This is a genomic window from Escherichia sp. R1, assembly GCF_003000935.1.
In the GTDB taxonomy this organism is placed as follows: Bacteria; Pseudomonadota; Gammaproteobacteria; order Enterobacterales; family Enterobacteriaceae; genus Escherichia; species Escherichia coli.
Genome location: NZ_PSRU01000009.1, coordinates 56603 through 171945, shown reverse-complemented (window position 1 = coordinate 171945; position 115343 = coordinate 56603). Strand labels below are relative to the sequence as shown.

Sequence of the window (115343 nt, the reverse complement as noted above, 5' to 3'; positions counted from 1 at the left end):
CGCCGTTGACTTCAATGGTTTTGGCATCAACGAAGCGGGCAAAGCCTTTGATTACATCAACGTTATTTTTACCGAGCACGTTCTCATAGGAAGTATGAATACGGTCGATATAGGCGGTACGGCTGGCGATCAACGTTTCCCAGTTGAATTTATTGATAGTGGTATCAAAACCATAATCCGGGCCGTACATATGGATCGCTTCACGGATTTGCGCCGCGTGCCACATCACTTTTTTCGGCACACAGCCAACATTTACGCAGGTGCCGCCCAGCTCTTTGGCTTCAATCAGTGCGCATTTCTGGCCGTACATAGCCGCGCGGTTGATGGAGGCGATACCGCCGCTGCCGCCGCCGATGGCGATGTAATCATAGTGTTTAGTCATGACATATTGTCCTTATCGTTGATTACCGCGATTGTAGCGCGAGACGTAATAGGTGCCAGCAATGGCTGCAATTACTCTGGCACGATCCAGCTTACGGTGGCGTGCCCGGTGCCTGCCGGAACCAGTTTGCTGTGCAGCCACGGCAGCACGTTATTCATCTGCTGTTCCAGCTTCCACGGCGGGTTAATCACAATCATGCCAGAAGCGGTCATGCCACGGCGATCGCTGTCTGGCAGCACCGCCAGTTCAATTTGCAGAATTTTGCGAATGCCGGTCGCTTCCAGGTCGTGGATCATGCGCTTAATTTGCTGGCGCAGCACCACTGGATACCACAATGCGTAAGTGCCAGTGGCGAAACGTTTGTAACCTTCTGCTATCCCGCTGACCACCGCCTGATAGTCGGTTTTCATTTCATACGGCGGGTCGATAAGGATTAAACCACGGCGGGAAACCGGCGGCAGCTTGGCCTTAAGCTGCTGGAAACCGTCGGCTTTTTCGACGCGCGCACGGCTGTCTTTCTGAAATTCAGAACGCAGCAACGGGTAATCGCTCGGGTGCAGTTCGGTCAGTTGCAGGCTGTCCTGTTCACGCAGTAGCTGGCGCGCAATCAACGGCGAACCGGGGTAATAACGCAACTGCCCGCTACGGTTGAAGTGTTTTACCACATTGATGTACGCCTCCAGCTCCGCAGGCAAATCGTCCTGCTGCCAGATACGGGCGATGCCTTCGAGATATTCGCCGGTACGCTCGGCATGTTCGCTGCCTAACTGATAACGCCCGGCCCCTGCGTGGGTGTCGAGATAGAGAAACGGTTTATCTTTCTCTTTCAGCGACTCAATGATCAGGCTCTGAACGGTATGTTTAAGGACGTCGGCGTGGTTGCCAGCGTGAAAGCTGTGGCGATAACTGAGCATGGGTAAAGGTGTTCCGGTAAGTAAAAATCGGCCCGTATTCGGGGCGCACAAAAGCCTATCAGGACAGTATACCGAAAAGAGGCCGCCGCCGCGAAAGCGTAACGTTTCTCATTGAAATTCACTACACTTAACCCCATGCTACAAACATTATGTAAAGCGCCTGTTGAGCGCTTCCTTAACCTCTTTAACCAGGACTGCGCTAATGACGAATCCGTTACTGACTCCCTTTGAATTGCCTCCGTTTTCTAAAATTCTCCCGGAACATGTCGTTCCAGCCGTGACTAAGGCGCTGAACGACTGCCGCGAAAATGTGGAGCGCGTAGTAGCGCAAGGGGCACCGTACACCTGGGAAAATCTCTGCCAGCCGTTGGCGGAAGTGGACGATGTGCTGGGGCGTATCTTCTCCCCGGTCAGCCATCTGAACTCGGTGAAAAATAGCCCGGAACTGCGTGAAGCGTACGAACAAACCCTGCCGCTGCTGTCAGAATACAGCACCTGGGTAGGGCAACATGAAGGGCTGTATAAAGCATATCGCGACCTGCGCGATGGCGATCATTACGCCACGCTGAACACGGCGCAGAAAAAAGCGGTTGATAACGCACTGCGCGATTTCGAACTCTCTGGCATCGGTCTGCCGAAAGAGAAACAGCAGCGTTACGGCGAAATTGCTACCCGTCTTTCTGAACTGGGCAATCAGTACAGCAACAACGTCCTCGATGCGACGATGGGCTGGACCAAACTCGTTACCGACGAAGCGGAGCTGGCGGGAATGCCTGAAAGCGCGCTGGCTGCGGCAAAAGCCCAGGCCGAAGCGAAAGAGCTGGAAGGTTATTTGCTGACGCTGGATATCCCAAGCTACCTGCCGGTAATGACCTACTGCGACAACCAGGCTCTGCGCGAAGAGATGTATCGCGCTTATAGCACTCGTGCTTCCGATCAAGGTCCGAACGCCGGTAAGTGGGATAACAGCAAGGTGATGGAAGAGATCCTCGCGCTGCGTCACGAACTGGCGCAACTGCTGGGCTTTGAAAACTACGCCTTCAAATCACTTGCCACTAAAATGGCAGAAAACCCGCAGCAGGTGCTGGATTTCTTAACCGATCTGGCAAAACGCGCGCGCCCGCAAGGCGAAAAAGAGCTGGCGCAACTGCGCGCCTTCGCCAAAGCCGAATTTGGCGTCGATGAGTTGCAACCGTGGGATATCGCTTACTACAGCGAAAAACAGAAACAGCACCTCTACAGCATCAGCGATGAACAACTGCGTCCGTACTTCCCGGAAAACAAAGCGGTTAACGGCCTGTTTGAAGTGGTGAAACGTATTTACGGCATCACCGCTAAAGAGCGTAAAGATGTTGATGTCTGGCATCCGGATGTACGTTTCTTCGAGCTGTATGACGAGAACGACGAACTGCGCGGCAGCTTCTACCTCGACCTGTATGCCCGTGAAAACAAACGCGGCGGGGCGTGGATGGATGACTGCGTAGGCCAGATGCGTAAAGCCGACGGTTCGCTGCAAAAACCGGTCGCGTATCTGACCTGCAACTTCAACCGCCCGGTAAATGGTAAACCGGCGCTGTTTACCCATGACGAAGTGATCACCCTGTTCCACGAGTTCGGTCACGGCCTGCACCATATGCTGACCCGCATTGAAACCGCTGGTGTTTCCGGGATCAGTGGGGTGCCGTGGGATGCGGTCGAACTGCCGAGCCAGTTTATGGAAAACTGGTGCTGGGAGCCGGAGGCGCTGGCGTTTATCTCCGGTCACTATGAAACCGGCGAGCCGCTGCCGAAGGAGCTGCTGGATAAAATGCTGGCAGCGAAAAATTACCAGGCGGCGCTGTTTATTCTGCGCCAGCTGGAGTTCGGCCTGTTCGATTTCCGCCTCCATGCAGAGTTCCGTCCGGATCAGGGGGCGAAAATCCTCGAAACTCTGGCAGAAATCAAGAAACTGGTTGCCGTGGTACCGTCTCCGTCATGGGGCCGTTTCCCGCATGCTTTCAGCCACATTTTTGCCGGTGGTTATGCGGCAGGTTACTACAGCTACCTGTGGGCCGATGTGCTGGCGGCAGATGCCTTCTCGCGTTTTGAGGAAGAGGGCATTTTCAACCGTGAAACTGGGCAATCGTTCCTCGACAACATTCTGAGCCGTGGCGGTTCAGAAGAGCCGATGGAGCTGTTCAAACGCTTCCGTGGTCGTGAACCACAGCTGGATGCGATGCTGGAGCATTACGGCATTAAGGGCTGAACATTCAGTGAAAATCTGCTTAATTGATGAAACAGGCGCCGGAGACGGCGCCTTATCTGTTCTGGCGGCCCGCTGGGGGCTGGAACACGATGAAGACAACCTGATGGCGCTGGTGTTAACGCCGGAGCATCTGGAACTGCGCAAGCGTGATGAGCCGAAACTTGGCGGCATCTTTGTTGATTTTGTTGGCGGAGCGATGGCGCACCGACGCAAATTCGGCGGCGGACGTGGTGAAGCGGTGGCAAAAGCAGTGGGCATTAAAGGCGATTATTTGCCGGATGTGGTGGACGCCACCGCAGGATTAGGGCGCGATGCCTTTGTGCTGGCTTCGGTCGGCTGCCGCGTGCGGATGCTGGAGCGCAATCCGGTGGTTGCCGCGTTGCTCGACGATGGTCTGGCGCGTGGTTATGCGGATGCGGAAATCGGCGGCTGGTTACAGGAACGTTTGCAGTTGATTCACGCCTCCAGTCTGACGGCGCTGAGCGATATCACCCCGCGTCCGCAGGTAGTTTATCTTGACCCAATGTTCCCGCATAAGCAGAAAAGCGCGCTGGTGAAAAAAGAGATGCGCGTGTTTCAGTCGCTGGTGGGGCCGGATCTTGATGCCGATGGATTGTTGGAGCCTGCGCGGTTGCTGGCAATCAAACGCGTGGTGGTGAAGCGTCCGGACTATGCGCCGCCGCTGGCGAATGTCGCCACGCCAAACGCGGTAGTCACTAAAGGGCATCGCTTTGATATTTATGCCGGAACGCCGGTGTAAAAGTAAAGCGGGGTAGCGATAACGCTACCCCGCTTTCTGCAAGAATAATTAATGGCTTTCCGGCGTCGCAATCATGCGTTTCAGCCACGGCACCATCAATAGCATCACTACTGCAACGCCCAGCGTAACCAGGCCAATCTTACCAAACACGTTGGTATAGACGGGCAACGTCTCAAGTGGATCGGTAATGTTGTCTGGTACTGCGGTAAATGTTGCCACATAGCCGCCCAGCAAGAACGCGGCAGCCTGCGTCAGGAACCACATCCCGAGAATAAAGCCCATCAAATGCTGCGGCACCAGGGCAGCAATCATCGCCAGGCCAAGGGCGCTAATAAACAGTTCACCTAAGCTCTGGAATAAGTACACCAGCACGATAAACCATGGCGATGTCAGCCCCTGGGCATCCGCAAACCACATTCCAGCCGCTGCAGCCGTCAAAAAGCCCAGTGAGCACATAAACATGCCGAGAGTAAACTTCATCGGCATCGAGAGATCTTTGCCTTTGTTACCCAGATGCGTGTAAATGCCTGCCAGTATTGGGCTGGCGAGTACCACCCAGAACGGGTTAAGCGCCTGGAAGCTGACCGGGTTGATGGAAAAGCCGAGAATTTCATGATGCACGTTGTTGATGGCAAAGAAGTTCAGCGACGTTGGCATCTGGGCGTAGAGAATGTAAAACACCACCGCTTCGAGCATCAGGACAAAGGCGACAAACATTTTATTGCGCCCGGTTTTATCCAGCTTGAATGCCTGACGAAAGAAGATGATGGTGACGACGATGGAGAGAACAATCAGAACCAGATTGGCGACTTCTACGTTGTGCATCAGCCAGGCGCAGACGAAGATCATCACCACGCTGCCAAGTAATACGTACAACAGTTTACTGAAGCTCATCGGCCGGAAGTCGGGTTCAGAACCAATGTCTTTCACCATTCCACGACAGGCGATGTAAACCAGTAATGCGATAATTAACCCTGCACCGCACAGGTTGTAGGTGACTGAATAGCCGAATTTATCAGCGATCACAGGGGCCAGCGATAACGCTATCAACGAGCCGATATTGATCGACATATAGAACAGGGTGAATGCGCCATCAAGCCGCGGATCTTTCGGCGGGTAGCACTTCGAAAGCAAGCTGGCTGGGTTAGCTTTAAACAGGCCGTTACCGACAGCGATAGTCCCCAGGGCGATGAAAATCAGGTCAGGCTTAAGTAGCGACATGCCGGTCATGAAGTAGCCAATCGCCAGCACAAGTGCTCCGAGAACAATGGTGCGTTTGGTTCCCAGCAGGTGGTCGCCAACATAGCCACCAATGGAAATGAGGCCATAGACCAGCGCAGCAAAAGCACCAAAAGTGACAAAAGCCTGCTCTTGCGAGAACCCAAGCTGTTTAACGAAGAAAACCGCCAGTACGCCCTGCACGCCGTAGTAGCCGAATCGCTCCCATAACTCGACAAAAAAGATCATGAAAAATGGGCGAGGTTGCTGCAGCATCCCCATGGGTGTTGTTGTATTCATATTTATTAACCTTCCAATACCATCCTGAAAAGTATTAACGCGTAAGGGATAACGCGCGAAAAAGTTTACATCTGTCAGAGATTCTTAATATTGATGCGGAGAATAGATTAATACACTATTACAACAGAAAATAACCAGCTGATCACACTAATGATAGAAAATATAATGGTGTTAAATGTTGTATTGGCAGGGGTTTTGATTGCGTACGCAGACCGCAGGCCAGATAAGGCGTTTACGCTGCATCAGGTAACAAGGCGCGCCAAAAAGCAAAACGCCCGCATATGCGGGCGTTCAGGAACACGTCGTGGAGGGAAGATTATTCTTCTTCGTCGCGCAGCGGAACAATCAGCATATCAACGTGAACGGTGTTGATCAGCTGACGTGCGGAAGACATCAGTTTGCTCCAGAAGTCCTGGTGGTGACCACAAACCACCAGATCCATATCGTATTTCTTGATTGCATCGACCAGTACCTGGCCCAGATCGCCGCTGCCGCTCAGGGTTTCAGTGATTGGGTAGCCTGCATTGGTTGAAAGCTCGGTCAGTGCATGATGTGTCTCTTCAGAGATGCGTTTCTGCATATCACCCAGATTCACATCGATAAGCCCGGTGTATAGGTCAGAGTAGTTTACATCTACGTGGATCAGAGAAACTTTCGCATTGTAGGGGCGAGCCATAGAGACTGCTTTCTCTACCAGAACTTTGCTTTCCGGGGAGAGGTCGACCGCGATGAGAATGTGTTTATAAGCCATAGTGTTACTCCTTCCATAAAGTTGTCGATGACTGGCCAGCTAGCGTTTCTTGTGCCGTTACGTCACCCGCGTCCTGCGAACTACGTGCGCGGGGCTAACCCAGCCGTAAAGATTCAGTGTTAAGACCATCCTTACCTTATAGCGACCCGGATGATCCGTCAATCCGCCTTGCTTACTCGTTAGATAAACAAATTTTCGACATGAATATATTGATAGTGGTTAACCTTCTGGAAAAAAAACAACCTGATCTCCTACACTATCTATAGAGCCGCTCGGATGTTGGTCACCACAAAAGCGGTTTCTCCAGGACCTGGTGTTAACTGATTGGCAGCGTATCGGGAGCGGTAGCCCCGGGGTGGAACTCCGCGGGCAGGTCGCCGGGGAGGAGGTATGATAAGCACCGTCGCATTATTTTGGGCTTTATGTGTCGTTTGCATTGTTAACATGGCGCGCTATTTCTCATCACTACGCGCGTTGTTAGTGGTACTGCGTAACTGCGATCCATTGCTCTATCAATATGTTGATGGAGGGGGCTTTTTTACCTCACATGGCCAACCCAACAAACAGGTGCGTCTCGTTTGGTATATCTATGCCCAACGTTATCGCGATCATCACGATGATGAGTTTATTCGCCGCTGTGAGCGGGTGCGTCGGCAGTTTATTCTGACCAGCGCATTGTGTGGTCTGGTGGTGGTCAGCCTGATTGCATTGATGATTTGGCATTAAGCACTTCAGCAATAATGACGCATAAAAAAAGCGGGCCAGTAAACTGACCCGCTCGTTTTGGTGCGTACGATTACAGGAACTGCAAGGAGAGCCAGTACAGCCCGCCGGAAAGCAGTACCGCAGCCGGAAGGGTAAATACCCAGGCCATCAGAATACTGGTTACGGTTTTACGCTGTAAGCCGCCGCCATCTACCACCATCGTCCCCGCGACAGAAGAGGAGAGTACGTGAGTAGTGGAAACCGGCATCCCGGTATAACTTGCCAGGCCGATAGACACTGCCGCCGTCATCTGGGCAGACATCCCCTGAGCGTAGGTCATGCCTTTCTTACCGATTTTCTCACCGATAGTCGTTGCCACACGACGCCAGCCAATCATCGTACCGATACCTAACGCCAGCGCGACCGCCATGATGATCCACACCGGCGCATACTCGATGGTGCTAAGCATGTCGGACTTCAGTTTCTTCAACAGGCGCTGATCGTCAGCACTCACGCCAGGCATCTTCACCACTTTATCGATAGTGTCAGAAACGCACAGCATAATGCGGCGCATCTGGCTACGTTGATCAAGCGACAGCTTGTCGTAGCTTTCCACATCGGTAGTCAACATGCCTTTCAGGCGGTTGAGCGCGTTAATGGTATTCGACGGATGGCAATGGAACTCCGCGGGTTGCGTTGCGCCAGCTTCCGGAGCCGGTACTAACTGATCAGCACCGGTCGCTTGTTTCAGCAGCGCAGGATGCTGCTCAAAGTAAGCTTCGACGTTGTTGATGGCATCACGGGTACGGGTGATTTCGTAGCCAGTGGCATTCATGTTCACCACGAAGCCTGCTGGTGCGACACCAATCAATACCAACATAACCAGACCAATGCCTTTCTGACCATCGTTCGCGCCGTGCGAAAACGCCACGCCGATAGCGGAAAGGATCAGCGCAATACGCGTCCAGAACGGCGGCTTTTTCTTGCCGTCTTTCTTTTCACGCTCCGCTGGGGTCAGGTGGATACGGGCGCGTTTCTTGGTGCCGCTCCAGTAGCGACGCAGCAAGAAAATCAGACCGCCAGCAAACACCAGGCCGACAATAGGGGAAACGATCAGAGAACCGAAAATACTTAATACTTTCGGGATATTGAGTGCATCCACCACTGACGTCCCGGTCATCAACGCATTGGTTAAACCAATCCCGATGATCGCGCCAATCAGCGTATGAGAGCTGGATGCAGGTAAACCAAAGTACCAGGTACCCAGGTTCCAGATAATCGCCGCCAGCAACATAGAGAACACCATGGCAAGGCCATGAGACGATCCCATATTAAGCAGCAGATCCGTCGGCAGCATATGCACAATGGCATAGGCAACACTCAGACCACCCAGCAAAACACCCAAAAAGTTGAACACCGCCGCCATAACCACGGCGAGCTGAGAACGCATCGCGCGGGTATAGATAACGGTTGCCACGGCGTTGGCTGTGTCATGGAAACCATTGATGGCTTCGTAGAACAGCACAAAAGCCAGTGCAAGCAATAATAACAGCCCGGTATGCAAATCCAGGCCAGCAAACAAATGTAGCATAGGACGTTACGCCATTTTGAGGACATGAACGCGGCGCATTATCAGTGACTTTCGCGGCGCGGGCAAAGTGAAATATAGACTTTTTTTGATTTGCCTCCTGTATGGATTCCACTCAAAAAATAATTATCTTATATAATTCAGGCAAATACTTCCTTTTAGTAATATTGATGCTGGTGCGACCACTGAGGAATCTTTACAATTCACGCCCGTTTTTTCTTAGAGGAGCGCAACGTGGAAAGGTTTGATGCCATTATTATAGGCGCTGGTGCGGCAGGTATGTTCTGTTCTGCGCTGGCAGGTCAGGCAGGACGCCGGGTTCTGCTGATCGATAATGGTAAAAAACCAGGGCGCAAAATCCTCATGTCTGGCGGTGGGCGCTGCAACTTTACCAACCTTTATGTCGAACCGGGCGCTTATCTGAGCCAGAATCCGCATTTTTGTAAGTCTGCACTCGCGCGTTTTACCCAGTGGGATTTCATTGATCTGGTCAATAAACACGGCATCGCCTGGCACGAGAAAACGTTAGGGCAGCTCTTCTGCGATGACTCCGCGCAGCAGATTGTCGACATGCTGGTGGATGAGTGCGAGAAGGGCAATGTGGCCTTCAGATTGCGTAGCGAAGTGCTGAGCGTGGCGAAGGATGATACAGGCTTCACGCTTGAACTGAACGGCATGACTGTCGGTTGCGAAAAGCTGGTCATTGCGACCGGTGGACTGTCAATGCCGGGGCTGGGCGCATCGCCGTTTGGTTATAAGATTGCCGAACAATTCGGCCTCAACGTGCTGCCGACCCGTGCGGGTCTGGTGCCATTCACTCTGCATAAACCGTTGCTTGAAGAGTTACAGGTGCTGGCGGGCGTGGCGGTGCCTTCCGTGATTACCGCTGAAAACGGTACCGTTTTCCGTGAGAACTTACTCTTCACCCACCGCGGCTTATCTGGACCGGCGGTGTTGCAGATTTCCAGCTACTGGCAACCGGGTGAATTTGTCAGCATCAATCTGCTACCGGATGTGGACCTCGAAACCTTCCTGAATGAGCAGCGTAATGCACATCCGAATCAAAGCCTGAAAAACACGCTGGCGGTTCATCTGCCGAAGCGGTTGGTTGAACGGTTACAACAACTCGGGCAAATCCCGGATCTCTCGCTAAAACAGCTCAACGTGCGTGACCAACAGACACTGATTAGCACATTGACTGACTGGCGCGTACAACCCAACGGCACTGAAGGCTATCGCACTGCCGAAGTGACGCTCGGCGGCGTGGACACCAACGAACTCTCTTCACGGACGATGGAAGCGCGCAAAGTGCCTGGGCTGTACTTCATCGGCGAAGTGATGGACGTCACCGGCTGGCTGGGGGGCTATAACTTCCAGTGGGCGTGGTCGAGTGCATGGGCTTGTGCGCAGGATTTGGTGGCAGAATAAGAAGCAAAATGTGCTCTCGATACCAGAGGGATTAACCTGAATAAAACCAGATAAGGCGTCCAACGCCTTATCTGAAGCCTTTTTTATTATTTTTTCGCTGAACCCGCTTCTAATATAGAAACGATGGAAAACAGTGTAAAACAAACTGCACCTAAGCCAACCAGAACTCGCGAAGGAATAAAGTAAGCCATATCGGTTTGCGCAATTTCAGCCAGGAACGCAGCAAGGAACAGACAAAACAGACAGGTAAATACCGGAATCATGGGTATTCTGTTGGCTAACGAACAGGTGCGTCGCCATACCAGCGCTAACAACCACACTTTGGAGAAAATACTGTAGCAGATCATCCCCAGGCAAATGAGAATAATGCCGGGGGCCAGGCGGGCGCTTGCATCTGAACTGATTAATACGTAGATACCAAAAATAATGGTAAGTGAGCCAAGCAAAATAACCCAATAGCACCACAGCCAATGTTCTTTCACTGAGAACGTATTCCGCGTTTGATGGACAATAGTGGCGACAAGGCCAATAAGACAAGCGCAAATTGCCGTTAACCCCATTAGTACGTGACCTGCAACATAATGTGGTGTGATATCTGCACTACGTAACAGTATGACTGACCAAATGAAACCAAAGAGAGTAAGCAGAACGGGAACGGCAATTAAGCAATTACCGATTGTTGAAGAATAGGCCTGCAATGGCGTACCGTCACTCTTACTGCCCGAGGCGTTTTTGGGGATCAACAGAAAATGTCCGGAAGATGCCGCTACGGTTGATACACAAGCGGCAATCATGCCAACGCCGAAAATAACATGACCGGCGACAAATTCATCTGCCATCACATTATTGCTTGCCAACAGTGACCATCCCCAAATCATAGTTGTAGCAGAACCGGCATAACCAATAACGGGAAATAACCTGTTGTAGAATTTATTCATGCCGTGAGTTAACTGAGATATAATAATAAATGCGGTAGTGAACAATGCCAGACATATCGCAGAAAGAGAAATCAGAACATGCCCTGCAACGAAATATTCACTTTGCCCTGAACCGGTTAATACAAACTCACCTAATGCGATGCATATTATACCCATCAGTAAAGGAATTAATTTAAACAACCATCCGATATATATATTCATTTTAAACCCCATATATATTTTCTGCTACACTTCGAAAAACATATGATTCGTCTTTTCAGTTAGTTAAATATGTCTATAAGATGCCATCAATTAAAAAAAGTAACTTCACTATAATCGGATTTAGCGTTATGGGGATCAACTTTTAGCGGTGAGTTAATGCTATTAAATAAATATTTATCCTAAGATAAACTCTGAATTAATATCTTTATCTTATTTTGTTGTTTTAAATGAGTCTTTTAGGGAATATTTTATTAAACCCACGAGCCTTTATCATCTATCATCTTTTCAGAATAAATTATTTTATATTCGGTATTTATTCGCACATCAGGCGATAATAACGCTATGTGATAGTCATCAGGTTTCCCTGTTACGGAAACCTGTGCAACAGAATCTGTGAACCTGTACAGAATATTTTTGGAAAAAACACCAGCGAACGGAAGAACATCGCGATGTATCACAAGTTGATGGCAATCAAATAGACAACATGAATATAACTGTTAGTATTTAATTGATTTCACTTATGAGTATGCGTGTTTCATTTACGGCCAGGAATGCTGATGATGACAACATTACTACCCGTTTTCACTAAGCCTTCCCCATTGGCGCTCAATGCTCTGTGCGCTGGTCGTATTTGCCATTTCCTTCTTATCCCGGATGGAAGAATCCGCTGAACATCGTTCGGTGGCAGTTGTAACACGCGTCGATTGCTTACAGGGATTATGGCGGATCGATTATGGATAAGAGTAAGCGCCATCTGGCGTGGTGGGGTGTCGGGGCACTGGCGGTGGCTGCCGTCGTGGCGTGGTTGCTGTTGCGCCCGGCGGGTGTGCCGGAAGGCTTTGCTGTCAGCAATGGGCGCATTGAAGCGACGGAAGTGGATATCGCCAGCAAAATTGCCGGGCGTATCGACACCATTCTGGTGAAAGAAGGCCAGTTTGTTCGAGAAGGTGAAGTGCTGGCGAAGATGGATACTCGCGTGTTGCAGGAACAGCGACTGGAAGCCATCGCGCAAATCAAAGAAGCACAAAGTGCCGTTGCCGCCGCGCAGGCTTTGCTGGAGCAACGCCAAAGCGAAACTCGTGCCGCACAGTCGCTGGTTAATCAACGCCAGGCAGAACTGGACTCCGTAGCAAAACGTCATACGCGTTCCCGCTCACTGGCACAACGGGGGGCAATTTCTGCGCAACAGTTGGATGACGACCGCGCCGCCGCTGAGAGCGCCCGAGCTGCGCTGGAATCGGCAAAAGCTCAGGTTTCTGCTTCTAAAGCCGCTATAGAGGCGGCACGCACCAATATCATTCAGGCGCAAACTCGCGTCGAAGCGGCACAAGCCACTGAACGGCGCATTGCCGCAGATATCGATGACAGCGAACTGAAAGCCCCGCGTGACGGACGCGTGCAGTATCGGGTTGCCGAGCCAGGCGAAGTGCTGGCGGCAGGCGGTCGGGTGCTGAATATGGTCGATCTCAGCGACGTCTATATGACCTTCTTTCTGCCAACCGAACAGGCGGGCACGCTGAAACTGGGCGGTGAAGCACGTTTGATTCTTGATGCTGCACCAGATCTGCGTATTCCCGCGACCATCAGTTTTGTCGCCAGCGTCGCCCAGTTCACGCCAAAAACTGTCGAAACCAGCGATGAGCGGCTGAAATTGATGTTCCGTGTCAAAGCGCGTATCCCACCGGAATTACTCCAGCAGCATCTGGAATATGTCAAAACCGGATTGCCGGGCGTAGCGTGGGTGCGGGTGAATGAAGAACTTCCGTGGCCTGACGACCTGGTGGTGAGGTTGCCGCAATGACGCATCTGGAACTGGTTCCCGTCCCGCCTGTCGCGCAACTGGCGGGCGTGAGCCAGCATTATGGAAAAACCGTTGCGCTGAACAATATCACACTCGATATTCCGGCCCGTTGCATGGTCGGGCTGATTGGACCGGATGGTGTCGGTAAATCGAGCTTGTTGTCGTTGATTTCCGGTGCCCGCGTCATTGAGCAGGGCGGCGTGATGGTGCTGGGCGGCGATATGCGCGACCCGAAGCATCGCCGCGACGTCTGCCCGCGCATTGCCTGGATGCCGCAGGGGCTGGGCAAAAATCTCTACCACACCTTGTCGGTGTATGAAAACGTCGATTTTTTCGCCCGCCTGTTCGGTCACGACAAAGCGGAGCGGGAAGTGCGTATTAATGAGCTGCTGACCAGCACCGGATTAGCACCGTTTCGCGATCGTCCGGCAGGGAAACTCTCCGGCGGGATGAAGCAAAAACTTGGGCTGTGCTGTGCGTTAATCCACGACCCGGAATTGTTGATTCTTGATGAACCAACAACGGGGGTTGACCCGCTTTCCCGCGCCCAGTTCTGGGATCTGATCGACAGCATTCGCCAGCGGCAGAGCAATATGAGCGTGCTGGTTGCTACCGCCTATATGGAAGAGGCGGAACGCTTCGACTGGCTGGTAGCGATGAATGCCGGAGAAGTGCTGGCAACCGGTAGCGCCGAAGAACTGCGGCAGCAAACGCAAAGCGCCACGCTGGAAGAAGCATTTATAAATCTGTTACCGCAAGCACAACGGCAGGCGCATCAGGCGGTAGTGATCCCACCGTATCAACCGGAAAACGCAGAGATTGCCATCGAAGCGCGCGATCTGACCATGCGTTTTGGTTCCTTTGTCGCCGTTGATCACGTCAATTTTCGCATTCCACGCGGGGAGATTTTTGGTTTCCTCGGTTCGAACGGCTGCGGTAAATCCACCACCATGAAAATGCTCACCGGACTGCTGCCCGCCAGCGAAGGTGAGGCGTGGCTGTTCGGGCAACCGGTTGATCCAAAAGATATCGATACTCGTCGCCGGGTGGGCTATATGTCGCAGGCGTTTTCGCTCTATAACGAACTCACCGTGCGGCAAAACCTGGAGTTACATGCTCGTCTGTTTCATATCCCGGAAGCGGAAATTCCCGCGCGAGTGGCTGAAATGAGCGAGCGTTTTAAGCTCAACGACGTCGAAGATGTATTGCCGGAGTCATTGCCGCTCGGCATTCGCCAGCGGCTATCGCTGGCGGTGGCGGTGATTCATCGCCCGGAGATGTTAATCCTTGATGAACCGACTTCTGGCGTCGATCCGGTGGCGAGGGATATGTTCTGGCAGTTGATGGTGGATCTCTCGCGCCAGGACAAAGTGACTATCTTCATCTCCACCCACTTTATGAACGAAGCGGAACGTTGTGACCGTATCTCACTGATGCACGCCGGAAAAGTGCTCGCCAGCGGTACACCGCCGGAACTGGTTGAGAAACGCGGAGCCGCCAGTCTGGAAGAGGCATTTATCGCTTATTTGCAGGAAGCGGCAGGGCAGAGCAACGAAGCTGAAGCGCCGCCGGTGGTACACGACACCACCCACGCGCCACGTCAGGGATTCAGCCTGCGCCGTCTGTTTAGCTACAGCCGCCGCGAAGCGCTGGAACTGCGACGCGATCCGGTACGTTCGACGCTGGCGCTGATGGGAACGGTGATCCTGATGCTGATAATGGGTTACGGCATCAGTATGGATGTGGAAAACCTGCGCTTTGCGGTGCTTGACCGCGATCAAACCGTCAGTAGCCAGGCGTGGACGCTCAATCTCTCCGGTTCCCGTTACTTTATCGAACAGCCACCGCTCACCAGTTATGACGAGCTTGATCGTCGGATGCGTGCGGGCGATATTACGGTGGCAATTGAGATCCCTCCCAATTTCGGGCGCGATATCGCGCGTGGTACGCCCGTGGAACTCGGTGTCTGGATCGACGGTGCGATGCCGAGCCGCGCCGAAACGGTAAAAGGCTACGTGCAGGCCATGCACCAGAGCTGGCTACAGGATGTGGCGAGCCGACAGTCCACACCCGCCAGCCAAAGCGGGCTGATGAATATTGAGACGCGCTATCGCTATAACCCGGACGTAAAAAGCCTGCCGGCGATTGTTCCGGCGGTGATCCCGCTTCTGCTGATGATGATCCCGTCAATGCTAAGCGCCCTTAGCGTGGTGCGGGAAAAAGAGCTAGGGTCGATTATCAACCTTTACGTGACTCCCACCACCCGTAGCGAATTTTTACTTGGCAAACAGCTGCCATACATTGCGCTGGGGATGCTGAACTTTTTCCTTCTCTGCGCCCTGTCGGTGTTTGTGTTTGGCGTACCGCATAAAGGCAGTTTCCTGACTCTCACCCTGGCGGCGCTGCTGTATATCATCATCGCCACCGGAATGGGGCTGCTGATCTCCACCTTTATGAAAAGCCAGATTGCCGCCATTTTCGGTACGGCGATTATCACGTTGATCCCGGCGACACAGTTTTCCGGGATGATCGATCCGGTAGCTTCGCTGGAAGGTCCAGGACGTTGGATCGGCGAGGTTTACCCGACCAGTCATTTTCTGACTATCGCCCGCGGGACGTTCTCGAAAGCGCTGGATCTGACTGATTTGTGGCAACTTTTTATCCCGTTGCTGATAGCCATACCGCTGGTGATGGGCTTAAGCATCCTGCTGCTGAAAAAACAGGAGGGATGATGCGCCATTTACGCAATATTTTTAATCTGGGTATCAAAGAGTTGCGCAGTCTGCTCGGTGATAAAGCGATGCTGACGCTGATTGTCTTCTCGTTTACGGTGTCGGTGTATTCGTCAGCGACCGTTACGCCAGGATCGTTGAACCTCGCGCCGATCGCCATTGCCGATATGGATCAATCGCAGTTATCGAACCGGATCGTTAACAGCTTCTATCGCCCGTGGTTTTTGCCACCGGAGATGATCACCGCCGATGAGATGGATGCCGGGCTGGACGCCGGACGTTATACCTTCGCGATAAATATTCCGCCTAATTTTCAGCGTGATGTCCTCGCCGGACGCCAGCCGGATATTCAGGTGAACGTTGATGCCACGCGCATGAGCCAGGCATTTACCGGCAATGGGTATATCCAGAATATTATCAACGGTGAAGTGAACAGCTTTGTCGCGCGCTACCGTGATAACAGCGAACCGTTGGTATCGCTGGAAACACGGATGCGCTTTAACCCGAACCTTGATCCCGCGTGGTTCGGTGGGGTGATGGCGATCATCAACAACATTACCATGCTGGCGATTGTATTGACCGGATCGGCGCTGATCCGCGAGCGTGAACACGGCACGGTGGAACACTTACTGGTGATGCCGATAACGCCGTTTGAGATCATGATGGCAAAGGTCTGGTCGATGGGGCTGGTGGTGCTGGTGGTGTCGGGATTATCGCTGGTGCTGATGGTGAAAGGCGTGCTGGGCGTACCGATAGAAGGCTCGATCCCGCTGTTTATGCTGGGCGTGGCGCTCAGTCTGTTTGCCACCACGTCAATCGGTATTTTTATGGGGACGATAGCGCGTTCAATGCCGCAACTGGGGCTGCTGGTGATTCTGGTGCTGCTGCCGCTGCAAATGCTTTCCGGTGGTTCCACGCCGCGCGAAAGTATGCCGCAGATGGTGCAGGACATTATGCTGACCATGCCGACGACACACTTTGTTAGCCTCGCGCAGGCCATCCTCTACCGTGGTGCCGGATTCGAAATCGTCTGGCCGCAGTTCCTGACACTGATGGCAATTGGCGGCGCGTTTTTCACCATCGCACTGCTGCGATTCAGGAAGACGATTGGGACAATGGCGTGATTACGGGGTTAATCTTCCTTCGGCAGGCACTGCAAATGCCCGTGCCGCACGCCGCGCTGGGCGATGACGTCATCGGCAAAATGCTGCACGTCGCCCATGTCACCTTTCAACACGGCGATTTCCAGACAGTCGTCGTGATTAATGTGCACATGCAGAGTAGCAACCGAGAGATCGTGGTGATGATGCTGGGTGGAGACAATACGGCTGGCTAAGTCGCGTTTTTCGTGTTCATACACATACGACAGCACCGCGAAACCTTGTGTGCCGTGTTGTTGAGTGGCTTCCTGCGCCAGGGCGCTACGCAGAATATCGCGGATCGCCTCGGAACGGTTGTTATAACCACGACGCTGGCTCAGGCTGTCCAGCGTCTCCAGTAAATCGTCATCAAGCGTGATGGTGACTCGTTGCATTTGCGTTAAACCTTTTCTGTGGTGCGACGGCGCACGGGGAATGCGGGTAATACCGCGTTTTGTAGCACACGTCCGGCGTCAGAGGAAAAGGTTAATTTATCTCCCACCACCTGGGTTTCGACGATTTGTCCGTTGTCCATCACCATCACCCGCTGACAGAAGCGTTCCACCAGGCGTAAGTCGTGGGTGATGAACAGGCAGGCGGTGCCAAACTGTTGTTGCAGCTTTTTCAGCAGGCGAATGACGCCCGCCTGTAACACGAGATCAAGGTTCGAAACCGCTTCATCCAGAATCAGCAGTTTCGGTTCGACCGCCAGCGCGCGAGCCAGGCAGACGCGCTGGAGCTGGCCGCCGCTTAACTGCGGTGGGCGTTTGTCGAGCACGCTGTCGTCGAGATCGACCGCCTTCAGCATTTCACTGGCGCGCGCCAGTTGTTCGGCTTTTTTCAGCGATAGCAGGTGGCGCATCGGTTCACGCAGGATCTCGCGCACGGTTTTGCGCGGATTCACGGCGCTGATGGAGTCCTGAAACACCATTTGAATATCACGGCGGAACGCTTTACGTTGCGCGCGATTGAGCTTCGCCAACGGTTCGCCGCGCCAGCTAATATTTCCCTGTGAGGGCGACTCTAACCCTACCAGCAGCCGCGCGAGGGTACTTTTTCCGCAGCCGCTGCGCCCCAGCAGGGCGACGGTTTCACCGCTTTTCAGGGCCAGGGAAACGTTATTCAGCACCGCCTGGTGTTGATGTTTGCCGCTAAATCCACCGTGCGCGTAGTGATGGGAAAGGTCGGAGACGTTAAGTAAAGTCATGATGCCAGCTCCATACCGTAGAGGGCGAGATGAGCGGAAACCAGGCTGCGCGTTACCGCATGTTTGGGGGCGTTAAACAGCGTTTCTACATCGCCCTGTTCAACAATCTTACCGTGAGACATTACCGCCACATCGTCTGCCAGACGCGCTACCACGCCCATATCATGGGTAACCAGCAGCATTCCCGGTGCTTGTTTTTGCATAATGCTTTCCAGCAGATCGAGGATGCGCGCCTGTGCTACCACGTCGAGATCGGTGGTCGGTTCATCGGCGATGATAAACGGTGATTCGCACAGCACCGCCATCGCAATCATCATGCGCTGCAACATGCCGCCGCTCATCTCGAACGGGTAGAGCTTCAGCACGCGCGCGGCGTTTTCCAGCCCCACCGCTTCTATGGCAGCGGTAAGCGTAGCGTCATCGGCGGGTTTCCCCAGCGCCAGGCAGGTTTCACGCGCGTGGGTGTGCATGGTGTGCAGCGGATTAAAGGCACTGCGCGGGTTCTGCATGATGGTGGCAATTTTGATTCCGCGCAGGGCGCAGGGAGAAACCGGTTTTCCATCGGCCAAAATTTCCCCCGCCGTCTGGCGAACGCCAGCAGGCAGAATGCCCAGCGTCGCGGCGCAGGTCAGCGACTTCCCGCTGCCACTACCGCCGACTAACGCCAGCACACGCCCACGTTGCAGGGTTAACGATACGCCGTGCACCAGCGGCTGCGCGGCCTGTAGCGCGATATTACGGAGTTCAATCTGTTGTGGCATTAGTGTGCGTGCTCCGTCACCAGATGAGGGTCCAGATGATCGCGCAGTGCGTCACCCACCAGGTTAAAGGCCATCACGCTGATAAACAGCGCCAGCCCCGGCCAGAACATTTGCACCGGCTGGGTCCAGATATACTGACGCGCGTCGTTAATCATCACGCCCCATTCGGCGGTCGGCGCGGTCACGCCGAGACCGAGGAAGGACATCCCCGCGACGTGTAGCATCATATGACCGATATCCAGCGTCGCCAGCACCAGCAGCGAGGGGATCACCGCACCTGCCAGATGATCAATAAACACCCGCACATGGCCCGCGCCAGAAAGCCGTGATGCCAGCACAAACTCGCGCTGGCGCAGTGAAATCACCAGGCTACGCACCATGCGTGCATACCACGCCCAGTGCGACAGGGCGATGGCTATAATCACATTGGTCAACCCGGTGCCGAGCACGCCGACCATAAAGAACGACAGAATCGAGGTTGGGAAGGTCATAAACATATCAGCGACGCGCATGGTGGCCTGATCAACGCGCCCGCCAATCAGCCCGGCGCTGCCGCCAATAATCAGCCCTAATGTCAGCACCAACAGCAGGCAGGCCATTACCGAGCCGAGCGACACGCGGGTCGCTGCCATCAGCCGCGAGAAAATATCGCGCCCTAAATGATCGGTGCCCAGCCAGTGCTGCGCATCCGGCGAGAGCAGGCGCGACGGCAAATCAATAGCCTGAGGGTCATACGGCAGCCACCACTGGCTGGTGAGCGCAATCAGCGCCAGCAGGGCGATAATGATCAGCGCCAGGCGAACCGACCAGCGGGAGGAGAGGAAAAAGTTCACGCGTGCGCTCCTTCATGACGACGAATACGCGGGTCCAGCGCGGCGTTGAGCAAATCGACAATCAAATTACAGACCACAAAAACCACCACCATCATCAGCGTAAAGCATTGGATCACCGGATAGTCACGGTTAAAAATCGCCGACACCGCATAGCGCCCGACGCCCGGCCAGGCAAAGATGTTTTCGATAATCATCGTCCCGCCAATCAGTTCGCCAATGTGCATCCCCACGGCAGTGATCATCGGCAGCGAGGCATTGCGCAGAATATGGCGGCGTTCGGTCTGTTTGTCGCTCAGACCACGCAGTCGTGCCCAGGTGACGTGACGCTGACCGGCGACGTCCAGCATACTGGCGCGCAGCAAACGCGCGTTAATCGCCAGCGACATAAAGGCGATGGATACCGCAGGCAAAATGATGTGCTGCCAGCCGCCGTAACCCATCGCGGGTAGCCATTGCAGATACACCGAAAACGCCATCACCAGTAAAAACGCCAGCCAGAAGTTAGGCATCGACACGCCGAGAAACGCGATGAAACGGACGGCGAAATCCGGCAGACGATCGCGATGGCGCGCCGCCCAGATACCGAGCGGTACGGAGGTGAGCAGAATTAATACCAGCGCCGCACCTGCAAGTTCCAGCGTGGCGGGCAGGAAATTCAGCATATCGTCCAGCACCGGGCGTTGGCTGGCGAATGAGATACCAAAGTCAAGATGCAGCGCCTTCCACAACCAGGTGCCATACTGGACGTACAGCGGCTGATCCAGCCCCAGCATAGTTCGAGTAGAGGCCAGCATCTCCGGCGTCGGCGGCAGGTTAGACAGACGGAGATAATCGAGCGCCGGGTCACCGGTGCCGAGGCGCAGCATCAAAAAAATGATCACCGAGGCGGCGAGCACCATCGGGATCAGCAGCAGAAAGCGGCGTAATACATAACGCAACATTAAGGTTTCACCGGTTTAATCTGTTCGAACGGGATTTCGGTGGCGATCGGCGCGTAGGGGATGTTACCCAGTTCCGGTTTTGAAACCACCATCATTGAGATGTAACTGATAGGCAGATAAACCGCCTCGTCATGCAGACGGGTCAGAATGTCGCGATACAGCGCCTGACGTTGCGTTTCGTCATGGGTCGCCAGCACTTCGCCGATCTCTTTATCAATCAGCGGCTTGTCGGCTAAACCTTGCTGTGCCTGGAAGTCAGCGTGCGACGGTACGCGCATTGAACTCAGGAAGGCGTGTGGATCGTATGGCGCGCCCCAGGTGCGGTGGAAAATCATGCCAAAACGACCGTCGCGCTGACGAGCATAGATACTGCTCTCTTCTTCGCCAATCAGCGAGACATCTGCGCCAATCTGGCGCATATCAGCCTGAATGATTTCCGCCATCGATTTGCTTAACGCATCGGTGCCGATGAACGACAGTTCAATGCGCAGCGGCTGACCATTTTTCTCGCGGATGTCTTTGCCTGCAGGCAGCGTCCAACCGGCTTTTTCCAGCAACGCTTTCGCTTTCTGCGGATCGTACTGGCGCGGTTTCAGGCCGAGGTTGGCGTAGGGCACAGAAGGGGCAAACAGGGTGTCGGCGACCTGCTGGGTACCATACAACGCGTTATCAATCAGCGATTTTTTGTTCACCGCGTAATTAAGAGCTTCACGTACTGCCAGCTCGTTGGTGGGGGCTTTGGCGGTATTGAGCGCCAGCATCACGGTTTCGATCGGCTGTGACAGTTGAGTGTGGTAAGCCGGGTTCTGGCTAAAGCGGGCGAAGGTATCGAGCGGTAATAACCCTTCGTTTCCGTACAGCAGGTCGATATCGCCAGTTTCAAACGCCACCGCGCGGGTAGTCGGGTCCGGGATCACGTTAAAGGTGATCTTTTTAATCGCCGGCTTTTCGCCCCAGTAGTTTTCGTTACGGACGAAGACATCGTACTGATTCAGTTTCGATTCCTGTAAAACCCACGGCCCGGTGCCAATCGGCGCTTTAATTCCGTTCATGGTTTCGTGGTTTTTAAACTGCGAGGGTGCGATAAAACGGAAAGGACGGGGCAGGGCCAGTTCTTGCAGGAAAGGATAGTAGGCGCTTTTCAGGGTGATTTGCAGCTCGTTTTTGCTGAGTGCTTTGACATCAACAATCTGGTTTGCCAGCTCCAGCCAGGCGTGACGTTGACGGTTATCGAGCACTGCACGGAAGTTTTCTGCCGCCGCCTCTGCATCAAACGGTTCGCCGTTGGAGAACTTCACGTCATCACGCAGGGTGAAGGTCCAGGTTTTACCATCTTCTGAATGAGTCCAGCTTTTTGCCAGCCACGGGATCACCGAACCGTCTGCCTGATATTTCACCAGCGGTTCATAAACCATGCTCTGGGCGAACATTTGGTTAGGCGTGTAAAGGTGCGGGTTTAGTGGCCCGACATTCACCGGCCAGGCGGTGGTGATTTCATCTGGTGCAGCGGCATGGACGATAAAAGACGCACAAGCCAGCAGCGCAAATAGAGTGCGGCGGAGTGTAGAGAACATGGTAACCCCAATGGATTAAAATAGATGGCGGAAATAAGTATGACGATTTTAAGTATTCGTCATACTGATTACCTGTTCTGGATCAATAGATGGGCAGTCGGGTGGGCGGATCAGTTAACTGAATCGATCCATTGCACACTGTCGGCGGTGAGCGTAAAGGGGGTAGGGGTGCAGATCGCCAGGCTTAAATTTTCTAGCTGACAATGGCTGACTGACAGCGAGGACTGATAGGTGCTGTCTACGCTGACGATTTGCCAGGCGCTTCCGCCACGCTGTTTAACGATGGCTTCTTTGCGCGTCCAGATGCGCCAGAACATTTCCAGTTGCTGATCAGGATGCACGGCGTCCATCTCGGCATGTTCCCCGAGGCTGAATACGGCGTTCGCCAGCCAGCGCCAGTTGGCGCGCGGGCGAATCACTTCGATATCGCAGCCGACTTCGCCTTCATCGCTCAACAGCAGGGCGATATCGTCACCGCTATGGCTTAAGTTGAACCATAGCGGCGTTTCCGGCGCGAATGCAGGTTTGCCTTGTTCGCCATAGATGATCTCCGGTAGCGGGGAAAGCGTGTGCGAAAGCAATGCACGTCCCGCCAGCCAGCGTTCGCGTCGTGGACCTTGCGGTGCTTGCTCGCGTAAACCCGGTGGCAGAGGAGCTGCGCTTAAGGTCGAAACTTTCCCCAGAACTATCCGATACATATCAGGGCCAACGTTTAATGGAAAATGAAAGTGCGTATCGTAACACTTGTCGCCTCATCCCGGTAACCGACTTTTCGGTCTGCCTGGCCCCAGTAAAATCGCCAGTTTGCTGCCGCCTTTGGTGGTTTCCATCCAGATTTTACACACGCTGGTTAATGGCACCGAAAGTAGCATCCCTACCGGGCCGAGCAGCCATCCCCAAATTAACAATGAAAGAAATACCACCATGGTGGACATCCCCAGGCGATGGCCCATCATCCGTGGTTCTAAAATATTGCCGATGACCATATGGACCACTAAAAACAATGCGCCGACCAGAATACATTCGTAAATACCATTAAACAGCAGCACCTGAATCATTGGCGGTACGGCGGAAATTACCGCACCGATATTGGGCACGTAGTTGAGCAAAAACGCCAGTACTGCCCACATCAGCGCAAACTGCACCCCCATCAGCTCCAGCCCCAGCCAGACGATTATGCCTGTCCATAAACTGAGTAGCGTCTTTAACGCCAGATAATGCGAAACGCCTTTAAGTGCGCGGTGTAGTCCGGCGATGTGAATCTGTGGATTATTCAACGCGAAACGCATTTTGTAAGGGACGTGGCGCACTTCAAACAGCATAAAAACTACGGTCATCACCAGCAAAAGCACGCTCGCCATTGCCCCGGAAAGCCCGGTCATTAGCGCCGTGGTGAAGGTAACCACTTTTTCCGAGTCCATCCGCTGTAGTATTCGCTCCGGCGACATATGCAAATTAAGAAAAGGCAACATCTCCTGCAATTTAAAAAGTTTGCGCGTCAGCTCCTTATTAAACTTCGGCAGCATAGAGATAAATTCGTTAAACGATGCCGCCAGTACGCCGACCAGCGCGGTGAGTGCGATCAGCATCACCACAACCACAATCGTAATGGCAACGGGGCGTTGTACTCCCCGACGAATAAACCAGGTGACGAGCGGGTTGAGAACGATGGCAAAAAACAGCGCCAGTAATAGCTGCACAATGATATCTGCCGCTGCGTGAATGCCCGCGAGGATCACTACCAGCGAGGCCAACTTGAGCAGAATGTGCATGCCCGTTTTATCGGGTTGAGGGGTTTCCATTGGGGCTTCCTTGTGACTTTTTGTATTAAGTGTAGCGGGAGTCACGCCAGCAATATTCTGATTCTTACTGCTGATTTTCACGTCAGCACATGGTAAAAATGAAACACTGTTGTAAAAATGTGGTGATCCTCATGCCCGAACCCGTAGCCGAACCCGCGCTAAACGGATTGCGCCTGAATTTGCGCATTGTCTCCATTGTCATGTTTAACTTCGCCAGCTACCTCACCATCGGGTTGCCGCTCGCTGTATTACCGGGCTATGTCCATGATGTGATGGGCTTTAGCGCTTTCTGGGCAGGATTGGTTATCAGCCTGCAATATTTCGCCACCTTGCTGAGCCGTCCTCATGCCGGACGTTACGCCGATTTACTGGGACCCAAAAAGATTGTCGTCTTCGGTTTATGCGGCTGCTTTTTGAGCGGTCTGGGATATCTGACGGCAGGATTAACCGCCAGTCTGCCCGTCATCAGCCTGTTATTACTGTGCCTGGGGCGCGTAATCCTTGGGATTGGACAAAGTTTTGCCGGAACGGGATCGACCCTGTGGGGTGTTGGCGTGGTTGGTTCGCTACATATCGGGCGGGTGATTTCGTGGAACGGTATTGTCACTTACGGGGCGATGGCGATGGGTGCGCCGTTAGGTGTCGTGTTTTATCACTGGGGCGGATTGCAGGCGTTAGCGTTAATCATTATGGGCGTGGCGCTGGTGGCCATTTTGTTGGCGATCCCGCGTCCGACGGTAAAAGCCAGTAAAGGCAAACCGCTGCCGTTTCGTGCGGTGCTTGGGCGCGTCTGGCTGTACGGTATGGCGCTGGCACTGGCTTCCGCCGGATTTGGCGTTATCGCCACCTTTATCACGCTGTTTTATGACGCTAAAGGTTGGGACGGTGCGGCTTTCGCGCTGACGCTGTTTAGCTGTGCGTTTGTCGGTACGCGTTTGTTATTCCCTAACGGCATTAACCGTATCGGCGGCTTAAACGTGGCGATGATTTGCTTTAGCGTTGAGATAATCGGCCTGCTACTGGTTGGCGTGGCAACTATGCCGTGGATGGCGAAAATCGGCGTCTTACTGGCGGGGGCGGGGTTTTCGCTGGTGTTCCCTGCATTGGGCGTAGTGGCGGTAAAAGCGGTTCCGCAGCAAAATCAGGGGGCGGCGCTGGCAACTTACACCGTATTTATGGATTTATCGCTTGGCGTGACCGGACCACTGGCTGGGCTGGTGATGAGTTGGGCGGGCGTTCCGGTGATTTATCTGGCGGCGGCGGGACTGGTCGCAATCGCGTTATTACTGACGTGGCGATTAAAAAAACGGCCTCCGGTGGAAATACCTGAGGCCGCCTCATCATCTTAAAACTTACTGAATAACCAGCGTATTAATGATGTTTTCTGCGGTGGTCTGTGCTTTTTGCTGATTGTCAGCTGGCAGCGTAATTTGCATGGTTAGCAGTTGATTACCCACGTTACCCAGAATAACGGAAGAGTACGCCGTCTGGCCTTTCGCGGAGATAATGCTGTCTAACTGCTGCATTTTGTGACCTTTCAGCTCAATGGCTTTATTGGTTACCACTTGCAGCTGCGGATCGCGGCTACGTTGCTGATCTTCCAGACGCTTCGCCAGCACCGCCAGATCTTCTTTCGGATCATCGCCCATGATGACGATGACTGCTTTCTGCCCGGTGGCGTCGGACCAGACATGCATGTTATTGGCCTGCGTTCCCAGCTTACCGCTCTGGTCGGTCATATCCGCTGGCAGCGAGAAACTTAACTTGCCATCAAGTAGGTTGACGGGATTCCCGGTCGCGTTACTTTCTGCGACCGAACCCTGCGCCGTAGCGTTAGTGTCTTTATCATCACAGGCCGCAAGCCCCATAACCAGCAGGCCAATTCCGACATATTTAACCAGATTGCGCATTGACTTCTTCCTTTCGATAAACGGCCATAACGGCTCATTCATCCATCTTATCACAACTCTGATAACGAACCTTTAACTCGCCTGCAAAGCGTTGATTTCGGATTTATCTGCCAGTCTTTTCAACAGCATATTGAGTAGAACGCCATACATTGGCAGGAAGAAAACGATACTGATTAACACTTTGAAACAGTAATCGACCAGCGCGATTTCCATCCAGTGTTCAGCCATAAAGGCATCCGGGCTACGCCAGAAGGCAATGAAGAAGAAGGCCAGCGTGTCGCTGACGTTACCGAACAGTGTGGACGCTGTCGGTGCCAGCCACCAGTGACGACTCTGACGCAGGCGGTTAAAAACGTGCACGTCGAGGATCTGCCCCAGCGCGTAGGCCATGAAACTGGCGGTGGCGATACGGGCGACAAACAGGTTGAAGTGGGCGAGCGCGCCGAATCCTTGCCATGACCCCATATAAAACAGCGATGAGATGACGTAGGAGATCAGCAATGCGGGGATCATTACCGCAAAGATGATGCGACGAGCCAGCGGCGCGCCAAAAATACGCACGGTCAGGTCAGTAGCGAGAAAGATAAACGGAAAGCTAAACGCGCCCCAGGTGGTATGAAAACCAAAAATGGAGACCGGAAGCTGAACCAGATAGTTACTGGAGGTGATCACCAGAAGATGAAATAACGATAACCAGAACAACGCCTTATAGCGTTGCGTTTGCGAGAAAACGTTCATATTGTACCTTTTTGATTAACCATTGGGGTGAGGGAACCCAATACGTACGACACGTCTGTTACCTTAACATAATAACGTGCTTACCCTTTTTTCGAGCCGCCGCATGATACTGCTTTACGTTGACAATGCAATGGTTAATTTTCACGCAATCGTTAACCTGGTTTGCTTACGGACTCACAGGGCGTAAACTAGCGCCGTTTTTTTAAGTGATGAGAAGAAAATGACCGATCTCTTTTCCAGCCCTGACCACACACTCGACGCGCTTGGCCTGCGCTGCCCGGAACCGGTGATGATGGTGCGCAAAACCGTGCGCAATATGCAGCCTGGCGAAACGTTGCTGATTATCGCCGACGATCCGGCCACTACCCGCGATATTCCTGGGTTTTGTACCTTTATGGAACACGAACTGGTTGCTAAAGAGACGGATGGACTGCCTTATCGTTATTTGATTCGTAAAGGCGGTTGATGGGGGAAGATGGGCTTCGATGCCGCCTTTTCCCCTCACCCTAACCCTCTCCCCAGAGGAGCGAGGGGACCGATCGCTCTCAATGTTGCTGCTTGAAACCGGTTTGTAGGCCGGATAAGGCGTTCAAGCTGCATCTGGCGATACGGTGCACAATGCCTGATGCGACGCTGTCGCGTCTTATCATGCCTACGAGTTCGATGCTCTGTGTAGGCCGGATAAGGTGTTCACGCCGCATCCGGCATTGTTGGACCGTAGACTGATAGCCTCTTTATTTCCTGCGCAATAACCGTAACGCATTCGCCGTTACCAGCACCGTCGCACCCGTATCTGCCAGCACCGCCAGCCACAGGCCGGTCATCCCTAACAGCGTGGTGACGAGGAAAACGCCTTTCAGCCCCAGCGCAATAGTGATGTTCTGGCGAATATTCGCGTGAGTGGCGCGCGCCAGTTCAATCATTTGCACCAGGCCGCGCAGGTGGTTATGCGTCAACGCCGCGTCGGCGGTTTCCAGTGCGACATCTGTGCCACTGCCCATTGCAATCCCAATAGCGGCGGCTTTCATCGCTGGCGCGTCGTTAATACCGTCGCCGACCATCGCCAGCGGCGCATGTTGATTCAGCTCGGTCACCGCTTTAACTTTATCTTCCGGCAAGAGGCCCGCTTTAAATTCCAGCCCCAGTTCCCCGGCGATTGCCGCTGCTGCGCGTGGATTATCGCCTGTAAGGATCACCCCTTTGACGCCCAGCGCGTTCAGTTCACTGATAGCAGTTGCAGCATCGGCGCGCAGGGTATCCTGCAACGCAATGACACCCAGCACGTCATCATTACGTACTACCAGCACTACCGTTTGCCCGGCGCTTTCCAGTTCATTAATCAAACCAGCAAATGCATCAGCAGGATGTTTTCCTGCAGCGCATATCAACACGCGCTCACCGTTAACCTGCGCTTCAATGCCAGACCCGACCAGCGCCCGCTGTGATTGGGCGGTGGGAATGGCGAGTTCAGCAACCTGTGCTTCGCGCACAATGGCCTGTGCCAGTGGATGCGTCGCGCCTTGCTCGACCGCCGCCGCCAGTGTCAGCAGTTCAGATTCACTAATACCCGTTGCCGGATGAATCGCGGTAACGCGCGGTTTACCGACGGTCAGCGTACCGGTTTTATCAAACGCCACCTGGGTAACACGACCCAGCTGCTCCAGCGCCGCGCCGCCTTTAATCAACGCCCCACGACGCGCTGCTGCCGCCAGCCCGGAGGTAATCGCCGCGGGCGTGGAGATAACTAAAGCACACGGGCAACCAATCAGCAGCAGCGTCAGCCCTTTATAAATCCACTCCTGCCAGCTGGCGGCAAACAGCAGCGGCGGCACCAGCGTTACCAGCAGGGCGACGGCCATAATCGCTGGCGTGTAAATACGGCTGAAACGGTCGATAAACCGCTCAATAGGTGCGCGGCGCTCTTCGGCTTCTTCAATCAGTTTCAGAATCCGGTCAATGGCGCTGGCACCCGGTTCAGACAGCACTTCCAGCGTTACCAGACGGTCTACGCTGGTGGCGCCTGCAGGAACTTTATCGCCCGTCGCGCGCTCCACAGGAATGGATTCTCCGGTCAGGGCACTTTCATCAAAACTGGCAAACGGTGAGAGCAGTTTACCGTCGGCAGGCAAACGCCCACCTGCCGCAACTTCAATCACATCGCCAGGCCGCAGGCTGTTTATTGCCACCTCTTCACGCTCACCGTTACGCAGACGCGTGGCGGTTTCTGGCTTCAGCGCCATTAACGCGCTAACGCCCTGACGCGCGCGGCTGGCGGCCCAGCCTTCCAGTCGTTCACCAATCAAAAACAGCAGCAACACCATCGCAGCTTCAGCCGTTGCGCCAATAAACAGCGCACCAATAGCGGCTACGCTCATTAAGGTTTCAATGGCGAAGTAGCTGCCAGATTTGATCAGCCGTAATGCCTGACGAGCAATTGGGTACAGCCCAACCAGCGTGGTCGCGATAAACGCCAGTTGACCAAACGGATGATTGAACTGCTCCAGCCCCCAACTGATTGCCATCATCACGATAAGCGTAATCAGCGGCAGATTCTCTTTCAGGCGTGATTCTTGTGGTTCGTCGGAGGCCTGTTCATCGCGCAGGGAATAGCCCGCTTTTTGCACCGCAGATTCAACTTGTGCCCGGATGTCATTGTCGGCATCCACCACCAGTTTTTCGGTGGCGAACAACACCTGTACCTGATTCACGCCTGCAAGCTGGCGCACGGCATTTTCCACTTTGCGCGCACAGGCGGCGCAGTCCATACCGCTGACTTTCCAGCTATAGCGGGTGCCGGAGACGTTTTCAGAGAGAGTTGGCGTGCTGGAACATGCGCCGTCGCAGCAACAGTCGTTGGTGTTCTGTACCGTAGTTAGCGGTTTGAACGCAGCAAATTGAGGGGCTTTCTTGCCGTGATTGTCAGGAGTCGACATGGCATCCTCCGGTTAAGTTTTTTCTCATTAACCGAAGGATACACTCTGGAGTCGACTCCAGAGTCAAGTTTTATCAGAGATACAGCGAGCGGACGATGAGGAAGTGACCAGCAAAGTAGCAGGCCGCGGCAATGGCGTTATCCGCACGGAAGCGTCGGCGATAGTGACTACCCAGCCAGACAAAGTTACTGATAAACAGCAACGAAGCGCCGACAAACGCAGAGAGCGCCGGAGCGGTCGGACGGAAGAACCACAGTTCACCTGCCAGCCACACCATCACCAGCGTCATGCCGATAAACGTGCAGATAGGCCAACGATACTCTTCCAGACGCGTCCAGATAATCGCCAGTAACAGCGCGCCCAGAACCAGCAGCACCAACGGCAGAGGCCAGAAGAAAGAGAGCGTCATCTGACTGGCGAAATAGATGGTGTACAGCAGGTGCGAGAGGAAAAACGCGCCGATGGCGTACATCAGACGTTGACGTGGCAACAGGGTTAGCGCATCGCCCAGCAGTGAGGCACACAGCCCCGCCAGCACCAGATAGCTAATGGCGTCGAACATCGGCGCTTGCCAGGCCAGCAACAGCAGGAGAAGAAGGGTTAACGGTTTAAACACCCAGCGTTGCCAGGTTGGCCCACGATACGATGCATCCACAGATAGCCATGCGGAAAGACAGACAGCGATAAACGACCAAAGCATCTTAGTTCCTTGAATTCGTTATTTTTTCGTAAGCGGAATGCCTACGGTCTTGTTTCCAGTTTAGTGGCGAGGGTGGACGGATGACAACACCATAACTGGCAGGGTATGCTTATTTCCGCATTTTCCGATGAGGGATAAAGATGAGTAAACCACCTCTTTTCTTTATTGTTATCATTGGCTTAATCATCGTCGCCGCATCGTTTCGTTTTATGCAACAACGACGGGAAAAAGCTGATAATGATATGGCACCGCTCCAGCAAAAGCTGGTGGTGGTGAGCAACAAGCGGGAAAAACCGATTAACGATCGCCGTTCGCGCCAGCAGGAAGTGACTCCGGCAGGCACCAGTATGCGCTATGAGGCAAGCTTCAAACCGCAAAGCGGAGGAATGGAGCAGACGTTTCGCCTCGACGCCCAGCAGTACCACGCCCTGACAGTGGGTGATAAAGGTACGCTGAGCTATAAAGGAACGCGCTTTGTCAGCTTTGTAGGCGAACAATAAGGTTATTTTTTAACTTTAAATTTCTTCTGCCAGACCAGCAGTTCAAACACGCCGAAAAGGAAAATCCGCACCTTTTCGGCGGTGGTCATCTGCGGGCCATCTTTCGGTAAAGTGGATTTCAATAGCGCCAGCTGCATACCATGCATCAGCACGGTAAAAATCAGCGCCACGTTAACGAAAATATTCAGCGGGCGTGGGAAGGGATGCACCAGGTTGAGGATTAAAAATCCCCAAACACAGAGCATTAACAAACGACCAATATTAATCAGCATCACTTTCTCCTTGTGCTTCGCGTTGATACAGTCGATAAGCCACCTGACCCGCCACTTTTTCCCGATGTAATGACCAGTTTGCCGGAACAGTGGGCAGACCGTTTTCGACTTCGCTTTCGACATAAATCAGGGCTTCGTCAGCCAGCCAGCCGTTATCTTCCAGTAAATTTATCGTCTCTTCTAACAAGCCACGGCGGAACGGTGGATCGACAAACACGATATTATGCGGTGTGCCTTTTTGCGCCAGGAATGACATCGCGTTGCTGTTCACCACGCGTGCATTGCCTGCTTTTAGTGTCGCCAGATTCTTAATTAACTGCTGAGAAACCGCACGATCCATCTCAATCAACGTGGCCCCCGCAGCGTAGCGCGATAACGCTTCCAGCCCCAGCGCGCCGCTCCCGGCGAAGCAATCCAGACATTGGGCGTCAACAATGACCGGAGCCAGCCAGTTAAACAACGTTTCGCGTACGCGGTCGGTGGTGGGGCGCAGACCTGGACTATCAGGAACCGGGAGTTTACGGCCTCGCCACTGCCCGCCAATAATGCGGATTTGGCCGCTGCCGGAATGATTCGGTTTTTTCATGATAAATTGCTCAATCCGCCAGATAACACATACTTGCAGGCGGTGATGTGAATTAAGTTAAGTGATAGACTATTTCATCATTTTTTTAGCTGCTATGTACATAGCGTTAACGCTGTGCCATGAAGCAACAGCGAGGAGTGTAGTCGCAAATGGCGAAAGAAAAAAAACGTGGCTTTTTTTCCTGGCTGGGCTTTGGTCAAAAAGAGCAGACCCCGGAAAAAGAGACAGAAGTTCAGAATGAACAACCAGTTGTAGAAGAAATCGTTCAGGCGCAAGAGCCTGTGAAGGCTTCTGAACACGCCGTTGAAGAGCAGCCGCAGGCGCATACTGAAGCCGAGGCGGAAACTTTTGCTGCCGACGTTGTGGAAGTTACTGAACAGGTTGCTGAAAGTGAAAAAGCGCAGCCTGAAGCGGAAGTCGTTGCACAGCCGGAACCGGTCGTAGAAGAAACGCCGGAGCCAGTGGCTATCGAACGTGAAGAACTGCCGTTGCCGGAAGACGTCAACGCCGAAGCGGTTTCGCCAGAAGAGTGGCAGGCCGAAGCGGAAACCGTAGAGATTGTCGAAGCGGCGGAAGAAGAAGCGGCTAAAGAAGAAATCACCGACGAAGAGCTGGAAGCACAGGCGCTGGCTTCCGAAGCGGCAGAAGAGGCGGTAATGGTGGTTTCTCCGGCAGAAGAAGAGCAGCCGGTGGAAGAAATCGCTCAGGAGCAGGAAAAACCGACCAAAGAAGGTTTCTTCGCGCGCCTGAAACGCAGCCTGTTAAAAACCAAAGAAAATCTCGGTTCCGGATTTATCAGCCTGTTCCGCGGTAAAAAAATCGACGATGATCTGTTTGAAGAGCTGGAAGAACAGCTGTTGATCGCCGATGTGGGCGTGGAAACCACACGTAAAATTATCACCAATCTGACAGAAGGCGCATCCCGCAAGCAGCTTCGTGATGCCGAGGCGCTCTATGGCCTGCTGAAAGAAGAGATGGGCGAGATTCTGGCGAAAGTCGATGAGCCGCTGAATGTTGAAGGTAAAACGCCGTTCGTGATCCTGATGGTGGGCGTCAACGGTGTGGGTAAAACCACGACGATTGGTAAGCTGGCACGTCAGTTTGAGCAGCAGGGTAAATCGGTGATGCTGGCGGCGGGCGATACTTTCCGTGCAGCAGCGGTTGAACAGCTTCAGGTCTGGGGTCAGCGCAACAATATTCCGGTGATTGCCCAGCATACCGGTGCGGATTCCGCTTCTGTTATCTTCGACGCCATTCAGGCCGCTAAAGCGCGTAATATCGACGTCCTGATTGCCGATACCGCCGGACGCCTGCAGAACAAATCGCACCTGATGGAAGAGTTGAAGAAAATCGTCCGCGTGATGAAGAAACTCGACGTTGAAGCGCCGCATGAAGTTATGCTGACTATTGATGCCAGCACCGGGCAGAATGCGGTAAGCCAGGCCAAACTGTTCCACGAAGCCGTTGGCTTAACCGGCATCACGCTAACGAAACTGGACGGCACGGCGAAAGGCGGGGTAATTTTCTCGGTGGCTGACCAGTTTGGTATCCCTATCCGCTACATTGGTGTCGGCGAACGTATTGAGGATTTGCGTCCGTTTAAGGCGGACGACTTTATAGAGGCACTTTTTGCCCGAGAGGATTAACAATGATTCGCTTTGAACATGTCAGCAAGGCTTATCTCGGTGGGAGACAGGCGCTGCAGGGCGTTACGTTCCATATGCAGCCGGGTGAGATGGCGTTTCTGATCGGTCATTCCGGCGCAGGGAAAAGTACCCTCCTGAAGCTGATCTGTGGGATTGAGCGGCCCAGCGCCGGGAAAATCTGGTTTAGCGGCCATGACATCACGCGTCTGAAAAACCGTGAAGTTCCGTTTCTGCGCCGCCAGATTGGCATGATTTTCCAGGATCACCATCTACTGATGGACCGTACTGTCTATGATAACGTGGCGATCCCGCTGATTATCGCCGGTGCCAGCGGTGATGACATTCGTCGCCGGGTGTCGGCGGCGCTGGATAAAGTCGGGCTACTGGACAAAGCGAAGAACTTCCCTATTCAGCTTTCCGGCGGTGAACAACAGCGTGTTGGCATTGCCCGCGCGGTGGTGAACAAGCCCGCGGTACTGCTGGCGGACGAACCGACTGGTAACCTGGACGACGCGCTGTCGGAAGGCATTTTACGTCTGTTTGAAGAGTTTAACCGCGTTGGAGTAACCGTATTGATGGCAACGCACGACATCAACCTGATTTCGCGACGTTCTTATCGCATGCTCACCCTGAGCGATGGTCACTTGCATGGAGGCGTGGGCCATGAATAAGCGCGATGCAATCAATCACATTCGGCAGTTTGGCGGGCGTCTGGATCGCTTCCGTAAATCGGTCGGCGGCTCTGGCGACGGCGGTCGTAACGCGCCGAAACGCGCGAAATCCTCGCCAAAACCGGTAAATCGCAAAACCAACGTTTTCAACGAACAGGTACGCTATGCCTTCCACGGCGCATTGCAGGATCTGAAAAGCAAACCGTTCGCCACGTTTTTAACGGTGATGGTTATCGCCATCTCCCTGACGCTGCCCAGCGTCTGTTATATGGTGTACAAAAACGTTAACCAGGCGGCGACGCAATATTATCCGTCACCGCAAATCACTGTTTATCTGCAAAAAACGCTGGATGATGACGCCGCTGCGGGCGTGGTGGCACAGTTGCAGGCCGAGCAAGGCGTGGAGAAAGTGAATTATCTTTCTCGTGAAGACGCACTGGGCGAGTTCCGTAACTGGTCTGGTTTTGGTGGTGCGCTGGATATGCTGGAAGAAAACCCGCTTCCGGCAGTAGCGGTGGTGATCCCGAAACTCGATTTTCAGGGGACGGAGTCACTGAATACGCTGCGTGATCGTATCACGCAGATTAACGGCATTGACGAAGTGCGGATGGATGACAGCTGGTTTGCCCGCCTGGCGGCGTTAACCGGGCTGGTCGGGCGCGTTTCGGCGATGATCGGCGTGTTGATGGTGGCAGCAGTGTTTCTCGTCATCGGCAACAGTGTGCGTCTGAGCATCTTTGCTCGCCGTGACTCTATTAACGTGCAGAAACTGATTGGTGCGACGGATGGTTTCATCCTGCGCCCGTTCCTGTACGGTGGCGCACTGCTGGGATTTTCTGGCGCATTGTTGTCATTAATTTTGTCAGAAATTCTGGTGCTGCGATTGTCATCGGCGGTTGCGGAAGTGGCACAGGTTTTCGGAACGAAGTTTGATATCAATGGTTTATCGTTCGATGAATGCCTGCTATTGCTGCTGGTATGCTCGATGATTGGCTGGGTGGCAGCGTGGCTTGCCACGGTACAACATTTACGCCACTTTACGCCTGAATAATAAAAGCGTGTTATACTCTTTCCCTGCAATGGGTTCCGTAGCAGGGAAAGAGACCCCGTTGTCTCTTCCCGGTATTTCATCTCTATGTCACATTTTGTGCGTAATTTATTCACAGCGTTGCATTGAACTTGTGGATAAAATCACGGTCTGATAAAACAGTGAATGATAACCTCGTTGCTCTTAAGCTCTGGCACAGTTGTTGCTACCACTGAAGCGCCAGAAGATATCGATTGAGAGGATTTGAATGACTGACAAAATGCAAAGTTTAGCTTTAGCCCCAGTTGGCAACCTGGATTCCTACATCCGGGCAGCTAACGCGTGGCCGATGTTGTCGGCTGACGAGGAGCGGGCGCTGGCTGAAAAGCTGCATTACCATGGCGATCTGGAAGCAGCTAAAACGCTGATCCTGTCTCACCTGCGGTTTGTTGTTCATATTGCTCGTAATTATGCGGGCTATGGCCTGCCACAGGCGGATTTGATTCAGGAAGGTAACATCGGCCTGATGAAAGCAGTGCGCCGTTTTAACCCGGAAGTGGGTGTGCGCCTGGTCTCCTTCGCCGTTCACTGGATCAAAGCAGAGATCCACGAATACGTTCTGCGTAACTGGCGTATCGTCAAAGTTGCGACCACCAAAGCGCAACGCAAACTGTTCTTCAACCTGCGTAAAACCAAGCAGCGTCTGGGCTGGTTTAACCAGGATGAAGTCGAGATGGTGGCCCGTGAACTGGGCGTAACCAGCAAAGACGTACGTGAGATGGAATCACGTATGGCGGCACAGGACATGACCTTTGACCTGTCTTCCGACGACGATTCCGACAGCCAGCCGATGGCTCCGGTGCTCTATCTGCAGGATAAATCATCTAACTTTGCCGACGGTATTGAAGATGATAACTGGGAAGAGCAGGCGGCAAACCGCCTGACCGATGCGATGCAAGGTCTGGACGAGCGTAGTCAGGATATCATCCGCGCGCGCTGGCTGGATGAAGACAACAAGTCCACGTTGCAGGAACTGGCTGACCGTTACGGTGTTTCTGCTGAGCGTGTGCGCCAGCTGGAAAAGAACGCGATGAAAAAATTGCGCGCTGCTATTGAAGCGTAATTTCCGCTATTAAGCAGAGAACCCTGGATGAGAGTCCGGGGTTTTTGTTTTTTGGGCCTCTACAATAATCAGTTTCCCCCTCCGGCAAAACGCCAATCCCCACGCAGATTGTTAATAAACTGTCAAAATAGCTATTCCAATATCATAAAAATGGGGTATGTTTTAGCAGAGTATGCTGCTAAAGCACGGGTAGCTACGTATAAAACGAAATAAAGTGCTGCACAACAACATCACAACACACGTAATAACCAGAAGAATGGGGATTCTCAGGATGAACATAAAGGGTAAAGCGTTACTGGCAGGATGTATCGCGCTGGCATTCAGCAATATGGCTCTGGCAGAAGATATTAAAGTCGCCGTCGTAGGCGCAATGTCCGGTCCGGTGGCGCAGTACGGTGACCAGGAGTTTACTGGCGCAGAGCAGGCGGTTGCGGATATCAATGCTAAAGGTGGTATCAAAGGCAACAAACTGCAAATCGTAAAATATGACGATGCCTGTGACCCGAAACAGGCGGTTGCGGTGGCGAACAAAGTCGTTAACGACGGCATTAAATACGTGATTGGTCACCTCTGCTCTTCATCAACGCAGCCAGCGTCTGACATCTACGAAGACGAAGGCATTTTAATGATCACCCCAGCGGCAACCGCACCAGAGCTGACCGCCCGTGGCTATCAGCTGATCCTGCGCACCACCGGCCTGGACTCCGACCAGGGGCCGACGGCGGCGAAATATATTCTTGAGAAAGTGAAACCGCAACGCATTGCTATCGTTCATGACAAACAGCAGTACGGCGAAGGTCTGGCGCGTGCAGTGCAGGACGGCCTGAAGAAAGGCAATGCTAACGTGGTGTTCTTTGATGGCATCACCGCCGGGGAAAAAGATTTCTCTACCCTGGTGGCGCGTCTGAAGAAAGAGAATATCGACTTCGTTTACTACGGTGGTTATCACCCGGAAATGGGGCAAATCCTGCGTCAGGCACGCGCGGCAGGGTTGAAAACTCAGTTTATGGGGCCGGAAGGTGTGGCTAACGTTTCGCTGTCTAACATTGCGGGCGAATCAGCGGAAGGGCTGCTGGTGACCAAGCCGAAGAACTACGATCAGGTTCCGGCGAACAAACCCATTGTTGATGCGATCAAAGCGAAAAAACAGGACCCAAGCGGCGCATTCGTCTGGACCACCTACGCCGCGCTGCAATCTTTGCAGGCGGGCCTGAATCAGTCTGACGATCCGGCAGAAATCGCCAAATACCTGAAAGCGAACTCCGTGGATACCGTGATGGGACCGCTGACCTGGGATGAGAAAGGCGATCTGAAAGGCTTTGAGTTCGGCGTATTTGACTGGCACGCTAACGGCACGGCGACCGATGCGAAGTAATCATTAATCGGCAACTTTGGGTTGCCGCCAAATTGCTAATATCGAGTACGTTGCTTCATGCCGGATGCGGCGTAAACGCCTTATCCGGCCTACAAGATTCAAAGAAATCAGTAAATTGCAGCACACATTGTAGGCCTGATAAGCGTAGCGCATCAGGCAATATCACTTGTGAAATCAAACTTGACGATTAACGCTTCTCCCAGCCGCCCTGTTGTGCCGTAAATCCCAGTGCCTGCATAAACGCTGTCATCACGCCGCGATCTTCCACGCCTGCATCCGCCATCCACCAGCATGAAACGCCAGGATTGTTACGCAAAACCTCTTCCAGCAGATATTGCCCCACACCGCGACGGCGGGTGACTTCCCTCACACGCAGGGAATCCAGTGCCCCCTCGGTGCCGCTTAAGGTTACCCGCACGGCCGCGAGAAGGCGCTCGTTAAAACGCGCGGCGTAGATACGGTGGTTATCGTCAACCTGTAAAGAGGAAGGGGAATACTCCGGCCAGATCTTTTGCAGGTCAATCCGGTCCTGGTCGCTAAAGTTTTCTAATCGAATGATGGTCAGCTTCATGGGGAACCCGTGTAAATCACAAAAGTGGAACCAGTGTAGCGAAATAATTTAATCGGAGGCTTTCTCTTTTTTAATTCTTTTGGCAGGTGATTAATTTTTTAACAGCAATAATTACAAAGTTAAAACATTAGAGAATGAAAAATACCCAGCATAATCCCCTGAATGGTAGTGAATTATTCCGCCCTTTGTACCGTTATTTTATGCTGACAACGGCGCTTTTTTCTGTTTATCTATCAATAAATTCAGAATATTATCTGTTCTTAATCGACTGAAAAATAGGGATTTTAATCGCTATCATCACAAAATACTGTGCTAAACCCTTAATCAGACAGGCAAAAACAGTGCAGTATAAAAAAAGAACAGTCTGATTTGTTAACACATAAGAACAAAGCAACACAACATCACGAATGGGGATTTTTGACTATGAAACGGAATGCGAAAACTATCATCGCAGGGATGATTGCACTGGCAATTTCACACACCGCTATGGCTGACGATATTAAAGTCGCCGTTGTCGGCGCGATGTCCGGCCCGATTGCCCAGTGGGGCGATATGGAATTTAACGGCGCGCGTCAGGCAATTAAAGACATTAATGCCAAAGGGGGAATTAAGGGCGATAAACTGGTTGGCGTGGAATATGACGACGCCTGCGACCCGAAACAAGCCGTTGCGGTCGCCAACAAAATCGTTAACGACGGCATTAAATATGTTATTGGTCATCTGTGTTCCTCCTCTACCCAACCTGCATCAGATATCTATGAAGACGAAGGTATTCTGATGATCTCGCCGGGAGCGACCAATCCGGAGCTGACCCAACGCGGTTATCAATACATCATGCGTACTGCCGGGCTGGACTCTTCCCAGGGGCCAACGGCGGCAAAATACATTCTTGAGACGGTGAAGCCCCAGCGCATCGCCATCATTCACGACAAACAACAGTATGGCGAAGGGCTGGCACGTTCGGTGCAGGACGGGCTGAAAGCGGCTAACGCCAACGTCGTCTTCTTCGACGGCATTACCGCTGGAGAGAAAGATTTCTCCGCGCTGATCGCCCGCCTGAAAAAAGAAAACATCGACTTCGTTTACTACGGCGGTTACTACCCGGAAATGGGGCAGATGCTGCGCCAGGCCCGTTCCGTTGGCCTGAAAACCCAGTTTATGGGGCCGGAAGGTGTCGGTAATGCGTCACTGTCGAACATTGCCGGTGATGCCGCTGAAGGCATGTTGGTCACCATGCCAAAACGCTATGACCAGGATCCGACAAACCAGGGCATCGTTGATGCGCTGAAAGCCGACAAGAAAGATCCGTCCGGGCCCTATGTCTGGATCACCTACGCGGCGGTGCAATCTCTGGCAACTGCCCTTGAACGTACCGGCAGCGATGAGCCGCTGGCGCTGGTGAAAGATTTAAAAGCTAACGGTGCAAACACCGTAATTGGGCCGCTGAACTGGGATGAAAAAGGCGATCTTAAGGGATTCGATTTTGGTGTCTTCCAGTGGCACGCCGACGGTTCATCCACGGCAGCCAAGTGATCATCCTACCGTCCGTGAAAAACGGGCGGGTTTAGAAAGGTTACCTTATGTCTGAGCAGTTTTTGTATTTCTTGCAGCAGATGTTTAACGGCGTCACGCTGGGCAGTACCTACGCGCTGATAGCCATCGGCTACACCATGGTTTACGGCATTATCGGCATGATTAACTTCGCCCACGGCGAGGTTTACATGATTAGTAGCTATGTCTCATTTATGATCATCGCCGCACTGATGATGATGGGTATTGATACCGGCTGGCTGCTGGTGGCGGCGGGATTCGTCGGCGCAATCGTCATTGCCAGCGCCTACGGCTGGAGTATCGAACGGGTAGCCTATCGCCCGGTGCGTAACTCTAAGCGCCTGATTGCGCTTATTTCCGCAATCGGCATGTCTATCTTCCTGCAAAACTACGTCAGCCTGACCGAAGGTTCGCGCGACGTGGCGCTGCCCAGCCTGTTTAACGGTCAGTGGGTAGTGGGTCATAGCGAAAACTTCTCTGCCTCTATTACTACCATGCAGGCGGTTATCTGGATTGTTACTTTCCTCGCCATGCTGGCACTGACGATTTTCATTCGCTATTCCCGTATGGGGCGAGCCTGCCGTGCCTGCGCGGAAGATCTGAAAATGGCGAGCCTGCTTGGCATCAACACCGACCGGGTGATTGCGCTGACCTTTGTGATTGGCGCGGCGATGGCGGCGGTTGCGGGCGTGCTGCTCGGTCAGTTCTACGGCGTAATTAACCCCTACATCGGCTTTATGGCCGGGATGAAAGCCTTTACCGCTGCGGTGCTCGGTGGGATTGGCAGCATTCCGGGGGCGATGATTGGCGGGCTGATCCTGGGGATTGCGGAGGCGCTCTCTTCTGCCTATCTGAGTACGGAATATAAAGATGTGGTCTCATTCGCCCTGCTGATCCTGGTGCTGCTGGTGATGCCGACCGGTATTCTGGGTCGCCCGGAGGTAGAGAAAGTATGAAACCGATGCATATTGCAATGGCGCTGCTCTCTGCCGCTATGTTCTTTGTGCTGGCGGGCGTCTTTATGGGCGTGCAACTGGAGCTGGATGGCACCAAACTGGTGGTCGACACGGCTTCAGACATCCGTTGGCAGTGGGTGTTTATCGGCACGGCGGTGGTCTTTTTCTTCCAGCTTGTGCGGCCTGCTTTCCAGAAAGGGCTAAAAAGCGTTTCCGGGCCGAAGTTTATTCTGCCCGCGATTGATGGCTCCACGGTGAAGCAGAAACTGTTCCTCGTGGCGCTGCTGGTGCTTGCAGTGGCGTGGCCGTTTATGGTGTCGCGTGGGACGGTGGATATCGCCACTCTGACCATGATCTACATTATTCTCGGTCTCGGGCTGAACGTGGTTGTTGGTCTTTCTGGTCTGCTGGTGCTGGGATACGGCGGCTTTTACGCCATCGGCGCTTACACTTTTGCGCTGCTCAATCACTATTACGGCCTGGGCTTCTGGACCTGTCTGCCGATTGCCGGGTTAATGGCGGCGGCGGCGGGCTTCCTGCTCGGTTTTCCGGTGCTGCGTCTGCGCGGTGACTATCTGGCGATCGTTACCCTCGGGTTCGGCGAAATTGTGCGCATATTGCTGCTCAATAACACCGAAATTACCGGCGGACCGAACGGTATCAGTCAGATTCCGAAACCGACGCTCTTCGGACTCGAGTTCAGCCGTACCGCCCGCGAAGGCGGCTGGGACACGTTCAGCAATTTCTTTGGCCTGAAATACGATCCCTCCGATCGCGTCATTTTCCTCTATCTGGTGGCGTTGCTGCTAGTGGTGTTAAGCCTGTTTGTCATTAACCGCCTGCTGCGGATGCCGCTGGGGCGTGCGTGGGAAGCGTTGCGTGAAGATGAAATCGCTTGTCGTTCGCTGGGCTTAAGCCCGCGTCGTATCAAGCTGACTGCCTTTACCATCAGCGCTGCGTTTGCCGGTTTTGCCGGAACGTTGTTTGCTGCGCGCCAGGGCTTTGTCAGCCCTGAATCCTTCACTTTTGCCGAATCGGCGTTTGTGCTGGCGATAGTGGTGCTCGGCGGTATGGGCTCGCAATTTGCAGTGATTCTGGCGGCTGTTTTGCTGGTGGTATCGCGCGAGTTGATGCGTGATTTCAACGAATACAGCATGTTAATGCTCGGTGGTTTGATGGTGCTGATGATGATCTGGCGTCCGCAGGGCTTGCTGCCCATGACGCGCCCGCAACTCAAGCTGAAAAACGGCGCAGCAAAAGGAGAGCAGGCATGAGTCAGCCATTATTATCTGTTAACGGCCTGATGATGCGCTTCGGCGGCCTGCTGGCGGTGAACAACGTCAATCTTGAACTGTACCCGCAGGAGATCGTCTCGTTAATCGGCCCTAACGGTGCCGGAAAAACCACGGTCTTCAACTGCCTGACCGGATTCTATAAACCCACCGGCGGCACCATTTTACTGCGCGATCAGCATCTGGAAGGTTTACCGGGGCAGCAAATTGCCCGCATGGGCGTGGTGCGCACCTTCCAGCATGTACGTCTGTTCCGTGAAATGACGGTGATTGAAAACCTGCTGGTGGCACAGCATCAGCAACTGAAAACTGGGCTGTTCTCCGGCCTGTTGAAAACCCCCTCTTTCCGTCGCGCCCAGAGCGAAGCGCTCGACCGCGCCGCTACCTGGCTTGAGCGCATTGGTTTGCTGGAACATGCCAACCGTCAGGCGAGTAACCTGGCCTATGGTGACCAGCGTCGTCTGGAGATTGCCCGCTGTATGGTAACGCAGCCGGAGATTTTAATGCTCGACGAACCGGCAGCAGGTCTTAACCCGAAAGAGACGAAAGAGCTGGATGAGCTGATTGCCGAACTGCGTAACCATCACAACACCACTATCTTGTTGATTGAACACGATATGAAGCTGGTGATGGGGATTTCAGACAGAATTTACGTGGTCAATCAGGGGACGCCGCTGGCAAACGGTACACCGGAGCAGATCCGTAATAACCCGGACGTGATCCGTGCCTATTTAGGTGAGGCATAAGATGGAAAAAGTCATGTTGTCCTTTGACAAAGTCAGCGCCCACTACGGCAAAATCCAGGCGCTGCATGAGGTGAGCCTGCATATCAATCAGGGCGAGATTGTCACCCTCATTGGCGCGAACGGGGCGGGGAAAACCACCTTGCTCGGCACGTTATGCGGCGATCCGCGCGCCACCAGCGGGCGAATTGTGTTTGATGATAAAGACATTACCGACTGGCAGACGGCGAAAATCATGCGCGAAGCGGTAGCGATTGTCCCGGAAGGGCGTCGTGTCTTCTCGCGGATGACGGTGGAAGAGAACCTGGCGATGGGCGGCTTTTTTGCCGAACGCGACCAGTTCCAGGAGCGCATAAAGTGGGTCTATGAACTGTTTCCACGTCTGCATGAGCGCCGTGTTCAGCGAGCGGGCACTATGTCTGGCGGTGAACAGCAGATGCTGGCGATTGGTCGCGCGCTGATGAGCAACCCGCGTTTGTTGTTGCTTGATGAGCCATCGCTCGGGCTGGCACCGATTATCATCCAGCAAATTTTCGACACCATCGAACAACTGCGCGAGCAGGGGATGACCATCTTCCTTGTCGAGCAGAACGCCAACCAGGCGCTAAAGCTGGCGGATCGCGGCTACGTGCTGGAAAACGGTCATGTAGTGCTCTCCGATACCGGCGACGCGCTGCTGGCGAATGAAGCAGTGAGAAGTGCATATTTAGGCGGGTAATAACACGTTGATTGATAAGGAGTCAAAAGACTCCTTTGAGACAGGTGACAAATGTAAAATTGCCTGATGCGCTGCGCTTATCAGGCCTACTGGGTGAGTTGCAATATATTGAATTTGCACGATCTTGTAGGCCGGATAAGGCGTTTACGCCGCATCCGGCATGAAACGATGAGTAATCTGTAGAGTTTGATTCAGACCTTCTATTTTTCCGCTTATCCGTGCCCCATCTCCCATTTTCCCTCGCCCGCGCCGTCACCGCCTTGTCATCTTTCTGACACCTTACTATCTTAAAAATGTAACAAAATAGTTATTTTTCTGTAATTCGAGCATGTCATGTTACTCCGCGAGCATAAAACGCGTGAATTCGCGCATTCGGTACAACAAGAGAGATAATCAATGAAACCGTTACGTTATACAGCTTCAGCACTGGCGCTCGGACTGGCTTTAATGGCAAATGCGCAGGCAGTGACGACCATTCCGTTCTGGCATTCTATGGAAGGGGAACTGGGTAAAGAGGTGGATTCTCTGGCCCAACGTTTTAACGCCGAAAACCCGGATTACAAAATTGTACCGACCTATAAAGGCAACTACGAACAGAATTTAAGCGCGGGGATTGCCGCATTTCGTACCGGCAACGCTCCGGCTATTTTGCAGGTTTATGAAGTTGGCACCGCCACCATGATGGCGTCGAAAGCCATTAAACCGGTGTATGACGTATTTAAAGAGGCGGGGATTCAATTCGATGAGTCGCAGTTTGTGCCGACGGTTTCAGGCTATTACTCCGACAGCAAAACCGGCCACTTACTCTCCCAGCCGTTCAACAGTTCGACCCCCGTTCTCTATTACAACAAAGACGCCTTCAAGAAAGCAGGATTAGACCCGGAACAACCGCCGAAAACCTGGCAGGATCTGGCGGACTATGCCGCAAAACTAAAAGCCTCCGGCATGAAGTGCGGCTACGCCAGCGGCTGGCAGGGATGGATCCAACTGGAAAACTTTAGCGCCTGGAACGGTCTGCCGTTTGCCAGCAAAAACAACGGCTTTGACGGCACAGACGCGGTGCTGGAGTTCAACAAGCCGGAGCAGGTGAAACACATCGCCATGCTCGAAGAGATGAACAAGAAGGGCGATTTCAGCTACGTTGGGCGTAAGGATGAATCCACCGAGAAGTTCTATAACGGTGATTGCGCGATGACGACCGCCTCTTCCGGTTCTCTTGCCAACATTCGCGAGTACGCCAAATTTAACTATGGCGTAGGCATGATGCCTTACGACGCCGATGCGAAAGACGCGCCGCAAAACGCCATTATCGGCGGAGCCAGTCTATGGGTAATGCAGGGTAAAGATAAAGAAACCTACACCGGCGTGGCGAAGTTCCTCGACTTCCTCGCAAAACCAGAAAACGCTGCCGAGTGGCATCAGAAAACCGGCTATCTGCCAATCACCAAAGCGGCGTATGACCTGACCCGTGAGCAGGGCTTTTACGAGAAAAACCCAGGAGCGGATATTGCCACGCGTCAGATGCTGAACAAGCCGCCGTTGCCGTTCACCAAAGGGCTGCGTCTGGGCAACATGCCGCAGATCCGCGTGATTGTGGATGAAGAGCTGGAGAGCGTGTGGACCGGTAAGAAGACACCACAGCAGGCGCTGGATACTGCCGTTGAGCGTGGGAACCAGTTACTGCGCCGCTTTGAGAAATCGACGAAGTCTTAATCAGTGTAATGTCGGATGCGTTTCGCTTATCTGACCTGGCATCGCGTGTAGGCCGGATAAGCGAAGCGCATCCGGCACAGTTCAGGAATTAACTGTAATGTCATCATCCCGTCCGGTGTTCCGCTCGCGCTGGCTGCCTTATTTGCTGGTCGCGCCGCAGCTCATCATCACCGTTATCTTTTTTATCTGGCCTGCGGGCGAAGCGTTGTGGTACTCGCTACAAAGCGTCGATCCGTTTGGTTTCTCCAGCCAGTTTGTCGGCCTGGATAACTTCGTCACGCTGTTTCACGACAGCTACTATCTCGACGCCTTCTGGACGACGATAAAATTCAGCACCTTTGTCACCGTCAGCGGTTTGCTGGTATCGCTGTTCTTCGCAGCGCTGGTGGAGTACATCGTGCGCGGCAGCCGTTTCTATCAAACCTTGATGTTGCTACCGTATGCCGTGGCTCCCGCCGTTGCCGCGGTATTGTGGATCTTCCTGTTTAACCCCGGTCGCGGGCTGATTACTCATTTTCTCGCTGAGTTCGGCTACGACTGGAACCACGCGCAAAACAGCGGTCAGGCGATGTTCCTGGTGGTGTTTGCCTCAGTGTGGAAGCAAATCAGCTACAACTTTCTGTTCTTCTATGCCGCGCTGCAATCCATCCCCCGTTCGTTGATCGAAGCCGCAGCCATTGATGGGGCTGGCCCGATTCGCCGCTTCTTTAAGATTGCGCTGCCGCTTATCGCTCCGGTGAGTTTCTTCCTGCTGGTGGTGAACCTGGTGTATGCCTTCTTCGACACCTTCCCGGTGATCGACGCCGCCACGTCCGGCGGGCCAGTACAGGCCACCACGACGCTGATTTATAAGATTTACCGTGAAGGCTTTACCGGACTGGATTTGGCTTCGTCTGCCGCGCAGTCGGTGGTGTTGATGTTCCTCGTCATCGTGCTGACGGTGGTGCAGTTCCGCTATGTTGAAAGCAAGGTACGTTACCAATGATTGAGAACCGTCCGTGGCTGACAATATTCAGCCATACCATGCTGATCCTCGGGATCGCGGTGATCCTCTTCCCGCTGTACGTGGCGTTTGTCGCGGCGACGCTGGATAAACAAGAAGTCTATGCCGCACCGATGACGCTAATCCCCGGCACACATCTGCTGGAAAACATCCACAACATCTGGGTAAACGGGGTAGGCACGAATAGCGCGCCGTTCTGGCGGATGTTGCTTAACAGCTTTGTGATGGCGTTCAGCATTACGCTCGGCAAAATTACCGTCTCGATGCTCTCGGCATTTGCCATTGTCTGGTTTCGTTTTCCGCTACGTAACCTCTTCTTCTGGATGATTTTTATCACCCTGATGCTGCCGGTTGAAGTGCGTATCTTCCCGACGGTGGAAGTCATCGCCAACCTGAAAATGCTCGACAGCTACGCAGGTTTAACGCTGCCGCTGATGGCCTCGGCGACCGCCACGTTTCTGTTTCGCCAGTTCTTTATGACCCTACCGGATGAACTGGTGGAAGCCGCGCGGATCGACGGCGCGTCGCCAATGCGTTTCTTTTGCGACATCGTTTTTCCGCTGTCCAAAACCAATCTGGCGGCGCTGTTTGTGATCACCTTTATTTACGGCTGGAACCAGTATTTGTGGCCGTTGTTGATTATTACCGACGTTGATCTCGGCACCACCGTGGCAGGGATTAAAGGGATGATCGCCACAGGCGAAGGCACAACGGAATGGAACTCGGTGATGGCGGCGATGTTGTTAACCCTGATCCCACCAGTAGTGATTGTTTTAGTGATGCAGCGTGCCTTCGTGCGCGGCCTGGTCGATAGTGAGAAATAAGATGGCAGGACTGAAATTACAGGCAGTAACCAAAAGCTGGGATGGCAAAACCCAGGTCATTAAACCGCTGACCCTTGATGTGGCGGATGGCGAATTTATCGTGATGGTCGGGCCGTCTGGCTGCGGGAAATCGACGTTATTGCGAATGGTTGCCGGACTGGAGCGGGTAACGACGGGCGATATCTGGATCGACCGCAAGCGTGTCACCGAAATGGAGCCGAAAGATCGCGGGATTGCGATGGTGTTCCAGAACTACGCGCTCTATCCGCATATGAGCGTAGAGGAGAACATGGCGTGGGGGCTGAAAATTCGCGGCATGGGCAAGCAACAAATTGCCGAACGTGTTAAAGAAGCGGCGCGCATTCTGGAGCTGGACGGCCTGCTTAAGCGCCGCCCGCGTGAGCTATCCGGCGGTCAGCGTCAGCGTGTGGCGATGGGGCGTGCGATTGTGCGTGAGCCGGCAGTGTTCCTGTTTGATGAGCCGCTCTCTAACCTCGATGCCAAGTTGCGTGTGCAGATGCGTCTTGAACTGCAACAGCTGCACCGTCGCCTGAAAACGACTTCACTCTACGTTACCCACGATCAGGTTGAGGCGATGACGCTCGCCCAGCGAGTAATGGTGATGAACGGCGGCGTCGCCGAACAGATTGGCACGCCAGTTGAAGTGTACGAAAAGCCCGCCAGCCTGTTTGTGGCGAGTTTTATCGGCAGCCCGGCGATGAACCTACTGGCTGGCCGCGTGAATAACGAAGGTACGCATTTCGAACTGGATGGTGGTATTACGCTGCCGCTAAACGGTGGCTACCGTCAGTATGCCGGGCGTAAAATGACCCTCGGCATTCGCCCGGAACATATAGCGCTAAGCTCGCAGGCAGAAGGTGGTGTGCCGCTGGTGATGGACACGCTGGAGATCCTCGGCGCAGATAACCTGGCGCACGGACGTTGGGGCGAACAGAAGCTGGTGGTGCGACTGGCACATCAGGAGCGCCCGACGGCAGGCAGCACGCTGTGGCTGCATCTGCCGGAAAATCAGCTGCATCTTTTTGATGGTGAAACAGGACAACGAGTATGAGTAACTGGCCTTATCCCCGCATCGTCGCCCATCGTGGTGGCGGTAAGCTGGCCCCGGAGAACACCCTGGCGGCAATCGACGTCGGGGCAAAATACGGTCATAAGATGATCGAATTTGACGCGAAGTTATCGAAAGATGGCGAGATCTTTCTGCTCCATGACGACAATCTCGAACGTACCAGCAACGGTTGGGGCGTTGCGGGCGAGCTGAACTGGCAGGATTTACTGCGCGTGGATGCAGGCAGTTGGTACAGCAAAGCGTTTAAAGGTGAGCCGCTGCCGTTGCTTTCGCAGGTGGCGGAACGCTGCCGCGAACACGGGATGATGGCGAATATCGAAATCAAACCCACCACTGGCACTGGACCATTAACGGGCAAAACGGTGGCGTTGGCGGCACGCGAACTGTGGACCGGTATGACGCCGCCGCTGCTGTCATCGTTTGAGATTGATGCTTTAGAAGCCGCGCAACAGGCAGCACCGGAACTGCCGCGTGGTTTATTGCTTGATGAATGGCGCGACGACTGGCGAGAATTGACCGCGCGACTGGGCTGCGTCTCTATTCATCTCAATCATAAGTTGCTCGATAAAGCGCGAGTGATGCAGTTGAAAGATGCCGGATTACGGATTCTGGTTTATACCGTCAATAAACCCCAGCGCGCGGCAGAGTTGCTGCGCTGGGGCGTGGATTGCATCTGTACCGATGCGATTGACGTGATTGGTCCGAACTTTACGGCCCAATAGTTTTCAACGGAATGTCAGGCTGCGGCGTGCTGGGCTGATTCAGCATGTCGCCGTTTCTCCTCTCCGGCAGCATATGCTGCTGATTCAACGAACTATCCGGATTACGGTTGCTGTTTAACATCCCGCCGTTGGTGTTGGGCAGCATTTGCTGCCGGGCGGGATTTCGCTCCCCCGGCTGTGACTGCAACACCCGCTGAGAATTATTGTTTATCTGGTTTTCTAAATGCTGCTGTTGCAGCTGCGTTTGCGTTTTCAGTTGCTGGTTCAGCATCCCTTTTTGCTGGATTTGCTGCGTCTGCATTTGAGTTTGCATCCGCTGCTGGCTGGGGATCTGATATCCCGGCTGGTTAGGGTTGTTCAGAGTATTAATGGGCTGTGCAAAGCCGACAAACGGCAGGAGTGCCGTCAAAAGCAGAAGTCGTTTCATCGCGTATCCTCCTCTGAAGATATTCTTTAAGTTTACTCGCTTCCCGGCAAAACGATGATTAATTCAGAGTTATATACCAGGCTTAGCTGGGGTTGCCCCTTAATCTCTGGAGAATAACGATGATAAAACCGACGTTTTTACGCCGGGTGGCCATTGCTGCTCTGCTCACAGGAAGTTGTTTTAGTACGGTAGCCGCGCCACCTGTTTCTTATGGTGTGGAGGAAGATGTCTTTCATCCGGTACGCGCTAAGCAGGGAATGGTGGCGTCTGTAGATGCTACTGCCACTCAGGTGGGGGTGGATATCCTCAAGGAGGGCGGGAATGCCGTTGATGCCGCCGTGGCGGTGGGCTACGCGCTGGCAGTAACGCATCCGCAGGCAGGGAATCTGGGCGGCGGTGGTTTTATGCTGATCCGCTCGAAAAATGGCAATACCACGGCTATCGATTTCCGCGAAATGGCACCCGCCAAAGCGACCCGCGATATGTTCCTCGATGATCAGGGCAACCCGGACAGCAAAAAATCACTCACTTCGCATCTGGCTTCCGGCACACCCGGTACGGTAGCGGGTTTCTCGTTGGCGCTGGATAAATACGGCACCATGCCGTTGAATAAAGTGGTGCAACCGGCGTTTAAACTGGCACGCGATGGTTTTATCGTTAACGACGCGCTGGCTGACGATCTCAAAACCTACGGCAGTGAAGTGCTGCCGAACCACGAAAACAGCAAAGCTATCTTCTGGAAAGAGGGCGAACCGCTGAAAAAGGGCGACAAGCTGGTGCAGGCGAACCTGGCAAAGAGCCTGGAGATGATTGCCGAAAACGGCCCGGATGAATTCTACAAAGGCACGATAGCGGAACAGATTGCCCAGGAGATGCAGAAAAACGGTGGCTTGATCAGCAAAGAAGATTTAGCGGCCTATAAAGCGGTCGAACGCACACCGATAAGCGGCGATTATCGCGGGTATCAGGTTTACTCCATGCCACCGCCATCTTCCGGCGGTATTCATATCGTACAAATCCTCAATATTCTGGAAAACTTCGATATGCAGAAGTACGGCTTTGGCAGCGCCGACGCGATGCAAATCATGGCAGAAGCTGAGAAATACGCCTATGCCGACCGCTCGGAATATCTTGGCGACCCGGATTTTGTCAAAGTACCGTGGCAGGCGCTGACCAATAAAGCCTATGCCAAATCTATTGCCGATCAAATTGATATCAATAAAGCGAAGCCATTCAGCGAAATTCGTCCTGGCAAGCTTGCGCCTTATGAGAGTAATCAAACTACCCATTACTCAGTAGTGGATAAAGACGGTAACGCCGTGGCGGTGACCTATACGCTGAACACCACCTTCGGTACGGGCATTGTCGCGGGCGAGAGCGGTATTTTGCTCAATAACCAGATGGATGATTTCTCCGCCAAACCAGGCGTACCGAACGTTTACGGGCTGGTGGGCGGCGATGCCAACGCCGTCGGGCCGAATAAACGCCCTCTGTCGTCGATGTCACCAACCATTGTGGTCAAGGATGGTAAAACCTGGCTGGTCACAGGAAGCCCAGGCGGTAGCCGGATTATCACCACTGTGCTGCAAATGGTGGTGAATAGCATCGATTATGGAATGAACGTCGCCGAAGCGACCAATGCGCCGCGTTTCCACCATCAGTGGTTGCCGGACGAGCTGCGTGTCGAAAAAGGGTTTAGCCCGGATACGATCAAGCTGCTGGAAGCAAAAGGTCAGAAAGTGGCGCTGAAAGAGGCGATGGGCAGTACACAAAGCATTATGGTTGGGCCGGACGGTGAGCTGTACGGTGCATCCGACCCGCGCTCGGTGGATGATTTAACGGCGGGGTATTAAGGTTAGCGGCCCTCTTAGTGGGAAGAGGGCCGTATTGTCAGGGCAAGCCGAAGGTAGCCTTTTTTATTTCATAATCCTGTAGATATTCTTCCAGTGGCTTTGTCGTTCCCAGAGAATGAATTTCACCACTGCCTTTATCAACAATAAAAGGTGCGTTACCAGCTAAGCGCGCGGCCTCATCTCCAGTTTCGAGAAATTCTCGTGCTTCGAAACAGAAATACCAGCCCTGGCTAAAGCGTCCATGTAGAGTAATGACGACCGGGAGATTTGCATCATCGAGGTAATTGTTCGCTTCCGCGAATGCGTCGTGATAAGTAATCATAATTATAATAAATATTATTGTTTAGCGTTATATTATTATTCCTGCGTTATACATTGAGCAAAGACGCGTTCATCTTCGTCAAAGATATTATTAAATGCTGGTTTTGAAAAGAGTTCATCGGATAAGGTATAGTCACAAAATAAGTATCTGCTAATATTTTGTGATTTATTTTCCAGAACGTCGAACCGGATTTGCTCATTTAAGATATCAGAATCTTATGATTCGGGTAAAAGTCTAACCAAATCAACATGTCACTAAGATCATCATCGCCATTAGCTATTTCAGTTTAAATAGCGACTACATGTCTTCGGTCCATCTCACTTAAGGAGTGTAGTTCCGTTGTAAGTTTTTCTATAGCTTGTATTGATAAATTTCGATCAAGAAATTTACTGCTGGTAAACTCTAAAAAGATGGCATGGTTTACAATGATTTTGGTTACCTTTTTATTATTATGAACAACTGTCCATGATTTCGTTTAAGAATGAAGAGAAATCACTAAACGAACTGAATATATTTTCTGTGCCAATATTATCTCTAATTTCAAAAAAGTTACTTTTAATGTCATAAGTAAATATTGAAATGCTATCATCCCCGATCACTAACCGTTCTTGTAAGTCAGGATTTATGAAATCATCATTATCTCTATAAAATTCATTTACGGCAAAAAGGTTTTTAACTGAAGGTTCTGGAATCGAGAGGCTAAATAATCGTAATCCATTAACTTCGAATCCATCCATTGCTCTTAAAAAAGTAAGATAATCAGGTTGATTATTAAAGAGAATACTAACTTCATTACATAACTTCTCCAGGCAATTAGTTGAGTTAGAATTAAATTTTATTTGGATTATACTTTCAATAAATGATTCCTTGAGCGGTGCTTCAAATGGATAGTCTAAATCATTCATCATTTTTTTTAATTTACTTATTTGGGTTTTAGTCATCATTTTGTGGGTTCCATAATATTTTTCATGGGAGGATAAATTGAGCCAGATGGAATGGCCCAGGGAGTGATTTTGCTTTCACCCACTAATATTCCCTTAGCTATTCGTGATTGCATGTTAGTAAAAACCTTATGATATGGTTCGTTTTCGATTAATACTAAATTTTCCAAATCATTAGTACCACCATCATCTAGAGATAGTTTATGGTGTACATTATAATTTAGAGGAACATTGCCCTTTCTCATTCTTAAAAGGTCTTCGGCGTTGAATCTTCCAGATGCTTCGGAGGTTTTTGCAAGTTTGATAAGAAAATTTTTTCTTACATTTTTATTAAACTCCTTTCGTAAGTTAGCTAAGTCTTTTGAAGGTCTCTTAATGTATATTATTTCTATTATGTCTATACTATCAAGAAGTTTTTGTTGGCATCTAAGTTTGCCTAAGTAACTATTTATTTCTGTATATGTATCAACATTAGAACGCTTTGTTAAAAGAATAGATGCTGTTGCTATCGCTATGCCCGCTGTTTTTTCATTTAGTATTTGATCATAGCCTTTGATTGCATCTCCACCCAGTTTTTCCGCAGTATCTCTGAATCCTTCAATGTTCCCATTGTATACGCCACCAGCAGCAAGTAGCCTGCCAACAGCTTCGCTGTTTAACGTTTTTAAACCATTATTTGTTTTGTTTTTTGAATTTGGTAAAAACAAGCGGTTATAATTTTCAGGGAGTGCCAAATAGCTGAACTCGGTGTTAGTGATAAGATGTTGGCAGAGGATAAATTCATAACTAACAGTTATTGTTTCTGTATCCAGTTGGTTTTCAAAGATCTGGTGATGAATAGCCGATAAAAAAGCGCCTCTTAGTTGTATATAATAATACTTTTCCCATCTACCAAATCTATTTATTCGATAGAAGTCAAATTCCATAAATAATTGTTCATTATTGTTAATGGAATTAATAAATAATGGAGTGCTTTTATCAATTAATTTACAAAATGTTATACCATGGAACTGTGAACCAAGCCCCGTATTAGTAATACTATTTAAGAGTGAGAATGTAAATATTTCATCCTCATGCCCGCTCTGCCAGCGATTACCTATAGATTCAGTAGTCCCACAACCTGCGGAGATGCTTCCTTGTTGTTCTCCCGTTACTGTCAGATAAACAATATTACTCATCCCTGAAAAGTCCTTTTATGGCATGCTATTTTATCAATGGCAATATTATGCTTGTTAATTGTTATTTATTTACTCCAGGAAATTGTAGGCGTATATATTAAAAAATAAAATATTACACTTTAGGAAGTAATTATGAGGTAAATCTCATATATTTATTGGGAAAATAAATACCTTAAAGGAAGGTATGCCGATTTTGAATGACACCCTTTTTCCATCTCAGAAAAAGGGCACTATCTTACTTCACCCGCGCCATATAATACGCATCGACATATTCACCATTACGCAGCGCGTACTTCTTGCCAGTCCCTTCAATCTCAAAGCCAAATTTTTTATAGACCTTAATTGCTGGCGCGTTATCGACGAACACCGTTAGCTCAATACGATCTACCCGCAACCAGTTGTCGCACATTTCAATCATCTCTCGCATCAGGGCGCTGGCGACGCCGCGGTTCTTCCAACGGGAGTCGACACAGATACCAAAATCGGCAACATGACTGCGGCGTGGGCGTTGTTGCACGTCAATGGTGAGATGGCCTACGACGATTCCATCAATACAGGCGACTAACTGCTTGATGCCAGGGCGAGCGGTGAGTCGTTCCAGCCACATTTGTTCTGAAGGATGAGGCACCTGTAGCGTGTTGTAATACACCTCCGGCTGGGCGTGAATCTGCCTGATGGCCTCGTGATCGCGTGTTTCTGCGTGGCGTATTACTATCTCACTCATTCCTTCCTTTGTCCTCTTTGGGGTAAATGTCCCTTTCAACATCATTGACTTTCAAATGCGAGTCAAATGCATTTTTTTGCAAAAAGTGTTGGACAAGTGCGAATGAGAATGATTATTATTGTCTCGCGATCAGGAAGACCCTCGCGGAGAACCTGAAAGCACGACATTGCTCACATTGCTTCCAGTATTACTTAGCCAGCCGGGTGCTGGCTTTTTTTTTGACCTTTCGTTCTCAATTTATCCTCGGGAAGTGCTTGTGTTCGTTATGCGCACTCCAGTAGGAACCACGTCCGCTTTGCGCTAAGGTGTAAATAACCACCTTAAAAAGGACGAAATCATGGTCATTAACTGCGCCTTTATTGGCTTCGGCAAAAGCACCACCCGTTACCATCTGCCGTATGTACTTAACCGCAAGGATAGCTGGCATGTCGCGCATATTTTTCGCCGCCATGCGAAGCCGGAAGAACAGGCCCCCATTTATTCCCATATCCATTTCACCAGCGATCTCGACGAAGTGCTAAACGATCCCGATGTTAAGCTGGTTGTCGTCTGCACCCACGCGGACAGCCACTTCGAGTACGCGAAGCGCGCGCTGGAAGCCGGGAAAAATGTGCTGGTCGAAAAACCGTTCACTCCGACAATTGCGCAGGCGAAAGAGCTGTTTGCACTGGCGAAAAGCAAAGGGCTGATCGTTACGCCGTATCAGAATCGTCGCTTTGATTCCTGCTTCCTGACAGCGAAAAAAGCGATTGAAAGCGGCAAGCTGGGAGAGATTGTCGAAGTGGAAAGCCATTTTGACTATTACCGCCCGGTGGCAGAAACCAAACCGGGGCTGCCGCAGGATGGCGCGTTCTATGGCCTTGGTGTGCATACGATGGACCAGATTATTTCTCTGTTCGGTCGCCCGGATCACGTCGCTTATGACATCCGCAGCCTGCGTAATAAAGCCAATCCGGACGACACCTTTGAAGCGCAGCTGTTTTATGGCGATCTAAAAGCCATCGTCAAAACCAGCCATCTGGTGAAAATCGATTATCCGAAATTTATCGTTCACGGTAAGAAAGGTTCGTTTATTAAATACGGTATCGACCAGCAGGAAACCAGCCTGAAGGCTAATATTATGCCGGGCGAACCAGGATTCGCAGCGGATGATTCGGTCGGTGTGCTGGAGTATGTCAATGACGAGGGCGTGACGGTAAGAGAAGAGATGAAGCCAGAGATGGGCGATTATGGGCGCGTTTATGATGCGTTGTATCAAACCATCACCAACGGTGCGCCAAATTACGTCAAGGAATCTGAAGTTCTTACGAATCTGGAAATCCTTGAACGCGGTTTTGAGCAAGCTTCTCCCTCCGCAGTGACTCTCGCGAGGTAAGTTTGATGGCCCCTCGAATAGTTCAATTTTTTTGAACAGAGGGGTCAATTTTCACCCTCTATCATCCCAGGCGGATCGGGTCCACACTAAGCCCATCGAAATCATTCAGGGGGCGAATACAAATGATCTACTTACGCAAAGCAAATGAACGCGGTCATGCAAATCATGGCTGGCTGGACTCCTGGCATACTTTCTCTTTTGCCAACTATTACGATCCGAATTTTATGGGCTTCTCTGCGCTGCGCGTGATTAACGACGACGTGATTGAAGCAGGGCAGGGCTTCGGCACTCACCCGCATAAAGATATGGAAATTTTGACCTACGTGCTGGAAGGTACTGTTGAGCATCAGGACAGCATGGGCAATAAAGAGCAGGTTCCGGCGGGCGAGTTCCAGATTATGAGTGCGGGTACGGGTATTCGTCACTCAGAGTACAACCCAAGCAGCACCGAGCGTCTGCATCTGTATCAGATCTGGATCATGCCTGAAGAAAACGGCATTACGCCGCGTTATGAACAGCGTCGCTTCGATGCCGTGCAGGGCAAACAACTGGTGCTTTCGCCGGATGCGCGTGATGGTTCATTGAAAGTGCATCAGGATATGGAACTGTATCGTTGGGCGCTGGTGAAAGATGAGCAGTCGGTGCATCAGATTGCCGCTGAACGCCGCGTCTGGATCCAGGTGGTGAAAGGCAATGTCACCATTAACGGCGTGAAAGCCTCGACCAGCGATGGTCTGGCAATCTGGGATGAGCAGGCGATTTCCATCCATGCTGATAGCGACAGTGAAATCCTGCTGTTCGATTTACCGCCAGTCTAAATTTATCTCACAAACCTTCCTGAGGAATCGGGAAGGTTCTGATGCGTCCGTGTTAAACTAAGAGAATCTATCTCTTTTGTACCTTCAGGACGATGAAAAAGAAAAGACCCGTACTTCAGGATGTGGCTGACCGTGTAGGCGTGACCAAAATGACGGTCAGCCGTTTTTTACGCAACCCGGAGCAGGTTTCCGTCGCTCTACGCGGCAAGATTGCCGCCGCTCTTGATGAACTGGGTTATATTCCCAATCGCGCACCCGATATCCTCTCTAACGCCACCAGCCGGGCGATTGGCGTCCTGTTACCTTCTCTCACCAACCAGGTTTTTGCGGAAGTATTACGCGGAATCGAAAGCGTCACCGACGCGCACGGTTATCAGACCATGCTGGCCCACTACGGTTATAAACCGGAAATGGAGCAAGAACGCCTCGAATCCATGCTCTCCTGGAATATCGACGGCCTGATCCTCACTGAACGTACGCACACGCCGCGCACCTTAAAGATGATTGAAGTGGCGGGGATTCCAGTGGTGGAACTGATGGACAGCAAGTCGCCGTGCCTCGATATTGCCGTCGGTTTTGATAACTTTGAAGCGGCACGCCAGATGACCACCGCCATTATTGCTCGCGGGCATCGCCACATTGCCTATCTCGGCGCACGTCTCGACGAACGTACTATCATCAAACAGAAGGGATACGAACAGGCGATGCTGGATGCAGGCCTGGTGCCATATAGCGTGATGGTTGAGCAATCTTCTTCTTACTCTTCCGGTATTGAACTGATTCGCCAGGCGAGGCGGGAATATCCGCAGCTGGATGGCGTGTTCTGTACTAATGATGACCTGGCGGTCGGCGCGGCGTTTGAATGTCAGCGTCTGGGGTTGAAAGTTCCTGACGATATGGCGATTGCCGGTTTCCATGGTCATGACATTGGTCAGGTGATGGAACCACGGTTGGCGAGCGTACTGACGCCGCGTGAGCGGATGGGCAGTATTGGCGCTGAACGCCTGCTGGCGCGTATTCGTGGCGAATCTGTGACACCGAAAATGTTAGATTTAGGTTTCACCTTGTCACCGGGCGGATCTATTTAAGCCCACAAATTTGAAGTAGCTCACACTTATACACTTAAGGCACGGATGGATATTGCTTCTGATATTGTCCGGCCGGACAATGTTACCGATAACAGTTACCCGTAACATTTTTAATTCTTGTATTGTGGGGGCACCACTTTGAGCACGACTAACCATGATCACCACATTTACGTCTTGATGGGCGTATCGGGCAGCGGCAAATCTGCGGTCGCCAGTGAAGTGGCGCATCAACTTCATGCCGCGTTTCTTGATGGCGATTTCCTCCATCCACGGCGCAATATCGAAAAAATGGCGTCTGGTGAACCGCTGAATGACGACGATCGCAAACCGTGGTTGCAGGCGCTGAACGACGCCGCGTTTGCTATGCAGCGCACCAATAAAGTGTCGCTGATCGTCTGTTCTGCACTGAAAAAACACTATCGCGACTTGCTACGCGCGGGTAATCCGAATCTCTCGTTCATCTACCTGAAAGGCGATTTTGATGTGATTGAAAGCCGCCTGAAAGCGCGCAAAGGCCATTTCTTTAAAACCCAAATGTTAGTGACGCAGTTTGAAACGCTGCAGGAGCCGGGTGCGGACGAAACCGATGTACTGGTGGTGGATATCGATCAACCGCTGGAAGGTGTTGTGGCAAGCACCATTGAGGTTATTAAAAAAGGCAAATAAGTAGTGACTACATTAACGCTTGTTTTAACAGCAGTAGGGTCTGTTTTACTGCTGCTGTTTTTAGTCATGAAGGCGCGTATGCACGCTTTCCTGGCTTTAATGGTGGTGTCTATGGGGGCTGGCCTTTTTTCCGGTATGCCGCTCGATAAAATCGCAGCGACGATGGAAAAAGGGATGGGAGGCACCCTCGGCTTCCTGGCGGTGGTTGTCGCCCTGGGAGCCATGTTTGGCAAGATCTTACATGAAACCGGCGCAGTCGATCAGATTGCCGTCAAAATGCTCAAATCCTTCGGTCACAGCCGCGCGCATTATGCCATCGGCCTTGCGGGGCTGGTCTGTGCACTGCCGTTGTTCTTTGAAGTGGCGATTGTTCTGCTGATTAGCGTTGCTTTCTCAATGGCGCGCCACACCGGTACGAACCTGGTGAAGCTGGTAATCCCATTATTTGCAGGGGTGGCGGCCGCGGCTGCGTTCCTGGTGCCTGGACCAGCGCCAATGCTGCTGGCATCGCAGATGAACGCCGACTTTGGCTGGATGATCCTGATTGGCCTGTGTGCGGCAATTCCGGGAATGATTATTGCCGGGCCGCTGTGGGGTAATTTCATCAGCCGCTACGTGGAGCTGCATATTCCTGACGACATCAGCGAACCGCATCTCGGCGAAGGCAAAATGCCGTCCTTCGGATTCAGCCTGTCGCTGATCCTGTTGCCACTGGTGCTGGTGGGGCTGAAAACCATTGCCGCGCGCTTTGTGCCGGAAGGCTCTACCGCTTACGAATGGTTCGAGTTTATTGGTCATCCGTTTACCGCGATTCTGGTTGCTTGCCTGGTGGCGATTTACGGTCTGGCAATGCGTCAGGGTATGCCAAAAGACAAAGTGATGGAGATTTGCGGTCACGCGCTGCAACCGGCGGGGATCATTCTGCTGGTGATTGGTGCGGGCGGCGTGTTCAAACAGGTGCTGGTTGACTCTGGTGTCGGTCCGGCACTGGGCGAAGCGTTAACCGGCATGGGCCTGCCGATTGCCATCACCTGCTTCGTGCTGGCAGCTGCAGTGCGCATCATTCAGGGTTCTGCCACTGTTGCCTGTTTAACGGCGGTGGGACTGGTAATGCCGGTCATTGAACAACTGAACTACTCCGGTGCGCAAATGGCGGCGCTGTCGATTTGTATCGCCGGTGGTTCGATTGTTGTCAGCCACGTTAACGACGCGGGTTTCTGGTTGTTCGGTAAATTTACCGGCGCGACCGAAGCCGAAACGCTTAAAACCTGGACCATGATGGAAACCATCCTCGGCACTGTTGGTGCCATCGTTGGGATGATTGCGTTCCAGCTGTTGAGTTAATTACTGCGACAAATTACTGCGAGCTTGCTCGCAGTAATTCATTTCTCTTATCTCCTCTCTTCATCTTTTTGATCTCTCTCGCAAATTTACCTGCTAATAATCCGTTCTAATCACTGCCTAAAGATCGCAGGAGATAAAGATGGAAAAGCACGGAGCTGAATTGCTTTTACAGCGGATGTTAGGAAATACCACCGCTACTTTCAGGGAAGGGCAATGGGAAGCCATAGACGCGGTGGTGAACCAACGACGAAAACTGCTGGTTGTCCAACGCACTGGCTGGGGGAAAAGTGCCGTGTACTTCATCGCCAGTAAAATCTTCCGCGATCGCGGTGCTGGCCCGACAATTATCATCTCTCCTTTGCTTGCCCTGATGCGTAACCAGGTTGCCGCCGCTGAACGGTTAGGTATTACGGCTGAAACGTTGAATTCTACAAACAGGGAAGAATGGCAGCGTATTAGCGATAAGTTGCTGCAAGGTGAGGTCGATTGCTTGCTGGTTTCCCCGGAACGTTTGGCAAACCAGGACTTTATCGAAACGGTTTTATATCCTATAGCCGATCGTATTGGCTTGCTTGTGGTCGACGAGGCGCACTGCATCTCTGATTGGGGCCACGATTTTCGCCCGGATTACCGACGTATATTAGATATTTTGCGCCAACTGCCTGCGAATACCCCAGTTCTGGGTACAACCGCGACAGCGAATAACCGTGTCGTTGAGGATATCCGTCAGCAATTGGGTGACATTGTGATTCAGCGTGGAACGCTGGCTCGCGAAAGTTTGGCGCTTGATGCCTTAGTCTTAGGTGAACAGTCATCCCGTCTGGCATGGTTAGCAACGGTTATCCCTCAGTTTTCCAAATCGGGAATTGTTTATACCCTGACTACTCGCGATGCTGAACTTGTCGCCGAGTGGTTAAGGAAAAATGGTATCAGTGCATTTGCTTACTACAGCGGCGTGACTTGTGAAGGCGCGGAAGATTCTAATACTGCCAGGGAATATCTGGAGCAGGCACTGCTGGCAAATAAAATCAAAGTGCTGGTCGCGACGACGGCATTAGGTATGGGGTTTGATAAACCTGATTTAGGTTTCGTCATTCATTATCAGATGCCGGGGTCTATTGTCGGTTACTACCAACAGGTGGGGCGTGCCGGGCGTGCTATAGATTCCGCAGTTGGCATATTGCTTTGTGGTGGTGAAGACCGCGCTATTCATCAATTCTTCCGTGAAAGCGCCTTTCCTGCGGAGGCGCAAATTCATGAAATACTCAACGTACTTAGCGAGAATGACGGTCTTACCCTACGAGGCATTGAACAACGGACGAATCTTCGTTATGGGCAAATAGAAAAAGCACTGAAATTATTGGTAGCGGAAAATCCATCGCCTGTGGTGTATACCGAGAAATTATGGCGCAGAACTATCGTCAGTTTTTCTCCTGATCATGAACGAATTAACCATTTGATGAATCAGAGAAAAAGTGAACTGGCAGACGTTGAAAGCTATATCACGACCAAGGAGTGCAAAATGCAATTTCTGCGCCGTGCACTCGATGAGCCAAGTGCCGAACGTTGTGGTAAATGTAGCAGTTGTCTTCAGCATCCGCTGTTGTCGCCCGACATTGATAGCGGCTTACTCCATGCGGCAAATTTATTTATTAAACACGCTGACCTGCCATTAAATCTCAATAAACAGGTGGCATCTGGGGCTTTTACGCAATACGGATTTAAAGGGAACTTGCCTGCGGGTTTACAAGGATCTACGGGGCGAATCCTTTCTCGTTGGGGAGATTCCGGGTGGGGAAAGCAGGTAGCCCAGGAGAAAAAAACGGGGCGCTTCAGTGATGAACTGGTGGAGGCATGTGCGGAAATGGTTCGCCAACGCTGGAATCCGCATCCTGAACCAACCTGGGTATGCTGCGTTCCTTCATTAAGGCACCTCGACCTGGTTCCTGATTTTGCCCGGCGACTGGCGGCGAAACTTGGCTTACCTTTTATTGATGCCATTGAAAAAGTCGTGGACAATCCACCGCAGAAAATGCAGCAAAACCGTTTTCACCAGTGTCAAAATCTCGACGGGGCGTTTGTGATTACCCCTCCTTTGATGCCAGGTCCGGCGTTGCTGGTTGATGATATCGTGGATTCTGCATGGACGCTGACAGTTCTGACAGCACTGTTACGCCAGGCAGGTTGCCCGACGGTTTATCCTCTTGCCCTTGCTTCTACCTCGGTAAAAAATTGATGAATCTTTCAGCCAATGCACAAGCAACTCTCCTGCTAACCAGCGATTTTTCTCGCGCGGCGGCGAGTGAGTATAAACCTCTTAGTAATAGTGAATGGGGGAAGTTTGCATTATGGCTGAAGCACCAACGTATCAGTCCCGCCGAGCTTCTGGTGCCGCAACCGCAAGAGAAACTTACAGGCTGGAGCGATCCGCGTATTTCTCAGGAGCGTATTCTTGGCTTGCTGGCGCGTGGTCATAGTCTGGCGTTGGCTGTAGATAAGTGGCAACGCGCCGGTTTATGGATCTTAACCCGCGGAGATGCCGATTATCCCGTTCGCTTGAAAAACCGATTGCGAACGGATGCACCTCCCGTTTTATTTGGCTGCGGGAATAAAGCATTACTGCAAGCGGAAGGTATGGCGATTGTTGGCTCGCGAGATGCTCCGACTGACGATTTGCGCTATACCCAACAACTGGCCGCGAAACTGGCCCAACAGGGGATTTGCGTTATCTCTGGTGGTGCGCGAGGTATTGATGAATGTGCAATGGCCTCGGCTCTGGAGGTCGGGGGAACTGCCGTTGGCGTATTAGCTGATAGCTTGTTAAAAACGAGTACGTTAGTGAAATGGCGTGAAGGGCTTATAGCAGGCAACCTGGTGTTGATTTCGCCGTTTTACCCAGAGGTACGTTTCACCGTCGGCAATGCGATGGCGCGGAATAAATATATTTATTGCCTTGCTGAAAGCGCAATGGTTGTACGTGCGGGAATGACCGGTGGAACGATAACCGGGGCGATGGAGGCATTAAAACATCAGTGGCTGCCTATGCAGGTTAAACCAAATCAGGATATGCAATCAGCCAATTCACGATTAGTAGAAAATGGGGCGTCATGGAGTGCTGAACAGGCTGAGAATGTGACGATCAGACTGCCAGACGTTCCTGGGCTGATGTATGACAGAGCACTCCGTAACGCTCAACCAGAACTGTTTTCGCTGCACGAAGATGACGCAAATTACGCAGTAATGCCCGCGCATACCCCTGTCGATTTTTATCAACTCTTTGTGGCGGAACTGGCGATCCTTGCAAAGGAATCGATAAGTATTGAAAGGCTGGCGTCTTGTACTGGTTTAACCATCGAACAAATTAGTGTGTGGCTGAACCGCGCAGAAGAAGAGGGAAGGGTTATCCGATTGGGCGAAGGTCATTATCAGTTCAGGTAATAAAACAGGTGCCGCGTCTGGTTGTGTGCAACACCTGTTTGAACCTTACCCCTTCATCCACATTCGAATGCCGTCGAGGAACATCTGAGTTGCCATCATCACCAGAATCAATCCCATCAGGCGTTCAAGTGCGTTCACCCCTTTCTCGCCCAGCAGACGTAAAAATAGCGAAGACTGTAGCAGGATGACAAAGGTGCCGCCCCAGGCCAGCAGCAGAGCAATCACCAGATGTCCCATCTGATTCGGGTACTGATGAGACAACAACATCAGCGTGGCGAGAATAGTCGGCCCGGCGACCAGCGGAATTGCCAACGGCACGATAAATGGCTCTTCACCTGCCGGAAGCCCGCTGCTATTTCCTGAAGCGCTGGGGAAAATCATCTTAATGGCGATCAGAAACAGAATGATGCCGCCAGAAATGGAGACGGTTTCTGCCCGCAGGCTAAGAAATGCCAGAATTTTCTCGCCCGCAAACAGGAACACCAGCATCACAAGGAGAGCAATAAGCAACTCTCGCACCATGATTGCCCGCCGTCTTTTCGGTTCAGTATGTTTCAGTACGGACATGAAAATAGGTAGGTTTCCGAGCGGATCCATAATCAGGATCAATAAAACTGTTGCAGAAATGATTTCATTCATAACTCAAATTCCCTGATAATTGCCGCGGACTTTCTGCGTGCTAACAAAGCAGGATAAGTCGCATTACTGATGGCTTCGCTATCATTGATTAATTTCACTTGCGACTTTGGCTGCTTTTTGTATGGTGAAAGATGTGCCAGGAGGAGACCGGCACATTTATACAGCACACATCTTTGCAGGAAAAAACGCTTATGAAAAATGTTGGTTTTATCGGCTGGCGCGGTATGGTCGGCTCCGTTCTCATGCAACGCATGGTTGAAGAGCGCGACTTCGACGCCATTCGCCCTGTCTTCTTTTCTACTTCTCAGCTTGGTCAGGCTGCGCCGTCTTTTGGCGGAACCACTGGCACACTTCAGGATGCCTTTGATCTGGAGGCGCTAAAGGCCCTCGATATCATTGTGACCTGTCAGGGCGGCGATTATACCAACGAAATCTATCCAAAGCTTCGTGAAAGCGGATGGCAAGGTTACTGGATTGACGCAGCATCATCTCTGCGCATGAAAGATGACGCCATCATCATTCTTGACCCCGTCAATCAGGACGTCATTACCGACGGATTAAATAATGGCATCAGGACTTTTGTTGGCGGTAACTGTACCGTAAGCCTGATGTTGATGTCGCTGGGTGGTTTATTCGCCAATGATCTTGTTGATTGGGTGTCCGTTGCAACCTACCAGGCCGCTTCCGGCGGTGGTGCGCGACATATGCGTGAGTTATTAACCCAAATGGGCCATCTGTATGGCCATGTGGCAGATGAACTCGCGAACCCGTCCTCTGCTATTCTCGATATCGAACGCAAAGTCACAACCTTAACCCGTAGCGGTGAGCTGCCGGTAGATAACTTTGGCGTGCCGCTGGCGGGTAGCCTGATTCCGTGGATCGACAAACAGCTTGATAACGGTCAGAGCCGCGAAGAGTGGAAAGGGCAGGCGGAAACCAACAAGATCCTCAACACATCTTCCGTAATTCCGGTAGATGGTTTATGTGTGCGTGTCGGGGCATTGCGCTGCCACAGCCAGGCATTCACTATTAAATTGAAAAAAGATGTGTCTATTCCGACCGTGGAAGAACTGCTGGCTGCGCACAATCCGTGGGCGAAAGTTGTTCCGAACGATCGGGAAATCACTATGCGTGAGCTAACCCCAGCTGCCGTTACCGGCACGCTGACCACGCCGGTAGGCCGCCTGCGTAAGCTGAATATGGGACCGGAGTTCCTGTCAGCCTTTACCGTGGGCGACCAGCTGCTGTGGGGGGCCGCGGAGCCGCTGCGTCGGATGCTTCGTCAACTGGCGTAATCTTTATTCATTAAATCTGGGGCGCGATGCCGCCCCTGCTAGTGCGTAATACAGGAGTAAGCGCAGATGTTTCATGATTTACCGGGAGTTAAATAGAGCATTGGCTATTCTTTAAGGGTGGCGGAATACACGAGTATTCACAGCCTTACCTGAAGTGAGGACGACGCAGAGAGGATGCACAGAGTGCTGCGCCGTTCAGGTCAAAAAAATGTCACAACCAGAAGTCAAAAATTCAGTTGGATGGGGTGACACAATAAAACAGGAAGACAAGCATGTCCGATCGTATCGATAGAGACGTGATTAACGCGCTAATTGCAGGCCATTTTGCGGATCCTTTTTCCGTACTGGGGATGCATAAAACCACCGCGGGACTGGAAGTCCGTGCCCTTTTACCCGACGCTACCGATGTGTGGGTGATTGAACCGAAAACCGGGCGCAAACTCGCAAAACTGGAGTGTCTCGACTCACGGGGATTCTTTAGCGGTGTCATTCCGCGACGTAAGAATTTTTTCCGCTATCAGTTGGCTGTTGTCTGGCATGGTCAGCAAAACCTGATTGATGATCCTTACCGTTTTGGCCCGCTAATCCAGGAAATGGATGCCTGGCTATTATCTGAAGGTACTCACCTACGTCCGTATGAAACCTTAGGCGCGCATGCAGATACTATGGATGGCGTCACAGGTACGCGTTTTTCTGTCTGGGCTCCAAACGCCCGTCGGGTCTCGGTGGTTGGGCAATTCAACTACTGGGACGGTCGCCGTCATCCGATGCGACTGCGTAAAGAGAGCGGAATCTGGGAACTGTTTATCCCTGGGGCGCATAACGGTCAGCTCTATAAATACGAGATGATTGATGCCAATGGCAACTTGCGTCTGAAGTCCGACCCTTATGCCTTCGAAGCGCAAATGCGCCCGGAAACCGCGTCTCTTATTTGCGGGCTGCCGGAAAAGGTTGTGCAGACTGAAGAGCGCAAAAAAGCGAATCAGTTTGATGCGCCAATCTCTATTTATGAAGTTCACCTTGGCTCCTGGCGTCGCCACACCGACAACAATTTCTGGTTGAGCTACCGCGAGCTGGCCGATCAACTGGTGCCTTATGCTAAATGGATGGGCTTTACCCATCTCGAGCTACTGCCCATTAACGAGCATCCCTTCGATGGCAGTTGGGGTTATCAGCCAACCGGCCTGTATGCACCGACCCGCCGTTTTGGTACTCGCGACGACTTCCGTTATTTCATTGATGCCGCACACGCAGCTGGTCTGAACGTGATTCTCGACTGGGTGCCAGGCCACTTCCCGACCGATGACTTTGCGCTTGCCGAATTTGATGGCACGAACTTGTATGAACACAGCGATCCGCGCGAAGGCTATCATCAGGACTGGAACACGCTGATCTACAACTATGGTCGCCGTGAAGTCAGTAACTTCCTTGTCGGTAACGCACTTTACTGGATTGAACGTTTTGGTATTGATGCGCTGCGCGTCGATGCGGTGGCGTCAATGATTTATCGCGACTACAGCCGTAAAGAGGGGGAGTGGATCCCGAACGAATTTGGCGGTCGCGAGAATCTTGAAGCGATTGAATTCTTGCGTAATACCAACCGTATTCTTGGTGAGCAGGTTTCCGGTGCAGTGACAATGGCGGAGGAGTCTACCGATTTCCCTGGCGTTTCTCGTCCGCAGGATATGGGCGGTCTGGGCTTCTGGTACAAGTGGAACCTCGGCTGGATGCATGACACCCTGGACTACATGAAGCTCGACCCGATTTATCGTCAGTATCATCACGATAAACTGACCTTCGGGATGCTCTACAACTACACTGAAAACTTCGTCCTGCCGTTGTCGCATGATGAAGTGGTCCACGGTAAAAAATCGATTCTCGACCGGATGCCGGGCGACGCATGGCAGAAATTCGCTAACCTGCGCGCCTACTACGGCTGGATGTGGGCATTCCCGGGCAAGAAACTACTGTTCATGGGGAACGAATTTGCCCAGGGCCGCGAGTGGAACCATGACGCCAGCCTCGACTGGCATCTGTTGGAAGGCGGCGATAACTGGCACCACGGTGTCCAGCGTCTGGTGCGCGATCTGAACCACACCTACCGCCACCATAAAGCAATGCATGAACTGGATTTTGACCCGTACGGCTTTGAATGGCTGGTGGTGGATGACAAAGAACGCTCGGTGCTGATCTTTGTGCGTCGCGATAAAGAGGGTAACGAAATCATCGTTGCCAGTAACTTTACACCGGTGCCGCGTCATGATTATCGCTTCGGTATTAACCAGCCGGGTAAATGGCGTGAAATCCTCAATACCGATTCCATGCACTATCACGGCAGTAATGCAGGCAATGGCGGCGCAGTACACAGCGATGAGATTGCCAGCCACGGTCGTCAGCATTCACTGAGCCTGACGCTACCACCTCTGGCCACTATCTGGCTGGTTCGGGAGGCAGAATGACACAACTCGCCATTGGCAAACCCACTCCCCTCGGCGCGCATTACGACGGTCAGGGCGTCAACTTCACACTTTTCTCCGCTCATGCCGAGCGGGTAGAGCTGTGTGTCTTTGATGCCAATGGCCAGGAACATCGCTATGACTTGCCAGGGCACAGTGGCGACATTTGGCACGGTTATCTGCCGGATGCGCGCCCGGGTTTGCGTTATGGTTATCGCGTTCATGGCCCCTGGCAACCTGCCGAGGGGCATCGCTTTAACCCGGCGAAGTTGTTGATTGATCCTTGCGCGCGGCAAATTTACGGGGAGTTTAAAGATAACCCGCTGCTGCACGCCGGTCATAATGAACCTGACTATCGCGACAACGCCGCCATTGCGCCGAAATGCGTAGTGGTGGTTGATCACTATGACTGGGAAGATGATGCTCCGCCGCGCACGCCGTGGGGCAGCACCATCATTTATGAAGCCCATGTCAAAGGATTAACGTACCTGCACCCGGAGATTCCGGTCGAGATCCGTGGCACTTATAAAGCCCTGGGGCATCCGGTGATGATCAACTATTTGAAACAGTTGGGCATTACCGCGCTGGAACTGCTGCCGGTGGCACAATTTGCCAGCGAACCACGTCTGCAACGCATGGGGCTTAGTAACTACTGGGGGTACAACCCGGTGGCGATGTTTGCGCTGCATCCGGCGTATGCCTGCTCGCCAGAAACGGCGCTGGATGAGTTTCGCGATGCAATCAAAGCACTGCATAAAGCGGGTATCGAAGTCATTCTTGATATCGTGCTCAACCATAGTGCGGAACTGGACCTCGACGGCCCGTTATTCTCGCTGCGTGGGATCGACAACCGTAGCTATTATTGGATAAGAGAAGACGGCGATTATCACAACTGGACCGGTTGTGGTAACACGCTCAATTTGAGTCATCCGGCGGTGGTAGATTATGCCAGCGCCTGCCTGCGTTATTGGGTAGAAACCTGCCACGTCGATGGTTTCCGCTTTGATCTGGCGGCAGTCATGGGCCGTACGCCAGAGTTTCGTCAGGATGCGCCGTTGTTTACCGCTATCCAGAACTGCCCGGTGCTCTCGCAGGTGAAGTTAATTGCTGAACCGTGGGATATCGCTCCTGGTGGTTATCAGGTGGGAAATTTCCCGCCGCTGTTTGCCGAGTGGAACGATCATTTCCGCGATGCAGCCCGTCGTTTCTGGCTGCATTATGATTTACCTCTGGGAGCGTTTGCCGGGCGTTTTGCTGCCTCCAGCGATGTTTTTAAACGTAATGGTCGTCTGCCGAGTGCCGCGATTAATCTCGTCACCGCGCATGACGGTTTTACGCTTCGCGACTGCGTTTGCTTCAACCATAAACACAATGAAGCAAACGGAGAAGAAAATCGCGACGGGACCAACAACAATTACAGTAACAATCATGGTAAAGAAGGGTTAGGCGGTACTCTTGATCTGGTTGAACGGCGGCGCGACAGCATTCACGCCCTGTTAACAACGTTGTTGCTCTCCCAGGGTACGCCGATGTTACTGGCCGGTGACGAACATGGTCACAGCCAGCGTGGCAATAACAATGCCTACTGTCAGGATAACCAATTAACCTGGTTGGACTGGTCGCAGGCAAGCAGTGGTTTAACCGCATTTACCGCCGCGTTAATCCATCTGCGCAAGCGCATTCCCGCTTTGATGGAGAATCGCTGGTGGGAAGAAGGCGACGGCAATGTCCGTTGGCTAAATCGATATGCTCAACCTTTAAGCACGGATGAGTGGCAAAACGGGCCGAAACAGCTGCAAATTCTGCTCTCGGATCGCTTTTTGATCGCAATTAACGCCACGCTTGAGGTAACAGAGATTGTTTTACCTGCTGGGGAGTGGCACGCCATTCCCCCATTCGCTGGAGAGGATAACCCAGTGATTACGGCTGTCTGGCAGGGACCTGCACACGGATTGTGTGTGTTCCAGAGATGATAAAAAAGGAGTTAGTCATGGTTAGTTTAGAGAAGAACGATCACTTAATGTTGGCGCGCCAGCTGCCATTGAAATCTGTTGCCCTGATACTGGCGGGAGGACGTGGTACCCGCCTGAAGGATTTAACCAATAAGCGAGCAAAACCGGCCGTACACTTCGGCGGTAAGTTCCGCATTATCGACTTTGCGCTGTCTAACTGCATCAACTCCGGGATCCGTCGTATGGGCGTGATCACCCAGTACCAGTCCCACACTCTGGTGCAGCACATCCAGCGCGGCTGGTCATTCTTCAATGAAGAAATGAACGAGTTTGTCGATCTGCTGCCAGCACAGCAGAGAATGAAAGGGGAAAACTGGTATCGCGGCACCGCAGATGCGGTCACCCAAAACCTCGACATTATCCGCCGTTATAAAGCGGAATACGTGGTGATCCTGGCGGGCGACCATATCTACAAGCAAGACTACTCGCGTATGCTTATCGACCACGTCGAAAAAGGCGCACGTTGCACCGTTGCTTGTATGCCAGTACCGATTGAAGAAGCCTCCGCGTTTGGCGTTATGGCGGTTGATGAGAACGATAAAATTATCGAATTCGTTGAAAAACCAGCTAACCCGCCGTCAATGCCGAACGATCCGAGCAAATCTCTGGCGAGTATGGGTATCTACGTCTTTGACGCCGACTATCTGTATGAACTGCTGGAAGAAGACGATCGCGATGAGAACTCCAGCCACGACTTTGGCAAAGATTTGATTCCCAAGATCACCGAAGCCGGTCTGGCTTATGCGCACCCGTTCCCGCTCTCTTGCGTACAATCCGACCCGGATGCCGAGCCGTACTGGCGCGATGTGGGTACGCTGGAAGCTTACTGGAAAGCGAACCTCGATCTGGCCTCTGTGGTGCCGGAACTGGATATGTACGATCGCAATTGGCCAATTCGCACCTACAATGAATCATTACCGCCAGCGAAATTCGTGCAGGATCGCTCCGGTAGCCACGGGATGACCCTTAACTCACTGGTATCCGGCGGTTGTGTGATCTCCGGTTCGGTGGTGGTGCAGTCCGTTCTGTTCTCGCGCGTTCGCGTGAATTCATTCTGCAACATTGATTCCGCCGTATTGTTACCGGAAGTATGGGTAGGTCGCTCGTGCCGTCTGCGTCGCTGCGTCATCGATCGTGCTTGTGTTATTCCGGAAGGCATGGTGATTGGTGAAAACGCAGAGGAAGATGCACGTCGTTTCTATCGTTCAGAAGAAGGCATCGTGCTGGTAACGCGCGAAATGCTACGGAAGTTAGGGCATAAACAGGAGCGATAATGCAGGTTTTACATGTATGTTCAGAGATGTTCCCGCTGCTTAAAACCGGCGGTCTGGCTGATGTTATTGGGGCATTACCCGCAGCACAAATCGCAGACGGCGTTGACGCTCGCGTACTGTTGCCTGCATTTCCCGATATTCGCCGTGGCGTGACCGATGCGCAGGTAGTATCCCGTCGTGATACCTTCGCCGGACATATCACGCTGTTGTTCGGTCATTACAACGGGGTTGGCATATACCTGATTGACGCGCCGCATCTCTATGATCGTCCGGGAAGCCCGTATCACGATACCAACTTATTTGCCTATACCGACAACGTATTGCGTTTTGCGCTGCTGGGGTGGGTTGGGGCAGAAATGGCCAGCGGGCTTGACCCATTCTGGCGTCCTGATGTGGTGCATGCGCACGACTGGCATGCAGGCCTTGCGCCTGCGTATCTGGCGGCGCGCGGGCGTCCGGCGAAGTCGGTGTTTACTGTGCACAACCTGGCCTATCAAGGCATGTTTTATGCACATCACATGAATGACATCCAATTGCCATGGTCATTCTTTAATATTCATGGGCTGGAATTCAACGGACAAATCTCTTTCCTGAAGGCCGGTCTGTACTATGCCGATCACATTACGGCAGTCAGCCCAACCTACGCTCGCGAGATCACCGAACCGCAGTTTGCCTACGGTATGGAAGGTCTGTTGCAACAGCGTCACCGTGAAGGGCGTCTTTCCGGCGTACTGAACGGCGTGGACGAGAAAATCTGGAGTCCAGAGACGGACTTACTGTTGGCCTCGCGTTACACCCGCGATACGTTGGAAGATAAAGCGGAAAATAAGCGCCAGTTACAAATCGCAATGGGGCTTAAGGTTGACGATAAAGTGCCGCTTTTTGCAGTGGTGAGCCGTCTGACCAGCCAGAAAGGTCTCGACCTGGTGCTGGAAGCCTTACCTGGTCTTCTGGAGCAGGGCGGGCAGCTGGCGCTACTCGGCGCGGGCGATCCGGTGCTGCAGGAAGGTTTCCTTGCGGCGGCAGCGGAATACCCCGGCCAGGTGGGCGTTCAGATTGGCTATCACGAAGCATTTTCGCATCGCATTATGGGCGGCGCGGACGTCATTCTGGTGCCCAGCCGTTTTGAACCGTGCGGCTTAACGCAACTTTATGGATTGAAGTACGGTACGCTGCCGTTAGTGCGGCGCACCGGTGGGCTTGCTGATACGGTTTCTGACTGTTCTCTTGAGAACCTTGCAGATGGCGTCGCCAGTGGGTTTGTCTTTGAAGATAGTAATGCCTGGTCGCTGTTACGGGCTATTCGACGTGCTTTTGTACTGTGGTCCCGTCCTTCACTGTGGCGGTTTGTGCAACGTCAGGCTATGGCAATGGATTTTAGCTGGCAGGTCGCGGCGAAGTCGTACCGTGAGCTTTACTATCGCTTGAAATAGTTTTCAGGAAACGCCTATATGAATGCTCCGTTTACATATTCATCGCCCACGCTTAGCGTAGAAGCTCTTAAGCACTCTATCGCTTACAAGCTGATGTTTACGATTGGCAAGGATCCGGTCGTCGCCAATAAACATGAATGGCTGAACGCAACGTTATTTGCTGTGCGCGATCGTCTCGTGGAGCGCTGGTTACGCTCAAACCGTGCCCAGTTGTCGCAAGAAACTCGTCAGGTTTACTACCTGTCGATGGAGTTTTTGATTGGTCGTACGCTTTCCAACGCCATGTTGTCGCTAGGAATTTACGAAGATGTACAGGGCGCACTGGAAGCGATGGGATTAAATCTCGAAGAGCTGATTGATGAAGAAAATGACCCGGGCCTCGGTAACGGTGGCCTGGGCCGTCTGGCGGCTTGCTTCCTCGATTCTCTGGCGACGTTAGGGTTGCCGGGGCGCGGTTACGGCATCCGCTATGACTACGGTATGTTCAAGCAGAACATCGTTAACGGTAGCCAGAAAGAGTCGCCTGACTACTGGCTGGAATACGGTAACCCGTGGGAATTCAAACGCCACAACACGCGCTATAAAGTCCGTTTTGGCGGTCGCATTCAGCAGGAAGGTAAAAAAACGCGCTGGATTGAAACCGAAGAGATTCTGGGAGTAGCTTACGATCAGATAATCCCAGGTTACGACACCGACGCGACCAACACGTTGCGTTTGTGGAGTGCCCAAGCCAGTAGCGAAATTAACCTCGGTAAATTCAACCAGGGCGACTACTTCGCGGCAGTGGAAGATAAAAACCACTCCGAGAACGTATCTCGCGTACTGTATCCGGACGACTCCACCTACTCCGGGCGTGAGCTACGACTGCGTCAGGAATACTTCCTGGTTTCCTCGACCATTCAGGACATTTTAAGCCGCCATTATCAGTTGCATAAAACCTACGATAACCTGGCGGATAAAATTGCGATTCACCTCAACGATACTCATCCGGTGCTGTCGATTCCTGAGATGATGCGTCTGCTGATCGATGAGCACCAATTTAGCTGGGACGACGCGTTTGAAGTGTGTTGTCAGGTCTTCTCCTACACCAACCACACGCTAATGAGCGAGGCGCTGGAAACCTGGCCAGTCGATATGCTGGGTAAAATTCTGCCGCGTCACCTGCAGATCATCTTTGAAATCAACGACTATTTCCTGAAAACCTTGCAGGAACAGTATCCGAACGATACCGATCTGCTGGGACGGGCGTCGATCATTGATGAATCAAACGGTCGTCGTGTGCGTATGGCCTGGCTGGCGGTTGTGGTGAGCCACAAAGTTAACGGTGTATCGGAGCTGCACTCTAACCTGATGGTGCAATCGCTATTTGCCGACTTTGCGAAAATCTTCCCGGGTCGTTTCACCAACGTCACCAACGGTGTGACGCCGCGTCGCTGGCTGGCGGTAGCGAACCCATCGCTTTCAGCCGTGTTGGACGAACACTTGGGCCGCAACTGGCGCACCGACCTTAGCCTGCTTAATGATCTGCAACAACACTGTGATTTCCCAATGGTTAATCACGCGGTGCATCAGGCGAAGCTGGAGAACAAAAAGCGTCTGGCGGAGTATATCGCCCAGCAGCTGAATGTGGTGGTAAATCCGAAATCGCTGTTCGATGTGCAAATCAAACGTATTCACGAATACAAACGTCAATTGATGAATGTGTTGCACGTGATCACCCGCTATAACCGCATCAAGGCCGACCCGGATGCGAAGTGGGTACCGCGCGTGAATATTTTTGGCGGTAAGGCGGCTTCGGCCTATTACATGGCGAAGCACATTATTCATTTGATCAATGACGTAGCGAAAGTGATCAACAACGATCCGCAGATTGGCGACAAGCTGAAAGTCGTGTTCATCCCGAACTACAGTGTTAGCCTGGCGCAGTTGATCATTCCGGCGGCCGATCTATCTGAACAGATTTCGCTGGCGGGGACGGAAGCTTCCGGCACCAGTAACATGAAGTTTGCGCTTAACGGCGCGCTGACTATCGGTACGCTGGACGGTGCGAATGTCGAGATGCTGGATCATGTCGGTGCTGACAATATCTTTATCTTTGGTAACACAGCGGAAGAAGTGGAAGAACTGCGTCGTCAGGGCTACAAACCGCGTGAATACTACGAGAAAGATGAGGAGCTGCATCAGGTGCTGACGCAAATCGGCAGCGGTGTATTCAGTCCGGAAGATCCGGGTCGCTATCGCGATCTGGTCGATTCGCTGATCAACTTCGGCGATCACTACCAGGTACTGGCGGATTATCGCAGCTATGTCGATTGTCAGGATAAAGTCGACGAACTCTACGAGCGTCAGGAAGAGTGGACCGCAAAAGCGATGCTGAACATTGCCAATATGGGCTACTTCTCTTCTGACCGTACGATCAAAGAGTACGCCGATCATATCTGGCATATTGATCCGGTGAGATTGTAAGTTCAAATACGGCTAAATACCGTGTGTTCCGCTGAAGTAATACAGAGTGGAACTCACGGTATTTCTATACACAATAAACAATAACTTTGATGTATGTTATTCTATTTAATATATACCATTAATATATATTAAATAACGATTGATGATAATGTTTTTGGTATTTTGTTATTTCAAATAATATTAATTTATTATGAATGCATTAATATTATTCATGTGATTTATGTTTTATTGCCCCTCTTACAACTCCACGTAAAAATAAATTTTATCATTATCAGTGTGTTATATGTGAGTATAAACTCACTTATTGCGGCTTTGGATTATTTTAGGTACATTACTAAGCAGCATATATAATATTATTCACTCAATTACTCTTCTAAAGAACCTTCTGGAATTAGCCAACGTCAGCTTATTTTTTTTGTGAGATATAACTTATTAACGCAGAATGTAAAAACACCAATGTTGCTTGGATTTTTTAACAAAAGGAAAGGTATAAATGAAATTCAATTTATCTAATTTATCCGCAGTATTACTGGCATCAGGTATGCTGATGTCTACTGCGGTAACCGCAGCACCCGGCGATGCAACACAATTTGGTGGGGCGGATACTGACTGGAGCACCGTTGATTATCCCAGGCTCACTGATATGGATGACAACGTTGATTCAATGGGGGGGAAAATCCGCTTTACTGGCCGTGTAGTGAAAGCTACCTGTAAGGTCGCAACCGATTCAAAACAGATTGAAGTTGTCCTGCCGGTTGTGCCTTCCAACCTTTTCACTGGTATCGACGTAGAAGCACAGGGGGCGAGCAACCAGACCGATTTCAATATTAATCTGACCGAATGTAGCAATACAGATGATCAGAAAATTGAGTTCCGTTTTACCGGTACTGCAGATAGCGCTAATAAAACGCTCGCTAACGAAGTAGAAGGATCAACGGATGCTGACAACAGCGGCAATGCGGGGGCGACTGGTGTAGGGATTCGAATTTACTCCAAAGGTACGACGAATAATGGTCTGATTAACCTGAATACCACTGCGGCAGAGGGTAGCGCCTCCACCGCCGCTTATACAATTCCAGGAAATGCTACGACCCATGATTTCAGCGCGGCCTTTACTGCAGGTTATGCTCAAAACGGTAGCACTGTTGCACCAGGTGTAGTTAAGTCAACAGCAAGTTTTGTTGTGCTGTACGAGTAAATATAAATACGATTTCAGGTTACAAAAAGTTGTAACCTGAGATTGAAATTATTTAATAGAGTATGAATAACAGATGTTATTTCATCAACAAGGATGCTGTATGAAATGTATTATTGGAAATAAAAAATGGGTTTGTGGATTCAGGGATGAATTAAAAGTATCACAAAATATTATACGCTCAGGGATTCTTTTTTTACTATCGATATTATTTATTAATAATGCGTCCGCGGGCGGGTTTGGCCTTGGCGTAACGCGATTGATTTATCCGGCAGAAAGTAAGCAAATAACACTCAGTGTGCAAAATAGCGGTGACAACACCAGTTATTTAATTCAATCATGGGTTGATGACAGTAAAACGGAAAAAAAGAGCCAGGATTTTGTTATCACTCCTCCCCTCTTTATGTTGCCAACGCGTAAAGAAGCTTCATTACGTATCATGTTTCTTGGTAAGACTAATTTGCCGACCGATCGTGAAACTTTGTATTGGATGAATGTTAAAGCAATTCCGCCAACAGATGAGAAAAATACACAGAAGAATACCTTACAGTTGGCATTACAAAACAAAATCAAGCTATTTTATCGCCCGGAAAATCTACCTGTGCAACCAGGAAAAGCACGAAATATGTTGCGGTTTAAGTATGAGGGAAAACAACTAAAAGTTATCAATCCTTCGCCTTATTACCTGACACTGACAGGAATTAAAGTACAAGGGAGTAAATTGCCCAATATGTTTGTACCACCGAAAAGTGATATTACGGTCTCGTCGCCAGTGACGTTGGCTGGTGAAATTACTTATCAAACAATTAATGACTTTGGCGCTACGACGGAGCGGCAGAAAGGAATAATGCAGTAACAACGGAATAGTTCAGATGCAACACAGGTCAGGGATATGAACCTAAAGCTCAAAAGATGCGAATATTGGATGGCGGCACAAAAGCAGATGAAACGGGTTGTGCCGCTTCTTCTGGTTATTATGCCTGCATGTTCAATCGCGGGAATGCGCTTTAACCCTGCTTTTCTGTCGGGTGATACTGAAGCTGTTGCTGACTTATCCCGCTTCGAGAAAGGGATGACTTATCTTCCTGGTAGCTATGAAGTCGAAGTTTGGGTCAATGATTCCCCTTTACTCTCTCGTACTGTAACTTTTAAAGCAGACGATGCGAATCAACTGATTCCCTGCCTTTCACTTGCTGACTTATTAAGCCTTGGAATTAACAAAAATGCGCTGCCAGAGCAGGCTTTGGCTTCATCTGAAAATAGTTGCCTTGATTTGCGTATCTGGTTTCCTGATGTGCATTACATGCCGGAGCTGGATGCACAGAGACTTAAACTGACCTTTCCGCAGGCGATAATAAAACGTGACGCCCGCGGATATATTCCACCAGAACAGTGGGATAACGGTATTACAGCTTTTTTGCTGAATTATGACTTTTCTGGTAATAACGATCGTGGTGATTACTCTTCAAATAACTATTATTTAAATCTTCGCGCTGGGATCAATATTGGTGCATGGCGTTTTCGCGATTATTCAACCTGGAGTCGTGGGAGTAATTCAGCAGGTAAACTGGAGCATATCAGTAGTACGTTGCAGCGCGTTATTATTCCTTTCAGAAGTGAATTAACGCTAGGAGATACATGGTCATCATCAGATGTTTTCGACAGTGTTAGTATTCGTGGCATAAAACTGGAATCTGACGAAAATATGTTGCCCGATAGTCAAAGTGGTTTCGCTCCCACGGTGCGCGGAATTGCGAAAAGTCGCGCTCAGGTAACAATCAAACAGAATGGTTATGTCATTTATCAAACCTATATGCCGCCGGGACCGTTTGAGATTAGCGATCTTAACCCGACATCATCTGCGGGAGATCTGGAAGTTACCATCAAAGAGTCTGATAATTCAGAAACTGTCTATACCGTACCTTATGCCGCTGTCCCCATCCTGCAACGAGAAGGTCATTCAAAATATTCTACTACGGTTGGCCAATATCGAAGCAATAGCTATAACCAGAAAAGTCCTTATATATTTCAGGGGGAATTAATTTGGGGTTTACCCTGGGATATTACGGCTTATGGTGGGGCACAATTCTCTGAGGATTACCGGGCGTTGGCGCTCGGCCTTGGCCTGAATCTGGGAGTATTTGGTGCAACATCGTTTGATGTTACTCAGGCTAACAGTTCGCTTGTGGATGGGAGCAAACATCAAGGGCAATCTTATCGTTTTCTTTATTCCAAATCGTTAGTTCAGACAGGAACAGCATTCCATATTATTGGCTATCGTTATTCAACCCAGGGCTTTTACACTTTAAGTGATACGACATACCAACAAATGTCAGGGACTGTTGTTGATCCAAAAATGTTAGATGATAAAGATTACGTTTATAACTGGAATGATTTTTATAACTTGCGTTATAGCAAACGTGGAAAATTTCAGGCTAGTGTATCGCAACCTTTCGGTAACTACGGGTCTATGTATTTATCGGCTAGTCAGCAAACATACTGGAATACTGATAAAAAAGATTCTTTATACCAAGTTGGTTATAACACCAGTATTAAGGGTATCTATCTAAATGTTGTGTGGAATTACAGTAAATCACCAGGGACAAATGCGGATAAAATTGTCTCGCTAAATGTCTCATTACCTATAAGTAATTGGTTATCTTCCACGAATGATGGGCGCTCATCATCGAATGCCATGACTGCAACGTATGGTTATAGTCAGGATAACCACGGACAGGTAAACCAATATACGGGGGTATCTGGTTCTCTGTTGGAGCAGCATAATCTCAGTTATAACATACAACATGGTTTTGCTAATCAGGATAATAGCAGTAGTGGTTCTGTTGGTGTTAATTATCGTGGGGCATATGGTTCCTTGAATTCCGCCTACAGTTACTATAATGAAGGTAATCAACAAATAAACTATGGCATCAGTGGTGCTCTTGTTGTACATGAAAATGGTCTTACGTTGAGTCAACCATTAGGTGAAACTAATGTTTTGATAAAAGCGCCCGGAGCGAATAATGTGGATGTTCAGCGGGGGACAGGAATATCCACTGACTGGCGTGGATATGCAGTTGTTCCTTATGCAACAGAATATAGACGTAATAATATTTCATTAGATCCTATGTCAATGAATATGCATACTGAACTGGATATCACTTCCACTGAAGTTATTCCGGGAAAAGGTGCGTTAGTTCGTGCAGAGTTTGCTGCTCATATCGGTATTCGTGGTTTGTTCACAGTTCGTTATCGTAATAAATCAGTCCCATTCGGTGCTACAGCCAGCGCTCAGATTAAAAACAGTAGTCAAATTACCGGGATTGTCGGCGATAATGGACAACTTTATCTCTCAGGATTGCCTTTAGAAGGTGTTATTAATATCCAGTGGGGAGACGGTGTTCAGCAAAAATGTCAGGCTAATTACAAGCTCCCTGAAACAGAACTGGATAATCCTGTTAGCTATGCAACTCTGGAGTGCCGCTAATGAATTTAATATTCTCTAAATATTCTGTATTTTTTATTTTTTTCGCTTTTTTTGCTTTTCCGCTCTCAGGGCAGGCCAATGATTCAGTTGTTGTTACATTTACTGGGATTTTGTTGGCAAAAAGCTGTGACATTACTACCGGAAGTAAAGATCAGTCGGTAAAAATGGGCACTTATGATGCTAATGAATTTTTAAATGTAGGTGATGTTTCTCCGAGTCAAACGTTTACGATTAATGTACAAGGATGCCCGACTGCAAAAAGTACTGTTTATAGTTCTGGTGTGAGCGCCAATGTGCGGTTTACTGGTGATGCAGATGCTATTAATAGCGCATTACTGCGTATCTCCGCCGGTGCAGATAGTGCGACTGGACTGGGAATAGAAATATTGGATAACAATGATGTGGCGATTGCCATTAATGGTGAATCAGGTTTTCGTGATTTAGTGTTAAATGAAAACGGTGATGCTAATTTGACGTTTAAACTTCGCTATAAATCAACTCAGGAAAATGTACATGCCGGGCAAGCAAATGCTCTGTTGTATTTTGATATCGATTATCAGTGAGGGAGATATGAAGATATTCATTAGTTTATTTTTGTTTATAATATCAACAAGTTCTTTTGCTGATGATATCACTCATGCCGGAGTGGTTCGTATTGAAGGGTTAATTACCGAAAAAACCTGCATTATTTCTGATGAGTCAAAAAATTTTACAGCTAATATGCCAGACGTACCCAGTAGTTCGGTAAGGAGTGCAGGAGACGTTACTGAAAAGGTTTATTTTTCCATAACGTTAACCCGCTGTGGTAGTGATGTTGGCAACGCGTATATAAAGTTTACCGGTAATACAGTTTCAGAAGATGCCAGTTTATATAAGCTGGAAGAAGGCTCGGTAGAGGGGCTTGCACTCACGATTTTTGATAAGAATAAAGGTAGTATTAGTAATGATGTTAAAAGCATCGGTTTTTCACTTACACCATCGGTTGATAATATATTGCATTTTTTTGCGGCTTACAAAGCATTAAAAAATAATGTACAACCAGGGGATGCAAATGCGTCAGTATCGTTTATGGTTAGCTATGATTAAGGTTACCATAGTATTATTCCTCCTGATATTTCCTACTGCACAAGCAGGATTAGTAATCGGTGGAACGCGTTTTGCGTATCCGGAAAATAAGTCCTCAATATCTGTTGAACTCAAAAACACTTCAGACAGAGATATGTTAGTCAAGGTTGCAGTCTCCCCTGATGATGCTCGTCAGTTGACGGGAACGGTTGAATCTTTGCCCTCATTTTCTGGAACGGTATTTATCGCAACTCCGCCACTGTTTGTTTTGAAGCCTGACAAAAATACAAAAATAAGAATTAATCGTGTCGGTGGTAGTTTACCTGCCGACCGGGAAAGTTTATTTATACTTAATGTTGCTGCATTACCATCGTTGGAAAATAGTCATCCAACCAAAACTGATAATCAATTGCAAATAGCGGTCCGCAATCGTATGAAAATATTCTATCGGCCATCAAATTTGTCTGAAGACCCCAATATGTCATATCAAAAATTGCGCTGGGTACGAAAAAATGAAATTGTTACCGTTTATAATCCAGGCCCCAGGTATGTGACACTCTATAACCTTCATGTTGATGGTAAAGTTATGGATGGTGGTATGATCGCACCATTTAGCCACCGCCAACAATCATGGTGTAAATCGCAAGGGGTTTGTGAAATAACATGGCAGACATTGGACATTTATAATAATGTATTGCCTGCATGGAAAGTAAATATGAATCCGTTGCAGATGGATGTGTTAGGCTCACAAGTTAAAACGGATTAGTAAAAGGAAATCATATGATTACTTATGCCGGATATAAAGTGAAAATTATTTTTATAATTTTTTTATTCTTAGTTTGCCATGTCGTAGCCTATGCTGAAATGGGCCGGGATCGTGAATTTTGCTATCCTGGGACTCCAGAAAACAATACTACCCCAGCGACCTTTTTTTATGATTTTGGTACAGTTATTATTTCAGATGTTAACAACAATTCAGCTGGTACTGTTTTACCATCTCAAAACTGGAAAATAGGTCGATATAAAGCATACTGTAATTCTTTTGATGATTATGAAGTTTATTTTTCAGGTATTTCAGGAATAGATCCTTCAGGTGCTTCAGGTAATCCACAGGGAGCGGATATATTTATTCCTGTTACGCATGAAATATCTATTTCAACACATATAAAGCTCTACAATAGAAATGGGACGATGACAGATAAAACAGTACCATTCGAGAACTATAGTACTAATTATCCTACTGACAGAAGTAAAGCAGATTACTGGTCTTCAGGAACAGAAGGCTATATTAAAATTAGGTTGGATAAAAAAATCATCTCTGATGTTTCTCTGAATAATGTACTTTTAGTTTCATTGTATGCCAGTCAGCGGCAAACGGAACATGGGCCAGTACCATTATTTAATGCCTGGATCAGTAACCTGGATATTCAGGTTCCGCAAGGCTGCACAATTAATGAGGGTACGAGTTTTACTGTTAATATGCCGGATGTGTGGGCCAGTGAATTGAGCCGGGCTGGTGCTGGAGCGAAGCCTGCTGGTGTTACTCCTGTAGCAACAACTATTCCGATTAATTGTACGAATAAAGATACAGATGCGGTAATGACGTTGGTATTCGACGGTAACATTTCCGCCACACGTGATACCAATGGGAAACAAAGCATTATTCAGGCACAGGATAATCCTGATGTTGGTATTATGATTATGGATAGCCAGCAAAACTCCGTAGATTTAAATGCTCTGGCAACATCAGTAGGCGTTCCGTTCAGATTGGTGGAAAACCAGGCTGCTTCTGCGCAAACTGCTGATGTTACTTTCCTGGCTTTACCTGTTAGTACAACTGGAAAAGTGCCTGCGGCAGGTCGTTATAATGCACTGGCTATATTGCGAGTGGAATATCAGTAATTTTTGAGCTAGTACAGAATCGGTTTAGCCATCACCGCAAAATAAAATGCAATAATAGGGATGAACAGAATGTAAAACAAAAAAATATTTTTAATTCTACAGGGGAAAAACCTGGTGGAAAATGTAGGTTATGTGCCGATGTATAAAACGTTGCATTAAGGCGAGTAATAAAAATGGAATTAGTTAATACATTATTTGCAAGCCTCGCTGGTACTGATCCTTTCACAGGCGTGGATATTACGATTGCCAACTGCAAATCGGCATACTGGGATGAAGGCATTGTCCAGCAACTCATTAATCAGGTCCTGGATGAAGGGGAAAAATTCGTCGGTGCTGCCGGTCTTGAGGGATTGCTTCGATATAATGTCACATTAAATATTGGCTTAACCTCCAGCAATGTATGGCCGGGATTTTCCCTCGATACCGCCACGATCGGTCGTCTTTGTGCCTGTGGTGCTGATTTTGGATTTGACCCCTATATCAGTGATGTACCAGATGTTCAATGTGACCTGAATACGACAAATGACTTTACCGTTCATTTTACGGCAATGCTCAATCCGGATGAGCGGGTGATCATAGCAAAGCGCCCGCTTAAAAAATGTGACTCTTGGATTGAGGATGTTTATATCTTTCAGGTGTTTAAAGAAGCATGGAAATTCCATACCGATAACAGCTTACGCGGATTTCGCGATAAGCAGGCTAAACTGAAACTCTACGCGCGTCATTACTCAGTGGAAAATTGCACAGAGGAAAGCTGTCGGGATTGTAATTATTGCATTCGGCCCAGCTTTTCCCTCTCTCGTAGTTCCATTATTCGCCTGAATGCGGCGAATGCTCGTTTTGTTTATCAACCCTTTACACGCGACCAGCGGAAGAGGGGGTAATTATGCAACCCAGCCCCGCCATGCAGGCATTAATTGAGCAGGTTTATCATATTTTTCGTCGTTATCCGGTGCCGCAGAAATTTGTGGTTTGTTGTGAATATTGCCTGAGTCAGCAGGAACAAAAGGCATTACGGAATACATCGTTACGAGCGATCCCGTATTCCTTAATCAATGCCTGGAATAGTAGTCCAGGACCTGATCCGCAAAACAGCGATGAGGTTCGTTATTTTCTGCCTCGTTTACTGGAGTTTGTTGTGCAGGGGCAATTTGACAATATTCACGAAGTATTTTCTCTACGGCGTATAAACCTTGCCAGTAAAGAAAACTGGCGTGAGGATGAACGGGAAATATTGCAGCAATTTGCTTGCCAGTATATGACTGATTGGGTATCCGGGGATGAGGCTGTCGAATTACAGTACATGCTGGAAATGTTTTTCCGTGCCGATATCGCTCTTTCGCCATTGCTTGATGCCATTATTTCAGTTCCCGGATTTTGGTCGGCAGCGTCTCTTGCCTGTTTATTGAATACGTATCGTGACGGTTATATCAGAGATAACCAGGACGATATCGATAAAGCCATTACCACTCAAACTAATACTTGGGCTAGTAATAATCAATCCATCCTGAAAGAACGCGCGCGGCAGGCGATTGAGAATCCGCTTAAGCAGCCCGAACAGGGCACACAGTATCAGATCTGGGAAGACGACTGGATGATTGATGAGTGTTTATGCGCGATGTATGACGCATCATCCGAATCACCAGGAAAATAAAAATGATTAAATTCCGGCTTTATATTCCCCCTGTAATTCTCGGTTTTGTTATCGTACCATTATTGGTATGGCCGACGGTTATTGCCTTAGCCGTACTTATATTCACGTTAACTTTTCTGGCGGAAATAATATTCTCCTTTCCGCTCCTGGTTGTGCGTATTTCTCTTCAGGAATTACAACTTGAGTTAATGGTTGAATATGCACTTTTTTTCAGTGTAATGGGTGGCATCGGTTGGCAATTCTCCCGCAGAATGCCTCCTGAATTAAAAAACAGACTGCATTGCTGGCTGGTCTTTTCTCCGGCCTATTTCTGGTTAATTCTCTCGAATTTCATTCTTTATATTACTCCAGAGAAATCAGCGTTGCTGGAAAATATCCGAAACTTCTTTCTGACGTTTGTCTGGCTTCCCCTGAATTTTTCCCCTTTTTGGCCGCAGCCGTGGACTGATTTTGTCGGCCCGATTAGTGCACAGCTTGGTTTTGCGTTGGGATATTACTGCCAGTGGTGTAGCAAAAATAGAAGCCAGGGGCAGAAGTGGGTTGAGTGGGGAACGTGCTTAAGTTTGGCGATTTTAGCTCAGGGGCCGTTATTCAATTATTTACAATGAATAGTCTAAGGAATTCAAATAGCCCGGTTGCACTTCACAACCGGGCATCATCCTTACGACGCCTGCGACAACCTCTGCTGCGTATATTCCACCAGCCACTGACTCACACGAGATTGTTGATCCGCATTTAGCCACATGCCTTGTTTCGTGCGACGCCACAGGGCATCGTCGGCGCGGCGGACCCATTCGTGATCCACCAGATATTTCAGCTCCGCTTCGTAGAACTCATGACCGAAATCTTCACCGAGGTCGCTTATCGCCCCGGCATTGCCGAGCAGCAGTTCGCTGTTGCTGCCGTAAGTGCGCGCGTAGTGACGTGCCAGCGATTCGGTCAGGAACGGGTAACGGCGGCGCAGGCGGGCGGCGTAATCGTCACGGTCGCCTTCAATGGCACCACCCGGCAGCACGCTCTCTTTCGTCCACGCCGGACCAATGCCCTGATAATATGGCGTCAGTTTTTCCAGCGCGTGCTCCGCCAGTTTGCGGTAGGTGGTCAGCTTACCGCCGAATACCGACAGCAGCGGGGTTTTGCCGTTTTCATCATGGATATCAAGGGTGTAATCACGGGTAATGGCCTGCGGCGAGTCGGACTCATCATCACATAGCGGACGCACGCCGGAGTAGGTCCAGACGATATCGTCCCGGCTTAACTGCTTTTTAAAGTGCGTGTTATACACTTTCAACAGGTAATTGATTTCACTCTCTTCAATCTTCACTGCTTTTGGATCGCCTTTGTATTCCACATCGGTGGTGCCGATGATGGAAAACTCGTCCATCCACGGGATCACGAAGACAATACGTTTATCTTCGTTTTGCAGAATGTAGGCTTGCTTCTGGGTATGCACACGCGGCACCACAATATGGCTGCCTTTGATCAGGCGAATGCCATAAGGTGAAGGCAGATGCATCCCGTCGTCGAAAAATTGTTTCACCCACGGGCCGGTAGCATTAACCAGGCCGCGCGCCTGCCATGTATATTTTTTGCCGGTATCGATATCTTCCGCTTCCACAATCCACAGGCCTTTTTCGCGGCGAGCAGACGTGGCACGAGTACGAGTAAGCACTTCACCGCCTTTACGCACCACCATCTGGGCGTTGGCGAGTACCAGACGGGCGTCGTCTACCCAACAGTCAGAATATTCGAATCCGCGCTTAATTTCCGGTTTTAACACTGAGTTTGCGCCAAAACGCAAACCGGTTGATCCCGGCAGGCTGGTGCGCTTACCCAGATGATCGTACATAAACAGACCAATGCGAATCATCCACGCCGGGCGCAGATGCGGACGATGCGGCAGGCGAAAACGCATCGGGAAGGCGATATGCGGGGCCATTTTCAGTAGCACTTCACGTTCAGCCAGCGCCTCGCTGACCAGGCGGAATTCATAGTGCTCAAGGTAGCGCAGGCCACCGTGAATGAGTTTTGAACTGGCGGAAGAGGTCGCGCAAGCGAGATCCTGCGCCTCCAGCATCAGCACGGATAAACCGCGTCCAGCGGCGTCTGCCGCGATACCAGCACCATTGATGCCACCACCTATCACAATCAGATCTTTGGTTTCCATGCTGCCCTCATTCACTTTCGTTAAAGTTCATAAATGTTCGTTATCGAACATATTAGCAAAGAATCGCGCTTTGGGTAACATTGAAAAAACATTTTAGAGTGATATGTGTAACATTATGGCGTTTATCTGCCGCTTCGACGTAAACTGTGCGGTAAATTTGCCCACTTGTTTGTAAAGAAAGAGAGACGCATGGATCAGTTCGAATGTATTAACGTTGCCGACGCGCACCAGAAGTTGCAGGAAAAAGAGGCGGTGCTGGTCGATATTCGCGATCCACAGAGTTTCGCAATGGGGCATGCGGCGCAGGCTTTCCATTTAACCAACGACACATTGGGCGCGTTTATGCGTGATAACGACTTCGATACGCCAGTCATGGTGATGTGTTACCACGGTAATAGCAGCAAAGGCGCGGCGCAGTATCTGCTGCAACAGGGCTACGATGTGGTCTACAGCATTGATGGCGGCTTTGAAGCCTGGCAGCGCCAGTTTCCCGCAGAGGTGGCGTACGGCGCGTAACGCTTTATACTGTCCCCTTTTGTGTGGAATAAGCGACAGCAACGATGTTGATGATTACCTCTTTTGCTAACCCCCGAGTGGCGCAGGCGTTTGTTGATTACATGGCGACGCAGGGTGTTATCCTCACGATTCAACAACATAACCAAAGCGATGTCTGGCTGGCGGATGAGTCCCAGGCCGAGCGCGTGCGGGCGGAGCTGGCGCGTTTTCTCGAAAACCCGGCAGATCCGCGTTATCTGGCGGCCAGCTGGCAGGCGGGCCATACCGGCAGTGGCCTGCATTATCGCCGTTATCCTTTCTTTGCCGCCTTGCGTGAACGCGCAGGTCCGGTAACCTGGGTGATGATGATCGCCTGCGTGGTGGTGTTTATCGCCATGCAAATTCTCGGCGATCAAGAAGTGATGTTATGGCTGGCCTGGCCATTCGATCCGACGCTGAAATTTGAGTTCTGGCGTTACTTCACCCACGCGTTAATGCACTTCTCGCTGATGCATATCCTCTTTAACCTGCTCTGGTGGTGGTATCTCGGCGGTGCGGTGGAAAAACGCCTCGGTAGCGGTAAGCTAATTGTCATTACGCTTATCAGCGCCCTGTTAAGCGGCTATGTGCAGCAAAAATTCAGCGGGCCGTGGTTTGGCGGGCTTTCTGGCGTGGTGTATGCGCTGATGGGCTACGTCTGGCTACGTGGCGAACGCGATCCGCAAAGTGGCATTTACCTGCAACGTGGGTTAATTATCTTTGCGCTGATCTGGATTGTCGCCGGATGGTTTGATTTGTTTGGGATGTCAATGGCGAACGGAGCACACATCGCCGGGTTAGCCGTGGGTTTAGCGATGGCTTTTGTTGATTCGCTCAATGCGCGAAAACGAAAATAATTCCAGGGATTTAGAAATGAAACAAACACAACGTCACAACGGTATTATCGAACTGGTTAAACAGCAGGGTTATGTCAGTACCGAGGAGCTGGTGGAGCACTTCTCCGTCAGCCCGCAGACTATTCGCCGCGACCTCAACGAACTGGCAGAGCAAAACCTGATCCTGCGCCATCATGGCGGTGCGGCGCTGCCTTCCAGTTCGGTTAACACGCCATGGCACGATCGTAAAGCCACCCAGACCGAAGAAAAAGAGCGCATCGCCCGCAAAGTGGCGGAGCAAATTCCTAATGGCTCGACGCTGTTTATCGATATCGGCACCACCCCGGAAGCGGTGGCGCACGCGCTGCTCAATCACAGCAATTTGCGCATTGTCACCAACAATCTTAACGTCGCTAACACGCTGATGGTAAAAGAGGATTTCCGTATTATTCTCGCCGGTGGCGAATTACGCAGCCGCGATGGCGGGATCATTGGCGAAGCGACACTCGATTTTATCTCCCAGTTCCGCCTTGATTTCGGCATTCTGGGGATCAGCGGCATTGACAGTGACGGCTCGCTGCTGGAGTTCGATTACCACGAAGTTCGCACCAAACGCGCCATTATTGAGAACTCGCGCCACGTTATGCTGGTTGTCGATCACTCGAAATTTGGCCGTAACGCGATGGTCAATATGGGCAGTATCAGCATGGTAGATGCCGTCTACACCGACGCCCCGCCGCCAGTAAGCGTGATGCAGGTGCTGACGGACCACCATATTCAACTGGAGCTGTGCTGATCCTGCATTGCTTCCCATGTCAGACCAAAACGCGCCAGGTATTTGCGTAGCCGATCCGCGTCATTGACGCTGGCTTTACCCTGGCGCGAAATGTCAAACAGTTCACGTCCGGCAGCAGAAAGCGACTTTGCCTGGCGGCAGATAGCGATAACGTGTTCCAGTTGCATACGGTCGAAGAGATCGATGTTTTCTGCCTCTGCGCCCAGCAACGCCGTAAGCGTGGAGGGGCGACTCTCCTGCCAGTTATAGCGCAGACGGTTGATCTCATCTTCCACCGTATCCAGTGTGATGCGTCCGCTAGTGGCAAAGGTGGCCATCCGCGTGACGCTGGCAGAAAGTTCGCGAAAGTTACCGCGCCATGTTGCCTGGGGAGAGGTCGCAAAGGCCAGCCAGGCACGCCGCGCTTCGGTGTTAAAACGCACGCTGTCGCCAGTGAGTGAGGAGTGGCGCTCCACTTCATAATCCAGGTTCGGTTCAATATCTTCCTGGCGTTGGCGTAATCCTGGCAAGGTGAAGGTCCAGAGATTTATTCGCGCGTACAGGTCTTCACGAAATTTGCCTTCGGCAACCAACTGGCGCAAATCACGCACCGTTCCGGCGATAAGCTGAAAATCACTGCTCACCTGGCGATCGCTGCCAAACGGGTAAAAGGTTTTCTCTTCAATGGCTTTCAGCAGCATTGCCTGTTCGTCTGCGCCCAGTTCGCCAATCTCATCAAGAAACAACATTCCGCCGTTGGCGCTGCGTAATAATCCTTCACGCGATTCCCGCGCCCCGGTAAACGCGCCTTTCACATGACCAAACAGCGTCGACATGGCGGTATCGCCGCGCAGGGTGGCGCAGTTCACTTCCACAAACGCGCCGCTAAACTGATGCCGCGCCTGTTTTAGCTCGAAGATACGTCGTGCCAGAAATGACTTACCTGCACCGGTCGGGCCGTTAAGCAGGATCGGTGCGCGGGATTTTATCGCCACTTTTTCAATCTGCTCAATCATGCGGTTGAAGTGGGAGTTACGCGTGGCAATACCGGACTTAAGAAAATCAAGCGTTTGCTGGCGTTCCTCGGCAAAGCGGCTGGCGATGGCGTTATAACGGCTTAAATCGAGATCGATAATCGTCACTGCGCCAGGGCTATCGGGCCGCTCTTTTTTGCGCGGTGGTGAAGATTGTATCAACCGGGTGGGCAGGTAACGCGCTTCTGCCAGCAGAAACCAGCAAATCTGCGCGACGTGGGTGCCGGTGGTGATGTGAATTAAATACTCTTCTTTATCAGGTTGGAACGCGTAACCACGGGCGAAATCATGCAGGCAGGCGTAAACTTCTTCGAAATCCCACGGGTTATGCAGTTCAATCTCAACGCCCACCACTTTTGTTTCTGGCGAAACGCTGGCGATATCGCGTTTAAGCGTTTCGAACAGCGAGCGCGAGCGGGCGTCGTGCAATAATTCCAGCCGATCGATAACTAACGATTCTTGCTGGCATAGACAGAGTGTCGGACGCCATTTTGACCAGCGCTGACTGCCGCGCCCGGCATAATCCAGCACCGTTCCGACAAAGCCAAAAGCCACTGTTTTACGCATCTTAGATATCCTTATAAAAGACGAGATTTCATTATCGGTAAATCGGCTTTGCGGGAAATCTCCGTTTACGGACGTAAAAATATAATATTTTTAAAAACAATGAATTAAAAAATTAAGATGCTTATTTGATTTTCTGGCACGACGGTTGCAATTATCAGGACAGCAAACAACGAAAAGAGAAAAACAAAATGAATTACGAATTACTGACCACTGAAAATGCTCCGGTAAAAATGTGGACCAAAGGCGTGCCGGTAGAAGCCGATGCGCGTCAGCAACTTATTAATACCGCGAAGATGCCGTTTATTTTCAAACATATTGCGGTAATGCCTGATGTACACCTGGGTAAAGGTTCCACCATTGGTAGCGTGATCCCGACCAAAGGGGCGATTATTCCGGCGGCGGTGGGCGTGGATATTGGCTGTGGAATGAACGCACTGCGTACCGCGTTAACGGCGGCGGACCTGCCTGAAAACCTGGCAGAGCTGCGTCAGGCGATTGAAACGGCCGTACCGCACGGACGTACTACCGGGCGTTGTAAACGTGATAAAGGCGCATGGGAAAATCCGCCTGTTAACGTCGATGCGAAATGGGCTGAGCTGGAAGCCGGTTATCAGTGGTTAACGCAAAAATATCCCCGTTTCCTTAACACTAACAACTATAAACACCTGGGAACGCTGGGAACGGGTAACCACTTTATTGAAATCTGCCTTGATGAGTCGGACCAGGTGTGGATTATGCTGCACTCCGGTTCACGCGGAATTGGTAACGCCATCGGAACTTATTTTATCGATCTGGCGCAAAAAGAGATGCAGGAAACGCTTGAAACGTTGCCATCGCGTGACCTGGCGTACTTTATGGAAGGTACGGAATACTTTGATGATTACCTGAAAGCCGTGGCTTGGGCGCAGCTTTTTGCCAGCCTTAACCGCGATGCGATGATGGAAAACGTGGTAACGGCGTTGCAGAGCGTTACGCAGAAAACGGTAAAACAGCCACAAACGCTGGCGATGGAAGAGATCAACTGTCACCACAACTATGTGCAAAAAGAACAGCACTTTGGCGAAGAGATCTATGTGACGCGTAAAGGTGCGGTGTCTGCGCGTGCTGGTCAATATGGAATTATTCCCGGTTCGATGGGGGCGAAAAGCTTTATCGTCCGTGGGCTGGGAAATGAAGAGTCGTTCTGTTCGTGCAGCCACGGTGCCGGGCGGGTAATGAGCCGTACTAAAGCGAAAAAACTGTTCAGTGTGGAAGATCAAATCCGTGCCACCGCGCATGTGGAGTGCCGTAAAGATGCCGAGGTGATCGACGAAATCCCGATGGCGTATAAAGATATTGATGCGGTGATGGCGGCACAAAGCGATCTGGTGGAAGTTATCTATACCCTGCGTCAGGTGGTGTGCGTAAAAGGATAAATGATGAAAAGGATGATTGCGCTGGATGGCGCACAGGGCGAAGGCGGCGGGCAGATCCTGCGCTCGGCGCTGAGCCTGTCGATGATAACCGGCCAGCCATTTACCATCACCGGCATTCGTGCCGGGCGGGCGAAACCGGGGCTGTTGCGCCAACATCTGACCGCGGTAAAAGCGGCTGCGGAAATTTGTAGGGCAACGGTGGAAGGCGCTGAGCTGGGGTCGCAGCGTCTGGTCTTCCGACCTGGCACCGTGCGCGGCGGCGATTACCGCTTTGCTATCGGTAGCGCCGGAAGTTGTACGCTGGTGCTGCAAACGGTGCTGCCCGCGCTGTGGTTTGCCGATGGACCTTCGCGTGTTGAAGTGAGCGGCGGCACCGATAACCCGTCGGCCCCGCCTGCGGATTTTATCCGCCGGGTGCTGGAGCCGCTGCTGGCGAAAATAGGAGTTCATCAGCAAACCACGCTGTTACGTCACGGTTTTTATCCTGCCGGAGGCGGCGTGGTAGCAACGGAAGTCTCACCGGTGGCATCGTTTAATAGCTTGCAACTTGGCGAGCGCGGGAACATTGTGCAGATGCGTGGAGAGGTGCTATTAGCTGGCGTGCCGCGCCATGTCGCTGAGCGTGAAATCGCTACACTGGTGGGTAGTTTTTCCTTGCATGAACAGAATATTCATAACCTGCCGCGCGACCAGGGGCCGGGTAATACCGTCTCGCTTGAAGTCGAAAGTGAAAATATCACCGAACTCTTTTTTGTCGTCGGTGAAAAGCGCGTCAGTGCCGAAGTGGTGGCTGCGCAGTTAGTGCAAGAGGTGAAACGTTACCTGGCGAGCCCTGCGGCGGTAGGGGAGTATCTCGCTGACCAGCTGGTACTGCCAATGGCGTTAGCGGGCGCGGGAGAATTTACGGTCGCCCATCCCTCATGCCATCTGCTGACCAATATTGCGGTGGTGGAGCGTTTCTTGCCAGTGCGGTTTAGTCTGGTGGAGGCGGATGGCGTAACGCGGGTGAGCATTGAATGATATAAAGATGTAAGCCGGATCCGACGTATTATCCGGCTAAACTCACACTCCATATCCCATCATCTTCAGCAGTTTCTGCGCGTGTTGTACCGCGGCCTGACGGTGGGCGACACCGAGTTTTTGGTACAGATTGCGGATATGCGTTTTGATGGTGGTTGCCGCTACTTCCAGCTCGCCTGCAATTTGCTCATTGCTGTAACCGGAGTAAATCAGCCCCAGGACCTGCCATTCACGTTGGGTCAACGGGCTGGTGCGGATCAGCTCTGGCACTTCCGGATGATTTAGCAGACGTTCAACGAAATTCTCATCGAAATGGGCGAATTTATGCCGATGATGTTGATTGATTTCTCGCAGAATACGCTGTGCGCGATGCTGTTCCAGCTCCGGCAGCGTATTGAGTTGAATAAGCTGGCGCAGTTGTTGCGCCATCGCTTCGCCTTCGATGACAAAATGACTGATAAATCCGGTGCGATTCGCCAGTTTTAATGCGTCCAGCAACACACGCTGGGCGTCACTTTTACGTCCGGCCTGCCAGTACAGTTGATTAAGCAGCAACAGGTTACGGTTGAGATCGCTCATCAACCGCAGACTGCGGGCATTTTCATTGAGTTCTTCGAGGACAATTTCCGCAGATTCAAACTCGCCCAGCAAGATTTGTGCACGGGCAATGTTGCGCCATTGACCTTGCAGGAAGTGGTTGTTCGCAAACTCCGGTTTAGCCGTATGACGCAACCAGTTGGCAGCGGCGGCTTTATCGCTGGTCATTTGCCAGTAAATCACCCGGACTTTGTTGGCGTTAGAGATCCAGTCGCTGTGATATTTGCCATTCCCCAGCAGGTTTTCCAGACGGTTCAGCTGGCTACGGGCGTTATCTAAATCACCACGGGCCAGCGAGCATTGAATCAACATTGCCAGGCACTGAAGCTGTTGCTGTGGCTGATAAGACGACAAGACTTCAATCCCGCTGCGCGCCGACGCTTCAGCTTCATCCAGCCGTGCCCAGGCCCATAACAGCTGCGCACGGATGCGTACCAGAAACTCATGCATTGGCAGCTGTTCCAGATGCTGCTCGTTGATCAGCTGGAACGCTTTTTCCTGCGTTTCCCACGCGGTTTGCAGGAACCCTTGGGCAAACAGAATTTCACTTTGCTGGATTAAACTCCACAAAGCGTAGTGCCAGACATCGTGCTGGCGTGCCATCTGTTCGGTTTGCTGCATTAACGCCAGTGAGCGGGTCAATTCGCCTTTGCAGTGCAACACTTCACCCAGCACCGAGGTTGCCACAATGCGGCTATAGAACCAGCCCGGCGGCAGCTCTTCCAGTGCCAGTTTTGCCAGCCGTTCCGCTTCATCCGGGTTACCATCGTTAATCGCCACCTGGGCGCGCAGAGCGTTAAATTCTGCGTGCATGGTGCCTTCTCTGATGTCCTTGATTTCATGTTCAGCGCGGGCCAGCAGGGTGTTAACTTCGCCGTAGCGATGCTGGCTTTGCATCAGCCACGCCTGCAATAACACCAACTGCGGATTTTCCAGCAAACTGTCCCACGGCAGGGCCTTAAGTGACTCTTCCAGCAGCGACAGTTCGCTATGGTTGAACAAACTCCAGGCGTGATTAAGCAGAATATCGCGCAGCATCAGCGCATCGCCTGCCGCCAGCGCATGATGAATCGCTTCGCTGGGAAATCCCTGGGCCATCCAGCTTTCTGCGGCGGCACGGTGGATTTCCGGCAGCTCCGCCGCCAGTTCCCACTGGCAGCGCTGGCGCAGGAAGTTACCAAACAGTGGGTGATAGCAAAACCACTCGCCGGTATCATCCATCCGCTGTAAAAACAGCCCCTGACGCTCAATCTCTTCGAGGCGCATTTGCCCGTTTTCTTCGCCGGTCACACGGGTGATGAGTGCATCGTTCATTGAGCGCAAAATGGCGCTTTTCAACAGAAAATGGCGCGTTGCGAGATCGACGTTATCCAAAACCTCATCGACCAGATAATCCGAAAGATGGCTGGCATTGATTCCCGCCAGGCGGCGTGCCGACTTATGGGCTGAGTGAGTATTCTGCCGGGCGGAGAGGGCGATTAGCTGCAGTGCCGTCGCCCAACCGGAAACATCATCACAAATCCGACTGCTTTCTGCAGCTTCAATCGGCGATGACAGACGGCAATCAAAAAACTGCTTCGCTTCCTGATGGGTAAATGCCAGTTGCTGACTGCCAATTTCCAGCAGCTGGTCACGAACACGCAGATTGGCAATGCCCAGTTGCGGAAGGTTGCGTGACAACACCACAAGGGTGAGATTTTCTGGTTGATGGCGAATAAAGAAGCGCATTGACTCGTGGATCACTGGATTAGTGATCAGATGATAGTCATCGATGACCAGATAAAGTGGGCTATGCCATTCCGCCAGCTCAATGAAAAGCTGGGCGAAGAGTGACGTCAGGCTGGCATATTGCCGTTTTTGCGCCATCGTCTCACATATCGCGCAGTGACCGTTGGTTGCCTGTTGCACGGCGGCAATGAGATAGCTGGCGAAACGCTCTTGCTGGTTATCACCTTCATCCAGCGAGTACCAGCCGATATCGTTTTTGCCTGCCGCCCACTGGGAAATGAGCGTGGTCTTTCCGTAGCCCGCAGGACTTGTGATCAGCGCCAGCCGGAAATTGTTCGCGCCGGAAAGTTTAGCCAGCAGGCGCTCACGAACCACGGTATGGTCGAGTCGAACCGGACGACTTAATTTTGACGGAATCAGCATAGTTAATCACTTCACTGTGGAAAATGAGGAAATATTATTTTTTTTGCGCTTCGTAATTAATGGTTATAAGGTCGGCCAGAAACCTTTCTAATGCAAGCGATGACGTTTTTTTATGTGTCTGAATTTGCACTGTGTCACAATTCCAAATGTTTATTAACAACTCACCTAAAACGACGCTGATCCAGCGTGAATACTGGGTTGTACGGTATTTTCCTTATGTTCATCAGTTTCATTTAAGTAAGGGTTTCTTCTTCATTTCTGATGAAAGTGCCATCTAAAAAGATGATCTTAATAAATCTATTAAGAATGAGATGGAGCACATTTGATATTTTACTTGTGAAACTGTTTCACTCCTTTACTTAATTTATAGAGTTACCTTCCGCTTTTTGAAAATACGCAACGGCCATTTTTTGCACTTAGATACAGATTTTCTGCGCGGTATGGCATTGATTTGCTGCTAATCCTGTGGTTTGCACTAGCTTTAAGTGGTCGAGATCACATTTCCTTGCTCATCCCCGCAACTCCTCCCTGCCTAATCCCCCGCAGGATGAGGAAGGTCAACATCGAGCCTGGCAAACTAGCGATAACGTTGTGTTGAAAATCTAAGAAAAGTGGAACTCCTATGTCACAACCTATTTTTAACGATAAGCAATTTCAGGAAGCGCTTTCACGTCAGTGGCAGCGTTATGGCTTAAATTCTGCGGCTGAAATGACTCCTCGCCAGTGGTGGCTGGCAGTGAGCGAAGCACTGGCCGAAATGCTGCGTGCTCAGCCATTCGCCAAGCCAGTGGCGAATCAGCGACATGTTAACTACATCTCAATGGAGTTTTTAATTGGTCGCCTGACGGGCAACAACCTGTTGAATCTCGGCTGGTATCAGGATGTACAGGATTCGTTGAAGGCTTATGACATCAACCTGACTGACCTGTTGGAAGAAGAGATCGACCCGGCGCTGGGGAACGGTGGTCTGGGACGTCTGGCGGCGTGCTTCCTCGACTCAATGGCAACTGTCGGTCAGTCTGCGACGGGTTACGGTCTGAACTATCAATATGGTTTGTTCCGCCAGTCTTTTGTCGATGGCAAACAGGTTGAAGCGCCGGATGACTGGCATCGCGGTAATTACCCGTGGTTCCGCCACAACGAAGCACTGGATGTGCAGGTAGGGATTGGCGGTAAAGTGACGAAAGACGGACGCTGGGAGCCGGAGTTTACCATTACCGGTCAAGCGTGGGATCTCCCCGTTGTCGGCTATCGTAATGGCGTGGCGCAGCCGCTGCGTCTGTGGCAGGCGACGCATGCGCATCCGTTTGATCTGACTAAATTTAACGATGGTGATTTCCTGCGTGCCGAACAGCAGGGCATCAACGCGGAAAAACTGACCAAAGTTCTCTATCCAAACGATAACCATACTGCCGGTAAAAAGCTGCGCCTGATGCAGCAATACTTCCAGTGTGCCTGTTCGGTAGCGGATATTTTGCGTCGCCATCATCTGGCGGGGCGTAAACTGCACGAACTGGCGGATTATGAAGTTATTCAGCTGAACGATACCCACCCAACTATCGCGATTCCAGAACTGCTGCGCGTGCTGATCGATGAGCACCAGATGAGCTGGGATGACGCCTGGGCCATCACCAGTAAAACTTTTGCTTACACCAACCATACCCTGATGCCAGAAGCGCTGGAACGCTGGGATGTGAAACTGGTGAAAGGCTTACTGCCGCGCCACATGCAGATTATTAACGAAATTAATACACGCTTTAAAACGCTGGTGGAAAAAACCTGGCCGGGCGATGAAAAAGTGTGGGCCAAACTGGCGGTGGTGCACGACAAACAAGTGCATATGGCGAACCTGTGTGTGGTTGGCGGTTTCGCTGTGAACGGTGTTGCGGCGCTGCACTCGGATCTGGTGGTGAAAGATCTGTTCCCGGAATATCACCAGCTATGGCCGAACAAATTCCATAATGTCACTAACGGTATTACCCCACGTCGCTGGATCAAACAGTGCAACCCGGCACTGGCGGCTCTGTTGGATAAATCACTGAAAAAAGAGTGGGCTAACGATCTCGATCAACTGATCAATCTGGAAAAATTCGCTGATGATGCGAAATTCCGTCAGCAATATCGCGAGATCAAGCAGGCGAATAAAGTCCGTCTGGCAGAGTTTGTGAAAGTTCGTACCGGTATTGAGATCAATCCACAGGCGATTTTCGATATTCAGATCAAACGTCTGCATGAGTACAAACGCCAGCATCTGAATCTGCTGCATATTCTGGCGTTGTACAAAGAAATTCGTGAAAACCCGCAGTCTGACCGCGTACCGCGCGTCTTCCTCTTCGGCGCGAAAGCAGCACCGGGCTACTACCTGGCGAAAAATATTATCTTTGCGATCAACAAAGTGGCTGACGTGATCAACAACGATCCGCTGGTTGGCGACAAGTTGAAGGTGGTGTTCTTGCCGGATTATTGTGTTTCGGCGGCGGAAAAACTGATCCCGGCGGCGGATATCTCCGAACAAATTTCGACTGCAGGTAAAGAAGCTTCCGGTACCGGCAATATGAAACTGGCGCTCAATGGTGCGCTTACTGTCGGTACGCTGGATGGTGCGAACGTTGAAATCGCTGAGAAAGTCGGTGAAGAAAATATCTTTATTTTTGGTCATACCGTGGAACAAGTGAAGGCAATTCTGGCCAAAGGCTACGACCCGGTGAAATGGCGGAAGAAAGATAAGGTGCTGGACGCAGTATTGAAAGAGCTGGAAAGCGGTAAATACAGCGACGGCGATAAGCATGCCTTCGACCAGATGCTGCACAGTATCGGCAAACAGGGCGGCGATCCGTATCTGGTGATGGCAGATTTCGCCGCTTATGTAGAGGCACAAAAGCAGGTGGATGTGCTGTACCGCGACCAGGAGGCCTGGACTCGCGCGGCGATCCTCAATACCGCCCGCTGCGGTATGTTTAGCTCGGATCGCTCTATTCGCGATTATCAGGCTCGTATCTGGCAGGCAAAACGCTAAGGAAGCTCGATGGAAAGCAAACGTCTGGATAATGCCGCGCTGGCGGCGGGGATCAGCCCCAATTACATCAATGCCCACGGTAAACCGCAGTCGATTAGCGCCGAAACCAAACGGCGTTTGCTTGACGCGATGCATCAACGTACCGCCACGAAAGTGGCGGTAACGCCAGTCCCGAATGTCATGGTTTATACCAGCGGCAAAAAAATGCCGATGGTGGTGGAGGGCAGCGGCGAATATAGCTGGCTGCTGACCACCGAAGAAGGAAAGCAGTACAAAGGCCATGTGACGGGGGGCAAAGCGTTCAATCTACCGACGAAGCTGCCGGAAGGTTATCACACGCTGACGCTTACCCAGGACGACCAGCGCGCGCATTGCCGGGTGATTGTCGCCCCGAAACGCTGTTACGAACCGCAGGCGTTGCTGAATAAACAAAAGCTGTGGGGTGCCTGCGTTCAGCTTTATACGCTGCGATCGGAAAAAAACTGGGGTATTGGGGATTTTGGCGATCTCAAAGCGATGCTGGTGGATGTGGCAAAACGTGGCGGGTCGTTTATTGGTCTGAACCCGATTCATGCGCTCTATCTGGCAAATCCGGAAAGTGCCAGCCCGTACAGCCCGTCTTCTCGCCGTTGGCTGAATGTGATTTATATCGACGTTAACGCAGTTGAAGATTTCCATCTTAGCGAAGAGGCTCAGGCCTGGTGGCAGTTGCCGACCACGCAACAGACGCTGCAACAGGCGCGGGATGCCGACTGGGTTGATTACTCCACGGTTACCGCCCTAAAAATGACAGCATTACGAATGGCGTGGAAAGGTTTCGCGCAACGTGATGATGAGCAGATGACCGCGTTTCGCCAGTTTGTTGCAGAGCAGGGCGACAGCCTGTTCTGGCAGGCAGCCTTTGATGCGCTACATGCCCAGCAAGTGAAAGAGGACGAAATGCGCTGGGGCTGGCCAGCATGGTCAGAGATGTATCAGAACGTGGATTCACCAGAAGTGCGCCAGTTCTGCGAAGAACATCGTGATGACGTCGATTTTTATCTCTGGTTGCAGTGGCTGGCTTACAGCCAGTTTGCCGCCTGCTGGGAGATAAGCCAGGGCTATGAAATGCCGATTGGCTTGTATCGTGATCTGGCCGTTGGTGTAGCAGAAGGTGGGGCAGAAACCTGGTGCGACCGTGAACTGTATTGCCTGAAAGCGTCGGTTGGCGCGCCGCCGGATATCCTCGGCCCGTTGGGGCAGAACTGGGGATTGCCGCCAATGGACCCGCATATCATCACCGCGCGTGCCTATGAACCGTTTATCGAGCTGTTGCGTGCCAATATGCAAAACTGCGGCGCATTACGAATTGATCACGTGATGTCGATGCTGCGTTTGTGGTGGATACCGTATGGCGAGACGGCAGATCAGGGCGCGTATGTTCACTATCCGGTGGATGATCTGCTCTCGATTCTGGCACTCGAAAGTAAACGTCATCGCTGTATGGTGATTGGTGAAGATCTCGGTACCGTACCGGTAGAGATTGTCGGTAAGCTGCGCAGCAGCGGTGTGTACTCCTACAAAGTGCTCTATTTCGAAAACGACCACGAGAAGACATTCCGCGCACCGAAAGCGTACCCAGAGCAGTCGATGGCGGTTGCGGCGACACACGACCTGCCTACGCTACGCGGCTACTGGGAGAGTGGGGATTTAACGCTGGGCAAAACGCTGGGGCTGTATCCGGATGAAGTGGTACTGCGCGGTCTGTATCAGGATCGCGAACTGGCGAAGCAAGGGCTGCTGGATGCTCTGCATAAATATGGTTGCCTGCCAAAACGTGCCGGGCATAAGGCATCGTTGATGTCGATGACACCGACGCTGAATCGTGGCTTACAGCGCTACATCGCCGATAGCAACAGCGCCCTGTTAGGGCTCCAGCCGGAAGACTGGCTGGATATGGCAGATCCGGTAAATATTCCCGGCACCAGTTACCAGTATAAAAACTGGCGACGTAAACTTTCCGCAACGCTTGAGTCGATGTTTGCCGATGATGGTGTGAACAAATTGCTGAAGGATTTGGACAGACGGCGCAGAGCGGCAGCGAAGAAGAAGTAGAGTGCGGTTGATGCCGGATGCGACGCTTGACGCGTCTTATCCGGCCTACTAATTAATGCCGAATCGTAGGCCGGATAAGGCGTTCACGCCGCATCCGGCCATCAGTATTATCAAATCACCATATTCAGCAGCAGACAGCCTACCAGACCGCACACCGAGATAATGGTTTCCAGCATCGACCAGGATTTGATGGTCTCGCCGATAGTCAGGTTAAAGTACTCTTTGAACAGCCAGAAGCCCGGATCGTTCACGTGAGAGAAAATCACACTACCGGAACCAACCGCAATAACCATCAGCTCCGGGCTAACACCCGTCGTTGCAATCAGCGGTGCCGCGATACCACCCGCAGTGATTGCCGCGACGGTTGCGGAACCCAGCGCGATACGCAGTACGGCAGCAATCGACCAGGCCATCAGCAGCGGAGAAATGTTGGTTTCGTGCATCATGGAAGCAATGTATTTGTCCACGCCGCTGTCTACCAGCACCTGCTTGAACGCACCGCCACCACCGATAATCAACAGCATCATCGCAATGATTTTGATGGAAGAAACCAGCGTGTCGTTAATCTGATCCATTGAACGACCACGGTTCAGACCAAAGGTGAACATCGCGATCAGCACGGCAATCAGCGTAGCCATTACCGGGTCACCGAGGAACTCCGCTACCGGCAGGAAAGCGTGACCTTTCGGCAGGATCATTTCGGCAATCGCACGCATCGCCATCAGAACCACCGGCACCAGAGAGGTCCAGACGCTGACGCCAAAGCTCGGCATCTCTTCTTCGCTGAAGGTTTTCGCGCTGTACAGACCTTCCGGGATCGGCTTATCGATACCTTTCAACACGCGAGCGTAAACCGGACCGGCGAGAATCACGGTCGGGATTGCCAGAATAGTACCGTACAGCAGAGTTTTACCCATATCGGCATTGAAAATGGTGGCAATCGCAGTCGGACCCGGATGCGGTGGCAGGAAGCCGTGGGTCACAGACAGTGCAGCCGCCATTGGTACACCAACATACAGCAGTGGAATATTCGCGGAAGCCGCGATGGTAAACACCAGCGGCAGCATCAGCACGAAACCCACTTCATAGAACAGGGCAAAACCAACGGTAAAACCGGTCAGTACCACCGCCCACTGGATGTGTTTTTTACCAAATTTGGCAATCAGCGTGGTAGCGATACGTTGTGCACCACCGCAGTCTGCCAGCATTTTGCCCAGCATCGCACCAAAACCCATGATCAGGGCAAGGCTACCGAGCGTTCCGCCGACACCGGCTTTGATGGAGCCAATAACTTTATCCAGCGGCATCCCTTGCATTAATCCAACAGCAAGCGCCACGAGGACGAGAGCGATGAAGCCGTTCATTTTGAAGCGGATCATCAGGAGTAATAACAAGATTACACCGATAGCAACAATGACTAATGGCATGATTTACCTGGCCTTTAATTTGTTATGGGTAACGTCAGGTTTCTGACGGAAAATCCTGGTTGTCCCAACTGGGAACAGAGATGTTACGGCACCACGGCTGATGACCCCTAAAACGAGTTAGTGTAGTCAGATGTTATGAGTGTGTTTGGTGCCCATGGGAATGATACGGGTAACATTACGTGCTTGAGAATCACCAGAGCGGGGTAAATTTAAATTATGAGAGGTTGGTCATATTATCGTGGGGAAACGAAGAGATTGGATTTGCTGAGGTAATTCTGCGCTAATGTCAGACTCTCGTGCAACGTACAGGCCCGATAAGACGCTTTAGCGTCACATCGGGCAATCGACAAAAGAGGAGAGAACTTAGTAGTAAGAGTGCTCGCCGCGTTGGTGTTCGGTGAGATCGCGTACACCTTTCAGCTCCGGGAATTCGTTCAGCAACTGCTTTTCGATCCCTTCTTTCAGGGTGACGTCGACCATGGAACAACCGTTACAGCCACCGCCAAATTGCAAAATGGCGTAACCGTCTTCGGTGATTTCCATCAGCGAAACGCGACCACCGTGACCAGCAAGCTGTGGGTTGATCTGTGATTGCAGCATATACTCCACGCGCTCCATCAGCGGCGCATCGTCAGCCACTTTACGCATTTTGGCGTTAGGCGCTTTCAGCGTCAGCTGCGAACCCAACTGGTCGGTAACAAAATCGATCTCTGCATCTTCCAGGTAAGGAGCGCTTAACTCATCAACATACGCGGTCAGCAGGTCAAATTTCAGGGCAGTGTCGGTGGCTTCCACAGCGTCCGGCGGACAATAAGAAACGCCACATTCAGCGTTAGGCGTGCCAGGGTTAATCACAAATACGCGGATTTGTGTCCCTTCTTCCTGGTTTGCCAGCAGTTTGGCAAAGTGCGCTTGTGCAGCATCGGAAATACGGATCATAGTAATGGCCTAATAGTTGACTATTTTAGTTGGTTATAATACGCCCATCATCGAGGCTCTACAAGGTTCGACAAAGGCACCAGACCTGGACAGTCGCCGCACCATTGCGTAAAAGCAACTGCGCAATCTCTGCGACGGTACTTCCGGTGGTAACGACATCATCCACAATCACCATATGGCGACCTTGCACAGGCAATTCAAGGCGAAAGGCATTTTTCAGGTTGTGTTTGCGTAGCCGGGCGTTAAGAAAATGCTGGGTCGCGGTGGCCCGTGTTCGTGTGACGGCTTCGCTATCCCATTGGCAGTGTAGCCAGCGTGATAACGGCTGACACAGCAAATCGCTCTGATTAAATCCCCGACGCCAGTGACGGCGCTGCCATAACGGAACGCTGATGATGCGATCAGGCAGTTGCAAGCCGGTGGTGCGACGAGCGTGTAAGACTTCCAATAGTAACAGACGTGACAGGGCGCTGGCGATTTCACTGCGCCGGGAAAACTTAAGCTGGTGAATGAGCGGACTTAATGGCGGCGCATAGTCGGCGACCGTGACCAGTCTTTGCCAGGGCAGCGGTTTTTGCAGGCAGCGACCGCAGGGAAGATGAGAGTGTGTGGCGGGTAATCCACATTGTGGGCATAACGTTTTATCTGTACGGGCGGCGCGAGAGCAGACCGAACAAATCCCCCAATGACCTAACGCCAGTGGCATTCGGCATAGCCAGCATAATCCCGGTACTGTTAGCATATGTTCATCCTTGTAAGTAAAAAGAGAACAATAGCGGATGAATAACATCTGGTGGCAGACCAAAGGTCAGGGGAATGTTCATCTTGTGCTGCTGCACGGATGGGGACTGAATGCCGAAGTGTGGCGTTGCATTGACGAGGAACTTAGCTCGCATTTTACGCTGCACCTTGTTGACCTGCCCGGCTTCGGGCGTAGCCGGGGATTTGGTGCGCTATCACTTGCTGATATGGCCGAAGTCGTGCTGCGACAGGCACCAGATAAAGCCATTTGGTTAGGCTGGAGTCTGGGCGGGCTGGTGGCAAGCCAGATTGCGTTAACCCATCCCGAGCGTGTTCAGGCGCTGGTCACCGTGGCGTCGTCGCCTTGTTTTAGTGCTCGTGACGAGTGGCCGGGGATAAAACCGGACGTGCTGGCGGGATTTCAGCAGCAGCTGAGTGATGATTTTCAGCGTACAGTGGAGCGGTTCCTGGCGTTACAAACCATGGGTACTGAAACGGCGCGCCAGGATGCGCGGGCGTTGAAGAAAACCGTACTGGCGTTACCGATGCCGGAGGTGGACGTGCTCAATGGTGGGCTGGAAATCCTCAAAACGGTCGATCTCCGTCTGCCGCTGCAAAACGTGTCCATGCCGTTTTTGCGATTGTATGGCTATCTTGATGGTCTGGTGCCGCGCAAAGTAGTGCCGATGCTGGATAAACTCTGGCCGCACAGCGAGTCGTACATTTTCGCCAAAGCGGCCCATGCGCCGTTTATTTCGCATCCGGTCGAGTTTCATCACCTGCTGGTGGCGTTGAAGCAGAGGGTGTAGACAGCTTTTGAAATGGCGAGACAGAACTTTACTGACTCGCCGCAGCCAACTCTTCTTCTGACACCCCGGTAAAACGCATGATGTCCGCAAGAGGGACTCCGGATTACAGCATTCTTTTGGCGATATCCAGGGCTTCCAGGCGTCGACCCAATAAATAACCAATCAGGTAAATAATAAGATATTCTCTTTCTGCATCTGTCATTAAAACCATCCTTTACGTTATTGATGATTTATTTCAGCAAGGTCTTCAACCGTCAGGCTGGTAAATCGCAGAACGTCCTCAAGAGAAACTCCGGCGTCCAGCATGGTTTTGGCAATATTTAGGGCGTTGGTACGTATACCTTTCTGAAACCCTTCCTGCCGCAATCTTTCCGCAATAGTCATTAAGTTCTCCTTGTGTTTCGGTGAATGTTCGGCAACGCCGTCGATAAAATCGTTAAAACGTACCGCATCGCCGGTTTGCAAGATGTAATTAAACAGCCCTTTGATTTGTCTGTCATTAGCGTATCCACTACTTAATAAGCAGGCCATTTGCTCTACCAGCCCCATCAGGTCGCGTTGACGAATATGTTTTTGAATTAACTCCAGCAGTGCCATACGTCGGTGCTGCATGATTTCATCATCAGGCATGACGGTGACATCAATCAGCGGAAATGCAGAGGCATAAAGCTGCCTTGCCAGGTTGGGATCGGCGAAACAATCAAGCCAACACAGCGAATAGGGATAGGGGCTTTCAATACCGTGGTAAAACAACAATGGCACCACCATCGGCAAGGTTTTGTATCCGGCATCCAGGTGATTTTGCATTGCGGCAATGGCGTAGCGCATCATGCGAAATGCGATCAGTTTGTTTGAGGTGCTTTGATGTTCAATCAGACAATAGATGTATCCTGGTCCTTGTTCCGTTTTCACCGACCACAGCACGTCGGAATAGCTTTCACGCAGATCGTCATCAATAAAGCTGCTCGACTCCAGCTTGAGGGTTTTCATATCACAGAGCGCGTGAATGGGTGCCGGTAAATGAAACGCAAGAAAATCGCGTGCCGTCTCCGGTTGGCGTAAAAAGAGTTTGAACAGCGCATCGTGTGGGGTGGAACTCTGCTTTTTGCTCATGGCGTTCCTTCACCTGTTGTTTGAATGCCGCGACTCTACGCGCCACTCCACACCTGTGCATTAGCGAGTTTTCATCCCTGCGAGACGCTTTCAGAGGAATTTACGTCGCGCTGCAAGGGTTGCATTTTTATGGAAAGCCGCACGCAAAAAAGCCCGGATGCAAACGCATACCGGGCTTTTCAAAACAGGTGATGGAGTATGGTTAACGCAGCGCCCACCACTCGCGCAGGCAGGCTTTGCCTTCCGGGCAGCTTTTACAATTGCCAGAGAGGCAGCCGTCAGGTTCTTCCTGAATCCGCACGGCTTTGCCCATGCTTTCCAGCTGTTGCAGCATGGCGTTAATCATTGGCTGCGGGGTGTTCAATGTCTGGCTTATCTGGGCCGCTTCCATACGGCCCCGTAACGCCAGCAAATCACGCACCTGAATAAGTGAAGCCATTAATGGCAATCACCGGTGGTGCTGGCTGCGCAGCAACTGCTTACCGACTTGCGCGTTGCCAGCAGTTCGATATCCACCCGGCTACGCGCGCGACGCAGCAAACCGATAACCACGATGTTAAACAGGATAACCGCCAGAATGCACACCAGGCTGTAAGTTGGGTGCTGGCTGTAGCTGGCGACCTGATAGAACAATGTTGCCAGTGAGTAAGCGATATTCAGCCCCCACAGGATGGAGAAGCCCATCCAGCCACGGCTTGATTCACGGGCGATAGCCCCCATCACCGAGATGCACGGTACATACAGCAGGACGAAAATCAGGTAGCTGTATGCGGCAGCTGCGCTACCGAATTTCTGATCCATCACGCCCATCGCCCCGGTCCCCATTTCGCCGTCGCCTTTGCTCGCTTCAATGGGATTCATCAGTACGCTAAGGCTGAAGGTGTCTTTCAGGCTCTGCCAGGTTTCATCTACCGCGCTGAACAGCTCTTCACCGAGGTTAAATTCTGCCGGATTGAACTCTTCGTCCTGAATATTTTCTGCGGTGTAGAGGGTGTTGAGCGTGCCCACCACCACTTCTTTCGCCATTGCGCCTGTAAACAGGCCAACCGTTGCCTGCCAGTTATCTTCATGCACGCCAATCGGCTTGAAGACTGGGGTGATCACCCGGCTGACGGAAGCCAGCGCCGAGTCGTTGATGTTATCGACGATTTTTCCGCTCAGCGAGAAGCTGTTGAAGGCGCTCAGGAAAATGCTGACGATGATAATCACTTTACCAGCACGCAGAACGAAGCCTTTCAGACGCTGCCAGGTCTGGATAATCAGGCTTTTAACGTGTGGTACATGGTAGACCGGCAGCTCCATGACAAACGGCGTCGCTTCACCGCGCATGATGGTGTACTTGAGCATCAGGCCAGTCAGCACCGCCATTACGATACCCAGCATATACAGCGAGAAGACCGCCAGCGCACCGTTCTGCCCGAAGAAGGCAGCCGCGAATACTGCGAAGATAGCCAGACGCGCGCCGCAGGACATAAACGGTGCCATCATGATGGTCATCAGACGTTCACGCGGTGCATCAAGCGTACGTGCGCCCATTACCGACGGTACGTTACAACCGAAACCAACGATCAGCGGTACAAAGGATTTCCCCGGCAAGCCCAGCGCCTGCATCAGACGGTCCATCACAAACGCCGCACGCGCCATATAGCCGGAGTCCTCAAGGAAGGAGAGGAACAGGTACATCATGCCGATCTGCGGCACCAGTGGCAGCACGGTGTTAATACCACCGCCCAGGCCTTGGGCGAGGAAGATAGTCAGCCAGTCCGGGAAGTGGAGCGTGTAGCCAATCCACTGAATACCATGCACAAAGAGTGCTACGGAGCCGACGTCAAACAGCGGCTGTAACGCCCCGCCGATGTTGATAGCCAGCAAGAACATCAGGTACATCACAAAGAGGAAAATCGGCAGACCGAGGAAACGGTTGAGCACGATTTTATCTACCGCAGTGGTGAAACGGCTGGGTTCTGCCGTCAGGGTGTTGCTTACCACATCACAGATGGCAGAAATGCACTGGTAACGCGCATCGGCAATGTGCAGCGCCGGATCGTCCATCTCATTACGCAGACGGGCGAGGGCGGCATCCAGATGCTGCGACGCTTCACCGGCGTAGGCGCGGCTGTAGATATCGCCTTCCAGCATTTGCAGGCCCAGCCAGCGACGTTGTTTCAGCGGGATGTCGGAAGGCATCACTTTTGCCAGTGAATCTGCTTCGTTGAGCAGCGGCTGAGCGTAATGCACCAGTTCCACATTTTCGTTAGCTTTATAGCGATCAATCGCCAGCTTGAGCGCTTCAATACCGCGACCACGGGTTGAAACCAGCGGGATCACCGGGCAGCCAAGACGCGCCGACAGAGCATCAATTTCAATGCGAATATTTTGCTTCTCGGCAATGTCGAGCATGTTCAGCGCCACGATGCATGGAATGCCGAGTTCCAACAGTTGCAGCGTCAGGTACAGGTTACGCTCAAGGTTAGACGCATCCACCACGTTAATCAGCAGGTCTGCGTCGCCACTCAAAATGTAGTGACAGGCGATTTGCTCATCGAGCGAGGTCTGCGATGAGATGGTGGTCAGAGAATAGGTGCCGGGCAGGTCCACCAGCGTGACCTGATGATCGGTGGTGGAGAATTGCCCTTCTTTACGTTCGACGGTAACGCCAGCCCAGTTACCTACACGCTGACGTGCGCCAGTGAGCTGGTTAAATAACGTTGTCTTGCCAGAATTTGGATTACCAATTAAGCCAATGGTTAATTTTTTCATTGTTGTTATCACCGTATTAACAGGAAACCGCTTCCACTTCTAATAAGGCCAGATCTTTTTTGCGTAATACCAGGCTCACACGACGGGTTTCGATATGAATGGGGTCGCCGAGTGGAGCGACGCGCACCACATTAAAAGAGGAGCCAGGTAACATGCCAAGAGAAAGCAGTTTTTGGCGATATGCCGGGCTGATTTCACGGGAAAAGCCAGTAATTTTCCACGCAGTATCTGGAGTGTATTGCATAGGTGCCTACTTGTTTCTCATTAACTGGATAACTACCTCATGGGGCGTTTGACAGCGACATGAGACCAGATGATTTGCCAACGAAGGAGAGATTAAATAATCAACAGTACAATGATAATGAGAATGGTTTCTATCAGCAATACTTAAAATGTGTGTGAATGTTGGTTTGAATAATAATCTGACTCAATGTTGATATGGCTCAAGGTTATATCGCAGCGAAAATATAATTCGCATGACGAATTATTAGGGCTGGTTAATGTTTAATTAAGGTCTCAGTTGTTAATGAAGTGATAAATATTAGGGAGTATATTGTGGGGTTGGCTGTGGAATAAAAATGCCGGAGATATACTCCGGCATTTTTATGTCAGGCAAGGCGTGTATTGCCAGATGCGGCGTGAACGCCTTATCTGGCCTACGATTTCGTGAAAATTTGAACCGTAGGCCAATCAGGGGGTTTAACGCTTTTTACCCATTGCTGCCGCCAGCGCGTCCATCATCGCGCTATTACCGGCAGGCTGCGCTTCACGCCCACGCGGTTTGGCTGCCGGGCGGTTGTTTTGCGGGCGATCGTTACCGCCACCGCGACGGGCGTTGGTTTCGCCAGGCTGCTCGTCCAGACGCATGGTCAGGGCGATACGTTTACGCTGAAGATCCACTTCCAGCACTTTCACCTTCACAATGTCGCCCGCTTTCACCACGGTATGCGGATCTTCCACAAACTTGTTCGACAATGAAGAGATGTGAACCAGGCCGTCCTGATGCACGCCAATATCGACAAACGCGCCAAAGTTGGTGACGTTGGTCACCGCACCTTCGAGGATCATACCCGGTTGCAGGTCGTTCATTGTCTCGACGCCATCGGCAAACTGAGCGGTTTTAAATTCCGGACGCGGATCGCGACCCGGTTTTTCCAGCTCTTTGATGATGTCGGTTACCGTCGGCACACCGAATTTCTCATCAGTAAAGTCAGACGCTTTCAGGTTACGCAGTTCGCTGCTGTTACCCATCAGATCTTTCAGTGCCTGCTGTGTTGCTGCCAGAATGCGTTCCACCACCGGATAGGCTTCCGGGTGAACGGTAGAAGCGTCCAGCGGGTTATCACCGTGGTTAATGCGCAAGAAGCCCGCGCACTGCTCGAAGGCTTTCGGCCCCAGACGGCTCACTTTTAACAGTTGCTGACGGTTCTGGAACTGGCCGTTCTCATCGCGCCAGGCCACGATGTTTTGCGCCATCATGCGCGTCAGGCCCGCCACACGGGTTAATAGAGGAACAGAAGCGGTGTTGAGATCGACGCCAACGGCGTTTACGCAGTCTTCTACTACTGCATCCAGTTTGCGTGCCAGCTGCGTCTGGCTGACGTCATGCTGATACTGACCTACGCCGATAGATTTCGGATCGATTTTCACCAGCTCCGCCAGCGGATCCTGCAAACGACGGGCGATAGACACCGCGCCACGCAGCGAAACGTCGAGATCCGGGAATTCCTGTGCTGCCAGCTCGGAAGCCGAGTAAACCGACGCGCCAGCTTCGCTGACGATCACTTTCTGCGCGGTCACTTTCGGGAACTGCTTCTGCACGTCGAGATAGAAACGTTCGGTTTCGCGGGAAGCTGTACCGTTGCCAATCGCCACCAGTTCAACGTTATGCTTTTCACACAGCGCAGCAACGGTCATCGCTGCTTTTGCGGCCTGCCCGGTATGCGGATAAATGGTATCGGTCGCCACCAGTTTGCCAGTTGCATCGACTACCGCCACTTTTACCCCGGTACGCAGACCCGGATCGAGGCCCATCGTTGCACGCAGTCCGGCAGGGGCCGCCATCAGCAGATCGTGCAGGTTACGGGCAAAGACGTTGATTGCTTCATCTTCCGCGCGTTCGCGCACGGTGCCCATCAGTTCAGTTTCCAGATGCATCAACACCTTGATGCGCCACGTCCAGCTCACCACACCTTTGCGCCAGCTATCCGCCGGGGCATTGTTCAGGCGCAGGCCAAGGTGATCCATGATGATTTGCTCGCAATAGCTCTCTTTCGGCGGCTCTTCGAACTGCGGATCGGCATTCAGCGAAAGCTGGAGTATGCCTTCGTTACGACCACGGAACATCGCCAGCGCGCGGTGAGAAGGCACCGTGGACAGCGGTTCGTGATGATCGAAATAGTCGCGGAATTTCGCCCCTTCCTCTTCTTTACCATTCACCACGGTTGAGACCAAATGCGCGTTCTTCCACAGATAATCACGCACTTTCGCCAGCAGCGCGGCATCTTCGGCAAACCGTTCCATCAGGATATAGCGCGCGCCGTCCAGCGCGGCTTTGGTATCTGCCACGCCTTTATCGGCATCAATATATTGTGCAGCGGCGACTTCTGGCGTGTGTGACGGATCGCTCCACAGCAGATCGGCCAACGGCTCAAGCCCTGCTTCAATGGCGATTTGCCCACGGGTGCGGCGTTTAGGTTTGTAGGGCAGGTAGAGGTCTTCGAGTTCGGTTTTGCTTAGGGTGGCGTTGATGGCATTCGCCAGATCATCGGTGAGTTTGCCTTGCTCGGAAATAGACTTGAGGATCGCCTGACGTCTCTCTTCCAGCTCGCGCAGATAGCTCAGACGCGTTTCCAGATTACGCAGCTGCGTGTCATCCAGACCGCCGGTGATTTCCTTACGATAACGTGCGATAAACGGCACGGTATTCCCTTCGTCAAGCAGGCGAACGGCAGCGTCAACCTGTTCCGGGCGCGCCTGAATTTCACCCGCAATAATGCGGCAGAACGAATCATTCATCATGGTTTGAGTTCATCTTTTCGGATCAAAAATCAGGGGATAGTTATACGGACTGGCTGGCAAAAATGCCAGCCATCGGCAGGAGGTTAAGACTCTTCCTTACGGTTTCACGTACTCGATAGCATTAACATACCAGCTCGCTTCCCCGGCAGGGGTATTCACCACCGCCAGATCGCCGACTTCTTTTTTCAGCAATGCGCGGGCCATCGGGGAATCGATAGAGATGTAATCTTTACGGCCAAAAATTTCATCGTAGCCGACAATACGGAAACGGTGAGTCACACCATCGTCGTTTTCAATCTCCACCCACGCACCAAAAAAGACTTTGCCTTCCTGCTGCGGGGAGTAATCGACGATTTTGAGATTTTCCATGCATTTAGTGAGATAGCGCACGCGACGGTCGATTTCACGCAGGCGCTTTTTATTATACTGATAGTCAGCATTTTCGCTGCGGTCGCCCAGACTTGCGGCCCAGGTCACCTTTTTTGTGACCTCCGGGCGTTCTTCACGCCAGAGATAATTAAGCTCTTGTTTGAGTTTTTCATACCCTTCCCGGGTAACCAGGGGCGTTTTCATCTCGTTGATTCCCTTTGTCTGTTTGATAATGCGCACATTGGGTATAACGTGATCATATCAACAGAATCAATAATGTTTCGCCGAATAAATTGTATACTTAAGCTGCTGTTTAATATGCTTTGTAACAATTTAGGCTGAAATTCATACCAGATTTAGCTGGTGACGAACGTGAGCTTTTTTAAGAATACACGCTTACAAATTGTTGCGAACCTTTGGGAGTACAAACAATGCAAGAGAACTACAAGATTCTGGTGGTTGATGACGACATGCGCCTGCGCGCGCTGCTGGAACGTTATCTCACCGAACAAGGCTTCCAGGTTCGAAGCGTCGCTAATGCAGAACAGATGGATCGCCTGCTGACTCGTGAATCTTTCCATCTTATGGTACTGGATTTGATGTTACCTGGTGAAGATGGCTTGTCGATTTGCCGACGTCTTCGTAGCCAGAGCAACCCGATGCCGATCATTATGGTGACGGCGAAAGGGGAAGAAGTGGACCGTATCGTTGGCCTGGAGATTGGCGCTGACGACTACATTCCAAAACCGTTTAACCCGCGTGAATTGCTGGCCCGCATTCGTGCGGTGCTGCGTCGTCAGGCCAACGAACTGCCGGGCGCGCCGTCACAGGAAGAGGCGGTAATTGCTTTCGGTAAGTTCAAACTTAACCTCGGTACGCGCGAAATGTTCCGCGAAGACGAGCCGATGCCGCTCACCAGTGGTGAGTTTGCGGTACTTAAGGCGCTGGTCAGCCATCCGCGTGAGCCGCTCTCCCGCGATAAGCTGATGAACCTTGCCCGTGGTCGTGAATATTCCGCAATGGAACGCTCCATCGACGTGCAGATTTCGCGTCTGCGCCGCATGGTGGAAGAAGATCCGGCGCATCCGCGTTACATTCAGACCGTCTGGGGTCTGGGCTACGTCTTTGTACCGGACGGTTCTAAAGCATGAGGCGATTGCGCTTCTCGCCACGAAGTTCATTTGCCCGTACGTTATTGCTCATCGTCACCTTGCTGTTCGTCAGCCTGGTGACGACTTATCTGGTGGTGCTGAACTTCGCGATTTTGCCGAGCCTCCAGCAGTTTAATAAAGTCCTCGCGTACGAAGTGCGTATGTTGATGACCGACAAACTGCAACTGGAGGACGGCACGCAGTTGGTTGTGCCTCCCGCTTTCCGTCGGGAGATCTACCGTGAGCTGGGGATCTCTCTCTATTCCAACGAAGCTGCCGAAGAGGCAGGTCTGCGTTGGGCACAACACTATGAATTCTTAAGCCATCAGATGGCGCAGCAACTGGGCGGCCCGACGGAAGTGCGCGTTGAGGTCAACAAAAGTTCGCCTGTTGTCTGGCTGAAAACCTGGCTGTCGCCCAATATCTGGGTGCGCGTGCCGCTGACCGAAATTCATCAGGGTGATTTTTCTCCGCTGTTCCGCTATACGCTGGCGATTATGCTATTGGCGATAGGCGGGGCGTGGCTGTTTATCCGTATCCAGAACCGACCGTTGGTCGATCTCGAACATGCTGCTCTGCAGGTCGGTAAAGGGATTATTCCGCCGCCGCTGCGTGAATATGGCGCTTCGGAGGTGCGTTCCGTTACCCGCGCCTTTAACCATATGGCGGCTGGTGTTAAGCAACTGGCGGATGATCGCACGCTGCTGATGGCGGGGGTAAGTCATGATCTGCGTACGCCGCTGACGCGCATTCGCCTGGCGACCGAGATGATGAGCGAGCAGGATGGCTACCTGGCCGAATCGATCAATAAAGATATCGAAGAGTGCAACGCCATCATTGAGCAGTTTATCGACTACCTGCGCACCGGGCAGGAGATGCCGATGGAAATGGCGGATCTCAACGCAGTGCTCGGTGAGGTGATTGCTGCCGAAAGTGGCTATGAGCGGGAAATTGAAACCGCGCTTTACCCCGGCAGCATTGAGGTGAAAATGCACCCGCTGTCGATCAAACGTGCGGTGGCGAATATGGTGGTCAACGCCGCCCGTTACGGCAATGGCTGGATCAAAGTCAGCAGCGGCACGGAGCCGAATCGCGCCTGGTTCCAGGTAGAAGATGACGGTCCGGGTATTGCGCCGGAACAACGTAAGCACCTGTTCCAGCCGTTTGTTCGTGGCGACAGTGCGCGCACTATTAGCGGCACGGGATTAGGGCTGGCGATTGTGCAGCGTATCGTGGATAACCATAACGGGATGCTGGAGCTTGGCACCAGCGAACGGGGCGGGCTTTCCATTCGCGCCTGGCTGCCAGTGCCGGTAACGCGGGCGCAGGGTGCGACAAAAGAAGGGTAAATAAAACGGGAGGCGAAGGTGCCTCCCGTTTTGCTTTCTATAAGATACTGGATAGATATTCTCCAGCTTCAAATCATTACAGCTTCGGACCAGCCGCTACCAGCGCGGCACCCGCTGGGGTGTCGGTGTATTTATCGAAGTTGTCGATAAACAGTTTTGCCAGCGTTTCGGCTTTTTCCTGCCACTGTTCCGGAGAAGCGTAGGTGTTACGCGGATCGAGAATCTTCGTGTCTACGCCCGGCAGTTCGGTTGGGATCGCCAGGTTAAACATCGGCAGAGTGAAGGTTTCTGCGTTATCCAGCGAACCGTTGAGGATGGCGTCGATAATGGCGCGGGTATCTTTAATGGAGATACGTTTGCCAGTGCCGTTCCAGCCGGTGTTAACCAGATACGCCTGCGCGCCTGCCGCCTGCATACGTTTCACCAGCACTTCTGCGTACTGAGTCGGGTGCAGCGACAGGAATGCCGCGCCGAAGCAGGCGGAGAAAGTTGGCGTCGGTTCGGTGATGCCGCGCTCTGTACCAGCCAGTTTGGCGGTGAAGCCAGAGAGGAAGTGGTACTGGGTTTGATCGGCAGTCAGACGAGAAACCGGCGGCAGCACACCAAAGGCGTCTGCGGTCAGGAAGATAACTTTAGTTGCGTGGCCCGCTTTGGACACCGGCTTAACGATGTTTTCGATGTGATAGATCGGATAAGAAACGCGGGTGTTCTCGGTTTTTGAACCATCATCAAAGTCGATAGTGCCATCTTCACGCACGGTGACGTTTTCCAGCAGCGCATCACGACGGATAGCGTTGTAGATTTCAGGTTCCGCTTCTTTCGACAGCTTGATAGTTTTTGCGTAGCAGCCGCCTTCAAAGTTAAACACGCCGTCATCGTCCCAGCCGTGCTCGTCATCGCCAATCAGGCGACGTTTCGGGTCGGTGGAAAGGGTGGTTTTACCGGTGCCGGAAAGGCCGAAGAACACCGCAACATCGCCTTTCTCGCCAACGTTGGCGGAGCAGTGCATAGAAGCGATACCTTTCAGCGGCAGCAGGTAGTTCATCATTGAGAACATCCCTTTCTTCATTTCGCCGCCGTACCAGGTGCCGCCAATCAGCTGCATGCGCTCGGTCAGGTTAAACGCCACGAAGTTTTCGGAGTTCAGACCCTGTTCTTTCCACTGCGGGTTAGTGCACTTCGCGCCGTTCATAACGATAAAGTCTGGTTTGAAACCTGCCAGCTCTTCATCGCTCGGGCGAATAAACATGTTTTTGACAAAATGCGCCTGCCAGGCCACTTCGGTGATGAAACGGACGGAAAGACGAGTATCCGGGTTCGCACCACAGAAGGCGTCGACAACGAACAGACGTTTGCCGGAAAGTTGTTTGGTCACCAGGCCTTTCAGATGCTGCCAGGTTTCCGGAGAGAGAGGTTTGTTGTCGTTCTTACCTTTGCCTTTGTCTGCCCACCAGAAAGTATCGCGAGTGGTATCGTCACGAACGATATACTTATCTTTTGGTGAACGACCGGTGAAGATCCC

At 51.5% G+C, this 115343-nt stretch carries 100 protein-coding genes and 2 pseudogenes (2 of these 102 running past the window's edge); 61 read left to right on the top strand and 41 right to left on the bottom strand.

All coding sequences use genetic code 11. From position 1 onward, the window contains the following. Both gorA and rlmJ read right to left on the bottom strand, forming a co-directional pair. A protein-coding gene (gene gorA, locus C4F37_RS13210; protein ID WP_000160795.1) for a glutathione-disulfide reductase crosses the window boundary here: on the bottom strand, positions 1-382 show its start. Its footprint begins 971 nt before the window's first position; only the first 382 of its 1353 coding nucleotides appear in the window; its start codon is at positions 380-382; its stop codon lies off the left edge, out of view. Between the two features lie 71 nt (positions 383-453). Continuing rightward, positions 454-1296, bottom strand: a complete 843-nt coding sequence (gene rlmJ / locus C4F37_RS13205) for a 23S rRNA (adenine(2030)-N(6))-methyltransferase (RefSeq protein ID WP_000954225.1) — start codon at positions 1294-1296, stop codon at positions 454-456. A 202-nt stretch (positions 1297-1498) separates the two neighbouring features. Between rlmJ and prlC the strand changes: the two genes are divergently transcribed. Both prlC and rsmJ read left to right on the top strand, forming a co-directional pair. Continuing rightward, on the top strand, positions 1499-3541 hold the full coding sequence (gene prlC / locus C4F37_RS13200; RefSeq protein WP_001312164.1) for an oligopeptidase A: 2043 nt from the start codon (positions 1499-1501) through the stop codon (positions 3539-3541). 7 nt (positions 3542-3548) lie between these two features. Then, complete coding sequence (gene rsmJ, locus C4F37_RS13195; RefSeq protein ID WP_001539995.1) at positions 3549-4301, top strand: 16S rRNA (guanine(1516)-N(2))-methyltransferase RsmJ; 753 nt, start codon at positions 3549-3551, stop codon at positions 4299-4301. Between the two features lie 48 nt (positions 4302-4349). Here rsmJ and dtpB read toward each other — a convergent pair whose 3' ends face one another. Then, positions 4350-5819, bottom strand: a complete 1470-nt coding sequence (gene dtpB / locus C4F37_RS13190) for a dipeptide/tripeptide permease DtpB (RefSeq protein WP_001098636.1) — start codon at positions 5817-5819, stop codon at positions 4350-4352. A gap of 175 nt (positions 5820-5994) precedes the next feature. Between dtpB and C4F37_RS27835 the strand changes: the two are divergent. Continuing rightward, positions 5995-6059, top strand: a pseudogene (locus C4F37_RS27835) (hypothetical protein); the annotation flags it as partial. 76 nt (positions 6060-6135) lie between these two features. Here C4F37_RS27835 and uspA read toward each other — a convergent pair. Further along, positions 6136-6570, bottom strand: a complete 435-nt coding sequence (gene uspA, locus C4F37_RS13175; protein ID WP_000323571.1) for a universal stress protein UspA — start codon at positions 6568-6570, stop codon at positions 6136-6138. 390 nt (positions 6571-6960) lie between these two features. Here uspA and uspB point away from each other — a divergent pair, with 390 nt between their 5' ends. Next, complete coding sequence (gene uspB, locus C4F37_RS13170) at positions 6961-7296, top strand: universal stress protein UspB (protein ID WP_000626187.1); 336 nt, start codon at positions 6961-6963, stop codon at positions 7294-7296. Between the two features lie 70 nt (positions 7297-7366). Here uspB and pitA read toward each other — a convergent pair whose 3' ends face one another. Next, positions 7367-8866, bottom strand: coding sequence for an inorganic phosphate transporter PitA (gene pitA / locus C4F37_RS13165; protein WP_000902780.1), 1500 nt, complete (start codon positions 8864-8866; stop codon positions 7367-7369). A gap of 231 nt (positions 8867-9097) precedes the next feature. Here pitA and C4F37_RS13160 point away from each other — a divergent pair, with 231 nt between their 5' ends. Continuing rightward, positions 9098-10291, top strand: coding sequence for an NAD(P)/FAD-dependent oxidoreductase (locus C4F37_RS13160; protein WP_000439157.1), 1194 nt, complete (start codon positions 9098-9100; stop codon positions 10289-10291). 86 nt (positions 10292-10377) lie between these two features. Here the strand turns inward: C4F37_RS13160 and C4F37_RS13155 are convergent, their stop codons facing one another. Beyond that, positions 10378-11430 carry a DUF2776 family protein gene (locus C4F37_RS13155; protein ID WP_001318089.1) on the bottom strand — a complete coding sequence of 351 codons (1053 nt, stop codon included), beginning with the start codon at positions 11428-11430 and terminating at the stop codon, positions 10378-10380. Between the two features lie 557 nt (positions 11431-11987). Between C4F37_RS13155 and yhiY the strand changes: the two genes are divergently transcribed. The 4 genes from yhiY to C4F37_RS13135 all read left to right on the top strand — a co-directional run bounded on the left by yhiY (position 11988) and on the right by C4F37_RS13135 (position 17087). Beyond that, the gene (gene yhiY, locus C4F37_RS27830) at positions 11988-12101 is read left to right on the top strand and encodes a protein YhiY (protein ID WP_001304942.1); all 114 of its coding nucleotides are present in this window, start codon (positions 11988-11990) and stop codon (positions 12099-12101) included. A gap of 62 nt (positions 12102-12163) precedes the next feature. After that, positions 12164-13231 (top strand): HlyD family secretion protein, encoded by a 1068-nt coding sequence (locus tag C4F37_RS13145; protein WP_000361454.1) that lies wholly within the window; start codon positions 12164-12166, stop codon positions 13229-13231. Continuing rightward, positions 13228-15963, top strand: coding sequence for a ribosome-associated ATPase/putative transporter RbbA (gene rbbA / locus C4F37_RS13140; RefSeq protein ID WP_000149094.1), 2736 nt, complete (start codon positions 13228-13230; stop codon positions 15961-15963). The genes C4F37_RS13145 and rbbA overlap by 4 nt, the downstream gene beginning before the upstream one ends. Further along, entirely contained in the window at positions 15963-17087 is a 1125-nt protein-coding gene (locus C4F37_RS13135; RefSeq protein WP_001314210.1) for an ABC transporter permease, read from the top strand. Before rbbA ends, C4F37_RS13135 begins: the two co-directional genes overlap by 1 nt. Before the next feature lie 8 nt (positions 17088-17095). Here the strand turns inward: C4F37_RS13135 and nikR are convergent, their stop codons facing one another. The 8 genes from nikR to C4F37_RS13095 all read right to left on the bottom strand — a co-directional run bounded on the left by nikR (position 17096) and on the right by C4F37_RS13095 (position 24220). Continuing rightward, positions 17096-17497 carry a nickel-responsive transcriptional regulator NikR gene (gene nikR / locus C4F37_RS13130; RefSeq protein ID WP_001190062.1) on the bottom strand — a complete coding sequence of 134 codons (402 nt, stop codon included), beginning with the start codon at positions 17495-17497 and terminating at the stop codon, positions 17096-17098. Positions 17498-17502: 5 nt separating this feature from the next. Continuing rightward, positions 17503-18309, bottom strand: coding sequence for a nickel import ATP-binding protein NikE (gene nikE / locus C4F37_RS13125; RefSeq protein ID WP_000173679.1), 807 nt, complete (start codon positions 18307-18309; stop codon positions 17503-17505). Then, positions 18306-19070: a nickel import ATP-binding protein NikD gene (nikD, locus tag C4F37_RS13120; protein ID WP_001136232.1), complete on the bottom strand. Its 765-nt coding sequence runs from the start codon at positions 19068-19070 to the stop codon at positions 18306-18308. Before nikD ends, nikE begins: the two co-directional genes overlap by 4 nt. Next, entirely contained in the window at positions 19070-19903 is an 834-nt protein-coding gene (nikC, locus tag C4F37_RS13115; RefSeq protein ID WP_001008955.1) for a nickel ABC transporter permease subunit NikC, read from the bottom strand. The genes nikD and nikC overlap by 1 nt, the downstream gene beginning before the upstream one ends. After that, a complete protein-coding gene (gene nikB / locus C4F37_RS13110) occupies positions 19900-20844 on the bottom strand; it encodes a nickel ABC transporter permease subunit NikB (protein WP_000947070.1) in 945 nt (314 codons plus the stop codon). The genes nikC and nikB overlap by 4 nt, the downstream gene beginning before the upstream one ends. Next, positions 20844-22418: a nickel ABC transporter substrate-binding protein gene (nikA, locus tag C4F37_RS13105; protein ID WP_000493122.1), complete on the bottom strand. Its 1575-nt coding sequence runs from the start codon at positions 22416-22418 to the stop codon at positions 20844-20846. Before nikA ends, nikB begins: the two co-directional genes overlap by 1 nt. A 110-nt stretch (positions 22419-22528) precedes the next feature. After that, a complete protein-coding gene (acpT, locus tag C4F37_RS13100) occupies positions 22529-23116 on the bottom strand; it encodes a 4'-phosphopantetheinyl transferase AcpT (protein WP_000285790.1) in 588 nt (195 codons plus the stop codon). A 54-nt stretch (positions 23117-23170) separates the two neighbouring features. Beyond that, positions 23171-24220 carry an AI-2E family transporter gene (locus C4F37_RS13095; RefSeq protein ID WP_001314208.1) on the bottom strand — a complete coding sequence of 350 codons (1050 nt, stop codon included), beginning with the start codon at positions 24218-24220 and terminating at the stop codon, positions 23171-23173. 98 nt (positions 24221-24318) lie between these two features. Between C4F37_RS13095 and C4F37_RS13090 the strand changes: the two genes are divergently transcribed. Next, complete coding sequence (locus C4F37_RS13090) at positions 24319-25569, top strand: MFS transporter (protein ID WP_001298004.1); 1251 nt, start codon at positions 24319-24321, stop codon at positions 25567-25569. A 3-nt stretch (positions 25570-25572) separates the two neighbouring features. On the opposite strand, the gene dcrB is transcribed toward C4F37_RS13090, so the two are convergent. Together dcrB and C4F37_RS13080 are read right to left on the bottom strand one after the other, a co-directional pair. Further along, on the bottom strand, positions 25573-26130 hold the full coding sequence (dcrB, locus tag C4F37_RS13085; RefSeq protein ID WP_001245296.1) for a phage sensitivity protein DcrB: 558 nt from the start codon (positions 26128-26130) through the stop codon (positions 25573-25575). 72 nt (positions 26131-26202) lie between these two features. Further along, entirely contained in the window at positions 26203-26868 is a 666-nt protein-coding gene (locus C4F37_RS13080) for a 7-cyano-7-deazaguanine/7-aminomethyl-7-deazaguanine transporter (RefSeq protein WP_001100463.1), read from the bottom strand. Positions 26869-27088: 220 nt separating this feature from the next. Here C4F37_RS13080 and tusA point away from each other — a divergent pair, with 220 nt between their 5' ends. Beyond that, on the top strand, positions 27089-27334 hold the full coding sequence (tusA, locus tag C4F37_RS13075; protein WP_000130621.1) for a sulfurtransferase TusA: 246 nt from the start codon (positions 27089-27091) through the stop codon (positions 27332-27334). Between the two features lie 268 nt (positions 27335-27602). Here tusA and zntA read toward each other — a convergent pair whose 3' ends face one another. Beyond that, positions 27603-29801, bottom strand: coding sequence for a Zn(II)/Cd(II)/Pb(II) translocating P-type ATPase ZntA (gene zntA, locus C4F37_RS13070; RefSeq protein WP_000106596.1), 2199 nt, complete (start codon positions 29799-29801; stop codon positions 27603-27605). 73 nt (positions 29802-29874) lie between these two features. Next, positions 29875-30501 (bottom strand): lysoplasmalogenase, encoded by a 627-nt coding sequence (locus tag C4F37_RS13065; RefSeq protein WP_000964718.1) that lies wholly within the window; start codon positions 30499-30501, stop codon positions 29875-29877. 140 nt (positions 30502-30641) lie between these two features. Between C4F37_RS13065 and C4F37_RS13060 the strand changes: the two genes are divergently transcribed. Then, a complete protein-coding gene (locus C4F37_RS13060; RefSeq protein ID WP_000042886.1) occupies positions 30642-31001 on the top strand; it encodes a DUF2500 domain-containing protein in 360 nt (119 codons plus the stop codon). Positions 31002-31003: 2 nt separating this feature from the next. Here the strand turns inward: C4F37_RS13060 and C4F37_RS13055 are convergent, their stop codons facing one another. Both C4F37_RS13055 and rsmD read right to left on the bottom strand, forming a co-directional pair. Then, on the bottom strand, positions 31004-31273 hold the full coding sequence (locus C4F37_RS13055; protein ID WP_001295207.1) for a DUF1145 family protein: 270 nt from the start codon (positions 31271-31273) through the stop codon (positions 31004-31006). Continuing rightward, positions 31263-31859, bottom strand: a complete 597-nt coding sequence (rsmD, locus tag C4F37_RS13050) for a 16S rRNA (guanine(966)-N(2))-methyltransferase (RefSeq protein WP_000743193.1) — start codon at positions 31857-31859, stop codon at positions 31263-31265. The genes C4F37_RS13055 and rsmD overlap by 11 nt, the downstream gene beginning before the upstream one ends. A 149-nt stretch (positions 31860-32008) precedes the next feature. Here rsmD and ftsY point away from each other — a divergent pair, with 149 nt between their 5' ends. The 5 genes from ftsY to livJ all read left to right on the top strand — a co-directional run bounded on the left by ftsY (position 32009) and on the right by livJ (position 37701). Then, a complete protein-coding gene (gene ftsY / locus C4F37_RS13045; RefSeq protein ID WP_001539991.1) occupies positions 32009-33505 on the top strand; it encodes a signal recognition particle-docking protein FtsY in 1497 nt (498 codons plus the stop codon). Between the two features lie 2 nt (positions 33506-33507). Continuing rightward, the gene (ftsE, locus tag C4F37_RS13040; RefSeq protein ID WP_001539990.1) at positions 33508-34176 is read left to right on the top strand and encodes a cell division ATP-binding protein FtsE; all 669 of its coding nucleotides are present in this window, start codon (positions 33508-33510) and stop codon (positions 34174-34176) included. Beyond that, positions 34169-35227 carry a permease-like cell division protein FtsX gene (ftsX, locus tag C4F37_RS13035; RefSeq protein ID WP_001042003.1) on the top strand — a complete coding sequence of 353 codons (1059 nt, stop codon included), beginning with the start codon at positions 34169-34171 and terminating at the stop codon, positions 35225-35227. Before ftsE ends, ftsX begins: the two co-directional genes overlap by 8 nt. Before the next feature lie 244 nt (positions 35228-35471). Continuing rightward, positions 35472-36326 carry an RNA polymerase sigma factor RpoH gene (gene rpoH, locus C4F37_RS13030; protein ID WP_000130217.1) on the top strand — a complete coding sequence of 285 codons (855 nt, stop codon included), beginning with the start codon at positions 35472-35474 and terminating at the stop codon, positions 36324-36326. Positions 36327-36597: 271 nt separating this feature from the next. After that, positions 36598-37701 carry a branched chain amino acid ABC transporter substrate-binding protein LivJ gene (gene livJ, locus C4F37_RS13020; RefSeq protein ID WP_001021996.1) on the top strand — a complete coding sequence of 368 codons (1104 nt, stop codon included), beginning with the start codon at positions 36598-36600 and terminating at the stop codon, positions 37699-37701. Between the two features lie 187 nt (positions 37702-37888). On the opposite strand, the gene panM is transcribed toward livJ, so the two are convergent. Further along, a complete protein-coding gene (gene panM, locus C4F37_RS13015) occupies positions 37889-38272 on the bottom strand; it encodes an aspartate 1-decarboxylase autocleavage activator PanM (RefSeq protein ID WP_000778795.1) in 384 nt (127 codons plus the stop codon). Positions 38273-38695: 423 nt separating this feature from the next. On the opposite strand from panM, the gene livK reads away from it, so the two are divergent. From livK to ugpQ, 10 genes are all read left to right on the top strand, one after another. Next, positions 38696-39805, top strand: coding sequence for a high-affinity branched-chain amino acid ABC transporter substrate-binding protein LivK (gene livK / locus C4F37_RS13010; RefSeq protein ID WP_001296485.1), 1110 nt, complete (start codon positions 38696-38698; stop codon positions 39803-39805). Positions 39806-39852: 47 nt separating this feature from the next. Continuing rightward, complete coding sequence (gene livH / locus C4F37_RS13005; protein ID WP_000003015.1) at positions 39853-40779, top strand: high-affinity branched-chain amino acid ABC transporter permease LivH; 927 nt, start codon at positions 39853-39855, stop codon at positions 40777-40779. Next, entirely contained in the window at positions 40776-42053 is a 1278-nt protein-coding gene (gene livM / locus C4F37_RS13000) for a branched chain amino acid ABC transporter permease LivM (protein ID WP_001539986.1), read from the top strand. Before livH ends, livM begins: the two co-directional genes overlap by 4 nt. After that, a complete protein-coding gene (gene livG, locus C4F37_RS12995) occupies positions 42050-42817 on the top strand; it encodes a high-affinity branched-chain amino acid ABC transporter ATP-binding protein LivG (protein WP_000082101.1) in 768 nt (255 codons plus the stop codon). The genes livM and livG overlap by 4 nt, the downstream gene beginning before the upstream one ends. Before the next feature lies 1 nt (position 42818). Next, positions 42819-43532, top strand: a complete 714-nt coding sequence (gene livF, locus C4F37_RS12990) for a high-affinity branched-chain amino acid ABC transporter ATP-binding protein LivF (protein WP_000416895.1) — start codon at positions 42819-42821, stop codon at positions 43530-43532. A gap of 396 nt (positions 43533-43928) precedes the next feature. Then, positions 43929-45245, top strand: coding sequence for a sn-glycerol-3-phosphate ABC transporter substrate-binding protein UgpB (ugpB, locus tag C4F37_RS12985; protein ID WP_000803580.1), 1317 nt, complete (start codon positions 43929-43931; stop codon positions 45243-45245). A gap of 97 nt (positions 45246-45342) precedes the next feature. Further along, a complete protein-coding gene (ugpA, locus tag C4F37_RS12980; RefSeq protein WP_000099282.1) occupies positions 45343-46230 on the top strand; it encodes a sn-glycerol-3-phosphate ABC transporter permease UgpA in 888 nt (295 codons plus the stop codon). Then, the gene (gene ugpE / locus C4F37_RS12975; protein ID WP_000572183.1) at positions 46227-47072 is read left to right on the top strand and encodes a sn-glycerol-3-phosphate ABC transporter permease UgpE; all 846 of its coding nucleotides are present in this window, start codon (positions 46227-46229) and stop codon (positions 47070-47072) included. The genes ugpA and ugpE overlap by 4 nt, the downstream gene beginning before the upstream one ends. Position 47073: 1 nt before the next feature. Further along, positions 47074-48144, top strand: a complete 1071-nt coding sequence (gene ugpC / locus C4F37_RS12970; RefSeq protein ID WP_000907827.1) for a sn-glycerol 3-phosphate ABC transporter ATP binding protein UgpC — start codon at positions 47074-47076, stop codon at positions 48142-48144. After that, positions 48141-48884, top strand: coding sequence for a glycerophosphodiester phosphodiesterase (gene ugpQ, locus C4F37_RS12965; RefSeq protein WP_000073603.1), 744 nt, complete (start codon positions 48141-48143; stop codon positions 48882-48884). Before ugpC ends, ugpQ begins: the two co-directional genes overlap by 4 nt. On the opposite strand, the gene C4F37_RS12960 is transcribed toward ugpQ, so the two are convergent. Further along, positions 48871-49311, bottom strand: coding sequence for a DUF2756 family protein (locus C4F37_RS12960; protein ID WP_000826133.1), 441 nt, complete (start codon positions 49309-49311; stop codon positions 48871-48873). The two genes, ugpQ and C4F37_RS12960, sit on opposite strands and share 14 nt — an antisense overlap. A 119-nt stretch (positions 49312-49430) precedes the next feature. On the opposite strand from C4F37_RS12960, the gene ggt reads away from it, so the two are divergent. Beyond that, positions 49431-51164 carry a gamma-glutamyltransferase gene (gene ggt, locus C4F37_RS12955; protein WP_001539983.1) on the top strand — a complete coding sequence of 578 codons (1734 nt, stop codon included), beginning with the start codon at positions 49431-49433 and terminating at the stop codon, positions 51162-51164. 37 nt (positions 51165-51201) lie between these two features. Here the strand turns inward: ggt and C4F37_RS12950 are convergent, their stop codons facing one another. From C4F37_RS12950 to yhhY, 5 genes and pseudogenes are all read right to left on the bottom strand, one after another. After that, complete coding sequence (locus C4F37_RS12950) at positions 51202-51486, bottom strand: YrhB family protein (RefSeq protein WP_000634151.1); 285 nt, start codon at positions 51484-51486, stop codon at positions 51202-51204. Between the two features lie 199 nt (positions 51487-51685). Further along, positions 51686-51841, bottom strand: a pseudogene (locus tag C4F37_RS27335) (protein YrhD). A gap of 94 nt (positions 51842-51935) precedes the next feature. Next, positions 51936-52430: a protein YrhA gene (gene yrhA, locus C4F37_RS12945; protein ID WP_000988512.1), complete on the bottom strand. Its 495-nt coding sequence runs from the start codon at positions 52428-52430 to the stop codon at positions 51936-51938. Further along, entirely contained in the window at positions 52427-53605 is a 1179-nt protein-coding gene (tssD, locus tag C4F37_RS12940) for an Hcp1 family type VI secretion system effector (RefSeq protein ID WP_001539980.1), read from the bottom strand. The genes yrhA and tssD overlap by 4 nt, the downstream gene beginning before the upstream one ends. A 235-nt stretch (positions 53606-53840) precedes the next feature. Beyond that, a complete protein-coding gene (yhhY, locus tag C4F37_RS12935; protein WP_001442056.1) occupies positions 53841-54329 on the bottom strand; it encodes an N-acetyltransferase in 489 nt (162 codons plus the stop codon). A 337-nt stretch (positions 54330-54666) separates the two neighbouring features. Between yhhY and C4F37_RS12925 the strand changes: the two genes are divergently transcribed. The 7 genes from C4F37_RS12925 to C4F37_RS12895 all read left to right on the top strand — a co-directional run bounded on the left by C4F37_RS12925 (position 54667) and on the right by C4F37_RS12895 (position 63058). Next, positions 54667-55704: an oxidoreductase gene (locus C4F37_RS12925; RefSeq protein WP_000236276.1), complete on the top strand. Its 1038-nt coding sequence runs from the start codon at positions 54667-54669 to the stop codon at positions 55702-55704. A gap of 122 nt (positions 55705-55826) precedes the next feature. Next, the gene (yhhW, locus tag C4F37_RS12920; protein ID WP_000639816.1) at positions 55827-56522 is read left to right on the top strand and encodes a quercetin 2,3-dioxygenase; all 696 of its coding nucleotides are present in this window, start codon (positions 55827-55829) and stop codon (positions 56520-56522) included. Positions 56523-56614: 92 nt separating this feature from the next. After that, positions 56615-57610, top strand: a complete 996-nt coding sequence (gene gntR, locus C4F37_RS12915; protein WP_000730252.1) for a gluconate operon transcriptional repressor GntR — start codon at positions 56615-56617, stop codon at positions 57608-57610. A gap of 138 nt (positions 57611-57748) precedes the next feature. Continuing rightward, positions 57749-58276: a gluconokinase gene (gene gntK, locus C4F37_RS12910; protein WP_000108328.1), complete on the top strand. Its 528-nt coding sequence runs from the start codon at positions 57749-57751 to the stop codon at positions 58274-58276. 3 nt (positions 58277-58279) lie between these two features. Continuing rightward, the gene (gene gntU / locus C4F37_RS12905; protein ID WP_000210111.1) at positions 58280-59620 is read left to right on the top strand and encodes a gluconate transporter; all 1341 of its coding nucleotides are present in this window, start codon (positions 58280-58282) and stop codon (positions 59618-59620) included. A gap of 139 nt (positions 59621-59759) precedes the next feature. Further along, positions 59760-61856 (top strand): RecQ family ATP-dependent DNA helicase, encoded by a 2097-nt coding sequence (locus C4F37_RS12900; protein ID WP_001539976.1) that lies wholly within the window; start codon positions 59760-59762, stop codon positions 61854-61856. Further along, positions 61763-63058: a DNA-processing protein DprA gene (locus C4F37_RS12895; RefSeq protein ID WP_001443175.1), complete on the top strand. Its 1296-nt coding sequence runs from the start codon at positions 61763-61765 to the stop codon at positions 63056-63058. The genes C4F37_RS12900 and C4F37_RS12895 overlap by 94 nt, the downstream gene beginning before the upstream one ends. 45 nt (positions 63059-63103) lie before the next feature. Here C4F37_RS12895 and yhgN read toward each other — a convergent pair whose 3' ends face one another. After that, a complete protein-coding gene (gene yhgN / locus C4F37_RS12890; protein ID WP_001002551.1) occupies positions 63104-63697 on the bottom strand; it encodes an NAAT family transporter YhgN in 594 nt (197 codons plus the stop codon). 191 nt (positions 63698-63888) lie between these two features. On the opposite strand from yhgN, the gene asd reads away from it, so the two are divergent. The 16 genes from asd (at position 63889) to C4F37_RS12810 (ending at position 84544) form a co-directional block, all read left to right on the top strand. Further along, positions 63889-64992: an aspartate-semialdehyde dehydrogenase gene (asd, locus tag C4F37_RS12885; RefSeq protein ID WP_000799949.1), complete on the top strand. Its 1104-nt coding sequence runs from the start codon at positions 63889-63891 to the stop codon at positions 64990-64992. A gap of 272 nt (positions 64993-65264) precedes the next feature. Further along, positions 65265-67451, top strand: coding sequence for a 1,4-alpha-glucan branching enzyme (glgB, locus tag C4F37_RS12880; RefSeq protein ID WP_001283713.1), 2187 nt, complete (start codon positions 65265-65267; stop codon positions 67449-67451). Beyond that, positions 67448-69421, top strand: a complete 1974-nt coding sequence (gene glgX, locus C4F37_RS12875) for a glycogen debranching protein GlgX (protein ID WP_001539975.1) — start codon at positions 67448-67450, stop codon at positions 69419-69421. The genes glgB and glgX overlap by 4 nt, the downstream gene beginning before the upstream one ends. A 17-nt stretch (positions 69422-69438) precedes the next feature. Further along, entirely contained in the window at positions 69439-70734 is a 1296-nt protein-coding gene (gene glgC, locus C4F37_RS12870; protein WP_000253975.1) for a glucose-1-phosphate adenylyltransferase, read from the top strand. Continuing rightward, entirely contained in the window at positions 70734-72167 is a 1434-nt protein-coding gene (gene glgA / locus C4F37_RS12865) for a glycogen synthase GlgA (RefSeq protein WP_001197646.1), read from the top strand. Before glgC ends, glgA begins: the two co-directional genes overlap by 1 nt. Before the next feature lie 18 nt (positions 72168-72185). After that, entirely contained in the window at positions 72186-74633 is a 2448-nt protein-coding gene (glgP, locus tag C4F37_RS12860; protein WP_001539973.1) for a glycogen phosphorylase, read from the top strand. A gap of 493 nt (positions 74634-75126) precedes the next feature. Next, a complete protein-coding gene (locus C4F37_RS12855; protein ID WP_000671315.1) occupies positions 75127-75831 on the top strand; it encodes a fimbrial protein in 705 nt (234 codons plus the stop codon). 100 nt (positions 75832-75931) lie between these two features. Then, entirely contained in the window at positions 75932-76684 is a 753-nt protein-coding gene (locus tag C4F37_RS12850) for a fimbrial biogenesis chaperone (RefSeq protein ID WP_000649743.1), read from the top strand. Between the two features lie 36 nt (positions 76685-76720). After that, the gene (locus tag C4F37_RS12845) at positions 76721-79315 is read left to right on the top strand and encodes a fimbrial biogenesis usher protein (RefSeq protein WP_001557129.1); all 2595 of its coding nucleotides are present in this window, start codon (positions 76721-76723) and stop codon (positions 79313-79315) included. Continuing rightward, the gene (locus tag C4F37_RS12840) at positions 79315-79878 is read left to right on the top strand and encodes a fimbrial protein (protein WP_001048911.1); all 564 of its coding nucleotides are present in this window, start codon (positions 79315-79317) and stop codon (positions 79876-79878) included. The genes C4F37_RS12845 and C4F37_RS12840 overlap by 1 nt, the downstream gene beginning before the upstream one ends. A gap of 7 nt (positions 79879-79885) precedes the next feature. Continuing rightward, positions 79886-80401, top strand: coding sequence for a fimbrial protein (locus C4F37_RS12835; protein ID WP_023151114.1), 516 nt, complete (start codon positions 79886-79888; stop codon positions 80399-80401). Continuing rightward, positions 80367-81146: a fimbrial biogenesis chaperone gene (locus C4F37_RS12830; protein ID WP_001539963.1), complete on the top strand. Its 780-nt coding sequence runs from the start codon at positions 80367-80369 to the stop codon at positions 81144-81146. The genes C4F37_RS12835 and C4F37_RS12830 overlap by 35 nt, the downstream gene beginning before the upstream one ends. Before the next feature lie 14 nt (positions 81147-81160). Continuing rightward, the gene (locus C4F37_RS12825; RefSeq protein ID WP_001774066.1) at positions 81161-82282 is read left to right on the top strand and encodes a fimbrial protein; all 1122 of its coding nucleotides are present in this window, start codon (positions 81161-81163) and stop codon (positions 82280-82282) included. A gap of 173 nt (positions 82283-82455) precedes the next feature. Then, positions 82456-83166 carry a hypothetical protein gene (locus tag C4F37_RS12820; protein WP_001539959.1) on the top strand — a complete coding sequence of 237 codons (711 nt, stop codon included), beginning with the start codon at positions 82456-82458 and terminating at the stop codon, positions 83164-83166. Positions 83167-83168: 2 nt separating this feature from the next. Continuing rightward, positions 83169-83936 (top strand): hypothetical protein, encoded by a 768-nt coding sequence (locus tag C4F37_RS12815; protein WP_001539957.1) that lies wholly within the window; start codon positions 83169-83171, stop codon positions 83934-83936. A 2-nt stretch (positions 83937-83938) separates the two neighbouring features. Beyond that, a complete protein-coding gene (locus C4F37_RS12810) occupies positions 83939-84544 on the top strand; it encodes a hypothetical protein (RefSeq protein WP_001539954.1) in 606 nt (201 codons plus the stop codon). A 53-nt stretch (positions 84545-84597) separates the two neighbouring features. Here C4F37_RS12810 and glpD read toward each other — a convergent pair whose 3' ends face one another. Next, positions 84598-86103 carry a glycerol-3-phosphate dehydrogenase gene (gene glpD / locus C4F37_RS12805; protein ID WP_001539953.1) on the bottom strand — a complete coding sequence of 502 codons (1506 nt, stop codon included), beginning with the start codon at positions 86101-86103 and terminating at the stop codon, positions 84598-84600. Positions 86104-86292: 189 nt separating this feature from the next. Here glpD and glpE point away from each other — a divergent pair, with 189 nt between their 5' ends. Genes glpE through C4F37_RS12790 form a run of 3 tightly spaced genes read left to right on the top strand, consistent with a single transcriptional unit; the run spans position 86293 to position 88269 of the window. Beyond that, complete coding sequence (gene glpE, locus C4F37_RS12800; protein WP_000371924.1) at positions 86293-86619, top strand: thiosulfate sulfurtransferase GlpE; 327 nt, start codon at positions 86293-86295, stop codon at positions 86617-86619. A gap of 44 nt (positions 86620-86663) precedes the next feature. Beyond that, on the top strand, positions 86664-87494 hold the full coding sequence (gene glpG, locus C4F37_RS12795) for a rhomboid family intramembrane serine protease GlpG (protein WP_000928723.1): 831 nt from the start codon (positions 86664-86666) through the stop codon (positions 87492-87494). 16 nt (positions 87495-87510) lie between these two features. Continuing rightward, complete coding sequence (locus C4F37_RS12790; protein WP_000815099.1) at positions 87511-88269, top strand: DeoR/GlpR family transcriptional regulator; 759 nt, start codon at positions 87511-87513, stop codon at positions 88267-88269. Here C4F37_RS12790 and rtcR read toward each other — a convergent pair. Next, a complete protein-coding gene (gene rtcR / locus C4F37_RS12785; RefSeq protein WP_001774065.1) occupies positions 88251-89849 on the bottom strand; it encodes a DNA-binding transcriptional regulator RtcR in 1599 nt (532 codons plus the stop codon). The two genes, C4F37_RS12790 and rtcR, sit on opposite strands and share 19 nt — an antisense overlap. Positions 89850-90037: 188 nt before the next feature. Between rtcR and rtcB the strand changes: the two genes are divergently transcribed. Both rtcB and rtcA read left to right on the top strand, forming a co-directional pair. Further along, positions 90038-91264 carry an RNA-splicing ligase RtcB gene (gene rtcB, locus C4F37_RS12780; protein ID WP_001105471.1) on the top strand — a complete coding sequence of 409 codons (1227 nt, stop codon included), beginning with the start codon at positions 90038-90040 and terminating at the stop codon, positions 91262-91264. A gap of 3 nt (positions 91265-91267) precedes the next feature. Continuing rightward, positions 91268-92284, top strand: coding sequence for an RNA 3'-terminal phosphate cyclase (rtcA, locus tag C4F37_RS12775; protein WP_001539949.1), 1017 nt, complete (start codon positions 91268-91270; stop codon positions 92282-92284). Positions 92285-92326: 42 nt separating this feature from the next. Here the strand turns inward: rtcA and malT are convergent, their stop codons facing one another. Continuing rightward, a complete protein-coding gene (gene malT, locus C4F37_RS12770; protein ID WP_000906973.1) occupies positions 92327-95032 on the bottom strand; it encodes an HTH-type transcriptional regulator MalT in 2706 nt (901 codons plus the stop codon). 622 nt (positions 95033-95654) lie between these two features. Between malT and malP the strand changes: the two genes are divergently transcribed. Both malP and malQ read left to right on the top strand, forming a co-directional pair. Further along, positions 95655-98048: a maltodextrin phosphorylase gene (gene malP, locus C4F37_RS12765; RefSeq protein WP_000081882.1), complete on the top strand. Its 2394-nt coding sequence runs from the start codon at positions 95655-95657 to the stop codon at positions 98046-98048. Positions 98049-98057: 9 nt separating this feature from the next. After that, complete coding sequence (gene malQ, locus C4F37_RS12760; RefSeq protein WP_001539945.1) at positions 98058-100142, top strand: 4-alpha-glucanotransferase; 2085 nt, start codon at positions 98058-98060, stop codon at positions 100140-100142. A gap of 110 nt (positions 100143-100252) precedes the next feature. Here the strand turns inward: malQ and gntT are convergent, their stop codons facing one another. From gntT to gntX, 3 genes are all read right to left on the bottom strand, one after another. After that, a complete protein-coding gene (gene gntT / locus C4F37_RS12755; protein ID WP_001131758.1) occupies positions 100253-101569 on the bottom strand; it encodes a gluconate transporter in 1317 nt (438 codons plus the stop codon). A gap of 363 nt (positions 101570-101932) precedes the next feature. Next, on the bottom strand, positions 101933-102508 hold the full coding sequence (nfuA, locus tag C4F37_RS12750; RefSeq protein ID WP_000619389.1) for a Fe-S biogenesis protein NfuA: 576 nt from the start codon (positions 102506-102508) through the stop codon (positions 101933-101935). A gap of 58 nt (positions 102509-102566) precedes the next feature. After that, positions 102567-103250 carry a DNA utilization protein GntX gene (gene gntX, locus C4F37_RS12745; protein ID WP_001350442.1) on the bottom strand — a complete coding sequence of 228 codons (684 nt, stop codon included), beginning with the start codon at positions 103248-103250 and terminating at the stop codon, positions 102567-102569. A gap of 37 nt (positions 103251-103287) precedes the next feature. Between gntX and bioH the strand changes: the two genes are divergently transcribed. Then, positions 103288-104058, top strand: coding sequence for a pimeloyl-ACP methyl ester esterase BioH (bioH, locus tag C4F37_RS12740; protein ID WP_001539943.1), 771 nt, complete (start codon positions 103288-103290; stop codon positions 104056-104058). A 219-nt stretch (positions 104059-104277) separates the two neighbouring features. Here bioH and rpnA read toward each other — a convergent pair whose 3' ends face one another. The 6 genes from rpnA to greB all read right to left on the bottom strand — a co-directional run bounded on the left by rpnA (position 104278) and on the right by greB (position 111525). Further along, positions 104278-105171, bottom strand: coding sequence for a recombination-promoting nuclease RpnA (gene rpnA / locus C4F37_RS12735; protein WP_000039098.1), 894 nt, complete (start codon positions 105169-105171; stop codon positions 104278-104280). A gap of 202 nt (positions 105172-105373) precedes the next feature. Further along, positions 105374-105610, bottom strand: a complete 237-nt coding sequence (gene feoC / locus C4F37_RS12725; protein WP_001490566.1) for a [Fe-S]-dependent transcriptional repressor FeoC — start codon at positions 105608-105610, stop codon at positions 105374-105376. Further along, positions 105610-107931, bottom strand: a complete 2322-nt coding sequence (feoB, locus tag C4F37_RS12720; RefSeq protein ID WP_001539940.1) for a Fe(2+) transporter permease subunit FeoB — start codon at positions 107929-107931, stop codon at positions 105610-105612. The genes feoC and feoB overlap by 1 nt, the downstream gene beginning before the upstream one ends. Positions 107932-107947: 16 nt before the next feature. Then, entirely contained in the window at positions 107948-108175 is a 228-nt protein-coding gene (gene feoA / locus C4F37_RS12715; protein ID WP_001200455.1) for a ferrous iron transporter A, read from the bottom strand. A gap of 455 nt (positions 108176-108630) precedes the next feature. Further along, the gene (locus C4F37_RS12705; protein ID WP_000980734.1) at positions 108631-110952 is read right to left on the bottom strand and encodes a Tex family protein; all 2322 of its coding nucleotides are present in this window, start codon (positions 110950-110952) and stop codon (positions 108631-108633) included. A gap of 96 nt (positions 110953-111048) precedes the next feature. Next, positions 111049-111525: a transcription elongation factor GreB gene (gene greB / locus C4F37_RS12700; protein WP_000856744.1), complete on the bottom strand. Its 477-nt coding sequence runs from the start codon at positions 111523-111525 to the stop codon at positions 111049-111051. A 227-nt stretch (positions 111526-111752) separates the two neighbouring features. Between greB and ompR the strand changes: the two genes are divergently transcribed. Continuing rightward, positions 111753-112472 (top strand): osmolarity response regulator transcription factor OmpR, encoded by a 720-nt coding sequence (gene ompR / locus C4F37_RS12690; RefSeq protein WP_001157751.1) that lies wholly within the window; start codon positions 111753-111755, stop codon positions 112470-112472. Beyond that, the gene (gene envZ / locus C4F37_RS12685) at positions 112469-113821 is read left to right on the top strand and encodes a two-component system sensor histidine kinase EnvZ (protein ID WP_001253707.1); all 1353 of its coding nucleotides are present in this window, start codon (positions 112469-112471) and stop codon (positions 113819-113821) included. Before ompR ends, envZ begins: the two co-directional genes overlap by 4 nt. Positions 113822-113897: 76 nt before the next feature. Here the strand turns inward: envZ and pckA are convergent, their stop codons facing one another. After that, positions 113898-115343, bottom strand: partial view of a phosphoenolpyruvate carboxykinase (ATP) gene (gene pckA, locus C4F37_RS12680; protein WP_001309803.1) — the 3' portion only. The gene runs 177 nt beyond the window's last position; the window shows 1446 of its 1623 coding nt (coding positions 178-1623); its start codon lies off the right edge, out of view; it ends in the stop codon at positions 113898-113900.

What these genes read in the sequence shown, in the direction of transcription:
- rlmJ (WP_000954225.1), bottom strand. Translation starts at nt 1,296, where the DNA reads ATGCTCAGTTATCGCCACAGCTTTCACGCTGGCAACCACGCCGACGTC.
- prlC (WP_001312164.1), top strand. Translation starts at nt 1,499, where the DNA reads ATGACGAATCCGTTACTGACTCCCTTTGAATTGCCTCCGTTTTCTAAA.
- dtpB (WP_001098636.1), bottom strand. Translation starts at nt 5,819, where the DNA reads ATGAATACAACAACACCCATGGGGATGCTGCAGCAACCTCGCCCATTT.
- uspA (WP_000323571.1), bottom strand. Translation starts at nt 6,570, where the DNA reads ATGGCTTATAAACACATTCTCATCGCGGTCGACCTCTCCCCGGAAAGC.
- uspB (WP_000626187.1), top strand. Translation starts at nt 6,961, where the DNA reads ATGATAAGCACCGTCGCATTATTTTGGGCTTTATGTGTCGTTTGCATT.
- pitA (WP_000902780.1), bottom strand. Translation starts at nt 8,866, where the DNA reads ATGCTACATTTGTTTGCTGGCCTGGATTTGCATACCGGGCTGTTATTA.
- C4F37_RS13155 (WP_001318089.1), bottom strand. Translation starts at nt 11,430, where the DNA reads ATGAATATATATATCGGATGGTTGTTTAAATTAATTCCTTTACTGATG.
- yhiY (WP_001304942.1), top strand. Translation starts at nt 11,988, where the DNA reads ATGATGACAACATTACTACCCGTTTTCACTAAGCCTTCCCCATTGGCG.
- C4F37_RS13145 (WP_000361454.1), top strand. Translation starts at nt 12,164, where the DNA reads ATGGATAAGAGTAAGCGCCATCTGGCGTGGTGGGGTGTCGGGGCACTG.
- rbbA (WP_000149094.1), top strand. Translation starts at nt 13,228, where the DNA reads ATGACGCATCTGGAACTGGTTCCCGTCCCGCCTGTCGCGCAACTGGCG.
- C4F37_RS13135 (WP_001314210.1), top strand. Translation starts at nt 15,963, where the DNA reads ATGCGCCATTTACGCAATATTTTTAATCTGGGTATCAAAGAGTTGCGC.
- nikR (WP_001190062.1), bottom strand. Translation starts at nt 17,497, where the DNA reads ATGCAACGAGTCACCATCACGCTTGATGACGATTTACTGGAGACGCTG.
- nikE (WP_000173679.1), bottom strand. Translation starts at nt 18,309, where the DNA reads ATGACTTTACTTAACGTCTCCGACCTTTCCCATCACTACGCGCACGGT.
- nikD (WP_001136232.1), bottom strand. Translation starts at nt 19,070, where the DNA reads ATGCCACAACAGATTGAACTCCGTAATATCGCGCTACAGGCCGCGCAG.
- nikB (WP_000947070.1), bottom strand. Translation starts at nt 20,844, where the DNA reads ATGTTGCGTTATGTATTACGCCGCTTTCTGCTGCTGATCCCGATGGTG.
- nikA (WP_000493122.1), bottom strand. Translation starts at nt 22,418, where the DNA reads ATGTTCTCTACACTCCGCCGCACTCTATTTGCGCTGCTGGCTTGTGCG.
- acpT (WP_000285790.1), bottom strand. Translation starts at nt 23,116, where the DNA reads ATGTATCGGATAGTTCTGGGGAAAGTTTCGACCTTAAGCGCAGCTCCT.
- C4F37_RS13095 (WP_001314208.1), bottom strand. Translation starts at nt 24,220, where the DNA reads ATGGAAACCCCTCAACCCGATAAAACGGGCATGCACATTCTGCTCAAG.
- C4F37_RS13090 (WP_001298004.1), top strand. Translation starts at nt 24,319, where the DNA reads ATGAAACACTGTTGTAAAAATGTGGTGATCCTCATGCCCGAACCCGTA.
- dcrB (WP_001245296.1), bottom strand. Translation starts at nt 26,130, where the DNA reads ATGCGCAATCTGGTTAAATATGTCGGAATTGGCCTGCTGGTTATGGGG.
- C4F37_RS13080 (WP_001100463.1), bottom strand. Translation starts at nt 26,868, where the DNA reads ATGAACGTTTTCTCGCAAACGCAACGCTATAAGGCGTTGTTCTGGTTA.
- tusA (WP_000130621.1), top strand. Translation starts at nt 27,089, where the DNA reads ATGACCGATCTCTTTTCCAGCCCTGACCACACACTCGACGCGCTTGGC.
- zntA (WP_000106596.1), bottom strand. Translation starts at nt 29,801, where the DNA reads ATGTCGACTCCTGACAATCACGGCAAGAAAGCCCCTCAATTTGCTGCG.
- C4F37_RS13065 (WP_000964718.1), bottom strand. Translation starts at nt 30,501, where the DNA reads ATGCTTTGGTCGTTTATCGCTGTCTGTCTTTCCGCATGGCTATCTGTG.
- C4F37_RS13060 (WP_000042886.1), top strand. Translation starts at nt 30,642, where the DNA reads ATGAGTAAACCACCTCTTTTCTTTATTGTTATCATTGGCTTAATCATC.
- C4F37_RS13055 (WP_001295207.1), bottom strand. Translation starts at nt 31,273, where the DNA reads ATGCTGATTAATATTGGTCGTTTGTTAATGCTCTGTGTTTGGGGATTT.
- rsmD (WP_000743193.1), bottom strand. Translation starts at nt 31,859, where the DNA reads ATGAAAAAACCGAATCATTCCGGCAGCGGCCAAATCCGCATTATTGGC.
- ftsY (WP_001539991.1), top strand. Translation starts at nt 32,009, where the DNA reads ATGGCGAAAGAAAAAAAACGTGGCTTTTTTTCCTGGCTGGGCTTTGGT.
- ftsE (WP_001539990.1), top strand. Translation starts at nt 33,508, where the DNA reads ATGATTCGCTTTGAACATGTCAGCAAGGCTTATCTCGGTGGGAGACAG.
- ftsX (WP_001042003.1), top strand. Translation starts at nt 34,169, where the DNA reads ATGAATAAGCGCGATGCAATCAATCACATTCGGCAGTTTGGCGGGCGT.
- rpoH (WP_000130217.1), top strand. Translation starts at nt 35,472, where the DNA reads ATGACTGACAAAATGCAAAGTTTAGCTTTAGCCCCAGTTGGCAACCTG.
- livJ (WP_001021996.1), top strand. Translation starts at nt 36,598, where the DNA reads ATGAACATAAAGGGTAAAGCGTTACTGGCAGGATGTATCGCGCTGGCA.
- panM (WP_000778795.1), bottom strand. Translation starts at nt 38,272, where the DNA reads ATGAAGCTGACCATCATTCGATTAGAAAACTTTAGCGACCAGGACCGG.
- livK (WP_001296485.1), top strand. Translation starts at nt 38,696, where the DNA reads ATGAAACGGAATGCGAAAACTATCATCGCAGGGATGATTGCACTGGCA.
- livH (WP_000003015.1), top strand. Translation starts at nt 39,853, where the DNA reads ATGTCTGAGCAGTTTTTGTATTTCTTGCAGCAGATGTTTAACGGCGTC.
- livM (WP_001539986.1), top strand. Translation starts at nt 40,776, where the DNA reads ATGAAACCGATGCATATTGCAATGGCGCTGCTCTCTGCCGCTATGTTC.
- livG (WP_000082101.1), top strand. Translation starts at nt 42,050, where the DNA reads ATGAGTCAGCCATTATTATCTGTTAACGGCCTGATGATGCGCTTCGGC.
- livF (WP_000416895.1), top strand. Translation starts at nt 42,819, where the DNA reads ATGGAAAAAGTCATGTTGTCCTTTGACAAAGTCAGCGCCCACTACGGC.
- ugpB (WP_000803580.1), top strand. Translation starts at nt 43,929, where the DNA reads ATGAAACCGTTACGTTATACAGCTTCAGCACTGGCGCTCGGACTGGCT.
- ugpA (WP_000099282.1), top strand. Translation starts at nt 45,343, where the DNA reads ATGTCATCATCCCGTCCGGTGTTCCGCTCGCGCTGGCTGCCTTATTTG.
- ugpE (WP_000572183.1), top strand. Translation starts at nt 46,227, where the DNA reads ATGATTGAGAACCGTCCGTGGCTGACAATATTCAGCCATACCATGCTG.
- ugpC (WP_000907827.1), top strand. Translation starts at nt 47,074, where the DNA reads ATGGCAGGACTGAAATTACAGGCAGTAACCAAAAGCTGGGATGGCAAA.
- ugpQ (WP_000073603.1), top strand. Translation starts at nt 48,141, where the DNA reads ATGAGTAACTGGCCTTATCCCCGCATCGTCGCCCATCGTGGTGGCGGT.
- C4F37_RS12960 (WP_000826133.1), bottom strand. Translation starts at nt 49,311, where the DNA reads ATGAAACGACTTCTGCTTTTGACGGCACTCCTGCCGTTTGTCGGCTTT.
- ggt (WP_001539983.1), top strand. Translation starts at nt 49,431, where the DNA reads ATGATAAAACCGACGTTTTTACGCCGGGTGGCCATTGCTGCTCTGCTC.
- C4F37_RS12950 (WP_000634151.1), bottom strand. Translation starts at nt 51,486, where the DNA reads ATGATTACTTATCACGACGCATTCGCGGAAGCGAACAATTACCTCGAT.
- yrhA (WP_000988512.1), bottom strand. Translation starts at nt 52,430, where the DNA reads ATGATGACTAAAACCCAAATAAGTAAATTAAAAAAAATGATGAATGAT.
- tssD (WP_001539980.1), bottom strand. Translation starts at nt 53,605, where the DNA reads ATGAGTAATATTGTTTATCTGACAGTAACGGGAGAACAACAAGGAAGC.
- yhhY (WP_001442056.1), bottom strand. Translation starts at nt 54,329, where the DNA reads ATGAGTGAGATAGTAATACGCCACGCAGAAACACGCGATCACGAGGCC.
- C4F37_RS12925 (WP_000236276.1), top strand. Translation starts at nt 54,667, where the DNA reads ATGGTCATTAACTGCGCCTTTATTGGCTTCGGCAAAAGCACCACCCGT.
- yhhW (WP_000639816.1), top strand. Translation starts at nt 55,827, where the DNA reads ATGATCTACTTACGCAAAGCAAATGAACGCGGTCATGCAAATCATGGC.
- gntR (WP_000730252.1), top strand. Translation starts at nt 56,615, where the DNA reads ATGAAAAAGAAAAGACCCGTACTTCAGGATGTGGCTGACCGTGTAGGC.
- C4F37_RS12900 (WP_001539976.1), top strand. Translation starts at nt 59,760, where the DNA reads ATGGAAAAGCACGGAGCTGAATTGCTTTTACAGCGGATGTTAGGAAAT.
- C4F37_RS12895 (WP_001443175.1), top strand. Translation starts at nt 61,763, where the DNA reads ATGGACGCTGACAGTTCTGACAGCACTGTTACGCCAGGCAGGTTGCCC.
- yhgN (WP_001002551.1), bottom strand. Translation starts at nt 63,697, where the DNA reads ATGAATGAAATCATTTCTGCAACAGTTTTATTGATCCTGATTATGGAT.
- asd (WP_000799949.1), top strand. Translation starts at nt 63,889, where the DNA reads ATGAAAAATGTTGGTTTTATCGGCTGGCGCGGTATGGTCGGCTCCGTT.
- glgB (WP_001283713.1), top strand. Translation starts at nt 65,265, where the DNA reads ATGTCCGATCGTATCGATAGAGACGTGATTAACGCGCTAATTGCAGGC.
- glgX (WP_001539975.1), top strand. Translation starts at nt 67,448, where the DNA reads ATGACACAACTCGCCATTGGCAAACCCACTCCCCTCGGCGCGCATTAC.
- glgC (WP_000253975.1), top strand. Translation starts at nt 69,439, where the DNA reads ATGGTTAGTTTAGAGAAGAACGATCACTTAATGTTGGCGCGCCAGCTG.
- glgA (WP_001197646.1), top strand. Translation starts at nt 70,734, where the DNA reads ATGCAGGTTTTACATGTATGTTCAGAGATGTTCCCGCTGCTTAAAACC.
- glgP (WP_001539973.1), top strand. Translation starts at nt 72,186, where the DNA reads ATGAATGCTCCGTTTACATATTCATCGCCCACGCTTAGCGTAGAAGCT.
- C4F37_RS12855 (WP_000671315.1), top strand. Translation starts at nt 75,127, where the DNA reads ATGAAATTCAATTTATCTAATTTATCCGCAGTATTACTGGCATCAGGT.
- C4F37_RS12850 (WP_000649743.1), top strand. Translation starts at nt 75,932, where the DNA reads ATGAAATGTATTATTGGAAATAAAAAATGGGTTTGTGGATTCAGGGAT.
- C4F37_RS12845 (WP_001557129.1), top strand. Translation starts at nt 76,721, where the DNA reads ATGAACCTAAAGCTCAAAAGATGCGAATATTGGATGGCGGCACAAAAG.
- C4F37_RS12840 (WP_001048911.1), top strand. Translation starts at nt 79,315, where the DNA reads ATGAATTTAATATTCTCTAAATATTCTGTATTTTTTATTTTTTTCGCT.
- C4F37_RS12835 (WP_023151114.1), top strand. Translation starts at nt 79,886, where the DNA reads ATGAAGATATTCATTAGTTTATTTTTGTTTATAATATCAACAAGTTCT.
- C4F37_RS12830 (WP_001539963.1), top strand. Translation starts at nt 80,367, where the DNA reads ATGCGTCAGTATCGTTTATGGTTAGCTATGATTAAGGTTACCATAGTA.
- C4F37_RS12825 (WP_001774066.1), top strand. Translation starts at nt 81,161, where the DNA reads ATGATTACTTATGCCGGATATAAAGTGAAAATTATTTTTATAATTTTT.
- C4F37_RS12820 (WP_001539959.1), top strand. Translation starts at nt 82,456, where the DNA reads ATGGAATTAGTTAATACATTATTTGCAAGCCTCGCTGGTACTGATCCT.
- C4F37_RS12815 (WP_001539957.1), top strand. Translation starts at nt 83,169, where the DNA reads ATGCAACCCAGCCCCGCCATGCAGGCATTAATTGAGCAGGTTTATCAT.
- C4F37_RS12810 (WP_001539954.1), top strand. Translation starts at nt 83,939, where the DNA reads ATGATTAAATTCCGGCTTTATATTCCCCCTGTAATTCTCGGTTTTGTT.
- glpD (WP_001539953.1), bottom strand. Translation starts at nt 86,103, where the DNA reads ATGGAAACCAAAGATCTGATTGTGATAGGTGGTGGCATCAATGGTGCT.
- glpE (WP_000371924.1), top strand. Translation starts at nt 86,293, where the DNA reads ATGGATCAGTTCGAATGTATTAACGTTGCCGACGCGCACCAGAAGTTG.
- glpG (WP_000928723.1), top strand. Translation starts at nt 86,664, where the DNA reads ATGTTGATGATTACCTCTTTTGCTAACCCCCGAGTGGCGCAGGCGTTT.
- C4F37_RS12790 (WP_000815099.1), top strand. Translation starts at nt 87,511, where the DNA reads ATGAAACAAACACAACGTCACAACGGTATTATCGAACTGGTTAAACAG.
- rtcR (WP_001774065.1), bottom strand. Translation starts at nt 89,849, where the DNA reads ATGCGTAAAACAGTGGCTTTTGGCTTTGTCGGAACGGTGCTGGATTAT.
- rtcB (WP_001105471.1), top strand. Translation starts at nt 90,038, where the DNA reads ATGAATTACGAATTACTGACCACTGAAAATGCTCCGGTAAAAATGTGG.
- rtcA (WP_001539949.1), top strand. Translation starts at nt 91,268, where the DNA reads ATGAAAAGGATGATTGCGCTGGATGGCGCACAGGGCGAAGGCGGCGGG.
- malT (WP_000906973.1), bottom strand. Translation starts at nt 95,032, where the DNA reads ATGCTGATTCCGTCAAAATTAAGTCGTCCGGTTCGACTCGACCATACC.
- malP (WP_000081882.1), top strand. Translation starts at nt 95,655, where the DNA reads ATGTCACAACCTATTTTTAACGATAAGCAATTTCAGGAAGCGCTTTCA.
- malQ (WP_001539945.1), top strand. Translation starts at nt 98,058, where the DNA reads ATGGAAAGCAAACGTCTGGATAATGCCGCGCTGGCGGCGGGGATCAGC.
- gntT (WP_001131758.1), bottom strand. Translation starts at nt 101,569, where the DNA reads ATGCCATTAGTCATTGTTGCTATCGGTGTAATCTTGTTATTACTCCTG.
- nfuA (WP_000619389.1), bottom strand. Translation starts at nt 102,508, where the DNA reads ATGATCCGTATTTCCGATGCTGCACAAGCGCACTTTGCCAAACTGCTG.
- gntX (WP_001350442.1), bottom strand. Translation starts at nt 103,250, where the DNA reads ATGCTAACAGTACCGGGATTATGCTGGCTATGCCGAATGCCACTGGCG.
- bioH (WP_001539943.1), top strand. Translation starts at nt 103,288, where the DNA reads ATGAATAACATCTGGTGGCAGACCAAAGGTCAGGGGAATGTTCATCTT.
- rpnA (WP_000039098.1), bottom strand. Translation starts at nt 105,171, where the DNA reads ATGAGCAAAAAGCAGAGTTCCACCCCACACGATGCGCTGTTCAAACTC.
- feoC (WP_001490566.1), bottom strand. Translation starts at nt 105,610, where the DNA reads ATGGCTTCACTTATTCAGGTGCGTGATTTGCTGGCGTTACGGGGCCGT.
- feoB (WP_001539940.1), bottom strand. Translation starts at nt 107,931, where the DNA reads ATGAAAAAATTAACCATTGGCTTAATTGGTAATCCAAATTCTGGCAAG.
- feoA (WP_001200455.1), bottom strand. Translation starts at nt 108,175, where the DNA reads ATGCAATACACTCCAGATACTGCGTGGAAAATTACTGGCTTTTCCCGT.
- C4F37_RS12705 (WP_000980734.1), bottom strand. Translation starts at nt 110,952, where the DNA reads ATGATGAATGATTCGTTCTGCCGCATTATTGCGGGTGAAATTCAGGCG.
- greB (WP_000856744.1), bottom strand. Translation starts at nt 111,525, where the DNA reads ATGAAAACGCCCCTGGTTACCCGGGAAGGGTATGAAAAACTCAAACAA.
- ompR (WP_001157751.1), top strand. Translation starts at nt 111,753, where the DNA reads ATGCAAGAGAACTACAAGATTCTGGTGGTTGATGACGACATGCGCCTG.
- envZ (WP_001253707.1), top strand. Translation starts at nt 112,469, where the DNA reads ATGAGGCGATTGCGCTTCTCGCCACGAAGTTCATTTGCCCGTACGTTA.